This window comes from Desulfamplus magnetovallimortis (assembly GCF_900170035.1).
In the GTDB taxonomy this organism is placed as follows: Bacteria; Desulfobacterota; Desulfobacteria; order Desulfobacterales; family Desulfobacteraceae; genus Desulfamplus; species Desulfamplus magnetovallimortis.
Map to the genome: position 1 here is coordinate 322,960 of NZ_LT828540.1, position 115,343 is coordinate 438,302.

Below are 115,343 nucleotides of genomic sequence, written 5' to 3' on the forward strand. Positions count from 1 at the left end.
TGCCCCCCAGCCCCCTCTCCATCACTGGAGAGGGGGAGTTTGGGAAAGTTATTTCAGACTCATTCCTAAGTCTTTAACTATTTGATTATTTCTACTTTGTTGTCTTCTTAAATTGTCTGAATCAGGATAGTCAGGATTCACAGGATAAAAGGCCATTATGCAAATCTTGTTAATCCTGAACATCCTGGGCATCCTGATTCAGACACCAAAAATAGGAAGCTAAGATAAGCTAACAAAGTAGAATTATAAGGGGTTGAAAAATAAAAGAGGGAAACGATGATGCAAAAAGATAAAAATGTAATACTTGCTGACAGTATAAAGCGTCTTCTTAGGCGGGGTGCAACCAAATCATTGCAGAAAATCATAAAAAAAACCCATGCCGCTGATCTCTCTCTTGTCTTCAGGGAACTTTCAAAAAACAACCGCCTGAAAATGTTTAATCTGATGACAGACCCTGAACAGAAGGGCGTTCTTCTTTCAGAGCTTGAAGAGAGCATTTTCCTGGAGCTGATTGCCCAGCTTGATCTTAAAGTGATTGTTGAAATCTTTGAGAATATGGCTGCTGATGATGTGGTCGAGCTTCTTGGATATCTTGAGGAGGAGCTTGCAGACGCAATCCTTGAAAAGATGAAAAATGAGGACTCCCTGGAAGTTGAGCACCTCATGAGCTATGGAGAGGACACGGCAGGAAGCATAATGGTGCCTGATTTCATTGCAATCAAGGAAAATATGGGGGCAAGTGATGTTATAAGCGCTCTTCAGAATGACTATGCAGATGTTGAGATGCCTTTTTACATCTACGTTGTGGATGAATATGGCAAACTTGTGGGGGTGTGTTCACTCCGGCAGCTTGTGGTGGTTCATCCCCAAAAACCTTTAAAGGAGTTTATGGCAACGGATATTGTCTCTGTCAATACCTATACAGATCGTGAAGATGTGGCAGAGATTGTTGCACGCTATGACTATCTTGCGGTTCCGGTTGTTGATGATGATAATCGCCTTGTGGGTATTGTAACAGTTGATGATGTCATTGATATTATAAGTGAAGAGGCAACCGTTGATATTCTTAAAATGGCAGGTGTTGGTGAAGACTATATTGAAACCCAGACAATCTTCAGGGGAACCAGAATTCGTCTTCCATGGCTTTTTACAAGTTTTCTTGGGGGGCTTGCCGCTTTTTTCATAATAGGTGGTTTTGAGGCAAGTCTTGAAAAATACGCCTATCTTGCGGCATTTATTCCTGTTATCATGGGTATGGGTGGTAATATAGGAACACAATCTTCAACCATAGTTGTCCGTGGTATTGCCACCGGTAGAATAAATACAAGGGACTTGTGGTCGGTTGTATCAAAGGAACTTGCCATCGGAATAATACTTGGACTTGTTTATGGGCTTTTTATAGGGGTTGTGGCAAAAATTCGTTTTTTTTCAGAACCTCTCTCCCTTCAGCTCTCCATTTCCGTATGTCTTGCTGTTATATCCTCCATGTCTGTTGCCGCCCTTGTGGGCTCTCTTGTTCCAATGCTTTTTGAAAAAGTCAACATTGATCCTGCGGTTGCTACAGGACCGTTTGTCACAACCTCTGTGGATATTGTAAGTGTTTATTGTTACTTCATGATTGCAACATTGTTACTGGGAATCTAACCTTAACCCTCATAGTCAAATGAGATTTCGGCCACCCCCGAATAAGGAAAATTGTATCAATGTCCGGCATACTTCATATCAGATTTAAGTAGTTTACACTTCTTGTCTGGAGTAGAGACGCAATGCATTGCGTCTCTACCGTTGCGTCTTTACCGTTGCGTTTTTACCGTTGCGTCTTTACCGTTGCGTTTTTACCGTTGCGTCTTTACCGTTGCGTCTTTACCGTTGGGTTATTTTGCCATTGAAAAAGTGTAAACCGGCAAATGAAGGATGGCCAATTTCGGCAAGTTTCATTAATCAGTTTACACTTTCCCTATCACTATCCCCATTTTTAGGGATTGAGATCAAAAAAAGTGTAAACTACTTTTGGGGTAATATGAAACATGCCCCAATTTCCACTGTAAAATTTAAGATCTCAAGAAGAGAGTCTGCGATGAAATCATTTTCAACTGATGCCATTCTTCTGAAGCGTATAGAGTATGGTGATTACGATTTAATAATCACCTACTTTACCCGTTCCATGGGCAAAATATCTGTTATGGCCAAAAATGCAAAAAAGAGTATGAAAAGGTTTGCAGGTGCACTGGATCCCTTTATTGCAATGAATATTGAGTGTTCGTGGCCTAAAAGGAAAAATGCCCTCCCGATATTAAATGGCCTGGAGCTTGAAAACCCTTTTGCCCATATACGCACATGTGCCACAAAGACAGGTTATGCAAGTTACTGGCTTGAGATGATAAATTCATGGATGGAAGAGGGCAGGCCGGATGATGATCTTTATGAGCTTATATACTATGTTCTGGAAAGCCTGAATGCCGGCCATATTCCGGCAGAGGTACTGAGCCTGCTTTTCCAGATTCGGTTTATGGCCATATCCGGATTTACACCCAATATCACAAGTTGCGGCGATTGCGGTGTGTCACTTGATGAAATTCACCAGCAGATGGTGATATTTGATTTAAAAGCAGGAAAACTTGTTTGTAATAAATGCTGTTCAAGCAGGGATATCTCTGGTGATGAGAACGGCGTTTTGGTTTCAAAAGGGACATTAAAACAACTCTCCTGGATGAATACCAATGATATAAGACGGGCAGAGAGACTTAAGTTTTCAGTCAATGCCTTAAGGGAGGGAGAAAATCTTCTTGAAGGATTTATTCCCTGTCATATTGGCAGGAATCTGAGAAGTTTGATATTCCTGAAACGCATCAGACGATCTTTTTCTTAAAGACTTTTTGGCATGCTTCATTTTTCAGTTTACACTTTCCGGAGAGACAACTCTGAATGGCGTGAACCTCTCACAAAAGAGTGTAAAGTACTTTTGAGATCATATGAAGGATGCCGAATTTTTTCTTAAAGACTTTCATGCATCGTTGTGATGCCATCGCTATCATGAGGGGTTATTTGAAACATGAACTTCAGAAAAATTCTTGAAAAACAGCCTGTAAAAGCGTCGGTACCATGCCGTATTGATCTCGGAGGTACTCTGGATATAAGCACATTTTTCCTGCCGCTTGCCCATCTTGATCCGGCAACATTCAATATTGCCCTTAATATGAGAACAACAGTCACTTTGTATCCCTGGAAAGATAATCACATAAAAATCACTTCAAGGGGGTTTGAGGGAGCCGAATTTGAGGCGGAACTTGCACCATTTAAACATTCAATGGGTTTGATGTTTGCTGTGGTTCGTTATTTTAACGGACACGGAGTTCATGTTCATATTGAATCCGCATCCCCGCCAAGAAGTGCTCTGGGTGGATCTTCAGCAGCGGCAGTTGCCATGATTGGAGCTTTTTTAACTGCCATGGGAAAAAATGTAGAGCCTTCACATGCGGCGCTGCTTGCCCACTATATTGAATCCAGTGTTGCAGGAGTTCCCTGCGGGTTACAAGATCAATTGGCTGCGGCCTGGGGGGGGATCAACTTCTGGCACTGGACAATGGACAGCCGTGGCGTGCAGTTTATCAGGGAAAATATTTCCGAAGGAGCTTCAGAAGGATATTCATGTGATGATATAAACAATCACATACTTGTTGCTTACTGCGGTATTCCCCATGTTTCAAGTGATATCAACAAAAGATGGGTGAACCGGTTTCTTTCAGGAGAGGATCGTGATAAATGGAGAGATATCATTAATATAACACACATGTTTGTTGATGCTTTTAAAAACCGGAATTACAGCCGGGCTGCTGAGTTGATGAACAAGGAGACCCGAATAAGAATGGAGATGACACCCGATGTCCTTGATCATACAGGCAGGCAATTTTTTGAAGCAGCCTCAAAAAGAGAATGCGGAGCAAGATTTACCGGTGCCGGAGGTGGTGGTTGTCTCTGGGCAATAGGAGAGTCAGAATCCATTCAAGCTCTCAAGGAAGAGTGGAAAGACATAACCCATACTAAATATAATACAAAAGATAATACACCCCAATCCTCAAGTAACGATGAAGAAATCGGCGGTTTACTTTATACAGCGATTGATTTTCAGGGGATTTTGACCGATTTTTAAGTACCTTAAAGAATGAGCACGAAATAACATTCCCATTTTAAAATATACATATTATCAGATTGAATGGGTCTGTATTATGGAAATGGGTAAATTGTAAAAATTTCATCCCTTAGTTGGTCAGACACTTAGCTAAAATCGATATAATGACTAATCTATAAAAGAAAATAATTATGGTTTTATCCACACCTAAGTACTCTAAATCACAAGTTAATAAGGCAGGAGAGATCCTGATAAAAGATAACCCTTCGATGAACGAATGGATGTGGGCATATGATGTTTTAGATAATTGGCGGTCATGTCATGGATATCCGATAAATACCTTTCAGGCGACTCTGCGTAATAAGTTGAAAGCTGTTGATAAAGATGCCCTTGTGGCCCAGCGATTGAAACGGATGCCTTCAATTATCAGCAAGCTCAAACGCTTCAGATCAATGAAACTGGCTCGGATGCAGGACATAGGGGGATTAAGATCTGTTGTATCAGATATGGAGAAAGTCCGTGAACTTGAAAAAAATTACAGAAAAAGCAGGTTTAATCATGATCTAGTTTCAATAAAAGATTATATCAGCAACCCTAAAGAATCAGGATATAGAAGCATACATCTTGTGTATAAATATAGTAACAGTAAAGCTCCCGAATACAACGGACTGCATATAGAATTGCAAATCCGGTCAAAATTACAGCATTATTGGGCAACCGCTGTGGAGACAATGGGAACATTTCTGGAGTATGCACTGAAGTCAAGCGAGGGGCCGCAAGAGTGGCTAAATTTTTTTTCTTTAACCGGCTGTGCTTTTGCTTATCTGGAAAATACCCCGCCTGTTCCCGGCTATAAAGGAAAAAGCAGGGAAGACATATATTCTGAAACTTTAAATGAGGCAGAAAGGCTATGTATTTACGATAGATTACAGGCATTTTCGATAGTAGCCAAAAGGATTCGCATAGAAAAAAAACAGGGTTCTTACCATCTTATCATACTTGACCTTGACCAAAAGATTGTTTCAGTCCAGACATATTCACGAAGATATCTTGAAACAGCAAACAGAGAATATGCCAAATACGAAAAACGTATCTCTATGGGAGAAAATCTTCAGGTAGTACTTGTTTCCGCAGGCTCTGTTGATAATCTTCGCCGTGCCTATCCCAATTATTTTCTGGATACAGGAGAATTTATCAATCAATTGAGAAAGCTTGATGAAATTTCAAAAAGCTAACCAGCATTTTATTTTTCATTGAATACTGAAAATAAAAAATATAATGGGTAACTTTGATTAAAGTTATCCGCAACAAAAAATGACAGAAGCGAGATAAAAAATGAATTTTCAAGATGTAATCCTAAATTTACAGAAATTCTGGGCAGACAAGGGATGTGTGTTAATACAGTCCTATGACGAGGAGGTAGGAGCAGGAACTTTTCATCATGCGACCCTCCTCAAATCACTTGGCCCGGAGCCATGGAAAACAGCCTATGTTCAGCCTTCTCGGCGCCCAACAGACGGCCGGTATGGTGAAAACCCCAACCGCCTTCAACACTATTACCAGTATCAGGTATTGTTGAAACCTTCTCCGCCTGATGTGCAGCAGCAGTTCCTTGACAGCCTGAAAGTTATAGGAATTGACCCCATGGATCATGATATCCGGTTTGTTGAAGATGACTGGGAATCTCCGACACTTGGTGCATCTGGTCTTGGCTGGGAGGTTTGGTTAGATGGCATGGAAGTAACCCAGTTCACATATTTTCAGATGGCAGGAAGTCTTGAGCTGAAGCCTGTATCGGTGGAGCTTACCTATGGTCTTGAGAGGCTCTGCATGTATCTCCAGGGCGTTGATAATGTATATGACCTTAAATGGAATGATACCATAACCTACGGGGATGTCTATCATCAGCAGGAGGTTGAACAGTCACGTTTTAACTTTGAAGTGGCAGATATTGAAATGCTTTTTGATCTTTTCAAAAAATATGAGACAGAAGCACATCGTATTGTCAAACAGGGTTTTGTTCTGCCTGCCTATGAATTCTGCCTTAAATGTTCCCATACATTCAACCTCCTGGACGCAAGGGGAGCCATAAGTGTAACCGAGCGTACCGGATATATCGGAAGAATCCGTAATATTGCAAGGGAGTGCGCCAAAGCCTATGTGGCACAGAGGGAAGCACTTGGATATCCACTTTTAAGAGATGAAAAACAGGTGTAATCATGAGTGATTTGTTAATAGAGATCGGTGCTGAAGAGATTCCCGCCGGATATATTGTTCCAGCCCTTGATGCTTTCAGGGAAAGCGTGCTTAAAGCCCTTGAAAAAAACCGAATTGAGTATGGAGATGCAAAGTGCTTTGGTACACCACGTCGCCTTGCCCTGATGGTAAAGGATGTAGGAGAGATGCAGCAGGCTGAAACTGTAACAATTACAGGCCCTCCTGCAAGCGCAGGTTTTGATAAGAATGGCAATCCAACAATTGCTGCTGAAAAATTTGCTGAAAAAGCCGGAGTCAAGGTAGATGAAATAAAGATTGTGGATACTCCTAAAGGTCAATATCTCAGTGCCATAAAGACAGAAAAGTGCGAAGTCTCTGCAACCATCATTGAAGCAATGCTGCCCGAGCTTATTCTTGGAATTCCATTTCCAAAGAGCATGAGATGGGGAGATTTCAGCATAAGCTTTGCCCGTCCAATCATCTCACTTATGGCTCTTCTCGGTGAAACAGTTCTTGATTTCAGGCTGGAAGATATTCGATCATCCAACGAAACGTTTGGACATCCATTCATGCATCCAGGGCGGTTCAAGGTTGCAAACCCTTCAGAATACACGAAAGTCTTAAGGGATGCAGGTGTAATTGTTGACATGGATGAGAGAAAGCAGCTAATGCGGGAAAAAATCGAATCAGTTGCTAAAGAAAACAACAGTAAGGTGCTTGCAGATGAAAACCTTATTGATATTGTATGTAATCTGGTGGAATATCCCTTTCCGGTACTGGGCAAATTTGATGACGAGTTTCTTGAAGTACCTGACGAGGTTTTGATAACTGCAATGAGGGAGCATCAGAAATACTTCTCCCTTGTGGATGATAAAGGCAGCCTCAAACCCTGTTTTATTGCTGTTAACAACACCCGTACAAGGGATATGAATATTGTTGCAAAGGGTCATGAAAAAGTATTGAGAGCTCGTCTTTCCGATGCAAAATTTTTCTATAAGGTAGATCTTGAATCCACCATGGATAAGTTTGCCGAAAAACTTAAAAAAGTCACTTTCCATGCCCAGCTTGGATCAATGTTTGAAAAAAGAGAACGCCTTGTTCAGCTTGTCTCTTTACTGGCAGAGCTTCCTGAAAACGCAGAAATTTCTGCCCTGAAAGCCGATCTCATACGTGCAGCAGAGCTTTGCAAAGCTGACCTTGTAAGCCAGATGGTTATAGAATTTACAAACCTTCAGGGCATTATCGGAAGAAGATATGCTGAAAAGGGAGGAGAAACAGCAGAGGTTGCAAGGGCAATTGAAGAGCACTACAGACCCACACATTCAGGGGGGCAACTTCCAGAAACCCTTACAGGAAGGCTTCTTGCCATTGCTGACAAGATAGATACCATCTGCGGATGTTTTGCAATTGACCTTGTTCCAACAGGAGCATCTGATCCCTATGCACTGAGACGTCAAAGCATTGGTATCCTTCAAATAATGCTGGACTCAGGTTTTACATTTTCCCTTAAAGTTCTTGTTGAAAAATCTGTTGCTCTCTATTTTTCTGACAAAAAGACAATTTATGTTGCTGACAAAAAGAAACAGGCTCAAATTGTTGAAAATATCATTGGTTTTATCAAGACAAGGATGACAAATATGCTTGTGGAGCAGGGTTATACAAGGGAAGCTGTAGCTTCAGCAATCTCTGTATCCTGTGATAATCTCCCTGATACCCTTCTAAGGGTAAAGGCTCTGGATCTTCTCAGGAAGGCTCCTGATTTTGAGCCTCTTTCAGCCGCATTCAAGAGGGTTGTAAATATTTTGAAAAAAGCTGACCTTGAAGAACTTCCTGAAGTTAATGACGGGCTTTTTGAAAACGGAGCAGAAAAAAAATTGTACAGTGCCTGTACAGGCGTAGCAAGCAGGGTAAATGAGTTAACAAAAAATGGCAATTACGATGCAGCACTAAAGGAGATTGCTGCCATTCGCCCTGATGTGGATCATTTTTTTGATGATGTTATGGTTATGGTTGATGACAAAGCTGTAAGAAAAAACAGGATTGCACTACTTTCAGCCGTGGCAGCCATTTTTGAAAATATTGCTGATTTTTCACAAATATAAAGACAAAAACAAAGCATCCTTTATTTCCCAGTTTACACTTTCCGGAGATAAAACACTGAGTGTCAGGAGTCTATCACAAAAAAGTGTAAAATACTTTTGGGGGAATATGAAGAATGCCCAAAAACACTATCAAAAGGAGTCGTTGCAATGGCAGGAGGATATGATCCTGAAAAAGATAAAACCCTGAATGAATGGAAATGTGAAGAGACAGGTCTTATGATTTCTATTCATCAGTATGCAGATGGAGAGCCTAAACTTCAGATAGGCCCCAGAATACTCAAGAAAAAAGATGGTACAGACCGTGTACCCTCCAAGGCAGGTCGTCTAAGCATTGAAGATGTAATGTGGATTTATGACATCATAGATGAGGTAAAAGATGAGCTTTCCGACCTGGTCGGACCTGAATGATGACTCATTGATCCCTCCTTTGGGAGCAAGATATGCACCTGACATCGGTCAGTTTGCCTTTATGGTAAGCACCGAACCTGATGTCAGGTATCTTGAGGCAAATTCCGCTGACAAACGGTGTGTGCCTTTTTTTTTAGGCCGACTATTTACACTAAAAAACGATGCGACAGTTGCTGGCCCTTATCTTGGTTCTCCATCTGCTGCCATGATTCTTGAGTCCCTCATTACCAAAGGGGCTTCCCGTGTTGTGGTGGTTGGGTGGTGCGGCTCACTTTCAGATGATTTGAGGGCAGGGGACATCTTGATTCCTGACTCTGCAATATCCGATGAGGGAACATCCAGAAATTACATGGAAATGCCTCAAAGTGATGATTGTGAAAAATTTTGTGGGAATGGTTTAAAAAAAGTTTCTGATTTCCCCACAGTATGGCCATCTTCGACTCTTTCTCAAACCTTGAAAGCTTCCCTTGAAGAGCACGGCATTGAATGTAAAACCGGAAAAGTATGGACAACTGACGCCATTTACCGTGAGACCCGCAGGAAGGTTGATTTCTTCGCTAAGATGGGTGCTGTGGCCGTAGAGATGGAGTGTTCTGCCCTTTTTGCTGTGGCTCGGTACCGTAAGATTGATCTGGCTTCAATTCTGATTGTATCCGATACTCTTTCCAAAGAAGAGTGGGAACCTGGATTCAAGGCAAAACGCTTTAAAGAGTCCCGCAGGAAGGTGTTGGATATGATTCTTAATGATTTTCACCGGAATCCATTCTATGATGAAAAATTACGACAATAAAACCTCCCTTGCATCCGAAGCTGCTCAGCTTCAACAGGAGTTGACCCACCACAACTATCTATATCATGTTCTGGATGCCCCTCAGATATCCGATTCAGAGTTTGATAAAAAAATGGCAAGGCTACTTGAGATCGAGGCTTCCCATCCCCATCTTTCCACCCCGGATTCCCCAACAAAACGAGTCGGTGCTCCCCCGATTGAACTTTTTGAAACCGCTCCCCATGCCATTCCCATGCTGGGGCTTGATAATGCCTTCAATGACGGAGAACTTACAGATTTTCATAACCGTATTGCAAAACTTATTGAGAGGGATTCCTATGAAATCCTATACACAGTGGAACCCAAATTGGACGGAGTTGCCGTTGAATTAAGATATGAGTATGGCATATTGACCCTTGCCACCACCCGTGGAGACGGCATAATAGGTGAAGTTGTCACAGAAAATGTACGCACCATACGTTCCATTCCTTTAAAACTAAAAACCCCTGGAATGGGCAAAGACCAACATGCCATGGAGCCTGAATTTCCCACTCTTCTTGAGGTGAGAGGTGAGGTGATCATCAACCGTAAGGATTTTGAAAATCTCAATCAATCCCGTCTGGAAAAAGGAGAATATCTGTTTGCCAATCCCAGAAATGCTGCAGCAGGGTCATTGAGGCAATTGGATTCAAGGGTCACGGCAGCCAGACCACTATCCATGTTTGTCTATGGAACAGGGCTTGTGGAGGGCATGTCCATGAAAACAGAAACAGGGTACACTACAATGGCATCCCATTCTGAGATGCTGCGTACTCTTGCATCATTTGGATTTCCAGTAAATCCCCTGATTCGGGAAAAAGTTACTCTGCAACAGGCCATTGATTATTACCGTAAGCTTGAAGCACAGCGGGACTCTCTCCCATACGAAATCGACGGAGTGGTCATCAAGGTAGATGATCTTGCATTACAACAAGAACTTGGTGTGAAATCCAGAAGCCCCAGGTGGGCCATTGCCTACAAGTTTCAGGCAACTGAAGAGACAACAGTTGTTAAGGATATCATTGTCCAGGTGGGAAGAACAGGTACGCTGACACCGGTGGCACTGCTTGAACCTGTAAATATCGGCGGAGTTACAGTTTCAAGGGCAACTCTTCACAATATGGATGAAATTCAACGCAAGGATGTGAGGGTAGGGGACACTGTTGTGGTTATACGTGCCGGAGATGTTATTCCCAAGGTGGTCAAGGTCATTGAAGCCAATCGCACAGGCACCGAAACTCCATTTGTCATGCCATCAAAATGTCCTGTCTGCAACAGTGAAGTTCACAGGATGGAGGATGAGGCAGCGATCAAGTGCATAAATGCCTCATGCAGGGCGCAACTGAAAGAGCGGATCAAGCACTTTGTATCAAAAGCTGCCTTTGATGTTGATGGTCTTGGAAAAAAACTGGTGGAGCAGTTGGTGGAAAGAGAGATCATTACCTCCTTTGCAGATCTCTTTTCCCTTGAAAAAGTGGAACTTGCCGCCATGGAACGCATGGGTAGCAAATCGGCTGACAATATTCTCAATGCCCTTGAAAAATCAAAAGAAGTTCCACTGAAACGCCTTATCTATGCCTTAGGTATTGACCATACAGGAGAGAGTGCCGCACTTCTTCTGAGCCAAACATTTAAAACCCTTGACAGGGTAATGAACGCCACAAAGGAAGAGATGGAGGCCATCGACGGCATAGGCCCTAAAACAGCTGGGGCAGTTCATGATTTTTTCAGCCATGCCGATAACCTTGCCCTGATCGGTAAGTTGATGCAAAACGGTGTCACTGTTCTGCCGGTTGATGACCAAATCGGAAGCACTGAAAAACAGGAACAAAAGGGAAAAGGTGATGATGAAGTAGAAAGTGCAAATAATAAGGCTGAAGAGAATAGGGCGCAGGGCAAAATCTTTGTGTTAACAGGAACGCTTTCCAGTTTGACCCGGGCTGAAGCAAAGGAGCGTCTCCAGCAGGCCGGTGCAAAGGTCACGGGAAGTGTCAGTTCAAAAACAGATTATCTTGTGGCCGGGGAGTCCAGTGGCAGCAAACTTGATAAAGCAAGGAGTCTTGGGGTAACGGTCATTGATGAGCAGACCTTGATGTCAATGCTGGAGAATACTTGACCGAAAGATAAGGAAAAGGAGCATTCAATGAATAAACTTCCAAATCTGCCCACAGGAGATTCATCTTTTGAAAGCATTCGTCAAAATAAATATCTTTACGTGGATAAAACCCGACATATTTATCAATTGATTGATGAGGGTAAGTATTATTTTTTATCCCGCCCCAGAAGGTTCGGGAAATCCCTGACCATTTCTACTCTGAAATGCCTGTTTCAGGGGAAAAAAGAACTTTTTAAAGGACTCTGGATTACAGATGAAGCGAATGTGGATTGGAAATGGGACAGCCATCCGGTAATTTTTATTGATTTTAATGAAATCAGCCATGACACATCGGAAAATTTGAAAGTAAGTTTGAAATGGCATATTGAAAATCAAGCATTGATAAATGAGATTCAGTTGACGAGTTCCCTGCTGAAAGATCAATTTAAAAACTTGATCGTTTCCCTTCATAAAAAAACCGGAAAACCTGTGGTGATCTTGATTGACGAATATGACAAACCCCTGATCGACCACCTGGGAAAAGGGGAGGGTGCACTCAATATTGCCAAAACCAACCGGGAAATTCTGAAAGCCTTCTTCGGTGTACTAAAAGGTGGCGAGGTTGCACCTCTCCTGCGTTTTGTATTTATCACAGGGGTTTCCAAATTTAGCAGGGTTTCCATTTTTTCGGAACTTAACAACCTTAAAGATATAACCATGGTCGAAGCCTATGCAGAGATGCTCGGATATACCCAGGAAGAGCTTCAAACCTGCTTTGCACCCTATATAACCCGTTTTTCCGAGGAACGTGGCATACCTGAAGCTGATATTGCAAATACATTGAAGCTGCACTATAACGGATATCGTTTTTCAGATAAAAACAGTAAGGTTTACAATCCTTTTTCAGTTCTCAACGCCATGGATCATATGAATTTCAAGTACTACTGGTTTGAAACAGGCACTCCCACCTTTCTGGTGAATCTCTTGCAGGAAAACAACTGGTATCTGCCAACCCTTGAAAACATGCAGGCCACTGAAGCCCTTTTCAGCGTATATGAACTGGAACGCCTGCAACCCGAAGCTCTTCTGTTTCAGACAGGTTATGTGACCATAAAGGATATAAGAGGGCGACTTTATACTTTTGGATATCCCAACCAGGAAGTCAAGACAGCATTTCTTGAAAATCTGTTTTATGCCCATACCAGAGGCATACAGGAGCCTTCCCGTTTTGTTATGCTCTCCGACTACCTTGAGCGTGAAGATTTAGATCTGTTTATTGACACCATGACCGCCATTTATGCATCCATTCCCTATACTCTGGAAAGTAAGCGGGATGAAGCATACTTTCATACAATTTTTTATCTCATGGTGTGTGCGTCCGGTGTGGATGCCAAAAGCGAAGTCCTGACCTGTGTCGGGCGGATCGACCTTGTAATGGAATTTGAAGAGAAAGTGTTCATCATCGAATTCAAGTGTAATCAGAGTGCGGATGTGGCTATTGAACAGATTCGGGTAAAAAATTACGCAGATCCCTATTTTCATACCGGAAAAAATATTATCTTGATGGGAATCAATTTTGATACCAAAAAACATAATATTGCCGGCTGGAAATATGAAAAAATGACAAATACAAACAAAGAGTAATTATGGATATATTTTTAACGGAAAAACATCAAATTGTCAGACACTCGGTCAGAGCCTTTGCCCAGCGTGAGATCATTCCGATTGCAAAGGAAATTGACGAGGAACAGCGATTCCCCTGGGAAGTTGTAGAGAAAATGGCAGCCCTTGGATATCTTGGCGTCCAGGCACCCAAGGAGCTGGGCGGAGCCGGTATGGATACGGTGAGTTATACCCTTATCATAGAAGAGCTCTCCAATGCATCGGCTGCCCTTGGCTTGTGTGCCTCTGTCCACAACAGCGTGGCGCTGTATCCTCTCCTTGCCTTTGGCAATCGAGAGCAGCACGAGCGCTTTGTTCCGGATTTGGCTTCTGGGAAAAAGATCGGGGCATTTTGCCTGACCGAGCCTAACGCCGGTTCCGATGCCTCATCCATTGAAGCCACCGCCATTTTGGATGGGGATCATTACATCGTCAATGCCAATAAGGTGTTTGTCACCAATGGCGGTATTGCAGAGACTTGTCTTATTTTTGTCAGAACCGATCCAGCCGCCGGCTCCAGGGGAATCAGTGTTATTGTGGCTGAAAAGGGGACTCCTGGATTTGTTGTGGGAGAAAATGAAAACCTTTCAGGTATGCGTGCCAATCCTGTATCCTCTATCCGTCTCAGCGAATGCCGTATTCCAAAGGAAAATCTCCTTGCGAAAGAAGGTATGGGCCTTAAAATAGGACTTGCAGGACTTGATACCGGACGAATCGGGATTGCAGCCCAGGCTGTGGGAATTGCACAGGCTTCCCTTGATGAGGGTATCAAATATGCAAAGGAGCGAATTCAGTTTAAGGTACCCATTGCAAACCATCAGTCTATACAGAACATGATTGCAGATATGGGAACCAAGGTTGAGGCAGCACGCCTTATGGTTTATCGGGCAGCTTTGTTAAAGGATATGGGTAAGCCGTTTTCTAAAGAGGCAGCCATGGCAAAACTTATGGCCAGTGAAACAGCATGTCAGGTAGCAGATATGGCAGTGCAGATCCACGGTGGTTATGGATACTCAAAATCTTATCCTGTGGAGCGTTATTACAGGGATGCTCGGGTGACCCGAATTTATGAAGGAACCAGTGAGGTGCATCGCATTGTAATTGCAAGAAATTTACTTTCATAGAACGAAAATACAGGAATTATATATATGGCATTGAATATTGTTGTCTGTGTAAAATCTGTGATTCATCATGCACAACCGGAAAAAACAGACGCGCTTCACAAAATATGGAATTAAACCCCTTTGACAGGCCGGCTCTTGAGATGGCACTCTCCCTGGTCAGGGAGTATCAAGGAGAGATAACCGTGGTAAGCATGGGGCCTCAAAATGCAACTTTTGGACTCTATCAGGCCATGGCCATGGGAGCAGACAGAAGTATTCTAATCTGTGATCCCGCTTTAAAGGAGTCGGATACCTACATAACGGCAAAGGTACTTGGCACAGCCATCAAAAGGCTTCATGCCGTTGATATGGTGCTGTTTGGCACACGATCTTCAGACAGTGATACCGGTCATGTGGGGCCTCAGACCGCTGTTATGCTCGGATTTCCATTTGTCGGCAATATTCACCAGATAAACCTGGTCAACCAAATTAATGAGATTAATAAGAAAAATGAGAATAATAAGGTTGATAAGATTAATAAGGTAAATCTGACTGCTGGAAATGAAAATGTGTGGAAGGTGGAAAATGATATGGATGGCTATATGGATACCTTTGAAATAAGAGCTCCGGCAGTGTTTAGTGTCAGCTCTTCCTATGGAAACGAAGAGTCAGGCGCAACAACATCCCTGTATGGCATTGAAGATGCTTTTGAAAAAACAAAATTGAGTTCTGGAACAATGAAATTCTGGAACTTAAACCCCATGAAACCGGGCTTGGAGCTTCTCCCACAAAAATTGTGGCCTGGAACAAGGCAAAAAAAATCAAACAGTGTACCTTTATTGAGGGGGCACCGGAACAGAAGGCTGAGCAACTGGCGGAAACACTATTGCATGCAGGGCTTGTGGGGTAATATCAATGAATAAACTGACCAATGACATATGGGTTCTGGGAGATACAAGAAGCCTGTCACTGCTGAACAGCAGTCTGAATGTACTTGAAGGTGCCCGGGAGCTTGCTGCGTTACGTTCAGAGGTAAAATCCCGCACGGTTTTTGTTCTGATGAAAGGAGCTGCTTGTGAACAAGAAGATGAATCTGTTCAATTGAAGGATGCTATGGAAAAAGCCGTTTCTCATGGTGCAGACAAGATTCTTGTTCTTACTTTTGCTTCCAAGCAAGCTGATATTTTAACCGGAACATACTCCCGTATGCTGGCTAATGTTGTGCAGAAAAAACAACCGCTGGTATGCCTTTTTCCATTGAATGCCATGATGCGCGAAATAGCTGCCCGCACTGCATTTTTGTGTCATTCCGGGCTTATTGCCGACTGTTTACGCTTCAAGTATGAAAATGGCGAGATAATTGCTGTGTGTCCATCCCACGGTGGGGAGATAATGGCTGAACTTGGTTTTTCCGATAGATCAAAAACCGGATTTATCACTGTTCAACCGAATGCATTCAAGAGAAAAGAGATTCAGAAAAAAAATCAAACCGATACTTTTTCCCCAAAATCTCAATCCATTCCACAAGCGCTTGATCTTGAAAAACTTCATCTTGATGAAGTTGAATTTTATGAAGAGATAAAATTTCCAGAAGATTGCGAAACACTTTTTTATGAAGAAGCTCGACTTATCTCCAGAAGGCGTAAAACTTTTTCTCCCCAAAGCCTTGAGACTGCAAACAAGGTTGTTGCAGGAGGTGCCGGACTTGGCAATGTTGATGGTTTCAGGGGATTAAGAAAACTTGCCGCTGCACTGGGTGCCCAGATAGGTGCGACAAGGCCGCCGGTTTTGTGGCACTGGACAGATGAAGAGAGTTTGATCGGACAGACCGGAAAAAGCATCCGACCAGAATTGCTTATAACAGTCGGTACATCAGGAGCTGTCCAATATACAGCAGGTATCACAGAAGCAAAAAAAATTGTGGCTATAAATAAAGACCCAGGAGCGCCGATTTTTCAATTTGCAGATATCGGTATAGTTGAAGATGCGGCCATTTTCATTCCTTTATTTACTGACAAGGTTCAAAAAATTGCAATGCGATCACTTGCGGACAGCATTGAAAAAAGATCAGGGCAGGGCAGTGAAAATAGTATTGGGGGATATGATGAGTCTGAGGGCGGTATTGCTGCTCACAATAGTGCTGATTTTGGCTCAAAATTAATGCAAATGAGAACTGCTCATCAGTTATCCCAGGATGACCTTGCCCACAGAACAGGCAGAACACCTGAGTTTATTGAGGAGCTTGAAAACAATCGAACAACTCCGTCCGTCGGGTTTATGATTCAGCTTGCAGAAGTATTTGGAGTTGATTCAGGTACGTTTCTCAATGAAGATGAGCGATCTGCACTTTCAGGTAACAGAGCAAAGGAATATACAAGAAGAACAGCCAACTATTATTACCAGACTCTGACCCCTGGTGCGGAAAATGAACATCTTCGTGTTTTTATGGTGACCATAGAATCCAACAAGAAACATAAACCAGTGGCATACCGTCATGAGGGAGAAGAATTTGTCTATGTCATGGAAGGAATCCTTGAGTTAACCCTTGAAGGCAAACCTCATAAACTCATGGCCGGAGAATCCATGAAGTTTAATTCCCAGACTCCTCATCAGTTGAAAAGTCTTGGCTCAAAAGACACAAGATGCCTGGTGACGCTCTACACGCCTTGATTTTTGACATCCTTATTTTTTGAGTGAGTTATCTGGAAATCTATAGAATCGTTATTATGTAACAGCCAAATGCCTGTTGATTTTTAAAAAATCCATAAAATCAAAAGTGACAAATTTGATATAATGTTTTGTCAATTTTTTAAGTCCAGATAATATATATTATGTTAACTTTTTAATTTATTTAATTCTGACATCTTCAAATTTTTAAACCCTTCGCTTTTTAAACCCTTTCATGAGCAAATCTTAAAATCTTAAAAAGTTGAGATGCCCGGATTTTATTTTGCTTCCTTTAAACAAAATTCAGCTTACCGAGACATATTGGTTTTTCCATATGCACCAAAGCTGTTTTTAATTTTTGTTTGTTATTCTGAATCCACTGTTTTATAAATATTAATTTTGTGTTAAATGACAGAATTCTGCAATTGTATGGAAGGATTATGGTAGAAAAACAGGATCTGGCACATATTTACACGGTTTCCAGCCTCACAAAAGAGATAAAGAATCTTCTTGAGGAGCGATACCCGTTTGTCTGGGTTACAGGGGAAATTTCAAACTTTGCCCTGCCCTCTTCCGGTCACGCATATTTTTCACTTAAAGATGCTGACTCAATTATAAATGGCGTAATGTTTCGCAACCAGATAAAAAGGCTTGGTTTTAATCCGGAAAACGGAATGAAAATCACAGCTCTTGGAAGAATTTCTCTTTACGAACCAAGAGGCTCTTACCAATTAATAGTTGAGCATATGGCACCTGATGGTGTGGGTGCTTTGCAGGTTCGTTTTGAACAACTTAAAAAACAGCTTGCACTTGAAGGTCTTTTTGATAAAGCCCATAAAAAGCCCATTCCGTTTCTGCCTTCAAAAATAAGCATAATCACATCTCCTACAGGTTCTGTTATCAGGGATATCATACAGGTCACATCCAGAAGATTTTCGGGTTTTCATCTTGAAATTGCACCTGTAAAGGTTCAGGGAGAATTTGCTGAACAAGAAATTAAGCAGGCAATTGAAAATATTAACTTAATGGCAAAGCAAAAAGAGACTTCTGTCATACAAAAACAAAAGCCATCAGAGCTTATTATAATTGCCCGTGGAGGTGGTTCCCTTGAAGATCTTTCACCGTTTAATTCAGAAACTGTTGCAAGAGCTGTTTTTGCATCCGAAATTCCGGTTATTTCCGCAGTGGGACACGAAACCGACTTTACAATATGTGACTTTGTTGCTGATGTGAGGGCTCCAACCCCTTCGGCAGCAGCAGAAATAGCTGTTCCGGAGAAAAGGATTCTTCTAAATAGTGTCAATGTTATGCAAAACCGCTTAATCAATACTTTACAACAGCGGATGCTTAATTTAAAAAAACACCTTGAGGATCTCAAGACCAGGATAAAAAGCCCCAAAGTACTTATACATGATATGCAGTTAAGAGTTGATGATCTTGAGCAGCGGCTAATACATCGAATGAAATGGCATATTTCAGGAAGTCGTGATCAACTCGGGTGGCTCAAAAGCTTGTTGGGCACGAGTAATCCACAAAAAAAAATTCCTGCTCTAAAAGATGACATTGAACATTTGACAACAAGGCTGAACATTGCCTTAAAAGGAAAAATCAGTCAACATAAAGCCGCTCTTGATTCAGCAACTGCAAACCTTGAAGCCCTGGGCCCTATGGCTGTTCTTAGCAGAGGGTACAGCATAACCCGCCGTTGTCGTGATAATCACATTCTGCGGTCAGCTTCAGAAGTCAGTAATCATGACAAAGTGGAAATAATTCTTTCAAAAGGAACTCTTGTGTGCGAGGTTTCAGAAAATTCAAAAAAAATATAACTGTGTAAGGCTAACTCCCCTACGCTAAAGAAAGAGTCTGTAATGGCAAAGAAAAAAACATTTGAATCATCACTTGAAGAGCTGGAACTGATTGTAAAAGAACTTGAATCAGGTAATCTGCCCCTTGAAGATGCCATCAAAAAATTTGAATCCGGAATGAAATGCTCCAGATTCTGCCTTGAAAAATTGGATGAGATCGAAAACAAAATTACCATTTTAATAAATGACGGTAATGGAAATTTGCAGGAAAAACCGTTTGACAATGAATAAATCTATTAATATCACAACAGATACACTTTTTGACCTTTCTGCCTATTTAAAAGAGAAAAGAGCAATTCTGGATGATTATCTCAAAAAGGTAATCCAGGAATTAAACCCTGAAAATGAACTTGCAAAAGCCATTGAACACTCTCTTATGGCCGGTGGCAAAAGGCTAAGACCAATACTTGCCATGGCTGCTGCCCAGGCCACAGGAAAAGATTTTCGCCTGGCTCTGCCGGCTGCCTGTTCAATTGAGATGATTCACACTTACTCTCTGATACATGACGACCTTCCGGCAATGGATAATGATGATCTGCGCCGAGGCATTCCAACGTGTCACAAGGCCTTTTCAGAAGCAACAGCCATACTTGCAGGAGATGCACTGCTTACCCACGCCTTTACCATTCTTACACATAATCCACGGGCAATGTTTGACCCCTGCCCTAATGATGAAATTTTGTTTAAGCTTGTTGCCATGATTTCCCGTGCTGCCGGTGCACACGGTATGGTGGAGGGACAGATGATGGATATGCAGGCAACAGGTTTTTTAGATCAGCACAATCAAAGCAAAGTTAATATTGACAACTGCCTTGCTCATCTTAAAAAACTGCATGAACTGAAAACAGGAAAAATGATAGTTGTAAGTGTTGAATCAGGAGCTCTGTCAGCAGGAGCAGATCCAGATCAGATTGAGCGTCTTGCCAAGTATGCCGGTAAAGTGGGGCTTGCCTTTCAGGTGGCAGACGATATACTCAATGTTGAAGGAGATCCTTATGTGATGGGAAAAGCAGCCGGTTCCGATGCCATGAATAACAAGATGACCTTCCCTGCCCTTCTGGGACTTGAGCCATCCAGAACATTTGCCCGAAATTTAATTCAGGAGGCACTTGAACCATTGAATACCTTTAATGAAAAAGACATTCTGCCCCTGAAAGCAATTGCCGGCTATATAGTTGACAGAAAAAGATGAGATGTTTTTGGGCATGCTTCATTTACCGTTTTACACTCTCCAGGGAAGCAACCTTATTTTTAAGGATATTTCTCAAAAAAGTGTAAAGTACTTTTGATGCGATATGAAGGACGCCTGTTTTTGAGGCATTTTTTAGGAGAACACCATTGACCTTGCTCAGTACCATAAAAAACGGCATTGACCTTAAAAAAATACCAAGGGAACAGTTACCTGCACTTGCCAGGGAGATAAGAGAACGTATTATTGCAGTTGTCTCAAAAAGAGGTGGACACCTGGCATCAAGCCTTGGTGTTGTTGAACTGACACTTGCAATACACTATGTCTTTGATATCCCGGGGGACAGTCTGGTGTGGGATGTTGGACATCAGGCATATGCCCATAAACTTCTTACAGGAAGGGATGCCCATTTTGATACCCTTAGAACATACAAGGGTATTTCAGGATTCACAAAAAGAAGCGAAAGTCCGTGTGATGCCTTTACTGTGGGGCACAGCAGCACATCAATCTCGGCAGGTCTTGGCATTGCTGTGGGTAAAAAGCTCAAAAAGAATAGATCAAAGGTTATTTCAGTAATAGGAGATGGCTCCATGACAGCCGGCCTTGCATATGAAGGGCTTAATCAGGCAGGGGATTCCGACAGTGATCTTATAGTCATCCTCAATGATAATGATATGTCAATATCACCCAATGTTGGTGCCCTTTCATCTTTTCTTAGCCGAACACTTTCAGCTAACTATCTCCAGAACATGAAAAAAGATTTTGGATCGTTTCTGAAAAAACTTCCTGGGATCGGCTATGACATATATCAGTTTGCCAAAAAATCTGAAAATTCATTTAAGACATTTGTAACCCCAGGTATGTTGTTTGAGGCATTTGATTTTGACTATTTTGGCCCAATAAACGGCCATCGTCTTAATCATCTAATTGATATAATGGAAAATATAAAGATGCTGGAGGAGCCTGTTCTTCTGCATGTAACCACCACTAAAGGCAAAGGATATTCTCCGGCTGAAAAAAATCCAGTCTATTTTCATGGTGTCGGTGCATTTGATGTTACCACAGGAAACGGCAACTCTTCCGGCAAAAAGAATCCTGTACCCACCTACACGGAAATTTTCGGAAAAACCATCACCAAACTTGCAGAGAAAAATGAACACATTGTTGCTGTAACAGCAGCTATGCCAGAAGGGACAGGTCTTATTGGTTTCTCAAAAAAATTTCCGGACAGGTTTTTTGATGTGGGCATAGCTGAACAGCATGCTGTCACCTTTGCTGCTGGTATGGCATCGCAAGGGATGAAGCCTGTTGTCGCAATTTACTCCACTTTTATGCAGCGTGCATATGACCAGATACTCCATGATGTCTGCATTGATTCCCATCATGTTGTTTTTGCCCTTGACAGGGGGGGTATTGTGGGAGAAGACGGCCCCACCCATCATGGGCTCTTTGATTTTGCTTTTTTAAGGAACATTCCCAACATGACCATTATGGCTCCGAAGGATGAGCAGGAACTTGCTGCAATGCTTGTTGCTGCAATCCAACATAATGGCCCCATTGCTGTTCGATATCCAAGGGGCAAAGGGGTTGGAGCGGTCTCTCCAGACTCCCCTGATTATCTTTTAATTGACAATCCCATAAAGATCGGGAAAGCGGAGATTATCCATAAAAGGAGTACAACAACCAGAAAAACCAATGCCGAAATTGTCACCCAAAAAGTGACAGCGCCCAGAAAAACTGATACCGAAATTGTCAGTCAAGAAGTGACATCATTGGAAAAAACATCTGATAATAAATTATTTTCTAATGCAGCAGAAACAGGGAAAAATATTCTTATCATTGCTGCTGGAAGAACTGTTCAGGAGGGAATAAAGGCCGTTGAAGAGCTTGAAAAAATGGGCATCTCCCCTACCCTTGTCAATGCACGCTTTATAAAACCCCTTGATGCTGAATTGATACTTGAACTTGCAAAAGAGATACCATTGATAATCACAGTGGAGGAGCATGTTCTTGATGGAGGATTTGGAAGTGCTGTGCTTGAGCTTCTTGCAGACAACGATGCAACAGGATGTAGGGTAAAAAGAATCGGAGTTAAAAACAGGTTTGTGGAGCACGGTTCCCAGGATATTTTAAGATCAGAATATGAGGTTGATGCCAGAGCAATTGTCAGGGCAGCAAAACAGCTTACAGAACAAATTGCTTTGTAAACGGGCATGATTGCGTATCAATCACCCCCAAGTATAAAAATGATAGCTATTTTGGCATGTTTCATTTACCGCTTTACACTTTTATGATTCGTATTCCCTTTTTCAAAGGCTTTACATCTGAAAAGTGTAAAGTGCTTTTGGATGAAATGAAGGATGCCGCTATTTTCACGGTAAATCAACCGACGGTTTAAACGTGATGAACCTGTAAAAAGTCCGAAATAGAAAACTCGCTATTAATAATTTCAGCATGTTACAACTCAAAAAAAGCTGAAATCTGGCTTTTTACGAGACCATCAAACTTGAAGAGTGAAAATGATGCTCAGGATAAATAATCCTGCCTTATCCTGTTATGTTGATCCTGGGTATCCTGATTCAGAAATTGTTGACAAGGCTCAAAAGATCATAGCTGTCCGCTTTGAGTGCTTACCATAACTATAGGACTTTACGAGCAGGTAACAGGGCATATAAAAAATTTGAAAAATAGCGTAAACTCCAGACCAAGACTTGATATTCTGCTTGTTGAAAAAGGCATTGTCCAATCACGGGAACGGGCACAGGCACTTATAATGTCCGGAAACATAATGGTCAATGGCTTTAAGATTGACAAGGCTGGAACCCGTGTTGACCAGGATTCGGAAATCACAGTTAAAGGTGACGATATTCCCTATGTAAGCAGGGGCGGACTTAAACTTGAAAAGGCCCTGAGAGACCTTAAACTTGATATTACCGGAATGACATGCCTTGATATTGGAGCATCAACGGGGGGTTTTACTGATTGTCTTCTTCAATCTGGAGCAAGTGAAGTTTATGCTGTTGATGTAGGTTATGGGCAGCTTGCATGGTCACTGAGGCAGGACCCAAGGGTTCACGTTATTGAAAGAACCAACATAAGATTCATGGATTTTGAAGTAATCGGCAAGAAGATGGATCTCGTAACAATCGACACATCATTTATCTCACTGAAACTTGTGGTGCCCGCATCTGAAAAATTCATGAAAAAAGATACATTAGTTCTCGCATTGATCAAGCCCCAATTTGAAGCAGGCAAGGAGAGAATAGGTAAGAAAGGTGTGGTAAGAGACCCTGCTGTCAGGCATAAAATAGTGGAGGAAATTGAACTTTTTTTCAGACAGAGAGGCTATGAAACCGGAGAGATCATTGAGTCTCCTGTCAAAGGACCCAAAGGCAATATTGAATTTATACTATCCATGCGATACGGAATCCGCTTATTAAATAAAAATCAATAACTTACGGATATATCAGTATATTTCAAATAATGCACTTTTAATAATAGCAATCAATTGAAAAGGAGCTGTAATGACTGAAAAAATCAAAAAAATGAGAAACGTCGCTCTGGCTGGCCATGGGGGTGCGGGTAAAACTTCTCTGGCTGAGGCAATGCTTTTTAAGGCAGGCGTTATCACCCGATTTGGAAAGGTGGAAGAAGGAAACACTGCCATGGATTTCCAGCCGGAAGAAGTGAGAAAACAGCAAAGTGTAAGCAGTGCTTTTCATAAATATGCCTGGAAAAAGCACCAGGTTACCCTGATGGACACACCTGGGGACCAGAATTTTATTTCATCTGCCACAACATGTATTCCGGCCGCTGATAGTGTGATTATGGTTATTGACGGAGTGGATGGACCAAGCGCCATGACTGAAGTTGTGTCAGATTGTGTTGCAAATTATAATCTGCCTTCTGTACTTTTTATTAATAAACTGGACAGGGAGAGATCCAATGTAGAATCCATTGTTGCTGCCTGTGAAAAATCATTGAAAAGAAAGGCCATTGTTGTGCAGCTTCCAATTGGCTCTGAAGCTGATTTCAAGGGAGTTGTGGATATAGTGGCCGGTAAGGCATATGTTTATGATGGTGATGGAAACAGTGAAGCAACTGATATTCCTTCTGATATGGCTGATGAAGTCGAAGCGGCAAAAGAGGCTTTTGTAGAAAATATTGCAGAACTTGATGATGAGCTTCTTGAAAAATACCTTGAAGGGGAAGAGATATCTGAACAGGAACTGATTGATACATTCCGTAAAGGTATTCTTGCATGTGAATTTTCTCCAGTTATCTGCGGTTCTGCCACAAAACTGATTGGTATTGACCTGCTGTTTGACTTTATTAACAATGCCCTCCCCTCACCTTTGGATCGCGGAGCATGGACAGCAAAAGCCAGAAATGGTGAAGAGCTTCAAATCATGCCGGAATCTGACGGGCCCTTCTATGGATTTGTTTTCAATACCATTGTTGATCCATATGCAGGACGTCTTTCGGTTTTCAGGGTTATCTCAGGTACACTTGGCAAAGAGGGGAACTTTCTCAATGTAAACAAAGACGCAAAAGAGAGATTCACACAGCTTCTTGAGATAGTCGGAAAGGAGCAAAAACCTGTGACAGAAGCTCTTCCAGGCGCCATTGTTGCAGTTGCAAAGCTGAAAGAGACTTTTACCGGCGATACCATGAGTGATGACAAAGAGGTCATGTTTGATGCCCCTGCCCCCATGCCGCCTGTTATCTCCTTTGCTGTCTCTTCCAAAAATCAGGGAGAGGAAGATAAGGTGCATGGTGCATTGAGAAAAATAATGGAAGAAGATACAGGTCTTCATCTGAAACGAGAACTTGAAACCAACGAAACCATTCTTTCGGGACGTGGCCTTGTTCACATTGAAACAACCATTGAAAAAATTAAAAGAAAATTCAATGTTGAGATGGAGATCAACACTCCCAAGGTTCCATACAGAGAGACATTTAAAAAGAAAATCAGAGTACAGGGACGACACAAGAAACAGTCCGGAGGCCACGGACAGTTTGGAGACTGCTGGATTATTCTTGAACCTGGCCCCAAGGGAAGCGGATTTGAATTTATTGATAAAATTGTCGGAGGCTCAATTCCCAAAACATATATACCGGCAGTGGAAAAAGGTGTTGTAGAAGCATCCCAGAAAGGTATCCTTGCTGGATTTCCCTGTGTGGATTTCAAGGTAACAGTTGATGATGGAAGTTATCACTCTGTTGATTCCTCTGAAATGGCCTTTAAAATGGCAGGCTCAATTGCCTTTAAAAAGGCTGCTGAGCAGGCAAGTGCCACCCTGCTTGAACCAATCATGAAAATTTCCATAGTAATACCGGATGAATATACAGGTGATATAATGGGTGATCTCAACTCCAGGCGTGGCAGGGTTCTTGGAATGGACACCGAAGGCGAAAAACAGGTCATCAATGCCCACGTTCCAATGGCAGAGATCCTAAGATATGCACCTGATCTGAGATCCATGACTGGTGGACGCGGAACATTTACCCTTGAATTTGACCATTATGATGAGGTTCCAGGTGATATGGCACAAAAGGTCATAGAGAAAATCAAGGCTGAAAGAGAAGAGTAGTATATTAAAAAACACAGCAAATGGGGCATCATAGAGACGAAGAGATAATATAGAGCCTGTTTTTAAATGGAAAATCCTGTAAAATGAGATTATGACTGACGAGTAATTTTAAAATCAGGCTCTTTTCATCAATCCCCATTTGTTCCCTTTAAAAGCTAAACTCAAAGGTCGAAAGTCGTCAAAACCACCACCATATATTGTGTTTTTTGTTTTACCCACAATACTGTGGGTGGTATGCAAGAATTTATGACGAACGAGAGATAAAGGATAATGCATTAATTGGACACACATCAATTCGTACACAACTACGAGGGTGCCGGAGCTTTTGGGCTTGACAGAGAGACTGATGAAGAGACATTGATCTTCTATCTTCAAAAATTTTCTGAAGACAAGTTTATGGCTCACCTGCTGCCAAAACTTTCCAATGAAGAGATCACCCGAGTTTATGATCTTGTGAATCATTTAATTCATAAACACCTTTCAGAAGAGGAGTATCACAGGATTTTCCTTAAGGATAGATAAGTTATGTCCAAAATTGTCATTACAGCAGATATTCATGGAAGCTACAGTAACTGGCTTGCAATCAAAAATATTCTTTCCCCTGGTGACACTCTTGTTGTTGCAGGAGATCTTTTCAGCACAAGATATCCATGTCATGGCTCATCAGATTATCAGCCTGAAATGATCCTGAAAGAGGTTTCCAATAATTTTCCATACCCATTTTTTTATGTCTATGGCAACTGCGATAAGTCATCATTTTCGCCAGGGTATCTGGACTCCATGATTTTTGAATGCATGGGGTATAAAATATTGCTTCATCATGGACACCAGCGCCTAAATGAACTTCCATTCCAGTCAGGCATAGTGGTTCAAGGTCACACACATGTTTATGCTCTGGATAAAAAAAAGGAGATAACCTTTATTAACCCGGGTTCACTTTCTGCTCCCAGGAATGGTTTTTATACCTACGCCTTGATTGAAAACAATGAGGCTAAAATAATCAATATTAAAGCAGGAGAAGTAATAAAGTCCCTGATGTTGAATTTCTCTTGAGTTTTTTTAGCACCTTTTATTGACTGGTTTACACTTTTTAAAACCATGATTGTCATTATTAAGGGATTATCCTGATTGTCCATCATGATAATCCTTAAATCTTGTAATCATGGTTCATATTTTTCTTAACTTTGATTGTGGTGATAAGTCTGCTATGTTACAAAAAAATCATAACTTTGCTTTTTTCTGATTCACATTAAAGGAGGCTCCATGAAAATAAAATCTGATTTTTCGCTGAAACTTAAAATATCCCTTCTAACCTTGTTTTTTAATCTTCTCTTTACAATTCCATATGCTCAATCCTCAGCATCTTCATCACAAATTACAGATCTGCTTCCGGAAACCACAGATATTCTGCTTCAATGTTCTTCTCTTAACAACATTTATAATACATTTTCTATTACAGACAGCTCTTTCTGGGGAGAACCCATTGAAGACCTCGAAGAGCTTAAATCCGAACTGGGATTCAATCCCTTTGATCTGGATGAGTTTGACAAAAACGGATTTGATATGCAAAGGCCATCAGGAATCGCCATCTCAGACATAACCATGAATGACGAAAATGAAGAGCCAGACGCAAACCTGATTGTTTTTCTTCCGGTTAAAGATGGTAACAAGGCCATGGCCTGGATACGCCAAATAATTGAAAAAAATAATGAGAGCGTTAAATTTCAGCAGATCGGGGAGCTTTGGCAATGGGAATTTCAGGGAGAGGGTGAGCCTTATATCGAAGAAAACGGGACAGATGGTAACAGTTATACAGAAAATAATTTAAACACTGAAGATAGTTCAGAACAGGGAGAGGTCACAGAAAAAAGTTTAAAACAGAACGAAAACACAGAGACCACTACAGAACAGGGTCAGGCAACAGAAAACAGCAAGGGAGAGGATGGAGTTGTCGATGAGGATGACCAATATTTGATTAGCCAGGATGATATTCAGGCCTTAGATGATGCTATTGTTTACAACTATCCCAACTACATGATTGCAGTAAATGGTTATGTACTCTTGGGTACAAATCCTGCCAGAGATGCCCGTTCATTTTTTGAGAACATAAAAAATAACTCCGGCAAGCTTGGCAGCAGCAAGGCATTTATCAAGACAATGAAAAAACTTGAGGGCGGAAAAGATATTCTCTTTTATGCCAACATGGAACATCTGATGAAACAGCCCCATGAATCAATGGCTTTTTTATCTCTTTTTTTCCTGACCTGGCTGAAATTTATAACTTGAATAACTCTTCGGAAACCCCTGAGTTGCCCGAAATGCTGAAGGATTACAAATCCACAGCCATTTCCGTTGACCTGAAAAGCAGCGACCTGAAAGCCCATTTTTATGTTCAAATCATTGAGTCATCAAAACTTTTCAGCCTTTTTAAAGGGATAACTGTAAATAGAGACATTGTTCTTGGAATACCAGACTCCCCTGCCCTTTTATGGAGTGCTGCACAAAATATGCAGAACTACTGGAAGCTTCTTCAGGATACACTTGACAAAGAGACACTTGAGCTGATCAAGGAAGGCTTTCACTCAGTAAAAACAGAGTATGGTATTGACCTTGAAACTGAGTTGATCAATAATCTTGGCAGCAACTTCAGTGCGGGAATATACGATGGCATGAGTATCAATATGGGCAATATTAATACTCTGATCTCCCTTGAGTTCAAAGAGCCTGCAAAGATGGTCAGTCTAATTGAAAAAGCCATAGCAAAAATACCGGAAGAGCAGCAGCAGATGGTTAATCGACTTGATATCAAAGGCAGCAAAGTATATATGGTACCGGTTGGGCCTCTTCAGCTGTATGCTGGTTTTAAAGGAAATCATCTTGTTGTTACAATGGGTAAACCGATGTTTGAAAAGGGGCTTGACGCTGATCCCTCCAAGGGCTTTTTGAATTCCATTAAGGATAAAACTCTTAAAGATGGGCTTAAAAATGAAATATCTGTATTCTATATGGATTTAAAAGAAGTTTTTTATACTGTAAAAAATTTCATACCCATGTTGATGACTCTTTCAGAAGATGCATCCATTGTAATGACACCGGAATTTCAGAAACTGGCCGATCTTTTTCACTATGTTTCATTCATTGCAAAGGCTGGAAAAGATGAAATGAAAGGTGATTTTGTCATCAAAACAGGCTTCGACAAGCCATTTTTCAAAGGTGTCAAGGATGTTTCAGACAAAATAGGTGAAATGAAGCAGACTAAATAACACTGATCACCCGATGATATCACTGAAACTTGTGTTCTTTCAAGGTTTGATTGTCGGGTAGAAAATGCCTTGAACCTTTGAAAAGCCTTAGAAGTCACCCGACAGTTTAAACTTGAAGAAGCACCAGTTGAGTCTCTAAAGGCTATTGGCTTGGGAAACGGTCTGCTTTTTTTTTCTGATATCCTGCTTCTGCTTTTCAAGAATATACTGATGCAGGATATCAGCATCCTCATTAGAAAGGTCTTCAAAAATTGCATGACATATATTGTTATTGTCAATATCTATGATCTTAGCCTTAACGTTGTCAATCTGACTTATATTACGCCCCCCTGCCCTGATATTGACATCTTTTAAAATTAAAGTCACAGTATCACTGTCATCTCTGTTAAATCCGGTATTGAGAAATGAAAGTCCGCCAGCACTAAGATCCATAATTTTTACTATTGTATTGAGAAAAGTCATTTCAAAAAGTACACTTCCATCCTCCGGTGCATAGCGAAATGCTTCTCTTCGACTCTGGCTCTGGTAGATAGCGTCATCAATAACTTGAGATTTCTCATCATCCTGTTGATGATTCAAGGACGCTGATGAAAGTGATGAATGATTTTCATTAAAACCCCCTTCATTCTTTTCAGGTTCGCAGCTCTCAGCCGAATCGCGACATGAAGTGTCTGTATTGCGTGAAGTGTCAGTATTGTGAGATTTCTTTTTCCAGAACAAATTCAACCCTCCTGTTTTTTGCCCTGTTTTCATCAGAAGTATTAGAAACAACAGGTATTGTTGATCCATAGCCTGTTGCTGTTAATCTCTGTGGCTCAATCCCGTTTTTAATAAGAAATTTTAATACCTCGGTTGCCCTTGCAGACGAGAGCTCCCAGTTTGAAGCATATTTACCGGAAGCTACCTCAACATCATCAGTATGCCCCTTGATATTGAGATTATAATCAGGATAACGATCAAGAATATCAAGTATCTGCCCGAGAACAGGAATAAACCCTTTGTTCAGAACAGCAAGTCCAGGTTTGAAAACATATGAGCCATCAATTCGGATTATTATTTTACCCATATGAACAAATGTTTTAAGATTGTTATTGTCACTATTTTGGGTGACATATTTATTGACATCCCTGATAAGTATATCCTGCCTTGAAGTCAGCCCTATCCGTTGATCAAGCGGTATCTGATCACTGCTGTAATCAGGGAAATCAAACATATCAAGATATTCCGCAAAAAGGGAATTTGCCTCTATCTCGCTTTTAATTGACTTTACTGTTGCTGCGAATCTCTCTGTTTCTGTGGAGGATATGGAATAAAGCAGTACAAAAAAAACCAGAAGAAGAGTCACAAGATCGGCATAGGTCATAAGCCATCCTGCGCCCTCATCATCATCAGAAGTAAAATTGTCGGCAATTTTATATGTTTTCATTTCGGTAATTCATTCCGGTGAAGTTTTTTCTTAAGTCTTTCCGAGGTAAATGGAAAATTGTCGGCAATTATATTTGTTTTCATTTTTGTAATTCATTCCGGTGATGGGTATTATTTGTTTTCACTTCGGTAATTCATTCCGGTTATGGGTTTTCTTAGCCTTTCCGGGATAAACGAAGAGAGCTTTTCATAAACAACCACAGGATTATTGCTGTCAAGTATGGAGATTGCTCCTTCCAGCATGATTTCTAGATTTATTACCTCCATTACAGTCCTTGATTTCAGTTTGCCTGCAATGGGCAGAAAAAGAAGGGTGGACATAAGGGAGCCATAAAAAGTTGTAAGAAGGGCTGTTGCCATTGCAGGTCCTATACTTGAAGGATCCTGGAGCTTGCTTAACATCTGGACAAGACCTATGAGGGTTCCAAGCATACCAAATGCCGGGGAGTAGATACCCATTTTTCTGAAAACATCCTGAACAATATAATGCCGCAACTTCAAAGAATCAATTTCCGTTAAAAGTGCAGCCCTTATAACCTGCTCAGAAGAACCGTCAGAAATAAGGCCGCAGGCTTTTTTTAAAAATCCGGATTTTGTTTTTATTTTGCTAAGTTCAAGGAGCCCCTGTTTACGGCTTAGGTGGCAAAGCTTTATCATTGTGGCAACTGCATCATTGGGGTCTTCCTTCTCCTTAGAAAAGACAAAATAAGCTGCTTTAAAAGCTGCCAATACATCCTTGAATTGGAAGGTGAGAAGTGTTGTGGCCAAAGTACCGCCACCTACAATCATCATGCCTTCAATATTGATGAAATTATTGATATCTCCACCGATAAATATGGCACTTACAATAAGAGAGATGCCTGAAATTACGCCAAGAAACGAAGCGATATCCATAAAAAGATCCAGTTTTCAGCAGTGCTTTGTCAAAGCACTATGTTTAAAACAGGAAAGGCAGGGAATTGTAATTCCCTGCCTCCCCCAAGTTTGGTGATGCCTGCCTTAAATAAAAAATAGATGTCTTACAAATCAACTAACTTTCAATAACGCCTGCACGTACTCCTTTAAGGTAGTTTCCACAGAAATTATCATTTCCAAGAAGCATGTCAGCAGTTTTGATAGTTGCCATGATTTTAACATCAAGGGGATCAATAATGGCAGAATCCATACCGGCATCCATCATTAGAGCAACGAATGTTCTATTGATAATCTTCCTCTGTGGAAGACCGTAGGATATATTTGACAATCCGCCTGTTATGTGAACCTCTGGAAATTTTGACTTTATCGCCCTCACAGCGTCAAGTACCATAACGCCTTTGTTACTGTCAGTGCTGATGGGCTGTACAAGAGGATCAATGTAAATATTTTCTGTTTTTATGCCGATCTTGTTGAGTTCTTCAACTAGCTTCACTGCTCTTGCAACTATATCATCTGATGAAGAAGGCATTCCTGCATCATCCATACAGAGGGCAATTACTTTGCACTCTTTGCCTGTCAAAAAAGGCATCATTGTATCAAAACGATCTTTTTCAAGGCTGATGGAGTTGATCATTGGGGTCTTTTCAACCATTTGATAGGCCATTTCAAGAATAGCCGGATCAGGACTGTCAAGGCAAAGCGGTACAGTTGCAATTGGTTGAATTGTGTCAAGAAGCCACTTCATATCCTCTTCTTCATGACCTATTCGAGCACCTGCGTTAACATCAATAAAATTGGCACCTGCTTCCTGCTGTTTTTTTACATCATCAATAATGTAAGCAGCATCTCTTTCCGCAACAGCTTTCTGCACATTCTTTCGTGAGGTGTTTATCCTCTCACCGATTACTTCAAACATTCTGGTATATTCCTCCTTAAAATCAGATTCTATTTTACGAAAGATTTTGCAAGTTTAGAAGCAGAACCAGCATCAGGTGCAAATCCATCTGCGCCGATTTCATCAGAAAATGCCTGGGTAACAGGAGCACCACCCACCATGATTTTAACCTTATCCCTTAACCCTGACTCAACTATTGCATCAACTGTTTTTTTCATCATTGGCATTGTTGTGGTCAAAAGAGCAGACAGACAGACGATTTTTGCATTTTTTTCATTGATCTGTTTAACAAACTCTTCAGGAGCAATATCAACACCTATGTTGTGAACAGTCATACCGGCACTTTCCATCATCATTGCAACAAGATTTTTTCCAATGTCGTGGAGGTCTCCCTTAACGGTTCCAATAATTACGGTGCCACCCGCATCTGTCTCACCCTCACCAAGAAGAGGTTTCAAAATTGCTACACACTGACCCATTGCCTGGGCTGCCATCAGAACTTCAGGGATAAACATGTCGCCGCTTTCCATTTTTTCGCCGACAATGTCCATGCCTGCAATCAGACCTTTGTTCAGAATATCTGTTGCAGGGGTATTTTCTGCAAGAGCAGAATTAACAAGAGAAATTACCTTGTCAGTATCACATGCAACCAGAGCTTCTGTCATAGCATTAAAATCCGCCATTTTTTTCTCCTTACTGAATAGAATTTATTTTATGAGATTGTGTTTTTTCCTGATGGCTTCATCTGTTTTTTTGTCTATATACGCTGTTTTTGTTTTTGCCACAAGTCTTTTTGCACTTTTTCACTGAATAATAAAGTGTTTTTGGGACAATATGAAGGATCTCTCAATTTTTTGCATATAAAGCTATTGCAAATTTATACAAATAAAGTGAACAATCAAAAAGCCATTATTATGATAAGGATTCTGATATCATGCTTTTCAGGTTACTCTTTTGTGAGATCCCTTTTGAGATCCACATGGCTTTGAAAAATTGAACGAAAACGTCAAGGAAAAAGTAATTAACGGATGTAGCCACGGATAATGACACGATCAAATGACATGTAGTTGAGTTTGATGTTTTCCGAAAATTGAGATACAAAGGAATTGTTCATGGTTGCTATCATGCATCCCCGCTATGACCTTTTAGTTCGGTAAATAAATCAGCTACAGTGCCAATATACTTCACAGAGACAACATGTTAACTTGCAAATTTAGGCATCCTTCATTTGCCAGTTTACACTTTTTGGAGCCACATTCCCATTTTTAGGGAATTATCTCAAAAAAAGTGTCAACTACTTTTGATGGATTCTGAAGGATGCCCAAATTTATTCAAAATCTTTTTTCAAAAAACAGGCTCAAAAAATACATGCCAAAGACCAATCGCCAATCATTGACAAATATCATATTTATTTTACTGTTATGCTCTCCTTTGATTTCTTTTTCGTATAGAGGCCTTACCTTCGCGGATACACTTGATTTAAAGCAGGTTATTGAGGGTGCCATCCAGACAAGCCTGCAATTGCGTCAATATAATTATGAAATAAATGCTGCAAGGTATAATAAAAAAGTACAACTCACAGCATTTTATCCATCCCTGCAGGTAAAATATGATTATATGCGTCGTGATGAACCCACATTACAGTCGTTAAATTTCAGGGAAAATGATGTTTTTGAAAATAATGCGGTTACAAATCCCCTCGATGAATTCCAGTTCATTGCTTCCTTCTCACAACCTGTTTTTAGCGGATTTGAGCTTGAAAACAGATATCAGATATCAGATATTAAAGTTAAAATTGCCCAATTTTCGGATGATTTAATTCGACAGAATATTATTTTAGATGCCATAAACGGCTATTTTTCATTGTTGAAATTTGGGAAGCTGGTTAGAGTTGCCCATGACTCACTTGAGCAGATAGGTGTCCAAAGGGAAATAGCTTTTAATATGCAGCAAGCAGGGTTAATTTCAATTACCGATCTGCTTCAAAGTGAAGCAGAACTTGCCAATGCCAGGCAAAACCTTGTAACAGCACAAAATAATATTAAAAATGCTCAATACTACCTCAACTCCCTTTTGCAAAAACCATTGACTAATAATATTGATATAGTTGATATTACAAGCTTTTCACCTTTTCCCTTGAACCTTGATGATTGCCTGTTTAGTGCCATGGCAGAAAGAGTGGAAATTAAAATTGCAGATCAGGATATAGAGGTGGCTGAGAAGGAATATGAAATTTCAAAAAAAGACAGATACCCCTCTGTTGATCTTTTGGGAACATATACAAGGCGTGGCACTGACCCCATGGTGGATGGAGGTGTTGGCATTGGAGATAAAAATGTCTGGAATATTCATGTGGCTGCAAGCTGGAAATTATGGGATTGGGGGCGGACATCCAATTTGATGGGAGAAAAAGATAACCGTATTCTCCAGGCCAGAAACGTAAAACAACAATTGGTTGATGGAATTACACTGGAGGTAAGGGAGCTATATTTGAAGGTAACCGAAAGGATGTCTGCCATTGAGGCTGCTGAAACTGCCATTGAGCAGTCAAGGGAAAATTTCAGGATAATAAAGGAAAAATATTCAAAACAAATGGTTACAATGGGAGAATTTTTAACTGCACAAACTTTGTTAACCCAATCTCTTACTTCATATTACAATGCATTATATGATTTTAAGATTTCAAAGGCAGCTTTGTACCGTGCAATGGGGAAAAAAGATTTAAATGAATATGTAGAGTCCCTTAGATAAAGTATATAGCGTATAGCCGCCACAATCAAATTGATGAAAATCTTCATAAAAATAAGCACTTATACGGACTTTCATATAACGTACATGGCTGATGACCGCCACAATCGAAGGGATGAAAGTCTCTATGAAAACAGCCATTTGCGGGGACTTTCATATAAACATACATGGCAAATTTCTGCCACAATCGAAGGGATGAAAGTCTTTATGAAAACAGCCATTTGCGGGGACTTTCATATAAACCCCCCATGTTTGCTGACGCATCACAACTAAACATGAAAGTCGTTGTATATCAGCATATTAAGGAGACTTTCTAATAACGTACATGGCTGATGACCGCCACAATCGAAGAGATGAAAGTCGTTTTAAAAACAGGATGTTACCGAGACTTTCATATAAAATTTTCCGGATAAAATGGAGAGGCAAAAGTTATGCAAGAGCAAAAGGCTACCAAAATGCAGAAGCGACAACTAAAAAAACGTTTAAATATGGCCCGCAAATATTTGCAAAATGATGATTTTGACAAAGCAGCCAGGGCTTTTCAAGATATACTGCAAGATATACCCGATGCTGGCGGAGCATTAATGGGGCTTGCATCAATATCTGTGAGCCAGGGTAACATCGATAAAGCTGTTGAATATTGCAGTAAGGCTTCCCGTGTCACAGAATCAAGGGGAGCTGCATTGTCAATGCTGGCAAGAATTGCACAAAACAATGATAACTTTGAAAAGGCTTTGCGATATCTGAAGATGGCCATTGAGTTTGAACCTTCCCATGCAAAAAACCGTATTAAGGCTGCAAGGATCTATCTGCAGATGGGGAAAAAAAAAGAGGCTGAAGACGAACTTCGTTTGGCTCTTCGTTACAATCCCCAATCTGTGGATGCCTCTGTATTATTGGTGGGTACATTAATAAACCTTGAAAGGATTACCGAGGCCAAGGATTTACTTGAAAGCATGATTGTCAGGGTGCCTGATTCCAGTACACTTTATTTGACCCGTGCCCGTATATTTTTAAAGCAGCAACATTTTGACAAGGCAATTATTGATCTTAAAAAGGTTCTTGAGTTTGAGCCTGATCACACAAGGGCCACTGCATTGTTGTCAAAAATTTTGGTTTCCCGCCTGGAAATTTCAGCAGCGGTGGAATTATTGCAGGGATTTATAGAGAAAAATCCTGATAAAAAAATAATTGAACTAAATCTTGCCAAAGCATATATAGCACAAAAAAATTATGATGAAGCAAGGCAGATTTTGCATAAGCTCAGTTCCGGTGATCAGTTTAAGGGAGTGATACACCTGATGCTGGGGGATATCTATTGGAAAAGTGGCCATGCAGAACAAGCCCTTGACGAATATAAAGCAACCATACTCCTTTCGGATCAGCTTTTACAAAAATATCCAGAGTTAAAGATAATTGAGGAAGATGGTGAAGATATCAATGGGAGAATTGTGCGTTTCAGAGAAATGTTTGATTCATTAGGTTTAAACCCTCTTTCCTTATCAACGGAAATTGATCAAAATGAATAATGGATTTTTTTTATGAATAATATGATTGCAGATATTGTACTTAATGTTAAGGTGCATTGTCTGCTTTTCCCTGATGAGCCTGAGTATGACAGCAAGATGAATGAGCAAGATATTGGCAGATTATTTGTATCTGTTAATACTGTCTGGAGAGGGGCAGGAATTCGATGGAAACTGCACTCATGTGTTAAAAGAAAAGTTGATAATCCCGATGCCAGGGGTTTTTCTTCTATTACTAAAAAGCGGGAGTGGAGAACATTGCTGGGGAAAATATCACCTATAACCCCTTTAGTTCTACAAAAACATATATGGAATGTCTGCCTTATGAACGCCTTTCCCGTTGCTTCATGGGGTGTCTATCTGGCTGAAACCCAAACTGTTTTTCTTGCAGAATTCTCCCATCTGAACAGACCCAATGCTGTTATACTCAGCCATGAGTTTGGACATATGTTGGGTTTACACCATGTTCAATATGAAGGCAATTTGATGAATCAGCGTTCACTGAATAATTTACAGAATTCTTTATATTTATCTTTTGATAACATTGTACCTCCATTGAATCAAGAACAGATTACAAACGCAAGAAAGCAGGCACAGCTTGGCCCTAAAAGAATAGACAGGTGATATTATTATCAAATGACACTCATACGGAGAGATAGTATGCAGCAAAAACATTTTAGCTCCAAAAAAGCAGACAAAAACATTAAATCCCTTGTTCAAAAAGCCCGTGGTTTTATAAAGGATCAGCGTTTTGATGATGCACTGACCACCTATGATGAAGTATTAAAAGAAAATCCTGAAGCCACCGGGGCATATATGGGCATTGGTACTATTTATATGCGTAAGGGAGAACTGGATGAGGCAGAAAAATATTTTAATGGTGCACTTCACGTCACTAAAAATGTTGCTCCTGTCTTGAATAAGCTTGCAAGTGTTGCACAGAAACGAGGAGATAATGAAAAGGCATTAAAACTCAATAAAGATGCACTTGAAGTTGATCCTAAATTTTTGAAAGCTGCCATTGGAGTTGGTAAAATTTTATTCCAGGAAGAACGTTACGAGGAAGCAAAAAATGTACTTGGCGGAGCTCTTAAATACAATCCCCAGTCCAACGAAGCAGAAATACTTTTCTCAAGAATTGTGCAGAAGATGGGGCAGCCCAATGATGCAATTGATAATCTGAACAAGCTGCTTGCCAGAGATCCTAATTCATGGTCAGTCTATTTTCAACAGGCCAGAATATATCTTAGTGAAAAACAGTTTGATGAAGCAGCCAAGGCTGCCATAAAAAGCTTGAAGATTAAACCTGATAATATAAGGGCATCAATCTGCCTTGCACAGGCTTATATTGGGAGTAAACAATATATAAAAGCCATTGATATTTTAAGTGAATTGGTATCTGAAAATTCAGATATGTGGAGTGCCAGAAAACTCCTTGCAAGATCACTTCTTTTAAATGGAGAGCTTGAAGAAGCAAAAAAACTTCTTAATAAAATGGCTTCCGGAAAACGGGGATTGGGGGCAATACATTTTATGTTGGGAGATATTTTTGAAAAACAAGGTCTTACAAGCCATGCTCTGGCTGAATATGAAGCAGGTGTGCTGCATTCTGAAAAACTGGTCGAAAAATATCCCCGTTTAAAGGAATTGATAAACATGGAGATGGATGAAAACAAAAAAGCAAATGAATTCAAGACTCTTCTTATGGAGGTGCGTGAGGATTTCAGTGATGATGAGCAGTTGTGATTTTGCTTTGGATTTTTCATCATTGACCATGTTTTTTTTAATGTGCAACTGTTTTCGGACATTTTATGAAATTATTATATGATGATGTATTGATCGTTGCTGATACCTCATCCCCTGGTTTTTTTGATGTTATAAGAAAGGGCAGTAAGGATAAACTGGTTTCCATTACCGAAGCTGAAGCTTTTATTGCAGAAGGTATGAGGAATCCTTATAATGAAATTGTGCTTCTTGCAAAGTGTAATTCCCGTTTTTCCCAAAACCTGAAGACCCATGATTTACAGGGTTTGGTTAAAAGACTGGATGCCTGCGGAGTATTTGAACCCCGGGCATCTGATAACAACATTCATATTGAAGAAAAATCTGCAGCTTCCTCCATTGATCATGGTGAATATAAATCTGCAGCTTCCTCCATTGACCATGGTGAATATAAATCTGCTGCTTCCCCAATGGATAATTCCAAAGCTAAGGATTCATTGGGCATTGATTCTGTGATTGACGGTGAAGAGGAAAATGGAGAAGATTCAACCTACAGCATAAATCATCTTTCCTTATTTAATCCACAGCCATTTTTGGATATCCTTCTAAAGTTCTTTGGTTTTTTACGCTTTTTTAATATCCTTGTCCCCTTTCTTTTCATTTTTTCATTGGTTGGGGTACTTTGCAATTTGGATATTTTTTTTGCTGATATTGCAGAAATCAGGCATCATATCTCTTTTTTTGATCGCATTCTTTTTTCATTATTTACCATAAATCTTATGACCCAGTTATATAGGGGTGTTACTGCCAGATATTTTGGTTTTGATACACCAAGTTTTGGCATGATTTTGGTCTATGGCCTGCTTCCAAGATTCAATATCAAAGTTATTGTACCTGAGGATTCTCTTCGGAATTCACGACTCTGGTTTTTTGGAGCACCCATATATTTAAGATTTATTGTATTCCCCTTAGGAGTAATATTGTGGCTGGCCACCAGGGAGCAAGGAACATATTTACCTCTTATAGGTGCAAGTCTTGCGGGGGTATCAATTATATCCTTTTTTTTTGTAGCCAATCCCCTTATTGGTGGAGCTGCCTATCGTTTTATAAGTGAATACTTTGAGACTCCAAATTTAAGAAAAAAAGCTTTTGCTCGTTTAAAAGCCTTTTTTACCAGACAGCCACCTGTTGTGACCCAGTATATAGACAGATCTGCTTCTGTCCTGATATATGGGCTTCTTTCTACTGTTTTTTCCCTTATTATAATTGTTTTTGTGGTTTTTATGATTGCCATCCGCCTTGAAGCAAATTATCAGGGAAGCGGCGTGGGTATTTTTTTATTACTTCTTGTTTATCTCTTTTTTCGTTTTGCATATAAGCCCTGGAAAAGAAGAAAAATTCGCAGCAGAGCACAAAAAAAAGTTGCTTCAAAGGGGAATTCTCCTCCTGTTTTCAGGCAAAGCCTGTCCAGAAAATTTTTTGGATATTGCAAGCTTGTTATACGTACCGTTATTTTTTGTGCCCTGTTTTGCACAGGGTTTATTCCCTACCGATATGAAAGCGGCGGGCAGGCTGAAGTTTTTCCCCTTTCATCTGCCGGAGTGTTTGCTGAATCTTCCCAGGTGCTTCAGGATGTCTATTTTGATGGTGGCGAGACCCTTAAAAAGGGTACTGTTATTGCAGAGCTTGTGAATGAGAGGCATAAATATGATATTGAAAGAACCCTTAAAGAAATTCAAAAAAAACAGGAAGAGCTTAATATGCTCTTGAGTACGCCATTGCCGGAACAGACAGCAATGGCCAAAGAAGAGCTAAACACTGCACGGCTTCAGCTTCGTTACAGTCAAAAAAGAATGGCTGTCTATGAAGATTTGTATGGAAAAAATGCCATTCCCCTGGTTCAATACCAGGATGAACAGCGTCAACTGGAATTATTCAAGCAGGCAGTAACATCGGCACAGGCAAATTTGAACTATATTAATAACCAGGTAAACAGCCATGAGATAGAAGCCACAAAAATTGAAATTTCTATTTTACGGTCCCAACTTGCCTTCTATCAGCTTATGCTTGATCGCACCCTGTTGAAAATGCCAATTGATGGCAAAATAATTACCATGCATTTGAAAAATTTAAAGAACAGTTATCTTGAAATGGGAAAACTTTTTGCCCAGGTGGAAGATACTTCAAAGGTTCGCATAGAGATAAAAATACCTGAAGGAGATATTGGTGAAGTTGCCCAGGGTAACAGCGTTGTAATAAAACTTCGTACCTTTCCCAACAGAACCTTCAGATCTGAAATAAGAAAAATCTATCCATCAACTATGGAAAGCAGTAGTGGTAGATATGTTGTTGGAGATTGCATTGTTATAAATAGTGGTGGGGATTTGAAATCCGGCATGACAGGTTATGCAAAAATTATGGGGAGCGAGATGCTTGCCTTTGAAGCATTTTCCCGTGCTCTTGTACGATTCTTCAAGATAGAGGTGTGGTCATGGATACCTTGACGACTAACATATTAAAGAATTTTGATTGACTGCATATCAATCACCCCTAAATATAAAAATAATAACTATTTTCGGCATCCTTCATATGACTCCAAAGGTACTTTACACTTTTTTGTTAGAGATTCCTGCTACTCAGAGTTTTCTTTCCAGAAAGTGTAAAATGGGAAATGAAGCATGCCCTATTTTCACGGTAAACCCTCATGGCCAAATAAGATTTCGGCCACCCCCGATCATAAAAACAGAATGTGTTTTCACGGTAAAAAATAAGGACATATCAGTTCTATGGCAAAAGATGCTGATTCTATTATAAAAAACATTGATTCCGAAAATATTGAGGATATATATGCCCTCTCACCATTGCAACAGGGAATGCTTTTCCACACATTAAGAGAGAAGGGTGTTGGCATGTATATCAGTCAGGCAGTCGCAAGGTATGAAAGACTTGACTGTGATGCCTTTCAAAAAGCATGGCAACTTATGGTTGACCGCCATTCCATATTGCGGACATCCTTCCATTGGGATGATCCTGAAAAACCATTACAGGTTGTTCATAAAAATGTTGCTGTTCCTTTTTTTGTGGAAGATTGGCGAGGTATGTCACCCTCTGAACAAAATTCCCGATTGAGAAAATTGCAAAAAGATGAGAGGGAGCAGGGATTTGATCTTAACAAGCCAGCTCTTCTAAGGATAACCGTTATCCAGGTTACCCGAACACGCTGGTTATCTCTTAAAACCCATCACCATATAATTCTTGATGGTTGGTCAGGAGGTATTCTTGCAAGGGAGGTTGCCCATGCCTACCAGACCTGCAAAAATGGACTTGAACCAGATCTTGATTTGCCTGTTCCATTTGGTAACTACATCAGTTGGATAGAAAAACAGGATAATGAATCCGTAAAATCCTTTTGGCGTTCCCATCTGAGAGATCTTTATCTGCCAACTCCTCTTCCTGGAGAACTAGAACTTGGGCGTAATACCCGAGTAAGGATGCATGTAGAATCCTGGGAGGTCAAGATTGATGATGATGTGTCAAAACAGGTGGAAAACTTTGCAAGACAATGCAAAGTTACCCTGCATACAGTGGTGCAATCGGTGTGGCCTCTTATATTAAGCAGATACAGTGGTTTGAGTTCTGTTGTTTTTGGCTTTCTGGTTTCAGGGAGGCCCCCTGAACTGGATGGAGTTGAGAAGATTGTTGGAATGTTTTTAAATACTGTGCCATTTTGCGTAATAGTGGAGGATGACATTGCAGTTGGTGACTGGCTGAGACGTATGCATCTTAATAGAGTTGAATTACAGCGTTATGAGCACTCTTCCCTTATGCTGGTGCAGCAACTCAGTAATATACCCGGCGGGATGCCAGTTTTTAACAGTATTGTTGCCCGAAAGGATGTTACCCAGGTACCCATTGATGATCCCGGGGCCCCACGGGGAGGGCGATCTTCCAAGAAGGCAGAACAGTCAAATTTTCAACAAAACTATCCCATTCTTTTTAATATAACAGCCAGTGATGGTATTGGATTTAAAATTACATATGATGTTCGCAGGTTCCGTACAACTGATATATCAAGAATCATGGAGCAAATGCGTAATTTGCTGCTTTCACTGATTGAAGATCCACAAAAAAAACTTGGTGATGTTACCATGACATCCATGGATGATATAAAAAGAGTCTCTCATGAGTGGAATGACACTCATGAATGGAATGACACTTTTGAAGAGATTAAAGGTGTACCATTTGTGGATGAAATAGTTGAACAGTGTGCAAATTCTTTTCCTGAAACTATTGCAGCAACCCATGGAGAAAAGCAGATCACATTTGGGGAGCTTTTCAAATCAAGTTTAAAAATTGCAGACTGTTTGAATGGGCTTGGTTTCGGCAGCGGGGACATTGTTTTGGTGGATCACTCATCTCCCATCGGTTTTTTGATATCCGTTTTAGGGGTCATCAGGACAGGTGCTATTTGCATGCCTATGGACATCTTTGAAGGTCAATTGGACGAATCCATTACCTTTACCGATAACAGCCATGCTATAGAGTGCTACCTTAAACGATATATTAAATATCTGCAAGCCCTGAAAGAAAAGGATTTGCATATAAAATCAACTTTGTTGATCAGTGATCGCCTGGTTCACTCTTCTCCAGTACAGGATGTTAATTGTATCAATATCTTTCAAGTTTTAGATGAAGAACCATATGAGTCAATACAATTTGATCTCTCCACTATTAAACGAAGTGATAGTGATATCTCCTTTATTTTGCAGGACTCTGGTCAGGATTTTTTTGAGGCGAGCAACAGATTTATAGCTACACGTTTCCTTGGAGAGTTAGTTGCATTTGAACCTGGTACAGAGCTTGCCTTTTGGTACCCACGCAATTCATTGACATTTTTCAGCGAGCTGTATGCTTGCTGGCAAGCCTTTGGTACAGTTCATTTTATTGATTCTCCTTTTGTTATTGATTCTCCTTTTGATGGTAAGGTTTCAACTCTCCATAATTGCCCTGCCAGGGAATCCATAAACCGAATATCAGTCACCCCCACCATACTGTCAAAAATTTTGCGTAATTCCCCATTGATAGAAGAGCTATCCAACATTCCACGTTGGTTTTCTTTTGGGGAAGCCTTATTGCCGGAGACTTGTAATCTGTTTGCTGAAAGGCTCCCTGGAGCACGTCTCGTAAACCTTTTCACTACTTCCCGCCATGGTCCCTGTTTAGCATGGGAAGTCCCCAAAAGTGGATGCCACAATACTTTACCACTTCTGGGATATCCCCTTACCAATGTTCGTGCCCATATCTTGTCTGATTTAGAAAAAAATGCACCTGTTGGTGTGGTTAGAGAACTTATCCTTGAAAATGCACCTGTTGGTGTGGTTAGAGAACTTATCCTTGAAAATGCACCTGTTGGTGTGGTTGGAGAACTTATCCTTGAAAATGCACCTGTTGGTGTGGTTGGAAAACTTATCCTTGAAATTGATGACCATAAGGCAGAATCTATTGTTTCAGAACCTGATATTTCAAATGATGTGGCAGCAATAAAGGGCATACCAACGGTTACAGAAAAATCAATGAAGGAGGGGCATTTATATTACACAGGCGTACTTGCAAGAAGATGGAACGATGGCACCATAGAGTATGTTGAAAAACAAGAAAAAAATTTGAGTCGTGAAGAGATAGCTTACTCTTCTCTCAGTCGTGCCAGGCGAGAAATAATGCATATACATGGAGTGGATGATGCCTGTGTCTTGAACAAGGATGAAGGGGTTCGTACAGCCTTTATTGGAACAAAATCAATGGAGCTAAACCTTGTGGATCTACACAAAGTGCTTTGCCGTGTTCTCTCTCCACGACTTGCACCAACCCACTATTTTGTAATGGATGATTTGCCCATTGATCGTTTTGGCAGGATAAATATAAATAACCTGCTTGAGCTGGATGAAAAGGGTATGGATGCATTACAATTTGGAGAAGTGATCAAAAAACCAAAATCTGAGCTTGAAAAAATAATTGCAGATGTATGGATGGAAGTACTCAGGATTGATAAAATTTCAACAGACGATAACTTCTTTGAACTTGGCGGCCATTCCCTTGCTGCAACAAAAGCCACTGCCAGGCTGACCAGAATCCTGAAAAAAGAGATTCATCTTAAAGGAATTTTTGAAGCTCCCACAATATCAATGCTTGCTCAATGGATACAAAACGAAAAACATGAGGAGGATGTGCCCTTTGCAATTGATCTTTCCAGTCGTGGCAAGGATGCACCATTGACTTTTACCCAGCAGCAGCTATGGATATTGGCCCAGCTTTTTCCCCAGTATTCCATGTACACCATTCCAAAAAATATCATTTTAAATGGAGAGGTTGATGTGGATGCTCTAAGACATGCCCTTCTTGATGTTATAGTGCAGCATGAGATACTTAGAACTGTATTTATATCAATCAATGGTGAGCCTCGACAGGTTGTAAATGACCCTCCTGATAAAATTGATCTTGATATTTTAGATCTGACCAATATTCCTGATGAAAACAGAATGGAAAAGGCACGCTGGCATGGAGCCCGTCTTGCTAAAATCCCCTGGGATCTGGAAAAAGGCCCGTTGGTTCGCCATCAGCTCATTAAATTGTCTAAAGATTCGTATATACTTAACTCAATATTTCATCATATTATTGCAGATGGCCCATCCATGGGTATTTATACCAGGGAACTTGGGATATGTTATGATGCCCGCTGCAATGGCAAAGCACCAAAGTTGAAACCATTGCCACTGCAGTATGGAGATTTTGCAGTATGGGAAAGGGAGAAAGCAAAGGGAGAGCTTTTTAACCGTCAGGTTGAATATTGGCGTGAAAATCTTGAAGGAGCACCGATTCTTGAGATTCCAATGGATTTTCCAAGGCCTGCAGTGCATGGTTTTGCTGGTAAAAAGGTTAAGTTTGAAATTCCCGCAGATACGGGTAGTGCATTCCGAGATTTAGCAAGGAAAGAAGGAGCGACAATATTTATGGCCCTTCTTGCTGTATATCAACTACTGCTACATAAATACAGCGGTCAGGAGGATATTGTTGTTGGCTCTGCAATGACCAACAGAACCCGGGTTGAGCTTGAAAGGTTGATTGGCTTGTTTGTAAATACTGTGGCCTTGAGGAGTGATTTTTCTGGGGATCCAACTTTTCGCGAAATTTTGAATCGGGTGAAAAAAAGCTGTCTTGGTGCCTTTGCAAATATGGATTTACCCTTTGAAGAGACTATTGCACAGATTCAGCCGGGCAGGGATTTGAGCAGGTTGGGCTCTCCCCTTTTTCAGTTTATGTTGATCTACAACCCTACCACAACAGGCACAAAAGAGGAAAATGATGATGAAAAGACTCCTTTATTGCGAGCAGGTGACTCTCACAATGATACAGGAAATTCCAATTTTGATATTTTGATTGCCACAAGGGATACGCCAGAAGGACTCATAAAGGTAACACTCTCCTATGATACGGAATTGTTCAGGCGGGAAACCATTGATAGAATAATCGCTCATTTTAAACTTTTAATAAACAATATAATCATATCACCTGACACACCTATTTCCCGTTTGAATATGATGGATAGCCATGAGCGTATTGAACTTTTATCACATTGGAACGGCAAGGATATTGAGCTTTCAAAGAAAACTGTGCATCAGATAATATCTGATAATGCAGTATCAAATCCACAACATCCTGCTGTTTGTTACTATGGAAGGATGCTCACATATAAAGATCTGGAGTGTCGCAGTAATAAGCTTGCTTATATTTTGCGGGATGCAGGGGTGGTGGCGGAATCCATGGTGGCGGTTTCTCTTCCTAAAAGTGAGCATTTAATTGTTGCGATTCTCGCTGTGCTTAAGGCAGGAGGGGCATTTGTTCCTGTTGATCCTTCTTATCCTGCTGATCGTATTAGATATATCCTTGAAAATACTGACTGCAAAATACTTCTGTCAAACCGAGAGTTTGGACTCTCAATATCGGAAAATAACAGCGGGATGACCTTTATTGATGTCCCATCAATAAATTTTGACATGGGGCAGAGTGTGCATTCAGGGGTTGATGGTGACATGGATGGGTTTAGAGATTCAGGTGTGGACTTACCCGTGTATAGGGGGGGGCATTCAGGCGTAGATGTTGCCATGGAAAATCTGGCCTATGTGATCTTTACCTCTGGCTCCACAGGATTACCCAAGGGGGTTATGGTGGAGCACAAAAATCTTGTCAATATAATCAGAACACAGATTAAAACATTTGAGATTACCCCGAAAAGTCGTGTATTGCAGATGCTCTCAATCAGTTTTGATGCTGCTGTGGGTGAAATCTTCAGAACCCTTGTTGCTGGGGGAACCCTTTACATGGCAGATAAAGATGATCTTATGCCCGGAACAACCCTGGTTAATTTGTTAAAGGATTATAAAATCAATGTTATGGCAATATCTCCTACTTCTCTTGGTGCCATGCCGGATTGCAGTGATGAATTGATTGATCTTAAAACAATTAACGTTGGTGGTGAAGCATGTTCCCAGAATGTGGCTGAAAAATGGGGTCGGGGCAGAAGACTTCTGAATGCCTATGGTCCCACTGAAACCACCATTGGAGCAACAGTCGCCGTTAACTGGTTTTTTAAGGCAAAGCCCCCCCTTGGACGTCCCCTTGATGGTGTAAAGGTTTATGTTTTGGATAAAAAGCTGGAGCTTGTTCCTGTGGGCATACCAGGCCAGTTATATATAGGTGGCATTGGAGTTGCCAGGGGATATCTTAAAAACCGAGAACTAACAGACGCAAGTTTTATTCAAAATCCCTTTTCCATCAATTCCGGAGATCGTTTGTATAAAACAGGTGACCTTGTAAGGTGGCTTTCTACTGGACAACTTGATTTTATTGGCCGTATAGACCAGCAGGTGAAGATACGGGGATTCAGAATTGAACTGGGTGAGATAGAAACAGCACTTTCAAAGCACCCCCTGGTTGAACATTGTGTTGTCAATGTTCATGAAGCAGATGGTGTGAAACGCCTGGTTGCTTATATGGTATCAAAGGGAAATGAAAAATTGAATGCTTCTGTTTTGAGGGGTTTTTTGAAAGAGAATCTCCCTGATTATATGATTCCTGCATTTTTTATAGAACTTGATAAGATACCCACCAATAACAATGGTAAGGTTGACAAAAATGCTTTGCCGGAACCTGAATTATCCAATATGCTTTCTGAAGTTAAGTCATATACGGCACCGGAAAATGATATTGAGCAGACCATGGCTGATCTGTGGAGCGAAGTTTTAGGGATGAAAAGAGTCGGTGTCCTTGATAATTTTTTTGAGATTGGCGGTGATTCCATATCTGCTATCCGTGTTGCCGCCCGTGGTGCAAATATTGGTCTGTTGTTCTCTTCAAGGGATATCTTTGTACACCAAACCATCAGGGAGCTTGTTCAATCTTTGTTGTTGCAGGCGGGCTGCCATGACTCTTTTTTTAGATGAGTGTACCCTTTTTTGATCACCCGGTAGGCCAAACCTCACCCCCCGGCCCCCTCTCCATGGCTGGAGAGGGGGAGAATAATGCAAAAAGGGTACACTCTTTTTAGATTCAGACAATATTGAGAAACTGCAAGAGAACTCAGAGGTGGATTTTGAATAATTATTTCTATTTTTTTATATGAAAGTCTCGGTAAAATCCTGTTTTTAAAACGACTTTCATCCCTTCGATTGTGGCGGTCATCAGCCATGTACGTTATAGTGAAAATGTATCATATCTTGATACTTGGGGGTGATTGATACGCAATCATGCCCCTTTAATCAAGTATTCAAATCAATGGAGGAATCAAATGCCATTTAGTTTTTTTAGAGTTAATATTTTATTTATTGTTTTTTTTATTTTATCTCTTCCCAATATGGCTTGTACTAATAGTGTTAATGTCCCACATAAAAGTTATCAAAAAGCTATGCACAATCCAAAGATATTGGAGCTTCCTGTATCGGTTTATCTTCTTGATTTTGCAGGGGAGAAGAAGCTTAACTCAAGATATAGCCATGGTGATGTTAAACGATTATTTGAAGAAGTGAATTACATATGGTTAAAATGGAACATAAAATGGAATATTGAGTCCATTGAATCCATAACCATAGGCAAAGAAAGGTTTAAATTTCCGGATAATGGATTTAAAAAACGCCGTGAATTCAGAAATGCTGTAGCCAGGGTGATACCTGATAGTATGGATAAAAATCGTTGGCGTGTTTATTTTGTGGATCAGTTTCCCGTTAATGGCAGTGCTGTATATATTGCTGAAAAACGTGCTGTGCTTTATGGTGAACTCAACAAACATGGAGAACGTCATCCTGTAATTCTTGCACACGAATTTGGACACAGTTTGGGACTTCAGCATGTAAAGTTTAAAAATAACCTTATGTACGCAGGCCCAGGTAAAGATCCTGAACGTTCACAAAATCTTATGCCGTGGCAGATAAAATCTGCAAGGGAACAGGCCATTTTGGGCCCTGCCTGGCATGAATTAAATAAAGATGAATATTGATTAAGGAGATCTCCATGTCAATTTTAAGCGTTACTAATGGGACATCCACTACTTCTATTAATGGAACACCCCCTACTTCTATTAACGAGACACCCCCCACTTCGATTAACGAGACACCCCCCATTTCTATTAACGAGACACCCCCTACTTCTGGCCTCACAAAAGATCAAATAGCTGTGCTTGATATGTGTGATCGTGATCCGGAAAATCCTTTTTTGATTCAGCCACTTACATTGATTGTGGATGGTATATCCCATGAAAAAGATTTACGAAATGCTATCTTGAATTTTATTAACTGCAATGCTTTTTTTAGATTACGGGTTAAATATAATGATGCAGAGGAGCTTGAGTGCTCTACTGCTGTTGAGAATTTTTCTGATATTGAAGTTGAAGATCTCAGGGATGTTGAACCTGATGAACTGGACTCTGAAATTCACTGGATCATTCTTGATGAAAAAGAGCATGGGATTGATATTTCAAGGGATTATCCATTACGGGTTCGTTTGTTGCATATTGGAGAGGAGAAGTGGGTTATCCTGCTAATGCTTCATCGGTTGATTTATCATAGAAGGGAGAAATTAAAATTTATTGATGCATTGTGCAATTCCCTGGATTCAGTTTTATCTTCAAAAACTTCATGGACAGATTTAAAGGGTACCCCCGATCATGGGAATAAGGGAGATTTTCATGGTAAAGAGTCATTACAAAATACCTATAAAAATTTTGAATCACTCAATAAATTAAAATTTAAAAGGCCAAAAGAAGTCAGCTTTTTAATCAATGAGTGTGGAAGTATTTGCAGGGAGTTGCCAGATTTGTCCCCTGTGCTGAATGATGTAATGGAAAAGTTTCATGTTTCACCTCTGAATATCATGTTAAGTTCAGTACTTTTATGGAGCAAAATTTTTCAACCATTTGATGAACCAGATTTTTTCTGTGATTTATCCTTTGGTTTCAAGACAGATGGTCAAGTACAATCCCAGACTCCATTGGCCTGTAAAACTTTAATAAATGATGATTTTTCATTTTTTTCCACCATTAAAGATTGGGTACTTAATCAAGAGATTTATAATACTGGGGTACATAAAGACTGGAAAAAGGAAAATACGGAAGCCTATAAAGATTGGGAGGGGAAAAATAGTGAAACCCATAAAGATTGGGAAAAAGAAAATGCCTCTATACTGTGCAGGTTTTATGATCTGGAAACTATCAATTCCCATGACAAAGATTATTCCATCCACTGGTATGATGGGGATATTGATTCAACGGAATATGATATTGAATGGATTTTTAAAAGCAGTTCATCTTCCATTGACGTGATTCTTGTTTACAACAGTGCTTTGGCAGGTTTTGCTGAAGCAGAATCATTGATGGAAGATTTTGTGTCTGTTTTCAATGGGATGCTCAATAATTTTGAAGAAACGATTTCAAGTGTTATTGAAACCATGGCCAGGGAGAGGGTGTCAGGATTTAAAGAGCAAACTATTTCGTTGCCTCCATGGAAAATGCGTACAATCTCTGAAAGTGAGAATATCAATTCACTGGGACAGATGTTTTCCCTTGTTGCAGCAAAGTATCCTGAAAATATTGCCATCAGGACGCCGGAATCTGCCATAAGTTATAAAGAACTTGATGATTTAACAGATAATATTGCACATGCCTTGTCACACTATGCAGGAATGGGTGGGCGTATAGGTATAGCCCTTGATCAGGGGATAAATGCCATAGCTGCTATTTTGTCGGTTTTGAAATCTGGCAATGCTTATGTCCCCCTGGATATTTCCATGCCTTTACAAAGATTAAGTGAAATGATCAATGATGCTGATCTTGCCCTTCTTGTTACTAAAAGTTATTTCGATGGACTTGAAAATGTTTTATCTGACTTAAAGGTTAACATCATATATTGGGATGATATGGTTAAGGGCGAGGATAATATAAAAGATGACTTTGATGGTAAACCGAAAAAGTTCAACGATATTTGTGCTGCTTCTGCAAATGATGACGCATATATTATTTATACGTCTGGCTCAACCGGTTCGCCCAAGGGAGTGGTACAGATACATAAAAATGTTCTCCATTATATTGAAGCCTATTCAAGGCGTCTTGATATTTCTCCCAGTGATTGCCTGACACTTATCTCATACTATTTTTTTGATGCAGCTGTTGTGGATATTTTTTCTGCATTATTAAATGGAGCGACTCTGATTGTTTGTGATCTTAAAAAAGAATCCTTTGCTGCCATCTCTGAACGTATACAGTATAGCAACGTTACTGTTTTTCATTCCACACCCTCTGTGTTTCGTTACTTCATAGATTCTCTTGAGCCTGGTGTTCAATTTGAAAGTGTGCGCTATGTGGTTTTGGGGGGAGAGCAGGCACGAAAGGAGGACTTGACATCACTTACAAGGCATTTTGCAAATGATGCCTGTCTTGTTAATTTATATGGTTTATCTGAAGCAACTATTGTTTCAATGGGCTTTTTTAATGCTGGAATGGAAGTAAATGATGGTGTCTTGCCCATAGGTGAACCAATAGAGTCCTTTTTAGTATCCATAAGGAACGAAGATGGAATAGAAACCCCGGGCAGAGGTGAGATTGTTTTGTCTGCTCCATGCCTTGCAAAGGAGTACTGGAACAGACAGGATCTTACCTTTGCAAAATTTAAAAAAAATTCCAAGAATCCTGCTTTAAGAGGCTTTTTTACAGGTGATATTGGAAAAATTACTTCTTCTGGAGCATTGCAGCACATGGGAAGGCTTGATTTTCAGATAAAAATCAGGGGCTACAGAGTTGAGGCCGGAGAGATAGAGTCCAGAATAGTCCAGTTTAAAGGTGTTAAAAAGTGTCTTGTACATCCCATATCCGGGGCAGATGGTGGAATATCCCTTGCAGCTTTTATTATTTTAAATAATGATTCACAAGGTATTAATATGGATGAGTTGAGAAAATATTTAATAGAATTTCTGCCAGGGTATATGATACCGGAAAAATTTGTACACCTTGATTCGTTCCCCCACACACATACCGGTAAAATCAATCGACGTAAATTGGAAGAGCTTTCTGTTCTCTGACAGTTGAAGAGTTAGAACTTTTTATATGTGCAATATTGTGGTGTGTTGATTTTTGAATTACGGGTTCAACCATTTTATTATTTGTTTGTGTTATCTGTAAGAGAGCAGATGGTATGAAACTGGAGCATGAATCCACGGCATCACAGAATTCCGTTTCAATTTCATCCACAAATTCATCAAACTGTTCAAACCCATGGTAACGGTTTTGCTCGTATTCATAGCCACGATTTCGCTTTTTTTGGCTTTTATTAGTCATCAAGATATATTCATGGTATTGGTCAGATATATGTAAACCTAATTTATCATATATATATGCAACTGATCCGGCAATATTCTTATTAAAGTGATTAAACATTATCCTGACCTGTTGTTCTTTTTTTACCCTGTTCTTGCAGAGATCACGCAGAAGCAGACTGTCTCTTTGCATTCTTTGGATAAATACCTCTTTCCAACCAGGAATATTGATTGGATCAATGCCATTTTTAGCATTTGTTGAAAATCTTACAAGGGAAAAAAGGGAGTTCATAAAATCTTCTGAGTGGCGAACGCTAAAGATAAACTTGGCATTTTTGTAATATTCAAGCATACGTGGAAACTTGTTGTGACTCGTGACTTCTTTAGAAAGATAGAGTGAATATTCATTACCCCTTAGAAAGAGTACTTTTTGAATTACCCTATTATGGGTCAAAATGATCTTGTTTTGTATATGTTCAGGAAGAGCAGGAAAATTATCAAGAAAGTCAAGCAGATGGGGATATGGAAAACGGAGGAATATAAAAAAATGATGAAGAAAGCATTCCTCATAAAAGATTCCGTCCTCTTCCCAGTCTGATAGTTTGTTGGGGTGCATTTTTGAAGCAATTTTTCCAGCCGAGGAATTTGGCCAGTAATTTTTTTGCAGGAGAATAACTGCCCAGCTTGCACTGTTAAGTAATTTTTGAACGGTTATAAAAGGATAACGCCATTCAATATGACGGATGGCAACAAAGTTATTGCTGTCTTCAGCAAGTGTCCGGTGGAGAAAGGTAGTTCCGCTCCTTGGTTGTCCCATAATGAATACAGGTTTTACTTGTTTTCTTTTATATTCAGGGTATAAAAATTCATCAAGATACCACAGAAAAGCCCACAAAGGAGAACATAACAGATAGCCCGCAAGAAATCTTGCCTGTTTTATCCTTGCACTGACAGGAATTGCAGGTTTTTTATACATAATTAATGTTTTCCACAATATGAAATAGGTTGTCCAATATGGAAAAGGAGATATTAGAAAAGAAATAGCATATACTGATATAATAAAAGAAATAAAAAGTAACATTATAAGCAATAATTCCATTTATTTTATAAGAAAATCCCCGTGGTTAAAGGTTTTTCAGGGCTTTCATTTTTCGTTGTGGCAGAGGTGTCTGCCATGTATGTTATATAGTCTTATGGTCTGAAGAGACTGGACAATAAGACGATTTCCGAAAACTGAGATACAAATGAATTGTTCATGGGTACTCTCCCTTATTTGATATATGTGATTCTCCATAAATAAACTAATTACCCATGAATAGTCAATCTTTCTGATGGCTAACGCCGAAAAGGAACAGCATGTCAAATATTCAAATTATCAAAGGTGATATCACAACAGCCGATGTTGATGCGATTGTAAATGCCGCAAACCCTGTTATGCTTGGCGGCGGTGGAGTTGATGGTGCAATTCACAGGGCTGCAGGGCCGCTTTTATTGAGAGAATGTGAAAAAATAAAACCTGTAAAAGGTATCAGGTGTCCGGTTGGTGAGGCAAGAATCACTCCTGCCGGGAATTTGAAATCAAAATATGTGATACATACTGTTGGCCCAATATATGTAAGTGATGAAAATCCTGAAAAACATCTACAGGCATCATATCTCAACAGCCTGAACCTTGCCCTGTCTAATAAATGCGAATCAATAGCCTTTCCTGCTATTTCATGCGGTGTCTATGGTTATCCAGCAGAAGAAGCAGCAGAGATAGCCCTTTCAGTCTGCATGAAAGATGAATATAAATGTTTATCCATATACTTTTATCTTTTCAGTCAGAAGATGGTAGATATATGGAGTGATGCATTGAAGAGTATGATGATTGAGGAATAGGAATGAGCACCAAATAATTTTCCTTTTCAAGAAATGCCAAAATGGCTATTAATAATTTCAGTAGGTTAAAATTGAAAAGTAACGCATGAATAATAAAACAAACACCCTTCCCACCTTCCCAACCTTGTCCGGATGGCTTGAATCCAACATGCCAGAGGTTGATGCACTTATTTTTGATATTGACGGCGTACTTCTTGTCAAAGGAAAGGCTGCAGAAGGAAGCAACCGGGTCATGAAAATGCTCAGAAGAGAAAAAATCCCCTTCTACCTTCTAACCAATGACGGAGATCACTCAACCCAAGAGAAAGCGTCCATAATAAGACAGTCAGGACTTGAAATATTTCCCGAGGAAATTGTGTCATGTGCCGACGGTCTTATGGAGCTTCCCGTTAGAGCAAAGAAACGGAAAAGTAGAGAAAATGGTCAAAATCCAGGAACAATAACTGATGATGAACCTTTTTTCATTATGGGCAATCTTGGCAATCCATGCTTTGCACAAAAGGCAGGAATGAATACAACAAGGAATCTTGAAAAAATAAACTCATGCCAGGGCATTATTGTTGGAGAGAGAAATTACGACTGGGAAAAAACAATAAATGCGGCCGTCAATTTTTTTGTTAAAAAGCCTTATGCGCCACTTATCGTTCCAAATCCTGATGAGTACTATCCAGGATCACAAGGAGAGCTTTGCATAGGTGCCGGCGGAGTTGCAAGGTTCATTGTACAGATCCTTAAAACATATGGTATAACAGTAACACCTGACTATCTTGGAAAACCATTTACACCCATCTTCAAAAAAACCCACAGCTTGCTTGAAGAAAAATATGGAAAAAAGATACCCCTTAACCGAATACTTATGACCGGTGACTATATAAACTCTGACATAAAGGGGGCCATAAACTTTGGATGCCTAAGTGCCATTGTTCTTACCGGTGTCACCACAATGGAGATGCTTGATAAATCAGATACTTTACCTGATATGGTTTTTAGGACTCTCGGGTAGCATCTCAACTCCCCTGCCCTGCTTTTTAGAATTATAAGTTAATCTTCCGAACGCTCGATGATGTCATGGCTATGTTTTGCAAGTCTACAAAAAAACAAATTAGTTTTCTGGAAAGCTATATATCAAAAATAATTCCTTGGGGAAACAAGACGAAATATTTTAGCTATCTTAGCAGCTTTTTCAGCCTTTTCCTTACTTTCGTTTTTCATTTTTTCAAGATCAGTGTCAAACATGTCACCAAAATATTGACGTGCTGCATTTATGCGTTCCTCTTCTGTCTGAAATTGATGCCTAATCTGAAACAACTCACCTTCATCCAGCCAGAACCCCGCACATTTGGGGCACTCATCAACCTCGACCTCCTTCCTTACGCTGAAAAAATGGCGCATCATTATAACATCCTGACATTTAGGACATTTTCTCCGTTCAGAATGATCAATTTTTTTTACAGGCTCGACTGCAAGAACTTCAATGAGGTTTTCATCGGTAAACTCATGCGGTTCATCCATCTTCTGCAATTCAAAACGATCAAACCAGATACCACCACACCCTTTTTTGCAGACATCAAGGGCTATGCCTTCTATTGTCACTTCTTCCAATAGGGTTTTACATGCGGGGCATTCCATGAAAATCCTCCTTTAATGTTAAAAAAAAGCTTTTTTATATTTTTGAAAAATCCCGTGAACATCATGTTCAATTATATTATTGATACATCTCAATTGATGAACCCGGGATTCTTCAATACTTATCAAATCTGCCACAACGAAGCATGAAAGTCCTTAAAAATCTTGAACTACTGGAACTTTCTTATCAAATACTTCAAGAAGCACCAGTCAAAAGGTTGAGCGCTTCCCAGTATTTTTCTGAGGTCTTTTTAATAATATCAGCAGGGAGATTTGGACCGGGTGCTTTTTTATCCCAGTCAAGGGTCTCAAGCCAGTCCCTGACAAACTGCTTGTCAAAACTTTTCTGACCACCGCCTGGTGCATAACTCTCCTGTGGCCAGAAGCGTGATGAATCAGGGGTCAAAACCTCATCAATCAAAATTATCTCACCATCAAACATTCCAAACTCAAATTTGGTATCAGCAATGATGATGCCTTTTTCAAGGGCAAGTTTTGCTCCTTTATTATATATGGCAAGGCTCAATTCCTTAATTTTCTGAGCTTTCTCCTCTCCAAGAATCTTTACAGTCTCGGCAAAGTCAACATTGATATCGTGGTCTCCTACATCTGCTTTGGTGGAAGGGGTATAAAGTGGCTCAGGTAGTTTGTCTGACTCCTTTAGACCGACCGGCAGTGATATTCCGCAGACATGCCCCTCTTTTTTATAGGATTTCCACCCTGAACCTGAGATATAGCCACGAACAATGCACTCCACAGGAAGAGGTTCTGCCTTTTTCACAAGCATGCTTCTCCCTTCAAGAATATCGGCATATGGCCTGCATGATTCGGGGAAATCATTTACATCCACAGAAATTAGATGATTGCCGACAATATCTTCCATTTGCTTGAACCAGAAAGCTGATATCTGTGTCAGAACCTTGCCTTTTCCGTCAATTCCGTCAGTCAGAATGACATCAAACGCAGAGAGCCTGTCTGTGGTCACCATCAGAAAAGCATCGCCTGTGTCATATATATCTCTCACCTTACCTTTTCTGACAAGTTTAAGGTCTTTAAAGTCGGTCTCTCTTATTACCGGATTAGCCATTACAATACTCCTTTTCCTTTTTTTTATCTAATCTTATGAATGTTTATAAAGGGCATCCTTCATTTGCCGGTTTACACTTTTCCAATGGCAAGATCACCAAAAGGTAGAGACGCAATGCATTGCGTCTCTACTCCATACAAGAAGTGTAAACTATTTGTGAGCTGAATGAAACATGCCTTATAAAGCTGTAAAAATATTCTGATGCTATATATCATACCTGAAGATAATTTTAAATAAATTCACAATGTGCAAATGCTAAATAGTATTTGCAAAAAATCATCAGTATGTTATGAACCTATTATTCATAATAAAAGGATGGGGATTTACAGGGAGCCATAAGATCAATAACTTACAGTTCCCAGACCCAGATAAAAACAGCATGTGATTTACGCCAGGCTGTACCAAATCGTTAAACATTAAAAAATCTGATTGCATTTGGAGGGGAATGATGAACAATCTTGACAAATGGGACTGGGATACCGGCATCAAGCAGGTGGCGGATCTGAGTGCATGGCAAGAGCAATTCTCATACATTGAGGAGTTCCGTGCCAGTCCCGATGGAGAAAGTGTTGCTGCAATTGTTAAAAATGAGGAAATGGAGTTTACAGTATGCCGACAGGATTTCGGCAACGATGAGCCTGAAACATGGGAGAACGGCTACGACAAGGTTTGGAATCTAAGATTCGGGCCCGATGGTCGTCTTTCCGCTCTGGTGTCTGATGTGGGAGAATGGACAGTATGTACAGACGATGAAGCATGGGAAAATGGATATGACTTTGTCTGGAACATGACAATTGCTCCTCAAGATGGAACCGTTGCTGTATCTACCCAGAAGGAGCTTGCCTATTGTGCCGTCAACAACGATGTGCCTTGGCAAAACTCCTTTTCCAGATTAACGGATATGGTCATAAGCCCTGATGCAAAAAACACAGCAGCCGTTGTTGAAACAATCCCTGTTCTGGAAGGTGAAATCTTTAAATTTCGTAAAGGATGCTACTCTGTTGCAGTTAATGGCACCCCCTGGAAAGAGAATTTCATGAATGCATGGGATCCTGTCTTTTCAGCGAACAGCTCAAGTGTTGCAGCAACGGTTCGAACATCATACAAGGACTATTACATAGCTGTGGATGGCAAAACATGGAACACTTCATTTGATTCTGCATGGGCACCACTTTTTTCACCAGCAGGAAATTCCGTTACCGCACCGGTTAAAAAAGATGGAAAATGGTACCTTGCCAAGGATGGAGACCTCATATGGAATACTCCCTATGCCCAGCTATGGCATCATATTTACTCTGCGGACGGCAAACGCATTGCAGCAATTGTAGCTCCTGAATTCGGAAAATGGACAATATCTGTTGATAATGCTCCATGGCAGGTGACTTTTTCAGAATATGTATCTGATCCTGTATTCAGTCCTGACGGAACCAGTGTTGCCTGCGTTTTCAAGGAAAAGGGAAAATGGGGTATTGCCGTTGACGGCAAGGTATGGAAAGATAGATTTGACATGGCATATCCGCCTGTTTTCAGCAATGATGGAATGTCAGTGGCAGCCAAAGTGGAAATGGGTGGATTCTATCATTATGTGCTTAATGGAGAGATCCTTGACTCAAGATATAAGAGCGTGGAGCCCCCTCTCTTCAGCCATGACAGCAGCAAAATCATGATAAGGGGGCTGCAGTTGAACGACTGGAAGCGTGATGTTGTGGCCATCAACAGAAGGAGGATATAACAATGTACTCACATTATGAATTTGTGACAGGCCCCTTTGCCTGGATGGCTTTTCTCATCTTTATTTTTGGAAGTATTTACAGATTTTATTCACTCTATAAGCTTGCCAGAAAAAAAGATGGTGCTGTTTTTGAGTACATGGATCTGAAGTTTGCCCTTCGCTCCATCGGACACTGGCTTACGCCCTTTGGAAGCCGCAGCATGAAGCTAAACCCGTCAATGACAGTTGTAACCTTTCTTTTTCATATCTCACTTTTTCTTGTTCCGATTTTTGTTTTTGGTCATGTGGTACTCTGGAAAGAGAACTTTGACATAAGCTGGTTTACCCTGCCCAATATTGTGGCAGACATCATGACCCTGATTGTGATTTGTTCCTGCGCCTTCTTTTTATGGCGCCGGATAAAGTTACCAGAAGTCAGATACCTTACAACCGTTGGGGATTATGTGATTCTACTTATTGTTGCAGCTCCTTTCATAACGGGATTTTGGGCATACCATCAGTTTCCGGGTTTTGCTGCAATTACCATTATCCACATAATTTCCGGTGAAATAATGCTGATTGCCATACCTTTTACCAAACTGTTTCATATGTTTACCTTTCCCTTTACAAGGGGCTATATTGGTTCTGAGTTTGGCGGAATCAGAATGGCAAAAGACTGGTAACAATAAAAAACATTACGGCAAACTTCTATTTGAAAATCCAAACCATGCTGTTTGGAAAAACAAACCAGACTTTTTGCAGATGCAAGCCAGATTGTTTATAAATCCAAACCTTACTATTTGCAGACGCAAGCCAATCAATGAAGATTGCCCCAATTTTTTGATAGATTATAGTTTTGACCATAATTTCTGCTAAGATAAAAGAAGGTAAGCCATGACTGAATCCAATACGGTCACTCCAGTAAAAGAAATTGATGATAAAGGAATATTGAAGGGGGTTGAGCAACTGACCCCTGAAAAAATCGAGAGCACCATCCTGCAGGTTCTCAAGGACGAAACCGGTGCAAAACTTAAAGTGTATGTTGATACCTGTGTACATTGTGCCATGTGCAGTGAGGGCTGTCATTTTTTCCTCTCAATGGATCGTGACCCCAAATACTCACCTGCTGCAAAAGTAAAGCAGACTCTTTGGGAAATCATAAAGAAAAAAGGCAAAGTTTCTCCGGAGTTCATTAAGAATGCGGCAGTTGTTGCCTTTACACAGTGCAATCTTTGTAAACGATGTGCCATGTACTGTCCATTTGGTATAGATATCGCTTATGTTATATCTGTTATGAGAAGAATATGCCATAAACTCGGGGTTGTACCACTTTACATCCAGGATACAGCCCACAGCCACTCGGTATCCATGAACCAGATGTGGGTCAAGGATGACGAATGGATTGATACATTGATGTGGCAGGAGGAAGAAGCCCAGGAGGACATTGAAAATTTGAGGATTCCCTTAGACAAAGAGGGAGCAGATATATTTTACTCTGTAATAGGCCCTGAGCCAAAATTCAGGGCACAGCTTATCTACCAGGCTGCCGTTATCATGAATGCTGCCGGAGAGAACTGGACAATGCCCTCCATGCCAGGATGGGATAACAGCGACATGTGTATGTATATTGGCGACTATGAAATGATGGAGCGCCTTAAAAAAGAGCATTTTGAGTGTGCAGCCAACTTAAGAGCCAAACGAATAGTGATGGGAGAGTGCGGCCATGCTTTCAGATCAGTTTATGACATGGGCAACAGGGCTCTTGGATGGAGAATGCCTCCGGTTGAGGTTGTGCATGCCATAGAGTACTACAATGAGCTTTTTGAAAACAAAAAAATCAAAATCAAGCACAAATTTGACCGCCCCGTAACCCTTCACGATCCCTGCAACATTGTCAGGGGCCGTGGACTTCATGAGATGTCACGCAATGTTGTAAGAGCCACCTGCGAGACATTCATAGAGATGACCCCGAACAGGGAGCATAATTACTGTTGCAGTGCTGGCGGTGGCGTCATCAACTGTGGCCCTCCCTTCAAAAATGCAAGGGTTGCAAGCGGAAAGGAAAAGGCTCAGCAACTTCTTGCTGCAAAGGCAAAAGGCGCTGAAGTCGTCATTGCGCCATGCCATAACTGCCATGGCGGACTTGAAGATATTATCCACAGCTTTGGTGTTGACATGGAACTCAAGTTCCTCGGTGATATCATTTATGAAATTCTGGATTTGCCTGAAAAAGAAGAATAAGGAGATAAACCTGCGATGAATTATTCAAGTGCAAAACCCAAAAAACTCTTCCTGAACTGCATTATTTCAGCAATGAAGAGCATTGTTCCCAAAGGAATCTTTCTGACCTCTCTTTTTCTGATAATATCAGGCACAGCATTCAGCAATGACTGTTACACAATTAATGGTGAGAGTCTGGAGGATAATACAAATACACGTCCATTTGTCTGCTTTCCCCATGATGAACACAATGAAAATGCAGGGCTTGACGATAACTGCGCAAGGTGTCATCATGTCTATACAGACGGCCAGCTTATGCCCGATGAATCTTCCGAAGATTCATCCTGCTCGGAATGTCATATGAGCCAGGAAAAACCAAATGATCTTGATTTGATTGTCAGATATCACAAACTGTGCAGAAGCTGCCATCTTGAAGAGAAAAAAGGCCCCATCACATGTGGAGAGTGTCATAAAAAACCGTAAAAAAGTGATCATGGCCGGTTTTCAACGACATCAAAAATGAAAATCATGAAGCCGGCCTGAGAATGATCGGCCTTCCAACAGTCAGGAAAGCTCATGCCAAAATGATCCATAAATTTCCCCCTCAATATATTCTGCAGAGGGGGAAATACCCTCAACAAAAATCAGGAACAATCTTCAAGGTCGCAAATAAATTCAGTTACTTGAATCATTTTTTTCTTTTTTATGCCTCTCCTTATTCCGCCTAAGCTTTATCATGAATATAGGCATTCAATTATCGACAAACTCTCTCCGGAATCTATTGTTGTCTTGCCAAACGTTCAAGCGTTTTTTCAAGCATGGGCAGGCAACGAAATGCTGATGCACTTCTTTTTTTAGATGCAGCATCAGAAATTGACTGGTAGATTCAAAGAAGAAAAAGGGGAGAGGTACATAATAATCAATTCTCATCAGCCTGTAATGATAAGGGATAAAGGAAAATTTTTGGTAAAGATTGTTCTTGTTTCGTATCTTGAGCAGGAGTCGTGGCTGGGGTGTATGAGAGGTAAAGGTAAAATTACAGGGGATATTATTTCACCAGCAGAAGATACTGACAACTGGAAGGTGCTTTCAGAATGAAATAATTCCTCTTGAGTTCTTCGTATTTGATGAAGTCTTACCCGCTTGGAATTACAGGGTTATTCCAAATGGGCAAGTTATTGAAATCCTGTTCCTAAGATGCCAAATAAAGATGGAACCGGGCCAAAAGGTCAGGAACCGAAAGATGGTAAGTGCAAGGGTAAGCGGACGGAACCTGGCCAGGGACCAATGACCGGGGGAAAGAATAGTTGGCTTTCTTGGAAGCCAACATTTTTGCAATGAACTATCGAATTTCTGTTTGACAAAACCAACTCATAGAAGTACAATTGTACTCATGAATATAATAGCTGATACAAATATATTTTTGGCAGTTGCTCTCTATGAAGCTGAAAGAGAGCAAATCATCAAGCTTACAATAGGCCATGAGTTGATTGCCCCTGAGATATTGCCATTTGAAATTGGTAATGCCTTGTCAGCCATGCTGAAAAAACATCGGATAACTCCGGATGAATTAATCGATACGTGGGATGCCACCCAGAAAATACCAGTTGACTTGCGAAGTGTTGATATTCGGGAAGCACTTGCAATAGCATCTAAATTTAACATTTATGCTTATGATGCCTACTTCTTGACGTGTGCTATTTCCTTGCGTAGTCCACTGATGACTCTTGATCGTCGAATGAATGAAGTGGGCAAACTTTTAGGTGTCCATATCATGGAGGTTCATAAATGAAAGTTTTTACATACTCAGAAGCTCGGCAAAAGCTTTCCACCGTTTTGGATTTAGCACGATCTGAAGAAGTAATTATCAAACGCCGGGGTGGAGAAGTTTTCAAGGTGATGTTTAAAAAGGCTACCCCGTCCTCCCCATTTGATGTTCCGGGAGTAAAAACAAATGCCACAACAAAGGATATTCTTGATGCAGTCCATGACTCACGTGCAAGGAAGCTGGGCATTTGAGTGTAATCTCTATCAGAGGGTGGGACTTACCTCACCCCCTAACCCCCTCTCACAGACTTGCGAGGGAGAACTTGGGTAGATAATCCGATTGAATTGTAATCACATTTTCTTCCGGGAAAGTTGATCAATTTAGCTGCGGCACTTTCTTCCACTATGATTCTGTCAACTCCTATAACTCCGATTTAATGAAGGCGGCTTACAGCTTTGACGTTGCCTTGGCACAATTGCTTGAAAACCCAAAACTCTCTTTCTGAACAGCATTCTTTCAGCAATAAAGAGCATTGTTCCAAAAAGAATCTTTCTGACCTCTCTTTTTCTGATAATATCAGGCACAGCATTCAGCAATGACTGTTACACAATTAATGGTGAGAGTCTGGAGGATAATACAAATACACGTCCATTTGTCTGCTTTCCCCATGATGAACACAATGAAAATGCAGCGCTTGACGATAACTGCGCAAGGTGTCATCATGTCTATACAGACGGCCAGCTTATGCCCGATGAATCTTCCGAAGATTCATCCTGCTCGGAATGTCATATGAGCCAGGAAAAACCAAATGATCTTGATTTGATTATCAGATATCATAAACTCTGCAGAAGCTGCCATCTTCAAGAGAAAAAAGGCCCCATCACATGTGGAGAGTGTCATAAAAAACCGTAAAAAAGTGATCATGGCCGGTTTTCAACTACAACAAAAATGAAAATCATGAAGCCGGCCTGAGAATGATCGGCCTTCCAACAGTCAGGAAAGCTCATGCCAAAATGATCCATAAATTTCCCCCTCAATATATCCTGCAGAGGGGGAAATATCCTCAACAGAAAATCAGAAACAACATTCAAGGTCGCAAATAAATTCAGTTACTTGAAGCATTTTTTTCTTTTTTATGCCTCTCCTTATTCCGCCTAAGCTTTATCATGAATATAGGCATTCAATTATCGACAAACTCTCTCCGGAATCTATTGTTGTCTTGCCAAACGTTCAAGCGTTTTTTCAAGCATGGGCAGGCAACGAAATGCTGATGCACTTCTTTTTTTAGATGCAGCATCAGAAATTGACTGGTACATTCAAAGAAAAAGGGGACAGGTACATAATACACTAAAAGAGCCGCACCCAAATGATGGATGGCAAAATCAGATACTAAATCCATTTTTTTTAAATCTTGACGAAGCACTTTCTTTTTAGATTCATAAATAAATAATTGTTATAAAATACTCCTCACAGACAGACTCCTCTTTAATAAATCAATAGATAATTTTTTTACATAATCCCCCATTAAAAAAACCATAATAAGTTATTGACAATCTCACAGAACTAAATTAGAAATAATACCATACGAATATAGTAGGAATATATCCCTCTTTAAAGGTAGGGTATATAAAGTCATTAACCATCGGGCATATTTACAGAAAAATACAGATTTGATCTTAAAGTCGTGGGTGGTTTGGGTAGATGAAGATTCAGAGAAACAATCTTCAGTCAACTACGGAAACAGTTAAAATTATCAGACTCAGTGTTCTTTCAAGGTTTGATTGTCGGTTAGAAAATGCCTTGAACCTTTGAAAAGCCTTAAAACTCACCCGACAATTTAAACTTGAAGAAGCACTCAGCAAACTGTTTATTTTTGTCAATATCAGGGGAAAGATCATGCTGCATATCATTGTTGGTTTATTTTTTATTGCTTCAGGCATCTGGGGAATCTATGACGAATATTACTATGTCGCAGATCTCGTAAAGGGAGGACTTCCCATTTTGCTTATGTTAGCTGGACTTGTGGCAACACTGGCTGGATTCATTCCACCCAAAAAAAATGAGGAATTTGAAAATGGTCAGGGATGAGAAAAAAGAATTAAAAATCGAAGAAAAAGGATCAGAGAAAATGGAAAGTCCAAATGCAACCATTCGGAATGAATCACAGGGAAAAAAGATGCCGGATATGGATCATGAGATATCCTCATCGATTTTTTACTGGCATTCTTTTCTGCTGTTTTGTGGTCGAATTCTGCACAGCGTTCTCAACTTCTATAATCAGTTGTTTGACCTGGGGCAAAAAGACAGGGCAAAAATCTACAGCAACATAAGCAGGCATTACAGCAACAAGGGCCTGCATGACAAGGCTCTGGATTATCTAAAAAAATGGACAAGGGTTGATCCGTCAAATGTTGAGGCCCACTATCGCCTGGCCATTGCCCTTGCTGCATCTGGAAACAAAAAAAGCGCATTGAGAGTTTTTTCCCGGGTGTTGACCATTGATCCTGAACATATGGGAGCCCTCCACCGCAAAAGTTCAATACTTCTGAGGATCAAGGATTATCAAAGTGCTTCTGAAGATCTTGAAAAAGCCCTTGAAATCAAAAAAGAGAACCCTGATCTCTTTTACCTCTACTCCATAGCACTTGAGGGTCTTGGCCAGACCGAAAAAGCCATTGAAAACATGGAGAAGGCCATTGCACTTGATCCTGACGAGATCAAATACCATCAACGCCTTGGATTCCTCAATGTCAGCCGTGATGATCACCAGACAGCAGCACGTTCATTCACAAGGGTTATGGAGCTTGAACGGGAACTGGATGAAGACGAAGATATGTATGCTGCCTATTAATAAAATGGCATTGAAAAGAATAAAAAAAGCTGCATTCAAAGTGGCTGTTATCCTTATATTATCAGGGCTGCTTTCTTTAATTGATCTGCCTTTGATAACAAAAAAGAGACCCGGATTGGCCAGAACTGCCGGCAGGGCTGTTTACTATGACCCGACAATAAAGGATATCATAACCAACGACTGTGGCCGATGCCACTCCGGTCCAAGCCGAAACCTCATGGATTACGATAATCTCAAGGCATACGCAGAAAGCGGTATGCTTGCTGCCATGGTACAGGGTTCCATGAGCCGATTTGCAGGAGGCGATCAGGGAACCATACTGGAGTGGATAAATGCCGGAACACCTGAAAAACCAGCGGCAAACCAGGGAAACGTGCAGAACAACGGCAACACTAACAATAACACCAGTAAAAATGGTGTGAATACTGCCATAAACGCCAATTTTTTTAACGGGCTTCATCATTTAGGCGGAGGAAAAGGAGGTGGCGGAGGCGCCACTCAGCCATATGTGCCTGATGTTCCGGTTAACGGAATCACCTATGAAAATACCATTCAATATGTGTTGGCCAAGGATTGCTTGAGATGCCACTCAGGACACTTCAGAAACCTGACAACATATGACAATGTTTCTATTTATGTAAAAAACGGATTACTTAAAACCCTTGTCCAGCGTGGGGGAGCAATGCATCGTTTTGCCCTAAGAGACAGCAGATGGATAGTTGCATGGATAGAAAATGGTGCTCCCAGAAAATAGAGTATATCTGCTGCAATAAATAGAGCGTACTCTTTTTACAATATTCTCCCCTTCTCAAGTCTATGAGATGGAGCCGAGGAGTGATGTTTTTATATGAAAGTCTCTGTAACAGGCTGTTTTAAAACGACTTTCATATCTTCGATTGTGGCGGTCATCAGCCATGTACGTTATAGCAACTATACTGTTCCAGATAATTAAATTGGCAAGCACTTTAGGGGCAATCTCTTGTGGTTGCCCTTCAGAATTGAGAATGCCAAAATATTTTTCTGGAAGTCTATATTTACGTCGGATATTCAAAATAAGATACACTCAAATAAATAGGTATAAGCTCAAGGAGTTACATAAAGATGAAAATAAGAAAAGCGCATGTCATTGGAGGGGTTGTTGTTTTTTCAACTGGCTTGTTCCTTGCCTATCTTAACAGTGCCATGGTTGTTGAGTTTATCAAGGGAATAATCCAGCCCATAACTATTTTGCTGGGACTTACAGCCTTAATGAGCGCCCTGCTTGGCAAAAAGAAATACAGAACCATAAACTCCATAGTGGCAGGTCTGCTGCTCGTTATTGGAGCCTATGGTATTTATGATGAATATTATGCTGTACTTGACTTTTTTTATGGTTTTCTTCCATTGTTCCTTGTCTCTTCCGGAGTAATATCTGTCACCTATGGGATTACACGCTTAAAAGAAAGGTAAAAACAGAAGATGTCACCGGATCCTGTTACACGAATCATAAGAGATGCCTATGGCAAAAAATATAAACTGGATTCCCATGCCCTGGCACCCAGAGCCATATATTTTCCCTCTGTCAGGGAGTATCTCTCCCTTCTAACACCTGTGGCAGATTTTTTCAGAAGCCGCAGTATCTACATTGCTGCATTGCTTCTATCCATCATTACTGCTGTCATGACCATCTATTACTACAACATACTTGTTGAGTCGGAGCAGATGGTTCTTACGGCACAGGGAAAAGTCTCTGTGCTTATGCAGAGGAGAAACGACATTTCAATCAACCTGTCAAAGGCGGTTCTGGACTACTCCACACATGAGAGGGAAGTATTGACTGCAATTGTTGCCCTCAGAACAATGCTCTCTGGTGAAAAAAATGAAGGAAATTTTTTCCAGAAAGAGGATGGTTCTGCAAAACTTTTGCCAAAAAGCCCTGTAACAAAATCATTACCCGGCAAAGCAGCAACGGAAAAATTGCCACTTTTTTCCAATCCACAGCAAGTTCCAGGAAGCTTACCGGAATTGGGCTTACCTGCCGCCTTCACCCAGGGCAAAGCTATGGCGGCACTTGCACCGGACACCATGGAATCACTTGGAAGGCTGCTTCTTGCTGTTGCGGAACAATATCCTGATCTTAAACTTTCAGCCAATTTCAGCAGCCTTATGGCAGCCCTTGTTGAAGTTGAAAAAGATCTGGCAACTGAGAGACTTAAATTTAATGATGCTGTAAATGCATACACAACCAACATAGCAAAGTTTCCGAGCAACCTGTATGCAGCCATGTTTAACTTTCCGCCCCAGTCGTACTTTGAGCCAACAAATGATGCAAAACAGCTTGTGCCGATTTCATACTGAAACGTTTAGGATATTGCTATTTATCCCAATGATATGAATCCTCTAATAAATACACGTTACAGCTTGCGCCGATTTCATACTGGAACGTTAAGGATATTGCTATTTATCCCAATGATATGAATCCTCTAATAAATATAAATACCTGTTGCTTTGTCAACAGCATCAACCGGAGCAACTATTTTTGAGCCATATTAAAAAAACATATGATATTGCACTGTTTGGCAGAGGCTCGTTGAAACACAGAGTGTTTTTTGTGGGGATTCTTGTCATCATAGGGGCCATATATGCAGGAAAATCAGATTATAATCTTGCAACAGGTTCAGGCAACCTCTGCATGGTGTTGTTTCTTGCTGCAAACGTCTATTTTCCGGCAAAATATATACGACTCAAGTATGCCATAAAAGATGTTCAGCTTCAGTTCAACCGCCTTCTGGTGTGGCACATCTGGCTCAACACATCCTCTTTTCTGGTTGCGTGTATTCACTGTTATGTATCCCTTTGGTCAAACAGATGGCTCATGGCTGCCCTTTTCATGATGGGCTGGCTAACATTTGGAGGATTTCTAATGTTTCTGAAATTTCAGCCCGGAAAGGTCAAAAAGGGAATTTATCTTCTGCATACTCAGCAGGTTGTTTTCTTCTTGATGATCTTTGCAATGCTGAAAGGCCACTATGTGATCTGAGAGAGTTTCATGCTTTGTTGTGGCAGATGGGGCTGCTATGGCAGTTTTATAAGAAAGTCCCCGTATTTCAAGGTTTTTTTCAGGGCTTTCATGCTTCGTTGTGGCAAGATGGGTTTGCCATGGCCGTTATTTAAAACCGATTCCTAAACAATGGAATGCTCACTATGTTTATTTTAAGGATTATTGGGTTAATTCTGATTGTCACCATAATTATTTTTGCTTTTTTTCTTGTAAAAGGGGCAACAGAAATTGAAATGGAAATAATGGAAGAAGAGATCATGAAAGATCATGAGAAAGCAGGTGAAAATTGAAACACGAAGCCTGCAGAAGATGTGCCCAAAATGTCGGCAAGGTCAATATCATCGGCAATATTCTCATGGTCTGCATTAAGGGATATATGGGGGTTGCAGGAAGAAGCAAAGGGCTGATTGCCGATGCCATCCACTCCAGTGCTGATCTTCTGGCCACCATTGTAATGATCATAGGGCTTAAAATTTCTGACAAAAAAAGTGATCAGAAACACCCCTACGGATATGGCAAAGCCGAATACATTGTATCCACAATTATTTATATATTTCTGTTCTGTATCGGCATCTACATTATATACAACGGTATTATGACCATTGTCGAAAACCGGGTTGTCAACCCATGCCTGTCAGCAGCATGGGGGGCTATATTTTCCATTGCAATAAACGAACTTATGTTCCGGCACACAATATGTGCAGGCACCCAGATCAACAGCCCTTCCATGCAGGCAAAGGCGTGGGAATCACGTTCTGATGTTTACTCATCCCTTGCTGTTCTCATTGGAATTCTTGGTGCAAAGATGGGTTTTCATTTCATGGATCCACTGGCTGCTATTATTGTGGGTGTCATTATTATAAAAATATGCATTGAAATGCTCAAAGATGCCATTCTGAATCTCATGGATAAATCCTTTGACGAAGACTACATTGAGGCAATTGCAAATGTACTTGAAAAGACCCCTTCCATTTCAGATGTCAAAGATATTATTGCAAGGGAGTTGGGACAGGTGCTTGAATTTGAGATTGATCTTTACGTCCCTCCGGATATTACTGTTACAACCGGTGAACGAATAAAAAAAGAGGTTAACCAGATTATAAAAGAGATTGTGGATCGGAAATCTACTGTAAAGGTCAGATTATTTGCAGCACAGGAAGAGTTATGATGAAAAAACAAAATGAATATCAATTCTGCATGGCGCAGTTCAAACCGGCCATCGTGGGCCTTGCAGTGCTTTTGGTGCTTGTCCTTGCCTGGACAGGATACCACTGTACACGGCATCCCCACATGAGTGATCTGACAATGGCAGCGGCTGTCACTCCATCAGGTCCACCCATTGGCGTAAAGGACAAGATGCTTCACCCCTACTGGGGAAACTGCAACAAATGCCATATAACCACAGATGCCGGACAACCGGTTTCCCAGGTAATGGCAGGGTCTCCCATTTCCATAAAGGACAAAATGCTCCACGACTACTGGGGAAACTGCCTTCTATGCCACAAGGTAACCGATGGTTTTCAGCCAAAGGGTAAAAATGCCGGAAAGCCAAAAACAGCAGTTGCTGCTGCATTCACGCCATTCACTCCAGAAAGACTTGGACTTAAACTCCAGCAGGTGACTGGTGCATTAATGACGCAGCTTGGCCTTGCCAATGAAGACGGACTTCTGGTGCTTGATGTCACTCCGGGATCAATGGCAGATGCAGCAGGGCTTAAAAAAGGTGACGAGCTTATACGGGCAGGCAAGGTTCGCCTGGAGTCACTCAACGGTTTTACCAGGGCATTCAGCAATGCAAAGCCCGGTAGCACAGTCAAGATCAATATTTTCAGGGGGAAAAAACAGCGTAACATATTTCTGAAACTAAAGGATCCTGTCGTAAATTCCAACAGTTCGGTAATACAAAGGCAACAGATGCAGCCACAGGCAGGGATGCAACCTGCAGGAACTATTGTAGCAGCTCCGGCAGCTTCAATGACACAAAACCAGATCGAGACCCTTGCTGAACAGCTTGGTGTTCCAAAAACAGCAGAGGCGGTTAACAATGCTCTGGCAAAACAGAGAGCGCAGCAACAGCAGCAATCCCTGCAAAATGGCAGGATTGTGGCAGCAAACACAGCTCCAATGACCCAGAACCAGATTGAGACCCTTGCCGAACAACTTGGTGTCCCCAAAACAGCACAGGCGGTTAACAATGCTCTGGCAAGACAGCGGGCACATCAGCAGGGACAAAATGGAGCTTTGCAGGGTGTTGCTGGTCTGAATTTCGGAAAAGTTGCCATTGCCTCCACAGGTCAGGATATAACAAGCCCTGTTGCTTCAGTTTTTGGTTCAAGCCCCGGCTTCATTGTATTTGAGCCTCAACAAAGAAGTTACAATGTGGTGACAAACCCCAATGTAAATGACCAGTTCGGGCAAGGAATCCAGACCGGACAGTACATGGTGGATATCGGTGTCAGCAATGTAATTGCCGGCAGCTTCACCCCTGAAGCACTTTCAACACTTCATGGATTACGGATCAATGTGTTCCAGGGAGTCACAGGAAGTGTCCAGGATGTTCTTGCTGCCTACCTTGCAGGAAACCTGATGCCGACCAACAGCGCACAGGCAGAATCTTATCCATATGGTCAAGGTGCAATTGCACCCTATGCTCAAGGCACAATGATGCCCTATACTCAGGGAGCTATGATTCCCTATGCCCAGGGTTCAATGCAACCCAATGCAACTGGAGCAGGTGTCAATGGTTATGGAAATTTACGAACAATATACTGAATTCTGAACTTTCCAGAAAAATTTTATCTCTGAACTTTTCAGACATACTTTATTTCCTGGCTTTTCCAGAAAATTTTATTTCTGAACTTTCCTGGAAAATTTAATTTCTGAGCTTTCCTGGAAAATTCAATTTCTATGCTTTCCTGGAAAAAATGTTTCCATATTTTCTCGGGAAACTAAATTTTTGAGCTTTTCCCGGAACAATATTTTTCAAGGGTATCTATTCATGAATAAAACACTGCTCATTATTCTGTCACCGATAACAGTTATACTGTTTGTGGTCATTCTTGCCGTTATGTATGGATGGGTTGGTGTAATTGACAACGGAGGACTTAACGAACCTGCCGAAGTTCCGGAAGCAACCCCAGCCGCGTATTTAACCCCGCCATCAGGTAGTGGCAGCGGACAGATACAGGTGATCAATAATCCTGCTTTTTCCGCCGGAATTGGCAACGGACAGATTCAACTCATCAATAAACCTGCCTTTTCCGCCGGAATTGGCAACGGACAGATTCAACTCATCAATAAACCTGCCTTTTCCGCCGGAATTGGCAACGGGCAGATTCAGCTCATAAACAAACCCGCAATTCCTGCCGGAATCGGTAACGGACAGATCCAGCTCATAAACCAGATTACTGCACCATCCTATCTGGGGATTGAACCTGGTGAAGTTCCTGCAACTGTTGCTCGGGAGCTGAACCTTGAACCAGGAATAGGTGTTTATGTCAACAGGGTTATGGATGCTTCCCCTGCTGACAGGGCAGGGATAAAAGCCGGAGACATCCTCTTAAAATGCGACCACAAGAGAATAGTTACCCATGAACAGGTCGGCCAGATTATCGGCAGTAAAAAACCCGGAGATGTAATAAAAGTTGTAGTGAACAGAAACGGCAGAAAAAAGTCATTTCACGTTAAACTTGCGAAGTCGCCGCAGGGTATTGTTCAGGTTGCCGCCCTTCAGGGCAATACCATCTGGATGGGTGCCGAGGTTCAGGATGTGGATGCAGTCATGAAACTTCAGTTTTCACTTCCTGACAGACGTGGGGTAATTGTAAGCCATGTAACTGCCAACTCTCCGGCTGCCGCATCAGGTCTTGCAACTGGTGACGTGATAAGACGCCTTGACAACACAAGAATCAGAGATGTCAAGCAATTTCAGTCACTTATTCTCAAAAGCCAGCCCGGAAAAGAGATAACGCTGACTCTTCTTAAAAACGGAGTACCAAAAAGCCTGACCATTATCCCTGAACAAAAGCCTCTGACACCTCCAAAACCTGTTTTTCTTGACCAGGCAGATGTAGCAATTGAAGGAAGCTGGATTGGCATGGATGTTGGAGAACTTTCAGCCGGTGGCGCTTCATCCCTTGGCCTTCCTGCCGGCACAAGGGGGATCAGGGTAACCGATGTTGAAGGCCCGCCTGCAACAATGCTGGGATTCATGGCCGGGGATATAATAACTGCCATTAACGGAGAACCAACCCAGTCAATGAAACAATTCCAGGCTGCCACCCAGAAACAGACAAGCGCTGTTGTTGATGTTATACGGGGCAACAGCCATCTTTTCATAAGTGTGCCCCCCCCAGGATTTACACAACAGGGTACAAAGCTTTCACAGCCAATGGACAACCATCTTCGGCAGGTTGCAGCAGCACAGGCAACTCCCCTGCCCTTTCAAAATACAGTTAATTTGCCAAATACCAGACAAATGAATGGAATGATGCCGCAAAACAACATTCCCTCAACGGGCGCACCTTCTTCGGCAGCCGGAAGTGCATCCAGAATAGCCATATTGTCATCAGGGCCAGACATCAACGGAGCAGTAACAGGAAATATTACACATGCCCCCTCTCTTGTAATGGTTGATCTTGATCGTAAATCATATGCTGTCATTCCACCTGAAGGTGTTGGAAATATTGCTGACACCTTAATCCGAAATGAGATTTCAGCTCTGATCTGCAACAGAATTTCTCAACAGACAGGTGCTGATCTTTCCAGCAGCAATATAACCATCTATGCAGGGGTTGTCGGAAATACATCCACAGCATTGAATCTATATGCTTCCGGGTGTCTTGCCCCTTCAACAAACAATTTTTAATTCAGGGATTTTTCCAACCAAATGTTTAAAGAAGAGTCGCTTACTGTTCTTTTGCGGTTTGCTTATCAGGTAGAAAAACCCTTTGAATTGTCAGAAAAATAACCCGACAGTTTAAATTGAAGAATCACTTACAAGGATCCCTTATTTTACAATGAAAAGAAACCTGCTCATATTCACAGCACTTATTCTCATCTCTGTGACATCCCAGGCCATGGGTGCTGTGGGAAATACCCTGCTTCTTGATCTTCAGGAGACATTGAGCCAGGCTGTGGCTGAAATTCGCCCTTCTGTTGTCAGTATCAGGGCAAAAAAAATGGAACAGCTCCCAGGCGGCGGTGCTGAAAATGCCCTTTGGTATGAAAGCATTGGATCAGGTTTTATTGTGGATACACGGGGATATGTACTCACCAACCTCCATGTGGTTGAGGGAGCACAAACCGTTGAAATAAAGCTCTGGCGCTCACTGAACAACCTTTTTACAGCAGATGTGGTGGACAGGAACACCTCACTTGATCTTGCTCTTCTACGTATAAACGCCAATGAATTCTTTCCTGCTGCCCAGCTTGGAAACTCCGAAACACTGAAGACAGGAGACTATGTTATCTGTATTGGAAGCCCGTTTGGCTTCAACCATACTGTAACCCTTGGAATTATAAGTGATCTTCACAGAGAGATGTCCATAAACGGCATTCCATACAAGGATATGATACAAACAGATGCCGTAATTAATGAAGGTAACAGCGGCGGTCCCATGATTGACATCCACGGCAGGGTGGTTGGTGTTGGTACAGCCATTTATGCGCCGGACGGAACATACAGAGGAATAGGGTTTGCCATTCCCGTAAACCGGACACGTCACTTCTTTTCCAGGGTCACAGGAGCTGTCATTAAAGCTGGTTCAACTACACCTATGATGACAGCAACCGGAACAGTGCCCATGATTACAGCGGCCGCACCCATAATTTCCACGGCTGCAACAGCACCTGCTGCCAAAGAGCCTGTGAATCTCACAAAAAAAATGCCCAATGACAGAACACACAGGGAATTTTCTGACTGTACAAAATGCCATACAATAACTCAAAAAAGTATAATAACAATGAAAGCCCAAATGCCCCATCCGCCTGTGGGGGCATGTGACATCTGCCATATTATCACAAATGATCCTGTTACCATGGGGCCTGTTCCTGTTGCTGCAGTAAACCCTCTGACTGGATTACATAATAATACCACTGTACCATACGGGCAATTCATGGCTGCACAGGGACAAATCCCGACTGCACAGGGACAATTCATGACTGCACAGGGACAATTCATGGCTGCACAAGGACAATTCCCGAATGCACAGGGGCAGTTCCCGAATGCACAGGGGCAATTCCCGAATGCTTTAGGACAATTTCCAAATGTGCAGACGCAAGTTCCAAATACACAGGGACAATACCCAAATTTGCAGGCTCAACTTCCTGGAACAGAGGCACCATTACCTAGCATTCAGGGTCAATTTGCAGCTCCGCAAACTGAATTTTCAACAACCACAGAATCCTATTCGGTTCTCTTCTCGACAATCTGCCTTAAGGTTGGTTTTTTTACCTTTCTATCCTCCATTATCTTTTCCATGCTCGGACTTGGCGGCGGATTTGTCTATGTTCCCTTGCTTCTGTCATGCGGGATTGATTTTTATACGGCTGCCACAACAAGTCTTGTGATGCTTACCCTTTCACAGATTTCAGCACTGTTCAACTTTTCAAGATCCGGCCTTCTGGATATCAGGCTTGCCGCTGTCCTTGAATTTCCCACAATGATTGGAGCTTTTTTAGGAGGAATGCTTGCTCACCATTTCAATGTCAATGCCCTCTCAATCATGTTTTCCTGCGTACTCTTCCTTGCAAGCTATTTCATGATGCAGGAGAGAATGGAAGGGGCTGTTTCTGGAAAAAGAAGCCCCATCTCTTTAAGTCCATTTGTTTGGCGTCACAGGTTTAACGGAAATCCGGTTCGCATTGACCTTGCAGTTGCCGCACCCCTGACATTTGTGGTTGGATATTTTGGTGGAATGCTCGGGCTTGCAGCAGGATGGCTGAAAATTCCAATTATGGTAATCCTGTTCAATATACCCATAAAAATTGCAATTGCCACCTCATCTCTTATGGTTCCGATAACAGGACTTGCAGGATTTCTGGGGCACAGCATTGCCGGCCATTTTGATGCAAGACTTGCCCTGACCCTCTCTGCCATAACAATTGTAGGCGCGCAAATAGGCTCAAGGATATCAATAGGCACTCCAAGCCGCCTGCTCAGATTCATTTTTGCATTTGTTCTAAGCCTGGTAGGAGTATGGATGATCCTGCGAGTTTTTTAAAATTACCCGTTTTTAATGGCAAAGATAATACAATATGAAAAGAAACAGACAATTTAAAATCAAACGACTTATTTGGCCAACAACAATCCTTGGAATTTTCATTGCTGGAGCCATCTTTGTCAATTTTCGTTTCATGACAGATGATCCAGGGGAGAGTACAAACCACCCTGAAGCAGCAGGAACATTTATCCCTGGAAATGCAGCCACGCAAATGCCTGTGCAGACACCATACACAGGCATGCCTCAGATTCAGGGAAATGGAGGGTATCCGGGAGCTTCTCCGACAACTGCTCTTATGATACAGGAAAGTATAAGCCATGTGGTCTCACTTATAAGGCCTTCTGTGGTGGCTGTTTCAAGGAAAAACCGTACAAAGGTTCCACCTGAACCCCAGGGAGGGCTTTCCTATCTCAACCCTTTTTCTGCAAACTTCATGTCAGAGGGTTCAGGGGTGATCATTAATCCAGAAGGGTATGTTCTGACAACCTTTCAGACAGTGGGAACAGATTCCACAGTGGATATTAAAATCTTTTCCGGAACAGATAGAACCTGCCAGGCAGATGTCATTGCAGTTGACAGCCAGACTGATCTTGCAGTGCTTAAAATTCGTGATCACGGCTCATATCCGGCAGTTGTTCTCGGTAATTCGGATCTTCTTGAAGTTGGGGATATTGTCTTTGCCATTGGCAGCCCCTTCGGCTTTTCTCAGACCGTAACCATGGGGATTGTCAGCAGCCATAACCGTAATCTAAATATCAACGGCATCCGTTATCCAGACATGATCCAGACCGACGCTGCCATAAACCAGGGCAACGACGGTGGCCCCCTTGTCAATGTAAAAGGAGAGGTTGTAGGAATCAACATGGCCACATTCATGCCGGGCAATCAATATGCGGGAATAGGCTTTGCCATCCCCATAAATGATATACTTGCCTTTGTTAACAGCAATCTGCCAAGGTAACAATGACTATGGAGACAACTTATCAATGGAAACAATAGAAACAATGGAAATAACAATAAAAATTATCCTTGTTGCACTCTTTTTTTCCCTGCTGCTTTTTGGAGTTGCAACTGGTGATTTTTTTGAAACATGGAAAAATGGGGCCACCCTGTGAACATCCTGCATCGGGTTAGGATAACCCTTTTATATACTGTTCCAGATAATTAAATTGTCAAGCAATAGGGGCAATCCCTTGTGTTTATTGAGACTTTCATATAACCAACATGGCGGTTCACCGCCACAATCGAAGAGTTGAAAGTCTTTATAAAAACAGCCATTTGCGGGGACTTTCATATAAACGGCCATGGCGGATTCACGCCACAATCGAAAAGATGAAAGTCGTTTTAAAAACAGCTACTTACTGAGACTTTCATATAAACGGCCATGGCAGACACACCTGCCACAACGAAGCATGAAAGTCCTTAGAACCTTAAAAGACGGGGACTTTCTTATAAAAAATATCTCCAAAAATATTTTCTGAAGGAGAACTATCAAATGATTGAGGACTATTTTAATATCAACATAAAAAGACTGCTCTATTTTGCAGGTGCCATTATAATGGCAGCTTCTGTAACAACACTTCTCTACTGGTTTCTCTATGGGTTTGATACCTGGAAAAACAGCATGAATACGGCATCTGATCTCATGCTGGCAGCCGCCCCAGGCGGTTGAGTCCCTCCAGGTGCCCAGACAGTTGGTCAGGGAGGAAATCAGGGAATGGGAATGATGATGCAGGCCGCAGCAACAGCACCGGCTTTTCAGCCCGCGTATCAGGGCAATATCAACAACACCACACCTGCAGGTCAATTTGTATGCCCTGTACATGGTGCAGCCGGAATGCCGCATTTTGATTCAGCTGGTAACCCGATCTGTCCGTTTGGTGACCAGATAATGCAGTTCCACAGTATTGGAGGCAACATCATGGGAAGCCCATACAATGGCAATACCGGTAATGCTGCCAGAGGTATCCAAAGTCTGCCCGGCACTTACGGTACGGCAGTTCCATATGGGAGTGGAGTCTCACCAAACAGATACACCCTTGCGGCCGGCGGTTGAGCGGTACCAGGAAGCATGGCCGGCGGCCCTGCTGGAACAATGAACCCTTTTTGAGAATCTCAATAATGATGAACCTTTAAAAAGTAAACCATTTAAAAACCGATTTCTCAAATCATGAGATGATAATATGGAACTGACCAGAATCAGACAACTAATGCAACTTGCAGGGACAGTGCTCTCTAACAGTTATATCGGCACAATTTTTACAAAAAATATCAGCACAGGACCTCTAAAGGGGGTTTGTGTTCCTTTTTTGAACTGTTATGCCTGCCCTTCGGCTGTTTTTTCATGCCCCATAGGTACTTTGCAGCATTTTGCAGCAATCCGCGCCATTCCATACTATCTGATTGGTTTCATAGCTGTGGTGGGGCTTACGGTGGGCAGAATGGCATGCGGATGGCTCTGTCCATTTGGGTTTCTCCAGGATATGATGCACAAGATTCCATCTCCCAAAATGGAGATCCCCGGCACCCTTAGATATGTAAAATACCTTGTACTGTTACTTCTGGTAATAGTTTTACCCTATCTCACAGCCGAGATGACATTTTCCATACTCTGCCCTGCTGGCACCCTTACAGCAGGCCTTCCCTGGGCAATATGGAATCCTGTCAATCCACAGACAGGCCTTCCCTTTTTTCCTGATGGACAGGGAGCCATTTTCTTTATATCCCTTTTTATACTGATAGTTTTTCTTGTATTTTTTATCCTGACAAAAAGACCGTTCTGCAGGATTGCATGCCCAATGGGGGCATTACTGGCATTCTTCAATAAGTACAGTATGGTTCAACTGAAAGTGAGCAGCAAATGTGACGGCTGCAATATTTGCAGGGATCTCTGTCCCGTGGATATTAATATTTCCATGGAAGAGGACTCCGGAGAGTGCATTCGCTGCCTTGAATGCACAAGATGTGCACATGTTAAACTCTCTACCCCGTTTTCATCTGATATAAAAGCCCAAAAACTTTTCAGAAAGGCAAAACTTAAGGGTCAGAGAGTGAAAGGATAATTAGCCCCAATATGGATAATTCCCGAAAAAACGGCACAGATACTTTTCTTGAAGAAGATGTAGATTCCTCCATGAATCAGGATGATTATGCCTCCTTTAAGAAAATGGAGAATGATTTGTCTGAAAACAGGGATGATGATTTTCGGAAAAACAGTTATGAGGATCATTCCTGCAGGTCAAGTTATGACGATCATTCCCAAATGAACGATCGAACAATATGGTTCATCATTGGAATCGTATTTTTGTGCCTGAGCATTGTTCTTGCTGTTGTATATAACCGTGACAAGGCAAAACCCGACAGCCCCCATGCAATGGTTGCCGCAGGTTTGACACGCATATTCCAGATACAGGAATGGAAACCCGGCATGGGAAAACAGCCCCTTGTCTATCACCCTGCGGCAGCCACAACTCCGGTATGGCGTCCCCTGCCCTCGTCTCTCTTTACTGCGGCAGGTGGTTGAGTCCCTCCGACCGGATCGGCAGGTGGCCGAACAGGAAACAGCGGAATCTTTTTTTGAGATGATTATACCCGATAATCAAACCTTGGGTAGTGTCATAAAAGTGTTGATATCTTTTTGTGAAAGCCCTGCTGAATCAAGGTTTGTGAAGAGCTCATCAACATATTTGGGACATCACCCAAACCTTGAAAGAACAATAGTTATCTATAGTAAACTTGACGAACCAATAAAGAGTGATGGAATCTCATGTTTAAAACAATCATGACAATAGTACTGACTGTGGTTGGAGTGCTCTTTTCAATGCAGAACTTCGACCATGTTCCTGTCTATTTTTTTTCAGGAAAGCCGGTTAATATCCGGCTGATTTTTGTCATTGCCATCTGCGGTCTTACTGGATACCTTATGCGCCATTTCTTTGGAATTGCAAGGGAGGAGCGTCTGAAAAGGCAAATTTACCTCTTAAAACGCAACAATGACAGAAAGTTGCGTTCAAGATCCCGCTCCCGTGTAAAATGGGCAGATGAATATGAAGACGACCATGATGAGGATGATGAATACTATGTCAATGGTGAATGATAAAATGATCATGACAATAGATAAGACAAAATGCGAAAGATGTGGCGAGAGGGTTGGTTTTATTGGTATCGGTACCAATCTTGTCATGGTAATAATAAAACTTGTGGTGGGAGTTACAAGCGGAAGTCACGCATGTATTGCAGATGGACTCCATTCAGGTTCAAATATTATCACAGCCTTTGCCATTCTGATAAGCCAGAAACTGACCAAAAAAAGCAGTAACGACAAGTTCCCCTTTGGATATGGCAAGGTGGAGTTTGTGGCTGCCGGATTTACATCCCTTTTTATTATAACAGCGGCAATATCACTTATCACGATGAGCATTGACCAGCTTCTACGGGCACCACAGCACTCTCCGCACATTTCCGCCCTGTTTGTGGCAATAGTCTCCATCATTACCAACGAGATGCTGTTCAGATATATGAGATGTGCAGGTACCCGCCTTAAAAGCCAGACAATGCTTGCAAATGCCTGGGCAAACAGGGCTGACTGCTTCTCATCCATGGCTGTTGTGGTGGGAGTTATTGGCTCAAAAATGGGGCTGCATAACCTTGATCCAATCTGTGCCATCGTGGTTGTGGGGGTTATTATCAAGGTTAGTGCGGATATCATGATACACTCTGTAAAGGCCCTTATGGATTCCTCTGTAAACGACATCTACGGAGACGAGATAACCGCAGTGGTGTCAAAAATCGAGAATGTAAAGGGGATTTCCCAGTTGAAGACCCGTCATATCGGTCAGAAGATTTGGGCAGAACTTAATATTCTTGTGGATCCGGACTCCACAATAGTACAGGGGGAAACCATCGCATCCAGGGTGAAAAAAGCTCTGACCGAGCAGATCAGGGATATTGAAAGGGTGGTTGTCCACTTTGAACCGGCGAGAAAATAGATTCAGATAATGGCATCTTTCATTTCCCGCTTTACACTTTCCTGAGAGAAAACTCTGAGTGGCGGGAATCTCTCACAAAAAAGTGTAAAGTACTTTTGGGGTCATATGAAGAATGCCCAGATAATTGATTAATATCACAGAGAGAAAAGAAAATGATCGGCTTTATAACAGAGCGACGTATGCATGCGGGAACAAAAAAAACAACAGTGGATAACACTCCTCTGCCTGTTGTTCTGTTTGTGATGCTGATACTGTTTCTGATTGTCTGGTCATTTCAGGGTAAAAAGATTGAAAATGCCGTTTACGGTACTCCTATATACCAGGGAAAAGCAGGAGCCGAAATCCTGTTAACCCACTCAAATGCCGGAGAATCGCGACTCGTTGTCGGGGATGTCATTCCCGGCTCTCCGGCCCAAACAGCAGGAATTGAAACAGGTGATATCATTCTGGGGATTGATAACCGGATAATATCCACGCCTGACATGGCATTTCATATCCTGAGCCAGAAAAAAGCAGGGGACATTGTAACTTTCACTCTTCTGAGGGCAGAACAGACCCAAACAATCCACATTCATATTCCCGGGGAAATACAGCGTGACAAGGCTTCCGGAAGTAAAAGCATGTCAACCGGTGGCCATATCATTGCCATGGCCTTTTTACTGAAACTTACGATTGTAATGTTTCTGTTTATCCATAAAAACATGGAGCTGAGGATGCAGACAGTTCTGCTGTTTGCAGCGATTGTGGTGGCAGCAGGATCATTTTTCGGGATATACAATCCAGTGGATGCCTTTTTTGCTATCAGGTTCAACACAATATCCCTTCTTGTGGGCATGTACATTATTTCAACCATACTTGATTATGCAGGTTTTTTTGACAGCGTTGCTCATCGGCTATACCTGTTTGCCGGAACAGACCGCACAAGAATCATGATCCTCTTTTGCATACTTACCTATATATTTTCCCTTTTTGTCAACAACCTGACAACAATACTGGTCATGATTCCCATGACCCTGAAACTTGCTGCACGAACAGGCTTTGACCCCCGGCCCATAGTTATTGGGGAAGTCATTGCCTCAAATATTGGCGGCGCATCCACAATGCTTGGGGACTTTCCCAACATGCTCATATCCTCCGAGGCAAACATTGGATTCAATGAGTTCATCATTTTCATGATGCCCATTGGAATGGTTCTCTTTGCAACTCTTCTTGTCTATTTATGGCGTAAGCTTGACCTTTATGAAAATCTAACATCAACGGATAAAGAGAAAAATAAGGAAAACGAAAGCGAGAATTGTGAAAACACGCTTGAAAAAAGCAAGCTCAAATCATCGACTCATGCTCGACATACCAGTATCAGACAACTTGAAAGAACACCTGTATTAACCCTTGAGAACCGGAAAACCATCAGGCGGGCACTTTTTATCCTGTTTCATATGATTTTGCTGTTTATTCTATCCCAGCGACTTTCCCTTAATACCTCCGCCATTGCCCTGACAGGTGGGCTCTCTCTTTTTCTGTTTTCAGGCATCAACAAAAATGAGATTATCCGTAAAATGAGTTTCAGGGATGCGCTTTTTTTTACAGGTCTTTTTATTGTTGTCGGGGGGCTTGAAGCATCAGGCCTTCTTCAGTATGTTACACGCTTCATTACCGCTCTTTCCCTTGGAAAACCCTGGCTTTGCTGCCTTCTTCTCATGTGGAGCGCTGCATTTATAACAGCTTTTTTAAGTGCAGGCCCTGCAACTGCACTTTTTTTCCCTGTGGTTGCAGGCATGGTAAATGCTCCTCCCGGGCACATTATATGGTGGTCTCTCTCCCTTGGAGTACTTGCAGGCTCCAGCGCAACGGTCATGGGTGCCACAGCAGGGCCTGTGGCAGCTACCCTTGTTGAAGAGTTTGCCTCACGCTATGCTCTTCAGCTTAAAGGAGGCAACACCCTTAAATCCGGACTTTTCTCAAAAACAGGCATTCCTGTGGCAATTATCATGCTTTCAATTTCAACGATCTATATTTTAATGCTGAATGCTAAATTATGAATTCTAAATTATGAATTCTGATTTATGAATTCTTATGTATTTGAAAAAAAAATGTGCAACATCTAACAAAAGACAAATATTAATATGCAGAAAAATCTCCTTCACAGGTGATTGTTTGAAGAATATATGCAGAAAAATCTCCTTCACAGGTGACTGTTTGAAGAATATGCAACTTATCAAAAACAAGGTTAAATCATGGATATAAAATCAAAATGTGCATCATGCGAGATTCAGGGGTACTGTCCGGAACTGTGCAAGGCTCACATTAGGAAACTTGCAACCGGAAAGCAGGATAAATCTGAATGCACCCGTTACTCCCCTTCCCTGATGAAATACGGTAAGACAGCCGCAGTTGGTGCAGGTGTCGGACTTGCTGTTGCAACAGGAAGCATGGCAGCCATTCCATCTGTCACACTAAAAACACTTTTTGCTCATGTGACAGCACACGTTGCTGCAGTAAAGGCAGGAGCCGGTGCCGGAGGGGGTATTACAGGTGCCGGAATTAATATCTTCAGACAAAAGAGACGTGAACAGCCAAAACCTGCAAAAAAAAGGCGGCACTTATATTACCCTTTGGTTTTAAATGGAGGAACGGCAAATGACAAATAGAGAGATAAGAGATGATAACCTGAAAACTGAGAGCCAGGCCAGGCCGGATGACTGGAAAACAGAACCGGAATATGACCCGTATGATGATTATGAAGATCATGATCACAGAACAGCACAAAATTCACATGTTAAATATGATGATGTGGATTCCATCGATAACGATTTCGGATTTTCAGATCTGATGCAGGTTGGAAGCAAGGTGCTAATAGGAGGGGGTATAGGGCTTCTTGGAGGAATTGCCACCATAGCTGTTGCAGCAAGTGCTGCTGAGGTTGTGATAACCGGAGTTGTTACAAAAATTGCAGGCGTTGTGGGAGGAGCCGCGGGTTTGAGTATGGGCATATCGTCCTACAAAAAACGGAAATATCACTAAATAGTTAAGACAACACTTGTAAGCTGTTGAGTTTTGTTAATCCTGTCTGAGTAAGGATGTCAAAGATTAACAGGATAAGGTAGGAATATCTGGTATCTTTCATTTGTCGGTTTACACTTTTTTTGAACCATGATTTTCATGATTAAGGGATTTATCCTGATTTTTATCATGTTAATCATTAAATCCTTTAATCATGGTTCAAAATTTTCCAAAAAGTGTAAACTACTTTTGAACTGATATGAAGTATGCCGATTTTTAATCGTTTTAATCCTTAAACCCTTTAATCATGGTTCAGAATTTTTCGAAAAGTGTCAACTAATTTTGAGTTGATATGAAGGATGTCGAATATCTATCCTGAACATCTTTTTTATACTGGTTATCCTTGTTCAGACAAATTTTTCAAGACTTACCGCACCGGTAATACAATATTCAGTACAAGTACCACAGCCAACGCACAATGAGGAGTCAACCTGACAGAATGAGCCGGTAAAAAGTCCCTTTTTGATTATAGATATTGCTTCCTGGGGACAGTTCATAAAACAAATTTTACATCCCGCACATATTTCACTGTCAATGACAGCTTTTGTATTTTCCTGTTTTCTGTTTCTGACTGCTGATCTGTCTCCAAAAGGATCCTCAATTGCTCCCCGTTTACAGGTATCAAAACAGTTACCACAATCCATGCATACAAATGGATCAATTTCAAATCCGACTTTGACTTTACCAAAAATGGCATTTTCAGGGCATTTTTTGGCACAGGCCCCACAGGCAATACACGCATCCGTTACTATGGTATAGGACATTTCTCCATTTCCCTAACCTGGCAAAGCCAGAACCCCAAAATTTAATAATTTGGAAAAAATGCTGAACTTCGGATTATTTACATGGCCAACATGGCCATAAGCACCATATGACAATTATATTTTTACATGCAATGAGAGTCAAGAAAGGAGTTGAAAATCACTGGCGTAAACTCATTGAGTCAGGCCATTGAATCAACTTCCTCTCTTTAATTTTCAGAGCAATACCATCAAAAAGGAGGATATCATGGGCAGAGGAATTAGATACACAATGTATAATCTTGGTGATATTTTTGTTGACAAACTGGAAAGTATGTGGAACAGCACAAAGATATCCACAAAAGGAATAAGACTAACTCACAACATCCGTAAGCTGAGAAGTATTAAGGAAGAACAGGAGAGAAAACTTTCCGGAAGAGTTCTTGAGTTAAGAGAATCCTACCCGGAGCTTGAGATTTTTAAGGATGACGAGCTGTCAAAGCTCTTCTCTGAAATAGATGCAATAAACAGGGAGCTTGATTCATATATAGAAGAAAGAGACGAAATTCTCTATCCCACCGGAAGATCTGTATGCAGTCAATGTGCTTGAACCATAAGTGAGCTTTAACTGGAGATTAACCGATGGATGATAACCATAGAGGCAAATTTTACAGCCGGATGACATATTCAATATCGGCAGTGGAGTATTTAGGGCTTGTTTCTAAAAGCTTGATGGTCAAGGGGAACCGTTCACTGAAGAAATTCGGATGGGCAGCTATTGATGGGGTTACGGCCCCATTTGCCAGGATAAAAAAACGCTCGGTTTCCAATAAAAAACTTTACAGCACCCCCTATGACATTTTACACTTGGATCACCCTGCATTGAGAAACGGAAACAAGCTTTCAGATCTTGAGGCATCAATATCAAGGCTGGAAGAGAGGCTCGCCCAGCTTGAAAAACGGGGTATTGCCATTTCGGGCAACCATCAGAAACAGCCGGAAACAGCGGAAAAAGAAAAAAAGGAAATAAATGAGGAAAAGAGGGCTATCCTGCGGATGCTTGTAAACGAAAATAAACAGTTAAGAAAAATGGCCGAAAATTGAACTACTGCTTCGTCAAGACCAGGATTCAGGGTGTGGTATATTAATGAAACCAACCCTAAAATTATGCTTTGACAAAGCACTACTCACATTTTAATCAAATTACATTTTAAGACATAAGTGTAATTTTAACAGGAATACTATGGGAACCACAAAAGCAATCAACGTCGGAATAGATCTTGGAACTTCAAGAACAGTTATCGCCTGTGATAACGGGATCAGAACCTTTGTGCCGAGTTTTGTCGGGTATGCAAAGGATGCTGTCACGGAAAAAATGCTGGGGAAAAAAATTGTCTTTGGTAATGAAGCACTAAAATACAAAATGGGACTTGAACTCTACAAACCCATTGAAAACGGCGTTATCAGATATTCTGATGAATCAGATGAAGAAACAGATGGGTATAAAAAATCCCTTGAGGTCTCCCGCGAACTTCTGAAGCATGTTGTTGAACTTGCGGTTAAGGATGAAAAAGCAGACAACCTTATCATTCGAGGAGTTGTGGGAGCACCGGCACTTGCAACACTTAACAACAAAAAAGCCATACTCAATATTACAAAAGGCATTTTAAATGATGTCATGGTGGTATCAGAACCTTTTACTGTGGCCTATCACTTAGGGTGTCTTTACAACTATCTTATTATTGACATAGGGGCCGGAACCGTTGATCTATGCAGAATGCACGGAACCATCCCATCTCCCGAGGATCAGATTACATCCACCCTTGCAGGTGATCATATTGACAGAACATTTTTAAAGCTTGTCCATGAAAAATATGAAGAGGCCAACCTCACTGTCAATATGATAAAGCGTTTTAAAGAGGAAAACGCATTTGTATCAACCCAGGGAGAAAGAGTTACCATAGATATTCCAGTTCACGGAAAGCCCAGAACATATGATGTCACAGACGAGCTGAGGCAGGCCTGTAAGGAGATTGTTCCTGATATTGTTGAGGGAATTAGAAAACTTGTTGCCACCTTTGATCCTGAATATCAAAACGAACTGAAAGGCAACATAATACTTGCCGGAGGCGGCAGTCAGATTGTCGGCCTTAAAAAAGAGATTGAAACATATATGCTTGAAACCCTGGGATATGGACGCGTTACAAAGATAGAAGAACCCCTATTTGCAGGTGCAAATGGCGCCCTTATGCTGGCACGGGATATGCCGGAGGAGTACTGGGACGAAATTGCCGACCCCGAATAAAAATAGCAGATCTTAGTTGTGCCCGAAGGACATGGCTGTTTATTGGAAAGTCTCCATAACATACTAATATATAAAGACTTTCATTCTTAATTGTGTCCGTAAGGCATGGCCGTTACAGGAGTCATGTAAATGCATGTGGATACATTCAAAATAACACGAGAACAGGTTATATCACTCGCAAAAACAATGCCTGTTGAAAAGTTGACGAGCTGGTATGAATACGGTTTGTTTCTTCAATTTCGTAATATTTCTTTAGACAGAGGTGATGAGAATAATAAAGATTCTCTGGTTAAAGAGTTGAGTGAATGGGAAGCTGCAACCGATGATGATTTTTTAAAATTTGAACATATGCTTAAGGATTCTTTCTAATGGCAAGAGGGGATGTTCTACTTATAAAACTCCCTGTAACTGACGGTAAAGAACAAAGTGGACGGAGACCAGCGGTAGCTGTTCAGGCTGATATGAACGGTGAACCAATGTTAATGGTGGTACCTGTTACATCAAATTTATATGCTTTGAGATTTGCTTTTAGTGTTCGTATAGAGCCTTCGGCTGAGAATGGACTTACTATGCCGTCAGTAGTAATGGTTTTTCAGATGCGTGCAATAGACAAAGAACGTATAATAAAAAAAATTGGGGCAATATCCAAATCAGATATGATACTAATTGACAAGGAAATTTGGAACATGCTGAAAACAGATTCTTAACAACGAAGTTCACTGCTACAAGACTGCCTAATCCTACCAACGGTAGGATTTCCAGGCAATCCGCAATAAATGCCAGCTTTACTGTGCAAAATTACATATCATTGTAATGATCAAAGTAACAAAAGTCCTGCCATGAAGTCTTAGTTCAATCCATTCTCATTCCAGAGTACCTACATACCATAATAACTTTTTGCGTGCATTTTAATTGAGTTCATGCTAATTTCACACATTTTTAATAAAAAAAGGGCATCGTTCATATGAACCAAAAAGTACTTTACACTTTTTTGTGAGAAATTCTTGTCACTCAGAGTATTCTCTCCGGAAAGTGTAAACTGGGAAATGAACATGCCAAAAAAGACAAGGATACGCATGAAAGGCACCAGGCATTTTTTCCGGCTCCTCTTACTTATAATAGCTCTTCTCACCTTTTTTCAACCAACTGCCGAAAGCGCAGCAAGACAGGTGAACACAAAGGATCTTGAGTATGTATTACCGGCAGCTTCGGATTTTGTTAAAAAAATAGATCCATTTCCCTATTATGAGGGCTATGATTTTCCCAACGGCTCCCTTGTTGGCGTTGCCTTTCTATCCATAGAAGTGGTACCCGAAGAGAGCTGGGGATACAGCTCCCTTATAGAGATACTGACAGGTGTTGATCTGAAGGGGAGAATCACCGGTGTAACCGTTCTTGCCGAATTGGAAAGCCCAAGATACACAAAGGGTCTTCTGCGGGACGGAAGCTGGTTTCTGACCCAGTTTGAAAACATGACTTCTGAAGATCTTTTTGTACTCCAGTATGATGTTGATGCAATATCAGGAGCAACAATCACCTCAAGTGCTGTTACCCGGTCAATCAAGACAGGACTTGAACGCATAACTTTTGAGGTTCTTTACAGGGAGCTTCCCCCCGAAGTCAGACAATACTCATTCTGGTACTATCTTATGTGGCAGATTGATATTCTTCTGCTTTTTTGTATTACTGCTCTTGCATTTCATGCATTTTTTAAACGGGAAGAATGGCTGCGTTATACAACTCTTGGAATGGTCTTTGCTTATATCGGAATTCTCAAGGGAGGAGGACTATCCCTGATTGATGTTTTAAGACTCTTCTCTTTCCGGATGCCCCTTTTCCTGAATAATCTCTACTGGTACTCTCTTGTTTTTATAGCAATAGGTGTCACTCTCTTTGCAGGTAGATTTTACTGCGGATGGCTCTGTCCCTTTGGCGCCTTCACCGAATTTCTGTATCGACTGGTTCCCTTGAAATGGCGCCCTCCGGAAACACTGGATCGTTGCCTTAAACTTGTCAAATTCATCAACCTGATTATCCTGCTGATACTTGGACTGATACTTTCAAATACAGTCACTGCAATTTATATCACAGGCATTGTTGAACCATTTGCCACATTTTTCCATCTTGATGGTGATCTTCCTGCCTGGATCTGGTTGATTCTCATGCTCCTGCTTTCATCAGTTGTATCACGTTTTTTTTGTCGGTATTTCTGCCCTTTGGGGGCATTTTTTGCCGTATTGTCAGCCATTGCAGGATTTTTGAAACTAAAAAGCCTTCATGTCACCCTTTCAGGAAAACATTCACCTGAAAACTGCAAGGGATGTCGAATGGCTGAAAAACAGTGCCAGATGGGTGCAATACATTATGATGATGATCTAAATCAACCGGAAATTGACGAAAATGAGTGCTTTATGTGCAATGCATGTACAGCAGTATGCCCTGCAAAATCTTCAGGTTCAACCATTCAGGATTCAGCTTCAACCATTCAAAAAAAGGATATTTTCCAATGATGAGTGACAATATAAAAAAATACGGTTTGCCAGCGCTTTTGATTATCTCTCTTTTTTTCAACGCATTTGCTGCTCTGATGCTACTGCAAAACTCAACTTCCACTGCATCAGCCCTCCAGGGTGATGAAGCTGAAAAGATTCCGCTTGACTACGAAAACTTCAAGGCCGGGTGGGGAAATGCATGGATAGGAGCCAGCATAAGTGATGTAACGCCTGCCCAGGCGGCCAAAGCTCTTCTTGACAGACCTGAAGGGGCTTATGTAAACAGTGTGACCAATAACTCACCGGCACAAAAGGCCGATATCAGGCCAGGAAACATTCTTCTTTCTTTTAACGGTAGAAAAATAAGAAATGCCTTGCAGTTCCAGAACGATCTTGCAGGAAGCGAGATAGGTGTTGAAATATATCTGTGCGTATCAAAAGATGATTACAGGGAAACTGTCTATATTCTTCCCGAAAAACGCCCACTCTCCCTGCCCCCAGTCATGAAATCCTATCCATACCTTGGAGTGACAGTAGATGATGTTTCCGAAGGATCAAATGAAGAAGAGCATCTTGAAGATGCTGAAAAAGAGGGAGGCGTTCTTGTGGAGTATGTCATACCAGGATCTCCGGCAGAACAGGCAGGGCTTTTGCAGGGAGATATCATAATGTCATTCAACTCCAGAAAGACAAGAACCCTTCGGGAATTTCTCTCCGATCTTGCAGGATGTGAACCAGGTCAAACTGTCCGCATGTGCATCATAAGAGAGGAGATCCGGAAGACTCTATTTGTCACCCTCACACGAAGCGTTATATAACGTACATGGCGGATAGCCGCCACAATCGAAGAGATGAAAGTCGTTTTAAAAACAGCTATTTATTGAGACTTTCATATAAAACACTGTCTGAATCAAGATGTCCAAGATTAACAGGATAAGTCAGGATTATCTATCCTGAACATCTTTTTTATCCTGGTTATCTTGATTCAGACAAATTCAGTAACTGGAAAAAAGCAATAAGATGTCGACTTTAAGTAACCATTGTCTAATCAAATCTTCATGCCCGACCCAGGCCACCCCCGACTATGAAAACCAAATGCGCTTTCACGGTAAATGTTATATTTCACATTCGCACTCATCTTTTTCCGGAGAATATTCCCCTGATGCCTCAGATTCAAGGCGCCTTTTCCGTTCAATGAAATGCTTTCTGTAAATCATGAATGCCGCCTCATTGGAACTTTGCATCATCTCATAATTGGAGTGGGCACTTACCACAACGGAGAGAACAGGGATTGCCCTGGAAAACAGCTTGAGAAAGAGAGCAACCCCAAGCCTTTTAACAGTTCTCTCCATGGCTTTTTTAGTGACAAGATCAGTATAGTGACCAACATGCTGTTCCTGCTCTATTTTTCTCAGATAACATATCTCTTTGAGCACCTCTCTTTTAACATCAATCCCACCAAGAGCAACAATGATGATCCTCAGCATTATCTCTTTTTCAAGGGGTTCATCAGGATCAAAACCATAACAAAATGCAATATTTTGTATCATGTTGAACATTCTCACAAGCATAGCCGAAAGATCCACAGGAGCTGCAAACTCACCTGTCATACCGGCAATTCCCCCCTGAATTGCAGCACTTGCGCCATGGATCTTCTGATATCTGTAATTACATTCATCAAGGGGCTTAAGGCAGCAGCTCTGCAACTCTGAGAGATCATCAAGAATAATACCGCATTTTTCAAGACGTTTTATAAAGCGACTTCTGGACAGAGTTATTTCAGAAACGCGATAGAGTGATTCAACCACACCTGCAACAGCTTTTTCCAGCCTTTCAAACTTTTTTTTCCCTATTTTTTTTACAAGATAACGTGCAGGGGCTGTAATATTATCACCCACCTTTGTAAAATAATCAGCTCTTTTACGCTCCCAGGCTACTATCTCTTTGTACGCCAGAATCTCATATTTTTTGCACTCATAAATCTCGAAATCATCCATGCGCCCTCTCCCTTTCATCTGATGTGTCATACCACATTGTACTACAATATACTACAATGTATCTCAATACCACATTGTACCATTTATATATTTTAGAAGCTGATATATGGTACGACTGAAATAAAAATTGTTCAACAAATTTAACACTTAGAGTATCAATAAAAGCTAAAGGATATAGAATAAAATTTAATATAAGGCTGACAATGATATAAATAATAATTATCGCAATGGCGGCACAGTTTTTACAATTAACTAAAATACTAAATAAATTCAAACCTTTATATCTTACAAAAACTGCTGACATGAATATGAATAAAGCAAATACCCATTTTTTTGAGTTGACAACAATAACAGTAACAGATAAGTTGTTTTAAAGTCTGCTTAAGTTTTAGGAAAATAGTTCTCTTTTCAAAAAAGCAGACACTCTAAACAGGAACATAAGGTCAAAACCAGACCAACTTAAAATTCCAAAAATACATACAAATGTACACATAAAAAACAGCAACAATTTAAAATTGATTATGATTTGTAAATTTTATTTTGTAGCTATATTTAGCTCACTTTTTAAATTGGGAAATATGGCAGATGTTGACATTTTTATTATTACTGATACTTGCAGTTTTTATCTACTTTATAGTTCGTCAGCTTACCCGTCAGCGGCTCATTATTCAGGAACTGCGAAAAGAACTTGCAAAATGCAATGCTGAAAACCCCAAGCGAACTATTGTATAAAATATATGTATATGGCGGCTCTATGTCACTACGAAGGTTTTAAAGTCTTTATAACGTACATGGCGGATAGCCGCCACAATCGAAGAGATGAAAGTCGTTTTAAAAACAGCCACTTACTGAGACTTTCATATAAAACTCAGTTCATTATTGATACTTTTATAAAAATTTCTTGGCGGACAGCGCCACAAAGGATTTGATCTGAATGGCTGTTTTTTGTATTAACCAGCATAATATTTCACTTAAAAACAAAATCACATCCTCCTTGAATTATCCCACCACATTATGCCACAAAGTGTCTATTATGATGCTTCTCTGCCACATTGCAATGAGCAGATTGCGTTTCACCCCCCCAACTTTTCGCAAAAACTGTATTATAAGCCTCAACGCCTTTAACGCCTTTAACGCCTTTCTGTTAAAAATAATTATAGGCAATCTACCTTCAATATTTCCTGAACCTCCTAAAATAGCAGAAGAGTCCCAGGATTATTGCAGCCACGAACAAACAGCGCTGATATCTACACAGAAACGATTCGTCCCCTTCCACACATATACACATATTGAAATTAACGGGAATGAGAAAGAGGACGAAGCCCGCCACATACATACATACATACATACATACATACATACACAATATAAGTTTACAAAAATAATAAAGGAAAGAAATTATGAAGGGTGAAGTCAAACTATGCCCAAAAAATTTTCAGGTTTGGGTAGCTTTTTTGATGGGAATGGTCGTTATTGTTATTGCCATTGTCGTTTTTGACAAGGCATCCAACGGCAGGCTGGGACTGGATAACCGCCTTTTGAGTGAGGAGGTTGTGGATCAAAGGATCGGGGGACTTCCCCAGGATACAGACACATTACTCACAAGCGGAGGAGATGATGCCTCAGCATGGCTTGGTGTTGAAGTTACCAATATCAATGACAAAATGGCCCAGCAACTTGGCCTGGATATTTCTGAGGGTGTTATTGTCAACCGCATCATTCCAGGTTCTCCGGCAGAAAAAGCAGGTCTGCTGCCAGGTGATATTATATATGAATTTGACCGAAGGGATGTTGAAGATGTTGAAGATTTGGTGAAACTGCTTGACAGATCTGAGCCTGATGAGAGGGTTCGCTTGGTGCTCATAAGGGATACTGAGAGAATTGTAATATATGTAGAACTTGAAGAGGCAGTTGCGGTGCAGAGCCAAAGCGCTGACAAAATCATCGGAAATACCATGTCAGTTTCAGGTACAGTACTCCCTGATGATCAGGAGTGGGGTGTTGTGCTATCTGAAGTTACAGACCCCTTGAGAAAACAGTTTGATATCCCTGAAGATATGAACGGCGTCCTTGTCATGATGGTACTCCAGGGAAGTGCGGCTGCAAGAGCTGGCGTTCTCAAAGGAGATCTTATCCGTCAAGTGAACCAGACCCCAGTTAACAGCCTGACTGATTTCTTTCAATCCATGCAAAATACGGGCAGCACAGTAATTTTATACATATACCGTGATGATTCCGCTCTGCTGCTCCAGATGACAGCACAGATCTCTGATTCATATCAGATGCAGCCATACATCAGTGTGGCTCAGGAAGGCATAGGCATGAACCGTCCGCTCTATGTCCCGGGATATGACCAGACACAGAGCGGAGATCCGGATGATAAAACAAGCTCATTAACTGACACCTCACCACTTTCCAATACAACACAGACCCAGAAAACCGTCACCAACAGCTCTTTTTTATGAGTTGCCTGATTCAGGCATTTAGTTTAATGCCCTGATTAAAGGGAACATTGAACCTCAGGAGGAAAAAGTGTATCGCTTTAAAGAATTCATAACCAATTACCTGACCGGGCTGCTGTCGGTTCTGCTGGTACTAAATCTTGTTATCATCATTTTCAGTTCCATGGGCCTTGGACTGGATCAACTCCGTCAGATTCAGACCTATTTTGTGACAATTCTCAACGATCCTGCACATTACCTTTCCCGTGATGGTGATATAGGACAGATCACAAGAAGAACAACAAGCAGCACAACCAAAGTAGCAGGTCTGATAGCAAGCCCCAACATTGAACTTGTATCCAGCAGCGAAACCTTTGCTTCAGCCGTGGCAAGGGCAAGAACATCTGTTGTCAATATTTCGTGTGAACGCATAACTGAAACCACTGACAGCTCAACCTTGAAATTTGATGACCCAGCCCAGGATCTTGTCAATTTCGGAGGTATTGGATCTGGTATCATAATCAGCCCCAAAGGGTATATTCTAACCTGTTATCATATTATTGCCCAGGCATCCAACATAGTTGTGACCCCATTTGGAAGTGTAATAAAGCGCTATCCAGCCCAGGTGGTTGCCGTTGATCAGGGCCTTAATCTTGCTATTCTGAAAATATATCCTGCTGCTCCCTTGATAGCGGCAACCCTTGGAGATTCAGGCTCAATGGAGGTTGCAGACTCTGTTCTTGCAATCGGAAACCCGTTCGGCCTTGAGCAGAGTGTCACACACGGCATAATAAGTGATACAAAGCGAGATCTGATGATACAGGGGAACATCATAAAGAACATGATACAGACAGATGTCCCCATCAACAGAGGTTCAAGCGGAGGCCCGCTTATCAATACCAATGGTGAGGTGATCGGAATCAATATGGCCATTTACTCCCCCACAGGTGTTTATATTGGTGTCAGCTTTGCACTGCCGCTCAACCAGGCAAAACTACTGCTGGCAAGAAATATTCAGTAAACGGGCATGATTGTATTCTCAAAGTCGATACATATGATCTTGTAAGCCTTGTCAACACTGTCTGAATAAGATTACCAAAATTAACAAGATAAGGCAGGATTATCTATCCTGAGCATCCTATCCATCCTGGTTATCCTGGTTCAGACAACTGCAATAACTTATGAAAAAGCAATAAAATGTCGATTTTGAGTGTATATCAATCAGCCCTAAATATGAAAATGGCAATTATTTTCACGGTAAACGATCATGGCTGGAACTCAGCCACCCCCGAATATGGAAATTTGTATCTATTTCCATGGTAAAATACAACTTGTGGAATATTATATGAAAATTACATTAAAGATACTTGGCGTAATAACTGGCTTAATACTGATAGGTTCGCTGATGGTCATGAATGCACAGCCCGTAAAGGTGGATCTTGTTTTTGTGGATGGAGAGGTTGCATGCTTCCTGATTATAATTGCGTCATTCCTTACAGGATACTTAAGCTGCCTTGTCTATCTATGGCTCAAGAGAAGCCTTATGACAGACAGAAAAAAAACACACTCCATTTCAAGACATGATGACATTTTCGGCGACATTTAAACAGGAGAATTTTTTCAACTATGGAACCTGACCCCATAACAGACCCCTGGATTGACGAATCACCTGAAAATGGTCTGCAAGGAAACCATAAGTCCATACGTCCTGTTAAAAAGAACATCCAGCAGATTTACTGGACAGCATTCTGGGCAAACCTGGGACTTGCATGTTTCAAGATCACTATCGGAATGCTTGGCTACAGCAGGCTTTTGATTATAGATGGCCTGAACTCAGCGGCAAACGCCATTGTAATAACCCTAATACTTTTCGGAATTCACATGAGTCAGCCCCACTCCGTATCGGAAAAATATCCCAACGGCATGGGCAAGGCACAGTATATATTTACACTGGTGATAGGTTTTCTAATTGCAGCGGGTGCGGCAGGCATTCTTGAGATCGCCATACGTTCATTTTTTTCTCCAATCAGTATGGAACCTGTCGATGTCGGCATTGCTGTTGCCCTGATTTCAATTATCGGCAACATACTTATTCGTCACCATCTGAAAGCTTCAGGCTCATTCTATGAAAAAAACGAGCTTCACACAATTGCAAGGCTCCAGTCACTGAATATTGCTTCTTCACTTGTAGTTGGAAATGCACTGCTTATATCCGGTCTAACCGGATGGTATGTTGCGGAACATCTCGGCAGTATCAGTATTTCCCTGATTGTGCTGTGGCTCAGTATCCGAATCATCAAGCAATCACTTGATGGGGTAATGGACAGAAGCTGCGGAGGAGAGATTGAATCACGGCTAACTGAAATTGCAGCATCTGTTGAGGAAGTTATGGAGGTAAAATACCTCAGAACCCGCAGAGCAGGCCAGGTGATGATGGTGGATCTTCAACTATGTCTCAATGGAGATATTTCCGTAAGGCAGGCAGACGCCATAGTGTTCCAGGTAGAAGGCAAACTATCAAAAGAGCTGATGGATTTATCCCACGTTATTACAATTGACCGAAGGCCGGTTTAAACCATATTGGCGTATAGACAAGGCATGCCTTATCTATCTCAAAGTTGACACCTATGATCTTGTAAGCCGTGTCAACACTGTCTGAATCAGGATTCCCAAGATTAACAAGATAAGGCTGGATGATCTATCCTGAGCATCTTATCCATCCTGGTTATCCCGGTTCAAACAACCGCAATAACTTCTGAAAAAGCAATAAGATGTTGATTTTTACTATCTATACTGTGCCACACCAGCTATTAAACGGGCATGATTGCGTATCAATCACCCCCAAATATAAAAATGATAGTCATTTTCATGGTAAACGGTCATGGCTGCCATCCAGCCTCCCTCGAATATGGAAATTTGTATCTATTTCCACGGTAAAAGAATGGAACATAAAACCTATTGAGTTGCCCCTGTTATGAAAAAGATGATCCATAAAATATAGAACAAATAAAGCAGATGTTTAATTTTTAATTTTTCAAGGAGAGTATTATGAAACACATCATCGTTGGTCTTGTCGCTATCACGCTTGGAATATGGGGAATTGTACTGAACTGGTATCAGTTTCTTGATCTTCTCTGGGTACTTGTGCCCATGGCAGCCGTTATATGCGGTGTAATTGCCCTGCTGGCAGGGATAAGCAACTTTTCAAAATCCTCAGACACCGATGCGGGAAGATCAGTGGAGGAACGTCTGGCAGAGGAGAGTTTTAATGAGTAGTCCCTATGTTGATCCCTTTGACGGAGTTGAATCCTCTGAACCTGCTGCAAAGAGTAAGAGGCCTTCAAAGGAGACAATCCCCCTTTCGTTTCATATTCAGTGGCCATTGATGCAGATTGGAAACGCCCTGTCAGGTATGGTCAACGGATATAAACGCCTGTTTAAAATGTCAGACAGTGATCTGAAGGCCATGTATCTGAAACAGGCAAAAAGCATGAACCAGAAGGGAGATACAAAAAAATGCGTTGAGTTTCTGGAAAATGTGGTGAGAATTGACAACCGTGACGCAGACATAATCTACCGTCTCGGGGTGGCATATGAAAAAAACGGACAGCCAGATTCTGCCATAAAAGCCTATAAAAAGGTTATTTCTCTTGCACCTGACAACGCAAAGGCCCACTACCGCAAAGCGGTACTTCTTATCAAAAAACAGGATTATGAGAATGCCCTGACTGATCTTGAAGAAGCAATTCAGGAGAAACCTGATTCAGCAGAACTCAATTTCAGGCTTGGTCAGGTAAACGACAGGTTAAAGAATTATGACAAGGCAATTGAGTATTTCACCAGGGCTGTGGAGCTTAACCCGCAGTTTCTTGCCGCCTTCAAGAATATGGCTTTAACCTATGACAGCCTTAATGACCACGAAGGTTCGTTGAAATGTCTGAAGCGTGCCCTTGAAATTGAAGAACGAAACTAATGAAATGGCATGGCCAATGAGTGAGAAGGGACGATGGCAAATTTAGATGGATTAACTGCTGCGGAACTGCGAGCCTATCTTTCCGGGCAGACCAAAAAACTAAAACTTCTGAAAACAGTCCTGATAGTTGCAATTGTAGTTGTTGTGGTCTCTGTAATTGCCCACATCATCTACTACTTCAACTATTTGACCAATCTTAATTTTGACGTACTCACGGCAAAATCAAAGGTTGAAAGCGCCATGCAGTACAGGGCAAACCTTATTCCACTGCTGATTGAGAGCGTTGTCAGTTTTGTTGAACATGAGGACAATGTCTTTAACTCTGTGGTGGATGGTCGTGAGCGCTCCCTGCAAGCAACCCGAAAGCCGGATCTGGAACAACTTAAAAAATCCGTTAAAGATTTAAGTGTATCCAACGGCTTCAAAGGCATGGACACACTCATGGATAAAATAATTGCCTTTGCAGAACAGTATCCTGATCTTAAAACAGCAGAGCCGTTTCAACTTCTCATGGCCAAGGCAAGCGATACAGAGGCGGAAATTTATGCAAAGCGCATTGAGATGACAGATGCTGTAAATCTTTATACAACCAGCATCACCATGTTTCCGGGAAATTTTTACGCAAACGTGATGTTCAATTTTCCTGACTATGAATATTTCAAGGGCGAACTCTATTCAGAATGGCCCCATTTCAGGGGAAAAAGCCATTCCGGATGGCCAAAGGTTTCCATTCAGCAGGATTCCATGCACTCATCGGAAGCAGAAGGCAATGCTGTAGGACAGGGTGTCAGGTCATCAGATACAGGGATAACAGATTCAAAAGAAAAGAATAACCCATAACAGATAATACAGGGTCATATAAATGGTAAAGAGCAGACAACAAATCCTGACGTATGGAGAGGTCACATAAACATGAGAACCAGCAACAACAATAACAACGAGAAATATCCAGAATGTTACTGGTGCGCTGAAAATGTCGGGAAAATTGCGTTTTGGGGAAATGTGGGGCTGTTTGTTCTGAAGATTATCTGCGGCCTTGAGGGAAACTCCAAGGCTCTTCTTGCAGATGCAGTACATTCCGGAGTTGATGTCGTCACTGCAACAGTTGTACTGGTATGTCTTCATGTCAGCAACTCTCCTGCAGATGACGAACACCCCTACGGCCACGGAAATACCGAATATATTGCATCCCTTTTTATCGGGATATCCCTTATGGGAGTTGTTGCCCTTATTCTGTATGAATCAATAACTGATATCATGCAGGGAGTCACCCATCAGCCAACCCTTATAGCCCTTCTGGGGCTTATGATATCCATTGTCGGAAACGAGCTGATGTTCAGACAGTCCCTGTGCTGTGGTGAAAGATTCAAATCCCCCGCAATGATAGCCAATGCATGGGAAAACCGCGCAGATGTACTCTCATCCATTGCTGCTCTACTGGGCGTTATTTTTGCTATGATGGGATTTTTGTTCATGGACTCGGTGGGTGCTATTCTTGTGGCATTTTTAATTGGAAAAAGTGCCTTTGAAATGTTGCAGGATGCATGGGACGGCATACTTGATCACTCCGAAGAGTCAGTTGAAGAGACAGTCCGCCATGAGGTGGAAAAACATGCTGATGTTCTAAGTGTTGCATCTTTACAGACAAGAAAAATAGGACCAAATGTGGCGATCGACCTGAAACTTGCTGTTTCACCGGATCTGACATTGCAGAAGGGTCATGAAATCTCGGTTCGGGTGAAAAGGGCCTTGTTGACTGTGATTGATGACAGAGTGGGTATAATAAACGTGTACCCGACAGGATTTTATGAAAAAGGGTAATAAATTATGGAAAATGATCTGAATAGCAATATAGAAAGGGTATCGGCAGAGGAGAAACGTATTCTTTCAATGAAAAGAAAAATGAAATGGTGGACAGCAGGCCTTATCATGCTGGCCCTTGTGGCTTTGGGACTTTTCAGCATGGTTTATTTCCCTGGAGCAGTCCAGAAACTGACAACTATCCGGATTTCCTTTGGAGATAGTTCAGCAACCCGTTCAGACGGACCCGCATATCTTGGAATTGAAATACGGGATCTGCCTAAATCCTCAAGTTTCTTCAGCTCTGGAGGCATACTTGTATCCAGGGTTGCACCGGCATCACCTGCCGATGAAAGCGGTTTAAAGGCAGGAGATATAATTCTTCGTTACAACAGAATACGGATAACCGACACTCTTCAGTTTCAAGCCATCGTGGCTGAAGCCTCCCCTGGGGACAGGGTTAAACTTACAGTTGAGAGAGATGAAAAAACCCGATATTTTTACTTAGTTCTTTCAGCGCGCCCCACAAGCCTTGTTCAACTGACAGCAGGCCCTCCATTTTCCCAGGATGATAATGCTGTTGAGCAGTGGGGATGCACCCTTTCACCACTTACAGCCTCTTTGAGACAGACCCTTGCCATACCATTGGAAATCAATGGAATTGTTGTGGTTTCAGTCTCTTCCAGCGGCCTTGCAAAAGCATCGGGACTCATGCCTGGAGATATAATAACAGGAGTTAATCAACGAGTTACAGCTACAATGGCCGATTTTTACAGTGCCATTGAGGATGAGGAGGAGATAACCCTTAAAGTTTACAGAAGCGGCAGTATGCTAATTCTGACTGTGGAACAAAAATCCGCACTTCCGCCTCTTGTGACAATTGCAGGGGCTGTGCCGGATGCATCATCCACTGCCGGAATGCCGGAAACAATACCACCTCCGGGGATGGGACAGGCCACGGCAGGTATGCCAACTGCCGGAACTGCAACAGATGGATTTTTTGGTTCATCAATGCCAAGAACTGTAGCAATAGCATCCCAGGGAAGCACCCTTAATGCACCCATGGCACTGCGGTTTGGTACAGCACCATACTTTATCATTGTGGACACAGGAAGCGGTCAGTACTCGGCAATACAGAACACGGCTCTTGCAGATTCAAGGGGTTACGGAATAATTGCGGCACAGCTTGTTGCCTCAAAAAACGTTGGAGCAACCATAGCAGGTTCCTATGGCCTTCAGGCATACACAGGTCTTGTTGCACTCAATATAACCCCGTATGTGGCAAATCCAGGAAGCGTAATTGATGTATTAAACCAGTACAGAGAGGCATCCCTTTCCCAGGTTGATCCTGATGATTCACTTTCAGGCTTTGGATATGCCCGCAACATCATTCCAACAGGCGGTGCTCCCTTTGCAACCGATGACGAAGATGATGAAGAAGAGGAACAAAGTGGCTATAAAGGTATGCCATATAACATTCCTGCACAGGGCAAATATGATCCTGCACTTGATCCTGCCAATGCATCCACTTCTGATTCTGTTACTTCGGTTCAGGCAACAGCAGGAGTTCTTCCTTCTGCCACTACAGATACATACCTTAATCTGAACCAGCAGTCAGTGACCTGCATATGCCCTCTGTGCGGCAAAACCTATGACCATCCTGCAGGTGTGCCCTGCTCTTCCTTGGTCTGTCCTGCGGACGGTTCAAGGCTTATCAGCCTTAACTCAGGCTCCAGCATCACCTCACCCTCACAGGGTTCAACAGTATCCGAGAGTGTACTTCCTCAGCGTGTGGCTGTTGCAGCAGACGGAGATGATCTCAATTCTCCCTTAGCTTTAAGATTCGGCATTGCAAAGTTCTATATTATATATGACATTAAAACCAACCAGTATGCCGCAATTCCCAATACAGCACTAAACACTACAGGCGGCTATGGAGTTACAGCAGCCCAGCTTGTGGCTTCAAGGGATGTGGGGGCAACTGTGGCTGTGGCGTATGGACTGCCATCATATTATGCATTAAAAACACTTGGTATCAATGTTTATACGGCAGCCCCGGGAAGTGTTGCAACTGTACTCAGTCAATACCGTGCAGCTTCATTATCCCAGATGAGTGTCACCACTCTTCCCTATGCCCAGTACTTTATTCCAACCGGCGGCGCTCCATTTGCAACTGATGACGAGGATGATGAAGAAGAGGAACAAAGTGGCTATAAGGGTATGCCATATAACATTCCTGCACAGGGCAAATATGACCCGGCACTGGATCCGGCCAATGCCTCAACAGAATCAACTTCGATTTTGCCAACGGCCGGTACCACCCAGAGAGCGGAATACTGCCTTTGTCCCATCTGCCAGATACTTGTGCCACATGCACCTGGAATTTCATGCTCGGACATGGCATGTCCCCAGTGCGGAAACCGCCTCATGAATGCTGATCCCGGCCAGAGTACAGATACTTTGCCGGAACAGGGAAACACAACCGGCCAACTGCCTTTGCCATCTTCCACCCAGACACGCAGCTCCACCACTTACACTCTGCCTTACAGTAGCAGTACCTTACCTTACAACAGCAATGATCTGACAGCAACCCAGAATCAGACACAACTGAGAACAAATACATCCTTGTTTGTTGCAGGTATGCCAACTGCGGGTATGCCAACGGCAGGTATGCCCACAGCAGGTATGCCTGAAACTATCCCACCAACTGACATGGGACAGGGAACAGCCGGAACACCCATTGCAGGAATGCCTACCGCCGGAAGCTCAACACTCTCCACAGGAGTACTCCAGGGTACCATTGACGGAAGCTGCATATGTCCTGCATGTGGAACAACAGTGCCCCATGTAAGGGGTACAGCTTGTTCTACCCTTTCCTGCCCACGTTGCGGAACTTCCATGATTGGTGAGAGTACATCTTTACAGGTTACAGCGGGTATGCCCACGGCAGGGATGCCTACAGCAGGAATGCCCACAGCAGGGATGCCTACAGCGGGGATGCCTACAGCGGGTATGCCAACTGCGGGTATGCCTACGGCAGGAATGCCCGAAACTATTCCACCACCAGGAATGGGACAGAGCACGGCAGGTATGCCTACCGCAGGAATGCCGGAAACCCTTCCTCCAACAGGACTTGGAGAGACAACAGCAGGACTTACTGTGGCAGGAATTCCGGATATCTCACAGACAGTGGCTGGTGTCACTGTAGCTGGTATGCCAACTGCGGGTATGCCTACCGCAGGAATGCCTACCGCAGGAATGCCTACCGCAGGAATGCCGGAAACCCTTCCTCCAACAGGACTTGGAGAGACAACAGCAGGACTTGCTGTTGCAGGAATTCCCAATATCTCACAGAGCGTGGCTGGTGTCACTGTAGCTGGTATGCCTACAGCAGGAATGCCAACCGCGGGTATGCCTACAGCAGGAATGCCAACTGCGGGTATGCCCGAAACTATTCCACCCCCTGGGATGGGGATAGCAGGTGTAACTGTGGCTGGAATGCCTGAAACCATTCCTCCGGCAGACATGGGGCCATCTGCAACATCAGTTGCAGGAAGCGGAACAGGAAAGATATGTGTAGCTTCAACCGGAACATCCATCAACTCCAAAATTGCTGATCTTTTTGAAAAAGCACCCTATTTTCTTATTATTGGCTTTGGAAGCATGGAGGTAGTCAGCAATCCGAATTTAACGGACAAAACAGGTTCAGGTATCCAATCTGCCCAGCTTGTTGTAAGTGAAGGCGCAGATGTGGTTATCACAAATGATATAGGTATCAGAGCCATTGAAGAGCTTAACAGACTTCAGGTAAAGGTCTATACCGGTGTCACAGGAACTGTCAGGGATGCCCTGGACTGGTATCAAAATAACCGTCTGGTTCCCACAAAACTGAACTCTTCACAAGATACATCAGTAACTGATGAAGATGAAGAGCAACATGGCCCTCCCAGTGCCAGCAAGTCAAAATCAAAAGGTGATACCAAGGGAGACTCTGCCACCCTCTAAAATGACAGGAATAATTAATGGTCAAACAGATATCAAAATTTGTACTGCTTGTATTTCTTCTGCTGCTGGCTATATTCCAGGTCGGCTATATTGCAGTACACTATCTTTTTAAAACCGACAATACCGAACTTGCTTCAAGCACGCCCATCAAGGATTCCAATATTGTGCTGACAAGCGCTGCCAGTGGAAACCTCAGCCAGGCTGTAAAAAATGTCAGGGCTTCGGTGGTATATATTACAGGCAGGAAAATAACAACTGTACTGCCTTCCCAGCCCAATGTACTGATATCATTTGCAGAGCCTGTATCCCTTCCGGGGGATAAAATGGGCTCAGGCATAATCATAGACTCCAGGGGCTATATCCTCACAAATTACCATGTTGTATCCCAGATTACCGATATCCAGGCCACACTTTTTGGAATTGAGGGTCAGACATTTCCATGTACAGTGGTCTCGATACACCCGGAGGTTGATCTTGCTGTAATAAAAATAACGACAAATTTTCTGCTTCCCACAGCAACCCTGGGCAATTCAGATATGGTTGAAGTGACAGATGAAGTAATGGCTGTGGGATGTCCATTCAGCCTTGAACAATCCGTCACACATGGAATTATAAGTGATACAAGCCGAACCGTTGATATTGACGGCAGAAGATACGAGGATCTTCTTCAGACAGATGCTGTTATCAACTCCGGAAACAGCGGTGGTGCCCTGATCAACATGAGGGGAGAAGTTATAGGTATTAATGTTGCCATCTATGCCCCTTCAAGGGTCTATTGCGGTGTGGGCTTTGCCATACCCATAAACAGAGCAAAACTTATATTAATGAAAGTTCAATATTTACAGGGAGAGGGCGTATGACCACCATCTTTCAAATTATGATCGGCATTATCCTGCTTGCCCTGGGTGTGTATGGCATTCTGGTTCACTGGTGGGCACTTGTAGATCTGGCAAGCGTTGTAATTCCGGTCTGTCTTGTTTTTTTTGGAGTACTTTCGGTGTTAACTGGCATCAGTACCATCAGGGAAAATCGACAGGAGTAGGCATGGAATGCTTTTCCCATGTATATATCCTGTCCATATTTGATTTTGGATCAGAATCTTTTCTGAACGAAAAGGTGTGAATCACGACAAGTGGAATGTCTCAGATGGAATGTCTCAGATGGAATGTCTCAGATGGAATGTGTCACATGGAGTGTCTCACATGGAGTGTCTCACAAAAACAATTTCGTCAGTTGAGTGAATTATCTGAATCCAGATTTACAGGAAGTTAACTTTTAATCATAAAAAGGAGGTGATCTTAATGTCAATAAGCTTTGGAGGTATTGTTTTAACAGCTCTTGTTGTTGCCGTCATTGTCATTGGAATGAAAGTAAAAAGCAACAGCGAAAAGCTTCAGGAACTCGATGAACTTGCAAACAATGAATAGCTGAAGTTCCTTTTTTTATTAAATTTATAAAAAACTCGCAGGTCATAAGTTCTTAAATATTAATTATCACATTGTGATGATATATTAAAGAACCTGTAACTTACGGGAAAAGGAGGACAAGTTATGAGTGCGTCAACTACTGCTGCTCAGACTTCACTGGGTACCACTGCCATCCTGCCGGCTTCTTCCGGCACGCTGGGTACATGTGCCTCTACCGCAGGAACATCTTCACAACTTGGGCTTTGCCTTGCAAGTCCGACAACCAGTTATTCAAGTTATTCAACCTACTCTGCAATGACTTATGGTACGGGCTTCAAAGCCGCAGCACTTGCTGCGGCACCGGTACTTTTTGCCGGAGCAGCTCTTGCGGGAGTTGCACTGTTGAGCTACGCTGTGACAAAAGCAGCTCTTGAGCCGTGATACACAAAATTTCCAGAATTGCTGCTGATTTTTATAGTTTTTTTATCCTTTTTTTTGAGGATAGCGTCATCGGCAATTCTGGAAAACATTTGAAAAATAATCCGACAGTTTATACTTGAAGAGGCACTATGAACTTAGCGCCCTGCGGTCGGGCTTTTTTGTTCCCCAAAATGGAAATTCCTATACTATCAAGTTATGGGGTAAGATCATCTTCGAAAACTACCCAGACGATATGAGGTCAATTTTTAAGCTATGAGAGATACAATAGACGCAAAAGAGAGGATAAAAAAAGCGATTCTGGTGGGACTGCCCAACACAGGCAAGACTGTTGTTTTCAACAACCTCACCGGAGAGTACAATCTTGTTGCAAACTGCCCTTTCACAACCATAGAGCCTAAAAGGAGCATATGCAGGATTGGCAACGAAACCTGTGAACTGACAGACACACCGGGTATTTTCAAGATACATACTTATTCTAGATCGGAAATGGTGACACGGGATATTCTTTTTTCCGAAAAGCCCGATGTGATAATTCAGTGCATTGATGCAGGACAGTTGAAACAGTCTTTAACTCTCACAGCAGATCTTCTTGAAATGGATATCCCCCTTGTTATCTGCCTGAATGCCATAGATGAAACCTCCAAAAAAGGCATCATGATAGACTCTTCAGAGCTTTCCAGGCTTTTATCAGTTGAGGTTGTTGAATCCATAGCTACCAGAAAACAGGGACTTGACACCCTTAAAGATGCCATTGTCAATGCAATAAACCGACCGGCAAAACCCCATAAAAAACTGACATACAGTGACTCCTTTGAAGAGAAGATATCTTCCATTAAATCCCTGCTGCCTGAAGAGGCTGACCATAAAAGGCTAAAATCACAGTTAATACTTACATCTGATCCATTTGTAATGGCCGCTCTGGAAAAAGAGTATGACAGTAACCTGACTGAAGTCATTGCCGACACAGCAGATAAAATAAAGAAGGATTTTAAAGGAAACTTTAACCTTGAAATCAACAGAACGAGAAACCAGTGGATTGACAATATCACTGATAAAACCGTACACAGACAGAAAATTGCCCTTAAGGACTTTAAACAGGGAGTGGCAAGTGCCTGCCGTCACCCTGTTTTTGGTGTGCCTATTCTCTTTTTCATCATCTATATAATGTTCATGCTTGTTGTACATGTTGCAAACACCCTGGCAGGATGGATGGAGGAACTTTTGTGGGTACCTGTTGAAAATCTGGTCACAGGGCTTCTTCCTTCAGGATTCTGGCACGATTTTCTTATAGGAGACTATGGAATTCTCTCACTTGGTGTTGCCAACGCACTTATTACTGTGCTGCCTATCCTGTCGGTTTTCTTCATAATGTTCAACACACTTGAAGATATGGGATATATACCGAATCTCACTGTTCTTACAAGGCGTATTTTCAGTAAACTTGGATTGAGCGGAGCATCTGTAATGCCACTTGTGCTTGGTTTTGGATGTAAAACCATGGCTACCATGACCACAAAGTCTCTCCAGTCCAGGCGGGAGAAATATATCTCCATATATCTCATTGCTTTTGCAATTCCATGCGCTGCCCAGATGGGTCTTAACATGAGCATCCTTGGCAGAATGGGAACCTCTGCCTTTTTAATTGTATTTTCAGTTCTTTTTGTTGTCGAAATTACGGCAGGTGTACTTCTCAATCTCTTTTTAAAAAAGGAGACACGTTCCTGCTTTATACAGGAACTTCCACCAATCCGCATGCCGGAACCCAAAGCGGTTCTTATTAAAACATATTACAAGTTATACTGGTTTCTCAAAGAGTCACTGCCTGTTTTTATCTATGCTGCACTTGCACTTTTTGCCCTTGACAAATCAGGCATTCTGATGGCTACCAAGACTTTTTTAAGCCCGGTAATAAAGGGATTTCTGGGGCTTCCCCTTGAAATGGTGGATGCGCTTATCCTCTGCATGGCACGCCATGAGGCTGCTGCAGGCCTTATCATGAACCTCATTGATGCCGGAAAACTCAATTATGTGCAGTGCATAGTTGCCGTTACCATTACCACAATGTTTGTGCCCTGCTTTGCCAATATAATGGCCATGATACATGAATTGAAAATGAAAAATGCACTGAGCATGACAGTGGCAATAAATTTCAGCTCATTTATTATTGCAGGTGTATTGAACTGGGCACTGTTAAGAATTTATTGATCTGGAGATGGGCTTATGGGTGAAAAAACAAAAAATTTTGAAAAAGGGATAAACTATTCCCGCTCTGTCATTGATTATCTCGGCCTTGTCTCATGGAGTATCATTCGCAGATGCTCCAATGCTGTACAGTCAACCGGTCAATCCATGATGAAAAATGCAGCAGCCCCCTTTTCATCAACAAAAAAAAAGGTGAAAAAGAGAAAAAAAATCACCTCTTCACGAACCGGCTCATCAGGTAAGACCCTGCCTGAAAAGAGAACTTCCGGCCGAAAAATATCATCCGCAGATAGTTCTCCCCATAAGCCTTTTATCAGGGAAGAGACAATTACAAAACTGGAAGCATCAATAGCAAGACTTGAAAGCAGACTTGCAACTCTTGAAAAACAACGTGCCAAAATATCCGATGATACCGCAAAACAGAATAAACCGGAAGCTGCGGAAGTAAAAAAAGAGATTAACCAGGAGAAAAGAGCTGTACTCAGGATGCTTGTGGAAGAGAACAAACTGTTAAAAGAGTTAACCACTCAGAAGAAGTGAGTTTAGCATTACGTTCTCAAAATCGACATCTTATTGCTTTTTCAGAAGTTATTGCATTTGTCTGAATTGGCTAAATATGGAAGATGCCACGTTATAAAACAAATTCGTTTCAACATTGATAAAACACAAGGAGAAAAAATTAATGGCAGAAGATCTGAGATATAATTTGCAACACCTCGGAGATGTTATCTTCGATAAAGTGGCCTGTGCATCTGAAAAAGTAAAAGGCTCGACACGGGGCATTTCGCTGACCTATAAAATAGGTGAGCTACAAAAAGAGAAGGAGAAACTGATTAAATGGATTGGCAGACGGGTTGTGGTTATAAGAAATGCCGGGAAACCGGAAACTGAATTTTCCACTGACAAAAAACTTACAGCTTTTTTCAATCGACTGGATGAGATTCAGAAACAGATTGACGATAGTCTGAAAGAGAGAAAAGGGAGACTATATCCCGATCAGGAAAAGAAAAGTTCAAAAAAATAGACCTTTCTAATCAAAATCGACATTTAGTTTGCTTTTTCGGGATATATTGAATTTGTCTGCATCAGGCTGCCTGGAAAATCAGAGATAAAAATCAAAATAACCTCCACAACGACTTGTGCCGTGAAAAAGAATAAAAGTTAAAATAAAACACCATATATTAACAAAAATTTAGATTTTTTTTTTCACGGCTCTTCTCCACCTATGACATCAGATTCTGCTTGACTCTTTATTTTTCCGTTGCTAATAACACAATGTAGCCATCCCAAATAAAATGAGTGTACTCTTTTTTGAATATTCGGCGTAAATTGTTGCAATGAAATCTCACCCCAGCCCCCTCTAACAGAATTATAAAAAATGTACCCAAGGTCGCATATTTTTTTAAAAATACGGTTTCTTATATGAGCCTTTTACCCCACAAAGAGGTCTTTTATGTCTGATCAAAATAAAAAGATACTTTTACTGAATCATAAACCTGAGGTAACTGAACAGGCAAAACAGTTATTCAGGCAATTCCAGATCATAACCGCAGATACCCTCACGGATATTGCTGAAAAAGGAAAAGATGATTTTGACCTCGTGATAACCGGTTATGCAGTTCCTTCTATTACAGGTGATTCTTCATTTGCATACCTTGATGAGATCAAGGCTGCAATATCAAACATTGAAACAAATCTGAAACAGGATAAAACAGCAGAACTCATTGAAGCAGAATCCCTTGAACAACATGAGAAGATACTTGAATTGCTCAATAATGAGATAAGGGCGCATAGCAAAGAAAAAGCTGATAATGAAGCAAAACTTGAAGCCATGCAGGAAGAGGTGAATGCAGCACTTCTCATTGAGCAGAAAGCTGAGAAAAGCATAAAGGACGCCCAGGAGCATATTGAAATCGCAGACAGGGCAAGAAAGGCTGCTGAACTGAGGGCTGAAGAGGCTGAAAAATCAGCAGAAGAGGCATATCAGAAGCAGCAGGAGGCTGAACAAGCTGCAAATGAAGCCATTGAACTGAAACTACAGGCTGAAGATACCGCTCAAGAAGCCTTAAAAGAAAAAGAAGCCGCAGAAAAGACAGCAGAAGCAGCCTTGCTGGAAAAAGCCCAGGCAGATGATAAAATTGCAAAGGCAGTTGCTGAAAAAACAGCCATAATTGAAAAGCTTCAAAACCAGATTGATACATTGGAGGGAAAGATATCAGCAACAGAGGAAAAGCTTGAGTTAACTGAAATTGAAAAAGGAAAAATCCAGGAAAAACTGGAAAAACTTCAGGAAGCGTGGGAAAATTATGTGGCATAGAAGAGTGACGTTTTAATTAGCGAGAGGATAGATCATGCTGCAGAAAAATTTCAGTGAAGTAAAAGAGGACATTGCTCGGTTAGAAAAACAGTATCATTTTTCAAATACTGAAATTCAGCGTCTGACAGATCTGCTGGTTGACAAGATGGGTGCCTTTAAAACCCAGAGTGAAAAATTGCGTTCTTTTGAAAAAGAACTTGTGATCACTGAAAAAAAATATGAGTCTGCAAAAAACAAAATTGCATTTCTTCAAAAAAAGATTCCCATGATGGGTGAAGAGCTCAACCACATTGATCATGAATTGCAGAACTCCGAAGCTGAAATAGCAGAACTTGAGAACCGACGGAAGGAACTTGCAAACCAGTTTGAAGCAATAGAAAAGAGACGGCACCAGCTTTCAGTTGTGCTTTCCGAAAAAGAATCGGAAAACAGGCGTATTTTATCTGATATTGAAAAAGCAGAATCTGAAAAAAAGAAAATTCTCAATGACATATCGGATCTTCTCTCAAAAGTTTCCAGCGAAAAACAGAAAAGCGAAAAAGAACTTGACGAATTTTCAATGGATTTTGCAAGACTTGCCGGTGAACGTGAACTGCTCAGAATGGAGTTAAAAGAGAGAGAAGAAAATAATGACAACCTCAAGAGGACATTTCTCACTCTTGAAAATACCCATTCAAACCTTACAGACATCCTGAAACTTGAGTCAGAACTTGAAACTGTGCAGACAGAAGTTGAAAACCTTCAAAAAGAGCTAAGCAAGGAGTCCGCTGAACTTTCCGCGATGGAAAATCAGCGATCTGAAAAGCGTAAACAACTTGACACGCTACTTGCCGGAAACCGTGAAAACAAACAAAACCTATCAATACTTGAACATGATGTAAAGCCTTATGATGAACTTGCTGCAAAACTTGATGCCTGTGAACAAAAACTTAAAGGGTCAAATGACTCCATTGAAAAGGCCATCACGGAACTTAAGTCACTGTTCAGTGATAACCTGGAAATCCGGAAGAAGTATTATCAACCATTCAGTAAGGGTGTCTAAATAACGGCCATGGCGGGTCTCAGACACAATCTAAGAGATCTACTCCGAAAGACCATTTATGCAATATTTCAGAATCACAGGGAGGAGGAATGACACTCACAAAAATGAGCCAGAAGGAAAAAAAGAGACAGGAGGTGCTTGGGTATGCAAACCGTCTGAGTGCCCTGCTGTCTGCCAAAAAAAGACTGTCAATCCTTGAAGCAGATATCTGGAAAAACTTTAAAGAACTTGAATACATCCAGCATAAAATAGATCAGAAATCCAAAAAGCTTGAAGAAACCATTTCGGCCATAAAAACAATTGAACCAAAACTTTCTGAAGCAAAAAAAAGGCTTAACTCAGTTGAACCAGAAAAGGAGGCACTTGAGAACGAGTATCTCCGGCTTCAAGATATACAGAAAAACCTTGATAAAAAGAAGCTTGATCTTGAGGAAAACAGAGATCATATTGCACTGCTGCTTGACGATATTTCCAAAGCAGGGGAAAATATCAGGCTTCTTGAAAATACAAATCAATCCATCATTGCAAACAGTGCAGAAGCTGACAATCTTGTTAACTCCAACCGTGCGAAGTTAATCCACCTTCAGGATGAAATTGAAGTAAATATCAATACACGCAAGTTGATGGAGGGGATAAAACCCGACTCCATCGGCAATGAGGAGTTCAGGGCACTCCAGATAAATGATGAAAATGTGGAGGCCTACCAGGCTGAAGCAACAGACATCATTAACAGAATGAAAGACGAGATGGCAGCAATGACATCCCGGATATCGGAAATTTCATCCCTTGAAGCAGGAGTGATCGGTAAGATTAAATCCCTTGAAAGCAAAATTGAAGCACTTAAAAAAGATATATCAACTGCAAAAGGAAAAGAAGAGCTGCTTTCGGAAATTGAGGCTCTTGTGAAAAATCGTAAAGATCTGACCTTGAAACTTGAAACATGCAGAAAAAAGAAATCACTTCTTACATCTGAAATTACTGAAATTAAAGGCGAACTTACAAAAGAGACAGAATTTAAACAAACCTGCCTTAAAAACATTGACCGTCTCACCATGAGAAAAAAAGAGATGGAGAATATTGAAAATATTGATCAGGAGATGGAGAGAATCAAACAACGCATTGAAGATATGAATATGGAAACTACAGGAAACCATTCATTTCTGCAAATTCTCAACAGGATATGCCAAGAGACCAAAACCCATAATAACTCTTTAAAAACCAGGGTTGATACTTATCTTGCAGCCATGGATCAATACTTTTCACTTTTATTATTGAGCAACCCTTAACAAAACGCATCCTGGCGTGCTGTCTGTCAATGTACTATAGATTTCCAGATAAAAATCTTGCATGTAAGAACACCAAGCGCCACGCCCCTACATGCACATCGGGAAATTTAATTATCTGGAATCCTATATAATAAAAATTTTTGGAAATCAAAAACTATACACTTACGGCAAATGAGTGTATTAATGAATGAGCAGCTTGTAAAAAATATAATTCCAGCATTCTTGAAACCATTTTTGTATAGATAGGGGGAAAAATGACAGAAGAAGTAAAAAAGAGAAAAGGAGTTGCAGGATTTACTGCCAAAGTACTTAATGAAGCAGGAACCGCTGTTGTAGATGTGTATGATTTCGGTGCCGATCTTGTTAGCGGATTATTCAATTTCTCCAAAAAGACAACTTCAAAAATACCTAAAAAAACAAAAAGTTTTGTTAAAAAAAGTGTAGATTATATCTATCCTGATAAAAGCAAGACCATTAAAGACAGAATAAAGATCAAGGAGGAAAAACTCAAGGAGATCTATCTTGAGATTGGAAAAGAGCAGGTAAAAAAACAGCAGTCAACTGATGGAACAACAGATCCTGAAGTTTCAGACAACATAAAAAAACTGCTTTCGGATGTTAATGAGTTCGAAAACCAGATCAAGACACTGGAGCAGAAAGCAGCAGAACTTGAAAAGGAAAAGATAGAAGCAAAAGAGAAAAAAATTCAGGAAAAAGAAAAAAAGATCCAGGAAAGACAGAAAAAGAAAGAGAGTAGAAAATCTGTAACAGAGCGAGAAGTAAAAGCAGAGAAAACAAAAAAGATGCCGGCAGAGGAGGCTGTCAAGGCTGCCATTGCATATGCTTTGACTTCTGGTAAATTTACAACAGCTTCTGACAAATCCAAATTTGAAAAAGTAGCCAATGACCTTCTCTCCGAAGAGAATGAAGTGAGAATACTTGCTGCCAATGAACTTGCCAAAATGAAAAATGAAGCAGCAGTGCCGGTGCTTAAAGAGTCTGTAAAAATTGAAGATCCCAACCTGACATCTGAAGTTATTAATGCCTTGATAAGCATTGGCAGTGTATCTGCTGTTCCACTTTTCAAGGAGATGCTCTCCAGTGAGAACCACAGAATCAGGGTAGCTTGCCTGCGTGGTATCTATAAACTTGGAGAGGATGATGAAGAGTCGCTTCAGCTTCTCATGAAATCTGTCAAGGATGAACATCCGGATGTCAGAAAATCTGCCATCACTTTCATAGGGTGGAAGGATAATGCAGAGTCAGTACCTGCCCTTGTTCAGTCCCTGAGAGACGATCACAATGAGGTGAAAAAAGCTGCTCTGTCTGCACTTGCAACCATACGTGATAAGGCAACTGTGCTGCCGGTGATCAGGGTGCTTGGAGACAGGGATTCCGACATTCGCCAAAAGGCCCTTGATGCTGTCAAGATGATCAGCGGGGAGCAAATTTCATTTGATGTTCAGGCATCTGAAGATGACATTGCCGAAAGCGTTGAAAACCTCATAGATTGGTGGCAGAAGAAAAGAGCCGGAGAAGCGGCAACTTTTTCAGAGGAAGCTGATGAATCTTCTACAGAAGCAGCTTTTTCAGAGGAAGATAATGAATCTTCAACAGAGGCAACTTCTTCAAAGGAAGCTGATGACAATTCAACATCATCAACTGATGATGAAGATAGCAGTGACTCAGATGATTCTGCTCCGGAATCAGATGAAGCGACAAAAACAGAAACCGATTCTGAGGAGAACAGTGATTCAAGATAATTAAATTGACAATGGAGAAGTATTATTATCTGTTATCTGGAATAGTTTTTGGTTAAAAAGTAAAATATTCCACTAATAATCGACATCCTTCATATCAACTCAAAATTAGTTTACACTTTTCCAAAAATTCTGGGCATCCTTCATATCAGCTCAAAAGTAGTTTCCAATTTTCGGAAAATTTTGAACCATGATTAAAGGATTTAAGGATAACATGATGAAAATCAGGATAAATCCCTTAATCATGAAAATCATGGTTCAAAAAAAGTGTAAACCGACAAATGAAAGATGCCTAATAATCTATAGTTTCTGAAAATTTAGATAATGAACCGCAGTTGGCGGTTACCGGTATTCATTTTTTATGTTTTACGGTAACCGCTTCCGGGAGATGCCAATGGATGAATCTGGATTAAGTCCGGAGACCCAGTTGCTTATTTCTGAAATAAAACGCCTTGAGCAAGAAGACAGAGAGCTGACAGGTCAGATGGACACTATTCAAAAAGAGCTGGATCTTCACAAAAAAAGCACTGCCCTGCTCCATATAAAACTGAACGAACTCAAGGAGACACTTTCAGGTTTTATATCTGAAGAAGATAATTTGCTGCACCATAAAAAATTTCTGGAGTCGGAAAGGGAACAGCTTGAGACAACCCTTAATAAAGTCTCTGACAAATATGATGAGAACATGGCTATTCTTGAAGATCTGATGACAGATGTCGAGTTCATGAAAGGTGAGATCGAGACCCTTCAATCAAAGACCCAGATACTTGAAACAGAGATTCCGTACAAATTCAAGGATTCGGAAAATCTTGATAAAAGGGTAAAGGTAACATTTTTCAGAGCGCTGGAGAATCTTGAAAAGCGGATCAACGATGTTCAAAAAAGAGCCGAGGTCATCTATTACAAAAAAGGAGAAATATGATGACACATCCTGTTTCTGAAAATAACAGCGTTCAAACACGGGGGCCTGAAGCTGAGGCTGATATAAAAACAGAAACCGAATTTTTACAAAACGAGCTTGATAACCTTACAAAAGGACTAAGGGAACAGGGAAAACAAAGAGAGGATAAAGGGGCTTCTGCCGGAGACTCTGCTGCCAAAGTCAATGAAACCATTGATGAAATATTGCTGCCGGAACTTCAGGGTCTTGAAATCCTGAAAGAAGGCACATATGTCATAGACCCTGAAAAAACCATCTCCAACATGGTTACTGTGGTCAAAAAAATGGAATCCCAGCTTCAAAGCGCACTGCTACTTAACTCAGATCTTGAAAAGGATCTGGATGACTCAAAGGTCATGATCATTGATCTTCGGGCAGAGAAAAGCGAGCTTGAAGCAATAATCAAACGCATGGGAGACGAGATCCCCTCAAAAAGGGAACTTCAGATGGAGATAGAATATCTTACAGATGAAAGAAACTCCGCCCAGATTAAGATAAGGGATCTTAAACAGACCATTGAAAAGATGAAACAGCAGCTTGCCAGTTACAAGGAGAAG

The 115,343-nt window shown here is 41.4% G+C and carries 104 protein-coding genes (1 of these 104 running past the window's edge); 94 read left to right on the forward strand and 10 right to left on the reverse strand.

The annotated features are described in order from the left end of the window. The first annotated feature begins 276 nt into the window (after positions 1 to 276). The 23 genes from mgtE to MTBBW1_RS01435 all read left to right on the forward strand — a co-directional run bounded on the left by mgtE (position 277) and on the right by MTBBW1_RS01435 (position 29,102). A complete protein-coding gene (gene mgtE, locus MTBBW1_RS01325; protein WP_245809210.1) occupies positions 277 to 1,644 on the forward strand; it encodes a magnesium transporter in 1,368 nt (455 codons plus the stop codon). 433 nt (positions 1,645 to 2,077) lie between these two features. Then, complete coding sequence (gene recO, locus MTBBW1_RS01330) at positions 2,078 to 2,869, forward strand: DNA repair protein RecO (protein WP_080799655.1); 792 nt, start codon at positions 2,078 to 2,080, stop codon at positions 2,867 to 2,869. A gap of 183 nt (positions 2,870 to 3,052) precedes the next feature. After that, a complete protein-coding gene (locus MTBBW1_RS01335) occupies positions 3,053 to 4,150 on the forward strand; it encodes a GHMP family kinase ATP-binding protein (protein ID WP_080798055.1) in 1,098 nt (365 codons plus the stop codon). 170 nt (positions 4,151 to 4,320) lie between these two features. Continuing rightward, entirely contained in the window at positions 4,321 to 5,364 is a 1,044-nt protein-coding gene (locus MTBBW1_RS01340) for a RelA/SpoT domain-containing protein (RefSeq protein ID WP_080798057.1), read from the forward strand. A gap of 100 nt (positions 5,365 to 5,464) precedes the next feature. Further along, positions 5,465 to 6,346 (forward strand): glycine--tRNA ligase subunit alpha, encoded by an 882-nt coding sequence (locus MTBBW1_RS01345; protein WP_080798060.1) that lies wholly within the window; start codon positions 5,465 to 5,467, stop codon positions 6,344 to 6,346. 2 nt (positions 6,347 to 6,348) lie between these two features. Further along, the gene (glyS, locus tag MTBBW1_RS01350; protein WP_080798062.1) at positions 6,349 to 8,448 is read left to right on the forward strand and encodes a glycine--tRNA ligase subunit beta; all 2,100 of its coding nucleotides are present in this window, start codon (positions 6,349 to 6,351) and stop codon (positions 8,446 to 8,448) included. 147 nt (positions 8,449 to 8,595) lie between these two features. Continuing rightward, a complete protein-coding gene (locus tag MTBBW1_RS01355) occupies positions 8,596 to 8,856 on the forward strand; it encodes a hypothetical protein (RefSeq protein ID WP_080798067.1) in 261 nt (86 codons plus the stop codon). Next, the gene (locus MTBBW1_RS01360; protein WP_080798069.1) at positions 8,825 to 9,646 is read left to right on the forward strand and encodes a nucleoside phosphorylase; all 822 of its coding nucleotides are present in this window, start codon (positions 8,825 to 8,827) and stop codon (positions 9,644 to 9,646) included. The genes MTBBW1_RS01355 and MTBBW1_RS01360 overlap by 32 nt, the downstream gene beginning before the upstream one ends. Continuing rightward, on the forward strand, positions 9,624 to 11,780 hold the full coding sequence (gene ligA, locus MTBBW1_RS01365) for an NAD-dependent DNA ligase LigA (RefSeq protein ID WP_080798071.1): 2,157 nt from the start codon (positions 9,624 to 9,626) through the stop codon (positions 11,778 to 11,780). Before MTBBW1_RS01360 ends, ligA begins: the two co-directional genes overlap by 23 nt. Positions 11,781 to 11,807: 27 nt before the next feature. Continuing rightward, positions 11,808 to 13,403: an ATP-binding protein gene (locus tag MTBBW1_RS01370; RefSeq protein ID WP_080798073.1), complete on the forward strand. Its 1,596-nt coding sequence runs from the start codon at positions 11,808 to 11,810 to the stop codon at positions 13,401 to 13,403. A 2-nt stretch (positions 13,404 to 13,405) separates the two neighbouring features. Then, complete coding sequence (locus MTBBW1_RS01375) at positions 13,406 to 14,545, forward strand: acyl-CoA dehydrogenase family protein (RefSeq protein WP_080798075.1); 1,140 nt, start codon at positions 13,406 to 13,408, stop codon at positions 14,543 to 14,545. A 104-nt stretch (positions 14,546 to 14,649) separates the two neighbouring features. After that, a complete protein-coding gene (locus tag MTBBW1_RS01380) occupies positions 14,650 to 15,447 on the forward strand; it encodes an electron transfer flavoprotein subunit beta/FixA family protein (protein WP_080798078.1) in 798 nt (265 codons plus the stop codon). Continuing rightward, entirely contained in the window at positions 15,440 to 17,194 is a 1,755-nt protein-coding gene (locus MTBBW1_RS01385; protein ID WP_080798081.1) for an FAD-binding protein, read from the forward strand. Before MTBBW1_RS01380 ends, MTBBW1_RS01385 begins: the two co-directional genes overlap by 8 nt. Positions 17,195 to 17,631: 437 nt before the next feature. Then, positions 17,632 to 19,017: an exodeoxyribonuclease VII large subunit gene (xseA, locus tag MTBBW1_RS01390; protein ID WP_080798084.1), complete on the forward strand. Its 1,386-nt coding sequence runs from the start codon at positions 17,632 to 17,634 to the stop codon at positions 19,015 to 19,017. Between the two features lie 42 nt (positions 19,018 to 19,059). Then, positions 19,060 to 19,287 carry an exodeoxyribonuclease VII small subunit gene (gene xseB / locus MTBBW1_RS01395; protein WP_080798086.1) on the forward strand — a complete coding sequence of 76 codons (228 nt, stop codon included), beginning with the start codon at positions 19,060 to 19,062 and terminating at the stop codon, positions 19,285 to 19,287. Then, positions 19,280 to 20,248, forward strand: coding sequence for a polyprenyl synthetase family protein (locus MTBBW1_RS01400; RefSeq protein WP_080798089.1), 969 nt, complete (start codon positions 19,280 to 19,282; stop codon positions 20,246 to 20,248). Before xseB ends, MTBBW1_RS01400 begins: the two co-directional genes overlap by 8 nt. A gap of 146 nt (positions 20,249 to 20,394) precedes the next feature. Further along, positions 20,395 to 22,452 (forward strand): 1-deoxy-D-xylulose-5-phosphate synthase, encoded by a 2,058-nt coding sequence (gene dxs, locus MTBBW1_RS01405; RefSeq protein ID WP_080798092.1) that lies wholly within the window; start codon positions 20,395 to 20,397, stop codon positions 22,450 to 22,452. 419 nt (positions 22,453 to 22,871) lie between these two features. Next, positions 22,872 to 23,699, forward strand: a complete 828-nt coding sequence (locus MTBBW1_RS01410) for a TlyA family RNA methyltransferase (RefSeq protein WP_342743872.1) — start codon at positions 22,872 to 22,874, stop codon at positions 23,697 to 23,699. A 70-nt stretch (positions 23,700 to 23,769) separates the two neighbouring features. Further along, positions 23,770 to 25,839, forward strand: a complete 2,070-nt coding sequence (fusA, locus tag MTBBW1_RS01415; protein ID WP_080798095.1) for an elongation factor G — start codon at positions 23,770 to 23,772, stop codon at positions 25,837 to 25,839. A gap of 279 nt (positions 25,840 to 26,118) precedes the next feature. After that, positions 26,119 to 26,361 carry a cytoplasmic protein gene (locus tag MTBBW1_RS01420; RefSeq protein WP_080798098.1) on the forward strand — a complete coding sequence of 81 codons (243 nt, stop codon included), beginning with the start codon at positions 26,119 to 26,121 and terminating at the stop codon, positions 26,359 to 26,361. A 3-nt stretch (positions 26,362 to 26,364) separates the two neighbouring features. Further along, positions 26,365 to 26,892, forward strand: a complete 528-nt coding sequence (locus tag MTBBW1_RS01425; RefSeq protein WP_080798100.1) for a YfcE family phosphodiesterase — start codon at positions 26,365 to 26,367, stop codon at positions 26,890 to 26,892. A gap of 210 nt (positions 26,893 to 27,102) precedes the next feature. Further along, entirely contained in the window at positions 27,103 to 28,125 is a 1,023-nt protein-coding gene (locus MTBBW1_RS01430; protein ID WP_080798103.1) for a hypothetical protein, read from the forward strand. 32 nt (positions 28,126 to 28,157) lie between these two features. Next, positions 28,158 to 29,102 (forward strand): DUF3352 domain-containing protein, encoded by a 945-nt coding sequence (locus MTBBW1_RS01435; RefSeq protein WP_245809247.1) that lies wholly within the window; start codon positions 28,158 to 28,160, stop codon positions 29,100 to 29,102. A 135-nt stretch (positions 29,103 to 29,237) separates the two neighbouring features. Here the strand turns inward: MTBBW1_RS01435 and MTBBW1_RS01440 are convergent, their stop codons facing one another. From MTBBW1_RS01440 to MTBBW1_RS01460, 5 genes are all read right to left on the reverse strand, one after another. Then, positions 29,238 to 29,822 (reverse strand): PilZ domain-containing protein, encoded by a 585-nt coding sequence (locus MTBBW1_RS01440; protein ID WP_080798108.1) that lies wholly within the window; start codon positions 29,820 to 29,822, stop codon positions 29,238 to 29,240. Beyond that, the gene (locus MTBBW1_RS01445) at positions 29,791 to 30,528 is read right to left on the reverse strand and encodes an OmpA/MotB family protein (protein ID WP_080798110.1); all 738 of its coding nucleotides are present in this window, start codon (positions 30,526 to 30,528) and stop codon (positions 29,791 to 29,793) included. Before MTBBW1_RS01445 ends, MTBBW1_RS01440 begins: the two co-directional genes overlap by 32 nt. 110 nt (positions 30,529 to 30,638) lie before the next feature. Continuing rightward, complete coding sequence (locus tag MTBBW1_RS01450) at positions 30,639 to 31,421, reverse strand: motility protein A (protein WP_080798113.1); 783 nt, start codon at positions 31,419 to 31,421, stop codon at positions 30,639 to 30,641. A 136-nt stretch (positions 31,422 to 31,557) separates the two neighbouring features. Next, a complete protein-coding gene (locus MTBBW1_RS01455; protein WP_080798114.1) occupies positions 31,558 to 32,358 on the reverse strand; it encodes a dihydropteroate synthase in 801 nt (266 codons plus the stop codon). Between the two features lie 29 nt (positions 32,359 to 32,387). After that, positions 32,388 to 33,020 (reverse strand): cobalamin B12-binding domain-containing protein, encoded by a 633-nt coding sequence (locus MTBBW1_RS01460; protein WP_080798116.1) that lies wholly within the window; start codon positions 33,018 to 33,020, stop codon positions 32,388 to 32,390. 634 nt (positions 33,021 to 33,654) lie between these two features. On the opposite strand from MTBBW1_RS01460, the gene MTBBW1_RS01465 reads away from it, so the two are divergent. The 8 genes from MTBBW1_RS01465 (at position 33,655) to MTBBW1_RS01505 (ending at position 51,950) form a co-directional block, all read left to right on the forward strand. Further along, positions 33,655 to 35,088 carry a TolC family protein gene (locus MTBBW1_RS01465; protein ID WP_080798118.1) on the forward strand — a complete coding sequence of 478 codons (1,434 nt, stop codon included), beginning with the start codon at positions 33,655 to 33,657 and terminating at the stop codon, positions 35,086 to 35,088. A gap of 428 nt (positions 35,089 to 35,516) precedes the next feature. Further along, positions 35,517 to 36,614 carry a tetratricopeptide repeat protein gene (locus tag MTBBW1_RS01470; protein WP_080798119.1) on the forward strand — a complete coding sequence of 366 codons (1,098 nt, stop codon included), beginning with the start codon at positions 35,517 to 35,519 and terminating at the stop codon, positions 36,612 to 36,614. Between the two features lie 12 nt (positions 36,615 to 36,626). Then, a complete protein-coding gene (locus tag MTBBW1_RS01475; protein ID WP_080798122.1) occupies positions 36,627 to 37,235 on the forward strand; it encodes a hypothetical protein in 609 nt (202 codons plus the stop codon). Between the two features lie 36 nt (positions 37,236 to 37,271). Then, the gene (locus MTBBW1_RS01480; protein WP_186441020.1) at positions 37,272 to 38,357 is read left to right on the forward strand and encodes a tetratricopeptide repeat protein; all 1,086 of its coding nucleotides are present in this window, start codon (positions 37,272 to 37,274) and stop codon (positions 38,355 to 38,357) included. A gap of 65 nt (positions 38,358 to 38,422) precedes the next feature. Continuing rightward, positions 38,423 to 40,837, forward strand: a complete 2,415-nt coding sequence (locus tag MTBBW1_RS01485) for an HlyD family secretion protein (protein WP_080798127.1) — start codon at positions 38,423 to 38,425, stop codon at positions 40,835 to 40,837. A gap of 282 nt (positions 40,838 to 41,119) precedes the next feature. Further along, entirely contained in the window at positions 41,120 to 47,830 is a 6,711-nt protein-coding gene (locus MTBBW1_RS01495; protein WP_080798135.1) for a non-ribosomal peptide synthetase, read from the forward strand. Positions 47,831 to 48,174: 344 nt separating this feature from the next. Beyond that, positions 48,175 to 48,879 carry a matrixin family metalloprotease gene (locus tag MTBBW1_RS01500; protein WP_080798137.1) on the forward strand — a complete coding sequence of 235 codons (705 nt, stop codon included), beginning with the start codon at positions 48,175 to 48,177 and terminating at the stop codon, positions 48,877 to 48,879. A 14-nt stretch (positions 48,880 to 48,893) separates the two neighbouring features. Continuing rightward, complete coding sequence (locus MTBBW1_RS01505) at positions 48,894 to 51,950, forward strand: amino acid adenylation domain-containing protein (protein ID WP_080798140.1); 3,057 nt, start codon at positions 48,894 to 48,896, stop codon at positions 51,948 to 51,950. Here MTBBW1_RS01505 and MTBBW1_RS01510 read toward each other — a convergent pair. Continuing rightward, entirely contained in the window at positions 51,913 to 53,160 is a 1,248-nt protein-coding gene (locus MTBBW1_RS01510) for a sulfotransferase (RefSeq protein WP_087881715.1), read from the reverse strand. The two genes, MTBBW1_RS01505 and MTBBW1_RS01510, sit on opposite strands and share 38 nt — an antisense overlap. A 380-nt stretch (positions 53,161 to 53,540) precedes the next feature. Here MTBBW1_RS01510 and MTBBW1_RS01515 point away from each other — a divergent pair, with 380 nt between their 5' ends. Together MTBBW1_RS01515 and MTBBW1_RS01520 are read left to right on the forward strand one after the other, a co-directional pair. Then, positions 53,541 to 54,065, forward strand: coding sequence for an O-acetyl-ADP-ribose deacetylase (locus MTBBW1_RS01515; RefSeq protein ID WP_080798145.1), 525 nt, complete (start codon positions 53,541 to 53,543; stop codon positions 54,063 to 54,065). A gap of 85 nt (positions 54,066 to 54,150) precedes the next feature. Next, positions 54,151 to 55,068, forward strand: a complete 918-nt coding sequence (locus tag MTBBW1_RS01520; RefSeq protein WP_080798148.1) for an HAD-IIA family hydrolase — start codon at positions 54,151 to 54,153, stop codon at positions 55,066 to 55,068. A gap of 122 nt (positions 55,069 to 55,190) precedes the next feature. Here the strand turns inward: MTBBW1_RS01520 and MTBBW1_RS01525 are convergent, their stop codons facing one another. Further along, positions 55,191 to 55,694 carry a zf-TFIIB domain-containing protein gene (locus MTBBW1_RS01525; protein WP_080798150.1) on the reverse strand — a complete coding sequence of 168 codons (504 nt, stop codon included), beginning with the start codon at positions 55,692 to 55,694 and terminating at the stop codon, positions 55,191 to 55,193. A 193-nt stretch (positions 55,695 to 55,887) separates the two neighbouring features. After that, positions 55,888 to 56,778 (reverse strand): phosphoribosylaminoimidazolesuccinocarboxamide synthase, encoded by an 891-nt coding sequence (locus tag MTBBW1_RS01530; protein WP_080798151.1) that lies wholly within the window; start codon positions 56,776 to 56,778, stop codon positions 55,888 to 55,890. Between the two features lie 445 nt (positions 56,779 to 57,223). Between MTBBW1_RS01530 and tmcD the strand changes: the two genes are divergently transcribed. The 30 genes from tmcD to MTBBW1_RS01675 all read left to right on the forward strand — a co-directional run bounded on the left by tmcD (position 57,224) and on the right by MTBBW1_RS01675 (position 83,600). After that, complete coding sequence (tmcD, locus tag MTBBW1_RS01535; protein WP_245809211.1) at positions 57,224 to 58,510, forward strand: electron transfer complex subunit TmcD; 1,287 nt, start codon at positions 57,224 to 57,226, stop codon at positions 58,508 to 58,510. Between the two features lie 2 nt (positions 58,511 to 58,512). Further along, positions 58,513 to 59,172 (forward strand): TmcC family electron transfer complex membrane anchor subunit, encoded by a 660-nt coding sequence (tmcC, locus tag MTBBW1_RS01540; RefSeq protein ID WP_080798157.1) that lies wholly within the window; start codon positions 58,513 to 58,515, stop codon positions 59,170 to 59,172. Between the two features lie 211 nt (positions 59,173 to 59,383). Beyond that, positions 59,384 to 60,730, forward strand: coding sequence for an electron transfer complex ferredoxin TmcB (tmcB, locus tag MTBBW1_RS01545; protein ID WP_080798160.1), 1,347 nt, complete (start codon positions 59,384 to 59,386; stop codon positions 60,728 to 60,730). A gap of 15 nt (positions 60,731 to 60,745) precedes the next feature. Further along, a complete protein-coding gene (gene tmcA / locus MTBBW1_RS01550) occupies positions 60,746 to 61,192 on the forward strand; it encodes an acidic tetraheme cytochrome c3 TmcA (RefSeq protein ID WP_080798163.1) in 447 nt (148 codons plus the stop codon). A gap of 480 nt (positions 61,193 to 61,672) precedes the next feature. Continuing rightward, complete coding sequence (locus MTBBW1_RS29885) at positions 61,673 to 61,807, forward strand: hypothetical protein (protein WP_281255601.1); 135 nt, start codon at positions 61,673 to 61,675, stop codon at positions 61,805 to 61,807. A gap of 295 nt (positions 61,808 to 62,102) precedes the next feature. Continuing rightward, on the forward strand, positions 62,103 to 62,501 hold the full coding sequence (locus tag MTBBW1_RS01560) for a type II toxin-antitoxin system VapC family toxin (RefSeq protein WP_080798167.1): 399 nt from the start codon (positions 62,103 to 62,105) through the stop codon (positions 62,499 to 62,501). Next, the gene (locus MTBBW1_RS01565; RefSeq protein WP_080798170.1) at positions 62,498 to 62,728 is read left to right on the forward strand and encodes a type II toxin-antitoxin system Phd/YefM family antitoxin; all 231 of its coding nucleotides are present in this window, start codon (positions 62,498 to 62,500) and stop codon (positions 62,726 to 62,728) included. Before MTBBW1_RS01560 ends, MTBBW1_RS01565 begins: the two co-directional genes overlap by 4 nt. Positions 62,729 to 62,987: 259 nt before the next feature. Continuing rightward, positions 62,988 to 63,389, forward strand: coding sequence for an acidic tetraheme cytochrome c3 TmcA (tmcA, locus tag MTBBW1_RS30150; protein ID WP_342743879.1), 402 nt, complete (start codon positions 62,988 to 62,990; stop codon positions 63,387 to 63,389). A gap of 984 nt (positions 63,390 to 64,373) precedes the next feature. Further along, the gene (gene mamI / locus MTBBW1_RS01580) at positions 64,374 to 64,565 is read left to right on the forward strand and encodes a magnetosome protein MamI (RefSeq protein ID WP_080798181.1); all 192 of its coding nucleotides are present in this window, start codon (positions 64,374 to 64,376) and stop codon (positions 64,563 to 64,565) included. A gap of 40 nt (positions 64,566 to 64,605) precedes the next feature. Then, positions 64,606 to 65,328, forward strand: coding sequence for a magnetosome protein MamA (gene mamA, locus MTBBW1_RS01585; RefSeq protein WP_186441021.1), 723 nt, complete (start codon positions 64,606 to 64,608; stop codon positions 65,326 to 65,328). After that, positions 65,315 to 66,082 carry a hypothetical protein gene (locus tag MTBBW1_RS01590; protein WP_080798187.1) on the forward strand — a complete coding sequence of 256 codons (768 nt, stop codon included), beginning with the start codon at positions 65,315 to 65,317 and terminating at the stop codon, positions 66,080 to 66,082. Before mamA (MTBBW1_RS01585) ends, MTBBW1_RS01590 begins: the two co-directional genes overlap by 14 nt. Positions 66,083 to 66,429: 347 nt before the next feature. Continuing rightward, entirely contained in the window at positions 66,430 to 66,777 is a 348-nt protein-coding gene (locus tag MTBBW1_RS01595) for a hypothetical protein (protein WP_080798190.1), read from the forward strand. A 9-nt stretch (positions 66,778 to 66,786) separates the two neighbouring features. Further along, the gene (locus MTBBW1_RS01600) at positions 66,787 to 67,665 is read left to right on the forward strand and encodes a LemA family protein (protein WP_080798193.1); all 879 of its coding nucleotides are present in this window, start codon (positions 66,787 to 66,789) and stop codon (positions 67,663 to 67,665) included. 181 nt (positions 67,666 to 67,846) lie between these two features. After that, entirely contained in the window at positions 67,847 to 68,347 is a 501-nt protein-coding gene (locus MTBBW1_RS01605; RefSeq protein ID WP_080798196.1) for a hypothetical protein, read from the forward strand. A gap of 164 nt (positions 68,348 to 68,511) precedes the next feature. After that, positions 68,512 to 68,658, forward strand: a complete 147-nt coding sequence (locus MTBBW1_RS28075; protein ID WP_186441022.1) for a hypothetical protein — start codon at positions 68,512 to 68,514, stop codon at positions 68,656 to 68,658. Further along, positions 68,655 to 69,536, forward strand: a complete 882-nt coding sequence (locus tag MTBBW1_RS01610) for a cation diffusion facilitator family transporter (protein ID WP_080798199.1) — start codon at positions 68,655 to 68,657, stop codon at positions 69,534 to 69,536. The genes MTBBW1_RS28075 and MTBBW1_RS01610 overlap by 4 nt, the downstream gene beginning before the upstream one ends. After that, complete coding sequence (locus tag MTBBW1_RS01615; protein ID WP_080798201.1) at positions 69,533 to 71,140, forward strand: NifB/NifX family molybdenum-iron cluster-binding protein; 1,608 nt, start codon at positions 69,533 to 69,535, stop codon at positions 71,138 to 71,140. The genes MTBBW1_RS01610 and MTBBW1_RS01615 overlap by 4 nt, the downstream gene beginning before the upstream one ends. 226 nt (positions 71,141 to 71,366) lie before the next feature. Next, on the forward strand, positions 71,367 to 73,235 hold the full coding sequence (locus MTBBW1_RS01620) for a PDZ domain-containing protein (RefSeq protein ID WP_080798204.1): 1,869 nt from the start codon (positions 71,367 to 71,369) through the stop codon (positions 73,233 to 73,235). A 151-nt stretch (positions 73,236 to 73,386) separates the two neighbouring features. Then, positions 73,387 to 75,591 (forward strand): TSUP family transporter, encoded by a 2,205-nt coding sequence (locus MTBBW1_RS01625; protein ID WP_080798207.1) that lies wholly within the window; start codon positions 73,387 to 73,389, stop codon positions 75,589 to 75,591. 34 nt (positions 75,592 to 75,625) lie between these two features. Continuing rightward, positions 75,626 to 76,552 carry a S1C family serine protease gene (locus MTBBW1_RS29890; RefSeq protein ID WP_080798209.1) on the forward strand — a complete coding sequence of 309 codons (927 nt, stop codon included), beginning with the start codon at positions 75,626 to 75,628 and terminating at the stop codon, positions 76,550 to 76,552. 25 nt (positions 76,553 to 76,577) lie between these two features. Then, entirely contained in the window at positions 76,578 to 76,706 is a 129-nt protein-coding gene (locus MTBBW1_RS29895; RefSeq protein ID WP_281255604.1) for a hypothetical protein, read from the forward strand. A gap of 380 nt (positions 76,707 to 77,086) precedes the next feature. Next, a complete protein-coding gene (locus MTBBW1_RS28080; protein ID WP_186441023.1) occupies positions 77,087 to 77,263 on the forward strand; it encodes a hypothetical protein in 177 nt (58 codons plus the stop codon). Between the two features lie 45 nt (positions 77,264 to 77,308). Continuing rightward, complete coding sequence (locus MTBBW1_RS01635; RefSeq protein ID WP_080798211.1) at positions 77,309 to 77,647, forward strand: hypothetical protein; 339 nt, start codon at positions 77,309 to 77,311, stop codon at positions 77,645 to 77,647. 127 nt (positions 77,648 to 77,774) lie between these two features. Continuing rightward, positions 77,775 to 78,653 (forward strand): 4Fe-4S binding protein, encoded by an 879-nt coding sequence (locus tag MTBBW1_RS01640; protein ID WP_080798214.1) that lies wholly within the window; start codon positions 77,775 to 77,777, stop codon positions 78,651 to 78,653. A gap of 11 nt (positions 78,654 to 78,664) precedes the next feature. Further along, complete coding sequence (locus MTBBW1_RS01645) at positions 78,665 to 79,114, forward strand: hypothetical protein (RefSeq protein WP_080798216.1); 450 nt, start codon at positions 78,665 to 78,667, stop codon at positions 79,112 to 79,114. Positions 79,115 to 79,357: 243 nt separating this feature from the next. Continuing rightward, on the forward strand, positions 79,358 to 79,687 hold the full coding sequence (locus MTBBW1_RS01655) for a LapA family protein (RefSeq protein ID WP_080798221.1): 330 nt from the start codon (positions 79,358 to 79,360) through the stop codon (positions 79,685 to 79,687). Beyond that, entirely contained in the window at positions 79,671 to 80,579 is a 909-nt protein-coding gene (locus tag MTBBW1_RS01660) for a cation diffusion facilitator family transporter (protein ID WP_186441024.1), read from the forward strand. The genes MTBBW1_RS01655 and MTBBW1_RS01660 overlap by 17 nt, the downstream gene beginning before the upstream one ends. Before the next feature lie 152 nt (positions 80,580 to 80,731). Then, positions 80,732 to 82,618: an SLC13 family permease gene (locus tag MTBBW1_RS01665; RefSeq protein ID WP_080798227.1), complete on the forward strand. Its 1,887-nt coding sequence runs from the start codon at positions 80,732 to 80,734 to the stop codon at positions 82,616 to 82,618. A 195-nt stretch (positions 82,619 to 82,813) separates the two neighbouring features. Next, on the forward strand, positions 82,814 to 83,227 hold the full coding sequence (locus MTBBW1_RS01670; protein ID WP_080798228.1) for a hypothetical protein: 414 nt from the start codon (positions 82,814 to 82,816) through the stop codon (positions 83,225 to 83,227). After that, entirely contained in the window at positions 83,217 to 83,600 is a 384-nt protein-coding gene (locus MTBBW1_RS01675) for a hypothetical protein (RefSeq protein WP_080798231.1), read from the forward strand. The genes MTBBW1_RS01670 and MTBBW1_RS01675 overlap by 11 nt, the downstream gene beginning before the upstream one ends. 386 nt (positions 83,601 to 83,986) lie before the next feature. On the opposite strand, the gene MTBBW1_RS01680 is transcribed toward MTBBW1_RS01675, so the two are convergent. After that, positions 83,987 to 84,403, reverse strand: coding sequence for a 4Fe-4S binding protein (locus MTBBW1_RS01680; protein ID WP_080798234.1), 417 nt, complete (start codon positions 84,401 to 84,403; stop codon positions 83,987 to 83,989). A 244-nt stretch (positions 84,404 to 84,647) separates the two neighbouring features. Between MTBBW1_RS01680 and MTBBW1_RS01685 the strand changes: the two genes are divergently transcribed. From MTBBW1_RS01685 to MTBBW1_RS01715, 7 genes are all read left to right on the forward strand, one after another. Beyond that, positions 84,648 to 84,989, forward strand: coding sequence for a hypothetical protein (locus MTBBW1_RS01685; RefSeq protein WP_080798235.1), 342 nt, complete (start codon positions 84,648 to 84,650; stop codon positions 84,987 to 84,989). Positions 84,990 to 85,021: 32 nt separating this feature from the next. Next, a complete protein-coding gene (locus tag MTBBW1_RS01690; protein ID WP_080798237.1) occupies positions 85,022 to 85,483 on the forward strand; it encodes a hypothetical protein in 462 nt (153 codons plus the stop codon). Between the two features lie 139 nt (positions 85,484 to 85,622). Then, the gene (gene mamK / locus MTBBW1_RS01695; protein WP_080798239.1) at positions 85,623 to 86,684 is read left to right on the forward strand and encodes a MamK family actin-like protein; all 1,062 of its coding nucleotides are present in this window, start codon (positions 85,623 to 85,625) and stop codon (positions 86,682 to 86,684) included. A gap of 129 nt (positions 86,685 to 86,813) precedes the next feature. Then, positions 86,814 to 87,053 (forward strand): hypothetical protein, encoded by a 240-nt coding sequence (locus MTBBW1_RS01700; RefSeq protein WP_080798241.1) that lies wholly within the window; start codon positions 86,814 to 86,816, stop codon positions 87,051 to 87,053. Continuing rightward, positions 87,053 to 87,391, forward strand: a complete 339-nt coding sequence (locus tag MTBBW1_RS01705) for a type II toxin-antitoxin system PemK/MazF family toxin (protein WP_080798243.1) — start codon at positions 87,053 to 87,055, stop codon at positions 87,389 to 87,391. Before MTBBW1_RS01700 ends, MTBBW1_RS01705 begins: the two co-directional genes overlap by 1 nt. Positions 87,392 to 87,736: 345 nt before the next feature. Next, the gene (locus MTBBW1_RS01710) at positions 87,737 to 89,194 is read left to right on the forward strand and encodes a 4Fe-4S binding protein (protein WP_186441025.1); all 1,458 of its coding nucleotides are present in this window, start codon (positions 87,737 to 87,739) and stop codon (positions 89,192 to 89,194) included. Beyond that, positions 89,191 to 89,994, forward strand: a complete 804-nt coding sequence (locus MTBBW1_RS01715) for a PDZ domain-containing protein (protein ID WP_186441026.1) — start codon at positions 89,191 to 89,193, stop codon at positions 89,992 to 89,994. The genes MTBBW1_RS01710 and MTBBW1_RS01715 overlap by 4 nt, the downstream gene beginning before the upstream one ends. Before the next feature lie 297 nt (positions 89,995 to 90,291). Here MTBBW1_RS01715 and MTBBW1_RS01720 read toward each other — a convergent pair whose 3' ends face one another. Continuing rightward, a complete protein-coding gene (locus tag MTBBW1_RS01720; RefSeq protein WP_186441027.1) occupies positions 90,292 to 91,173 on the reverse strand; it encodes an EcsC family protein in 882 nt (293 codons plus the stop codon). A 585-nt stretch (positions 91,174 to 91,758) separates the two neighbouring features. On the opposite strand from MTBBW1_RS01720, the gene MTBBW1_RS28085 reads away from it, so the two are divergent. From MTBBW1_RS28085 to MTBBW1_RS01825, 24 genes are all read left to right on the forward strand, one after another. After that, positions 91,759 to 91,905 (forward strand): hypothetical protein, encoded by a 147-nt coding sequence (locus MTBBW1_RS28085; protein ID WP_186441028.1) that lies wholly within the window; start codon positions 91,759 to 91,761, stop codon positions 91,903 to 91,905. A gap of 202 nt (positions 91,906 to 92,107) precedes the next feature. Then, a complete protein-coding gene (locus MTBBW1_RS01725) occupies positions 92,108 to 92,584 on the forward strand; it encodes a hypothetical protein (RefSeq protein WP_080798255.1) in 477 nt (158 codons plus the stop codon). Next, positions 92,574 to 93,638, forward strand: a complete 1,065-nt coding sequence (locus tag MTBBW1_RS01730) for a PDZ domain-containing protein (protein ID WP_080798259.1) — start codon at positions 92,574 to 92,576, stop codon at positions 93,636 to 93,638. Before MTBBW1_RS01725 ends, MTBBW1_RS01730 begins: the two co-directional genes overlap by 11 nt. A 67-nt stretch (positions 93,639 to 93,705) precedes the next feature. Then, entirely contained in the window at positions 93,706 to 94,635 is a 930-nt protein-coding gene (locus MTBBW1_RS01735; RefSeq protein WP_080798262.1) for a S1C family serine protease, read from the forward strand. A gap of 324 nt (positions 94,636 to 94,959) precedes the next feature. After that, positions 94,960 to 95,220 carry a LapA family protein gene (locus tag MTBBW1_RS01740; RefSeq protein WP_139786621.1) on the forward strand — a complete coding sequence of 87 codons (261 nt, stop codon included), beginning with the start codon at positions 94,960 to 94,962 and terminating at the stop codon, positions 95,218 to 95,220. Positions 95,221 to 95,240: 20 nt separating this feature from the next. Then, positions 95,241 to 96,188, forward strand: coding sequence for a cation diffusion facilitator family transporter (locus MTBBW1_RS01745; protein WP_080798269.1), 948 nt, complete (start codon positions 95,241 to 95,243; stop codon positions 96,186 to 96,188). A gap of 474 nt (positions 96,189 to 96,662) precedes the next feature. Next, on the forward strand, positions 96,663 to 96,890 hold the full coding sequence (mamI, locus tag MTBBW1_RS27650) for a magnetosome protein MamI (protein WP_139786622.1): 228 nt from the start codon (positions 96,663 to 96,665) through the stop codon (positions 96,888 to 96,890). After that, a complete protein-coding gene (gene mamA / locus MTBBW1_RS01750; RefSeq protein ID WP_186441029.1) occupies positions 96,883 to 97,587 on the forward strand; it encodes a magnetosome protein MamA in 705 nt (234 codons plus the stop codon). Before mamI (MTBBW1_RS27650) ends, mamA (MTBBW1_RS01750) begins: the two co-directional genes overlap by 8 nt. A 33-nt stretch (positions 97,588 to 97,620) precedes the next feature. Continuing rightward, the gene (locus MTBBW1_RS01755) at positions 97,621 to 98,427 is read left to right on the forward strand and encodes a LemA family protein (protein ID WP_080798277.1); all 807 of its coding nucleotides are present in this window, start codon (positions 97,621 to 97,623) and stop codon (positions 98,425 to 98,427) included. A 72-nt stretch (positions 98,428 to 98,499) separates the two neighbouring features. Further along, positions 98,500 to 99,408, forward strand: a complete 909-nt coding sequence (locus tag MTBBW1_RS01760; RefSeq protein ID WP_080798281.1) for a cation diffusion facilitator family transporter — start codon at positions 98,500 to 98,502, stop codon at positions 99,406 to 99,408. Positions 99,409 to 99,414: 6 nt separating this feature from the next. Next, on the forward strand, positions 99,415 to 103,392 hold the full coding sequence (locus MTBBW1_RS01765) for a NifB/NifX family molybdenum-iron cluster-binding protein (RefSeq protein ID WP_080798287.1): 3,978 nt from the start codon (positions 99,415 to 99,417) through the stop codon (positions 103,390 to 103,392). Between the two features lie 17 nt (positions 103,393 to 103,409). Continuing rightward, positions 103,410 to 104,252, forward strand: a complete 843-nt coding sequence (locus MTBBW1_RS01770; RefSeq protein ID WP_080798289.1) for a S1C family serine protease — start codon at positions 103,410 to 103,412, stop codon at positions 104,250 to 104,252. After that, on the forward strand, positions 104,249 to 104,434 hold the full coding sequence (mamI, locus tag MTBBW1_RS01775) for a magnetosome protein MamI (RefSeq protein WP_080798292.1): 186 nt from the start codon (positions 104,249 to 104,251) through the stop codon (positions 104,432 to 104,434). The genes MTBBW1_RS01770 and mamI (MTBBW1_RS01775) overlap by 4 nt, the downstream gene beginning before the upstream one ends. A gap of 259 nt (positions 104,435 to 104,693) precedes the next feature. Beyond that, the gene (locus MTBBW1_RS29900; RefSeq protein ID WP_281255605.1) at positions 104,694 to 104,819 is read left to right on the forward strand and encodes a hypothetical protein; all 126 of its coding nucleotides are present in this window, start codon (positions 104,694 to 104,696) and stop codon (positions 104,817 to 104,819) included. A gap of 123 nt (positions 104,820 to 104,942) precedes the next feature. Further along, positions 104,943 to 105,239, forward strand: a complete 297-nt coding sequence (locus MTBBW1_RS01780) for a hypothetical protein (RefSeq protein ID WP_080798295.1) — start codon at positions 104,943 to 104,945, stop codon at positions 105,237 to 105,239. Positions 105,240 to 105,491: 252 nt separating this feature from the next. After that, positions 105,492 to 107,444 (forward strand): ferrous iron transport protein B, encoded by a 1,953-nt coding sequence (gene feoB / locus MTBBW1_RS01785; RefSeq protein ID WP_080798299.1) that lies wholly within the window; start codon positions 105,492 to 105,494, stop codon positions 107,442 to 107,444. 15 nt (positions 107,445 to 107,459) lie between these two features. Next, on the forward strand, positions 107,460 to 107,981 hold the full coding sequence (locus tag MTBBW1_RS01790) for a hypothetical protein (RefSeq protein ID WP_080798302.1): 522 nt from the start codon (positions 107,460 to 107,462) through the stop codon (positions 107,979 to 107,981). Between the two features lie 142 nt (positions 107,982 to 108,123). Beyond that, positions 108,124 to 108,465 carry a hypothetical protein gene (locus MTBBW1_RS01795; RefSeq protein ID WP_080798306.1) on the forward strand — a complete coding sequence of 114 codons (342 nt, stop codon included), beginning with the start codon at positions 108,124 to 108,126 and terminating at the stop codon, positions 108,463 to 108,465. Between the two features lie 429 nt (positions 108,466 to 108,894). After that, on the forward strand, positions 108,895 to 109,758 hold the full coding sequence (locus MTBBW1_RS01800) for a coiled-coil domain-containing protein (RefSeq protein ID WP_080798310.1): 864 nt from the start codon (positions 108,895 to 108,897) through the stop codon (positions 109,756 to 109,758). Between the two features lie 34 nt (positions 109,759 to 109,792). Then, positions 109,793 to 110,800, forward strand: coding sequence for a coiled-coil domain-containing protein (locus MTBBW1_RS01805; protein WP_080798314.1), 1,008 nt, complete (start codon positions 109,793 to 109,795; stop codon positions 110,798 to 110,800). Between the two features lie 89 nt (positions 110,801 to 110,889). Beyond that, on the forward strand, positions 110,890 to 112,086 hold the full coding sequence (locus MTBBW1_RS01810; protein WP_080798317.1) for a coiled-coil domain-containing protein: 1,197 nt from the start codon (positions 110,890 to 110,892) through the stop codon (positions 112,084 to 112,086). Between the two features lie 254 nt (positions 112,087 to 112,340). Continuing rightward, a complete protein-coding gene (locus MTBBW1_RS01815) occupies positions 112,341 to 113,849 on the forward strand; it encodes a HEAT repeat domain-containing protein (protein ID WP_080798321.1) in 1,509 nt (502 codons plus the stop codon). 391 nt (positions 113,850 to 114,240) lie between these two features. Then, entirely contained in the window at positions 114,241 to 114,768 is a 528-nt protein-coding gene (locus MTBBW1_RS01820; RefSeq protein WP_080798324.1) for a hypothetical protein, read from the forward strand. Continuing rightward, positions 114,765 to 115,343, forward strand: partial view of a hypothetical protein gene (locus MTBBW1_RS01825; protein WP_139786623.1) — the 5' portion only. Its footprint extends 222 nt past the window's final position; 579 of the gene's 801 nt are visible here — the first part of the coding sequence; its start codon is at positions 114,765 to 114,767; its stop codon lies beyond the right edge, outside the window. The genes MTBBW1_RS01820 and MTBBW1_RS01825 overlap by 4 nt, the downstream gene beginning before the upstream one ends.

Bases quoted from the DNA above. Each gene is read 5' to 3' on its own strand.
- mgtE (WP_245809210.1), top strand. From the start codon at position 277: ATGATGCAAAAAGATAAAAATGTAATACTTGCTGACAGTATAAAGCGT.
- recO (WP_080799655.1), top strand. From the start codon at position 2,078: ATGAAATCATTTTCAACTGATGCCATTCTTCTGAAGCGTATAGAGTAT.
- MTBBW1_RS01335 (WP_080798055.1), top strand. From the start codon at position 3,053: ATGAACTTCAGAAAAATTCTTGAAAAACAGCCTGTAAAAGCGTCGGTA.
- MTBBW1_RS01340 (WP_080798057.1), top strand. From the start codon at position 4,321: ATGGTTTTATCCACACCTAAGTACTCTAAATCACAAGTTAATAAGGCA.
- MTBBW1_RS01345 (WP_080798060.1), top strand. From the start codon at position 5,465: ATGAATTTTCAAGATGTAATCCTAAATTTACAGAAATTCTGGGCAGAC.
- glyS (WP_080798062.1), top strand. From the start codon at position 6,349: ATGAGTGATTTGTTAATAGAGATCGGTGCTGAAGAGATTCCCGCCGGA.
- MTBBW1_RS01355 (WP_080798067.1), top strand. From the start codon at position 8,596: ATGGCAGGAGGATATGATCCTGAAAAAGATAAAACCCTGAATGAATGG.
- MTBBW1_RS01360 (WP_080798069.1), top strand. From the start codon at position 8,825: ATGAGCTTTCCGACCTGGTCGGACCTGAATGATGACTCATTGATCCCT.
- ligA (WP_080798071.1), top strand. From the start codon at position 9,624: ATGATGAAAAATTACGACAATAAAACCTCCCTTGCATCCGAAGCTGCT.
- MTBBW1_RS01370 (WP_080798073.1), top strand. From the start codon at position 11,808: ATGAATAAACTTCCAAATCTGCCCACAGGAGATTCATCTTTTGAAAGC.
- MTBBW1_RS01375 (WP_080798075.1), top strand. From the start codon at position 13,406: ATGGATATATTTTTAACGGAAAAACATCAAATTGTCAGACACTCGGTC.
- MTBBW1_RS01380 (WP_080798078.1), top strand. From the start codon at position 14,650: ATGGAATTAAACCCCTTTGACAGGCCGGCTCTTGAGATGGCACTCTCC.
- MTBBW1_RS01385 (WP_080798081.1), top strand. From the start codon at position 15,440: ATGAATAAACTGACCAATGACATATGGGTTCTGGGAGATACAAGAAGC.
- xseA (WP_080798084.1), top strand. From the start codon at position 17,632: ATGGTAGAAAAACAGGATCTGGCACATATTTACACGGTTTCCAGCCTC.
- xseB (WP_080798086.1), top strand. From the start codon at position 19,060: ATGGCAAAGAAAAAAACATTTGAATCATCACTTGAAGAGCTGGAACTG.
- MTBBW1_RS01400 (WP_080798089.1), top strand. From the start codon at position 19,280: ATGAATAAATCTATTAATATCACAACAGATACACTTTTTGACCTTTCT.
- fusA (WP_080798095.1), top strand. From the start codon at position 23,770: ATGACTGAAAAAATCAAAAAAATGAGAAACGTCGCTCTGGCTGGCCAT.
- MTBBW1_RS01425 (WP_080798100.1), top strand. From the start codon at position 26,365: ATGTCCAAAATTGTCATTACAGCAGATATTCATGGAAGCTACAGTAAC.
- MTBBW1_RS01430 (WP_080798103.1), top strand. From the start codon at position 27,103: ATGAAAATAAAATCTGATTTTTCGCTGAAACTTAAAATATCCCTTCTA.
- MTBBW1_RS01435 (WP_245809247.1), top strand. From the start codon at position 28,158: ATGCTGAAGGATTACAAATCCACAGCCATTTCCGTTGACCTGAAAAGC.
- MTBBW1_RS01445 (WP_080798110.1), bottom strand. From the start codon at position 30,528: ATGAAAACATATAAAATTGCCGACAATTTTACTTCTGATGATGATGAG.
- MTBBW1_RS01450 (WP_080798113.1), bottom strand. From the start codon at position 31,421: ATGGATATCGCTTCGTTTCTTGGCGTAATTTCAGGCATCTCTCTTATT.
- MTBBW1_RS01455 (WP_080798114.1), bottom strand. From the start codon at position 32,358: ATGTTTGAAGTAATCGGTGAGAGGATAAACACCTCACGAAAGAATGTG.
- MTBBW1_RS01460 (WP_080798116.1), bottom strand. From the start codon at position 33,020: ATGGCGGATTTTAATGCTATGACAGAAGCTCTGGTTGCATGTGATACT.
- MTBBW1_RS01465 (WP_080798118.1), top strand. From the start codon at position 33,655: ATGCCCAAATTTATTCAAAATCTTTTTTCAAAAAACAGGCTCAAAAAA.
- MTBBW1_RS01470 (WP_080798119.1), top strand. From the start codon at position 35,517: ATGCAAGAGCAAAAGGCTACCAAAATGCAGAAGCGACAACTAAAAAAA.
- MTBBW1_RS01475 (WP_080798122.1), top strand. From the start codon at position 36,627: ATGAATAATATGATTGCAGATATTGTACTTAATGTTAAGGTGCATTGT.
- MTBBW1_RS01480 (WP_186441020.1), top strand. From the start codon at position 37,272: ATGCAGCAAAAACATTTTAGCTCCAAAAAAGCAGACAAAAACATTAAA.
- MTBBW1_RS01485 (WP_080798127.1), top strand. From the start codon at position 38,423: ATGAAATTATTATATGATGATGTATTGATCGTTGCTGATACCTCATCC.
- MTBBW1_RS01495 (WP_080798135.1), top strand. From the start codon at position 41,120: ATGGCAAAAGATGCTGATTCTATTATAAAAAACATTGATTCCGAAAAT.
- MTBBW1_RS01500 (WP_080798137.1), top strand. From the start codon at position 48,175: ATGCCATTTAGTTTTTTTAGAGTTAATATTTTATTTATTGTTTTTTTT.
- MTBBW1_RS01505 (WP_080798140.1), top strand. From the start codon at position 48,894: ATGTCAATTTTAAGCGTTACTAATGGGACATCCACTACTTCTATTAAT.
- MTBBW1_RS01510 (WP_087881715.1), bottom strand. From the start codon at position 53,160: ATGTATAAAAAACCTGCAATTCCTGTCAGTGCAAGGATAAAACAGGCA.
- MTBBW1_RS01515 (WP_080798145.1), top strand. From the start codon at position 53,541: ATGTCAAATATTCAAATTATCAAAGGTGATATCACAACAGCCGATGTT.
- MTBBW1_RS01520 (WP_080798148.1), top strand. From the start codon at position 54,151: ATGAATAATAAAACAAACACCCTTCCCACCTTCCCAACCTTGTCCGGA.
- MTBBW1_RS01525 (WP_080798150.1), bottom strand. From the start codon at position 55,694: ATGGAATGCCCCGCATGTAAAACCCTATTGGAAGAAGTGACAATAGAA.
- MTBBW1_RS01530 (WP_080798151.1), bottom strand. From the start codon at position 56,778: ATGGCTAATCCGGTAATAAGAGAGACCGACTTTAAAGACCTTAAACTT.
- tmcD (WP_245809211.1), top strand. From the start codon at position 57,224: ATGATGAACAATCTTGACAAATGGGACTGGGATACCGGCATCAAGCAG.
- tmcC (WP_080798157.1), top strand. From the start codon at position 58,513: ATGTACTCACATTATGAATTTGTGACAGGCCCCTTTGCCTGGATGGCT.
- tmcB (WP_080798160.1), top strand. From the start codon at position 59,384: ATGACTGAATCCAATACGGTCACTCCAGTAAAAGAAATTGATGATAAA.
- tmcA (WP_080798163.1), top strand. From the start codon at position 60,746: ATGAATTATTCAAGTGCAAAACCCAAAAAACTCTTCCTGAACTGCATT.
- MTBBW1_RS01560 (WP_080798167.1), top strand. From the start codon at position 62,103: ATGAATATAATAGCTGATACAAATATATTTTTGGCAGTTGCTCTCTAT.
- MTBBW1_RS01565 (WP_080798170.1), top strand. From the start codon at position 62,498: ATGAAAGTTTTTACATACTCAGAAGCTCGGCAAAAGCTTTCCACCGTT.
- mamI (WP_080798181.1), top strand. From the start codon at position 64,374: ATGCTGCATATCATTGTTGGTTTATTTTTTATTGCTTCAGGCATCTGG.
- mamA (WP_186441021.1), top strand. From the start codon at position 64,606: ATGGAAAGTCCAAATGCAACCATTCGGAATGAATCACAGGGAAAAAAG.
- MTBBW1_RS01590 (WP_080798187.1), top strand. From the start codon at position 65,315: ATGCTGCCTATTAATAAAATGGCATTGAAAAGAATAAAAAAAGCTGCA.
- MTBBW1_RS01595 (WP_080798190.1), top strand. From the start codon at position 66,430: ATGAAAATAAGAAAAGCGCATGTCATTGGAGGGGTTGTTGTTTTTTCA.
- MTBBW1_RS01600 (WP_080798193.1), top strand. From the start codon at position 66,787: ATGTCACCGGATCCTGTTACACGAATCATAAGAGATGCCTATGGCAAA.
- MTBBW1_RS28075 (WP_186441022.1), top strand. From the start codon at position 68,512: ATGTTTATTTTAAGGATTATTGGGTTAATTCTGATTGTCACCATAATT.
- MTBBW1_RS01615 (WP_080798201.1), top strand. From the start codon at position 69,533: ATGATGAAAAAACAAAATGAATATCAATTCTGCATGGCGCAGTTCAAA.
- MTBBW1_RS01620 (WP_080798204.1), top strand. From the start codon at position 71,367: ATGAATAAAACACTGCTCATTATTCTGTCACCGATAACAGTTATACTG.
- MTBBW1_RS01625 (WP_080798207.1), top strand. From the start codon at position 73,387: ATGAAAAGAAACCTGCTCATATTCACAGCACTTATTCTCATCTCTGTG.
- MTBBW1_RS29890 (WP_080798209.1), top strand. From the start codon at position 75,626: ATGAAAAGAAACAGACAATTTAAAATCAAACGACTTATTTGGCCAACA.
- MTBBW1_RS29895 (WP_281255604.1), top strand. From the start codon at position 76,578: ATGGAAACAATAGAAACAATGGAAATAACAATAAAAATTATCCTTGTT.
- MTBBW1_RS28080 (WP_186441023.1), top strand. From the start codon at position 77,087: ATGATTGAGGACTATTTTAATATCAACATAAAAAGACTGCTCTATTTT.
- MTBBW1_RS01635 (WP_080798211.1), top strand. From the start codon at position 77,309: ATGGGAATGATGATGCAGGCCGCAGCAACAGCACCGGCTTTTCAGCCC.
- MTBBW1_RS01640 (WP_080798214.1), top strand. From the start codon at position 77,775: ATGGAACTGACCAGAATCAGACAACTAATGCAACTTGCAGGGACAGTG.
- MTBBW1_RS01645 (WP_080798216.1), top strand. From the start codon at position 78,665: ATGGATAATTCCCGAAAAAACGGCACAGATACTTTTCTTGAAGAAGAT.
- MTBBW1_RS01655 (WP_080798221.1), top strand. From the start codon at position 79,358: ATGTTTAAAACAATCATGACAATAGTACTGACTGTGGTTGGAGTGCTC.
- MTBBW1_RS01660 (WP_186441024.1), top strand. From the start codon at position 79,671: ATGTCAATGGTGAATGATAAAATGATCATGACAATAGATAAGACAAAA.
- MTBBW1_RS01665 (WP_080798227.1), top strand. From the start codon at position 80,732: ATGATCGGCTTTATAACAGAGCGACGTATGCATGCGGGAACAAAAAAA.
- MTBBW1_RS01670 (WP_080798228.1), top strand. From the start codon at position 82,814: ATGGATATAAAATCAAAATGTGCATCATGCGAGATTCAGGGGTACTGT.
- MTBBW1_RS01675 (WP_080798231.1), top strand. From the start codon at position 83,217: ATGACAAATAGAGAGATAAGAGATGATAACCTGAAAACTGAGAGCCAG.
- MTBBW1_RS01680 (WP_080798234.1), bottom strand. From the start codon at position 84,403: ATGTCCTATACCATAGTAACGGATGCGTGTATTGCCTGTGGGGCCTGT.
- MTBBW1_RS01685 (WP_080798235.1), top strand. From the start codon at position 84,648: ATGGGCAGAGGAATTAGATACACAATGTATAATCTTGGTGATATTTTT.
- MTBBW1_RS01690 (WP_080798237.1), top strand. From the start codon at position 85,022: ATGGATGATAACCATAGAGGCAAATTTTACAGCCGGATGACATATTCA.
- mamK (WP_080798239.1), top strand. From the start codon at position 85,623: ATGGGAACCACAAAAGCAATCAACGTCGGAATAGATCTTGGAACTTCA.
- MTBBW1_RS01700 (WP_080798241.1), top strand. From the start codon at position 86,814: ATGCATGTGGATACATTCAAAATAACACGAGAACAGGTTATATCACTC.
- MTBBW1_RS01705 (WP_080798243.1), top strand. From the start codon at position 87,053: ATGGCAAGAGGGGATGTTCTACTTATAAAACTCCCTGTAACTGACGGT.
- MTBBW1_RS01710 (WP_186441025.1), top strand. From the start codon at position 87,737: ATGCCAAAAAAGACAAGGATACGCATGAAAGGCACCAGGCATTTTTTC.
- MTBBW1_RS01715 (WP_186441026.1), top strand. From the start codon at position 89,191: ATGATGAGTGACAATATAAAAAAATACGGTTTGCCAGCGCTTTTGATT.
- MTBBW1_RS01720 (WP_186441027.1), bottom strand. From the start codon at position 91,173: ATGGATGATTTCGAGATTTATGAGTGCAAAAAATATGAGATTCTGGCG.
- MTBBW1_RS28085 (WP_186441028.1), top strand. From the start codon at position 91,759: ATGTTGACATTTTTATTATTACTGATACTTGCAGTTTTTATCTACTTT.
- MTBBW1_RS01725 (WP_080798255.1), top strand. From the start codon at position 92,108: ATGGCTGTTTTTTGTATTAACCAGCATAATATTTCACTTAAAAACAAA.
- MTBBW1_RS01730 (WP_080798259.1), top strand. From the start codon at position 92,574: ATGAAGGGTGAAGTCAAACTATGCCCAAAAAATTTTCAGGTTTGGGTA.
- MTBBW1_RS01740 (WP_139786621.1), top strand. From the start codon at position 94,960: ATGAAAATTACATTAAAGATACTTGGCGTAATAACTGGCTTAATACTG.
- MTBBW1_RS01745 (WP_080798269.1), top strand. From the start codon at position 95,241: ATGGAACCTGACCCCATAACAGACCCCTGGATTGACGAATCACCTGAA.
- mamI (WP_139786622.1), top strand. From the start codon at position 96,663: ATGAAACACATCATCGTTGGTCTTGTCGCTATCACGCTTGGAATATGG.
- mamA (WP_186441029.1), top strand. From the start codon at position 96,883: ATGAGTAGTCCCTATGTTGATCCCTTTGACGGAGTTGAATCCTCTGAA.
- MTBBW1_RS01755 (WP_080798277.1), top strand. From the start codon at position 97,621: ATGGCAAATTTAGATGGATTAACTGCTGCGGAACTGCGAGCCTATCTT.
- MTBBW1_RS01760 (WP_080798281.1), top strand. From the start codon at position 98,500: ATGAGAACCAGCAACAACAATAACAACGAGAAATATCCAGAATGTTAC.
- MTBBW1_RS01765 (WP_080798287.1), top strand. From the start codon at position 99,415: ATGGAAAATGATCTGAATAGCAATATAGAAAGGGTATCGGCAGAGGAG.
- MTBBW1_RS01770 (WP_080798289.1), top strand. From the start codon at position 103,410: ATGGTCAAACAGATATCAAAATTTGTACTGCTTGTATTTCTTCTGCTG.
- mamI (WP_080798292.1), top strand. From the start codon at position 104,249: ATGACCACCATCTTTCAAATTATGATCGGCATTATCCTGCTTGCCCTG.
- MTBBW1_RS29900 (WP_281255605.1), top strand. From the start codon at position 104,694: ATGTCAATAAGCTTTGGAGGTATTGTTTTAACAGCTCTTGTTGTTGCC.
- MTBBW1_RS01780 (WP_080798295.1), top strand. From the start codon at position 104,943: ATGAGTGCGTCAACTACTGCTGCTCAGACTTCACTGGGTACCACTGCC.
- feoB (WP_080798299.1), top strand. From the start codon at position 105,492: ATGAGAGATACAATAGACGCAAAAGAGAGGATAAAAAAAGCGATTCTG.
- MTBBW1_RS01790 (WP_080798302.1), top strand. From the start codon at position 107,460: ATGGGTGAAAAAACAAAAAATTTTGAAAAAGGGATAAACTATTCCCGC.
- MTBBW1_RS01795 (WP_080798306.1), top strand. From the start codon at position 108,124: ATGGCAGAAGATCTGAGATATAATTTGCAACACCTCGGAGATGTTATC.
- MTBBW1_RS01800 (WP_080798310.1), top strand. From the start codon at position 108,895: ATGTCTGATCAAAATAAAAAGATACTTTTACTGAATCATAAACCTGAG.
- MTBBW1_RS01805 (WP_080798314.1), top strand. From the start codon at position 109,793: ATGCTGCAGAAAAATTTCAGTGAAGTAAAAGAGGACATTGCTCGGTTA.
- MTBBW1_RS01810 (WP_080798317.1), top strand. From the start codon at position 110,890: ATGACACTCACAAAAATGAGCCAGAAGGAAAAAAAGAGACAGGAGGTG.
- MTBBW1_RS01815 (WP_080798321.1), top strand. From the start codon at position 112,341: ATGACAGAAGAAGTAAAAAAGAGAAAAGGAGTTGCAGGATTTACTGCC.
- MTBBW1_RS01820 (WP_080798324.1), top strand. From the start codon at position 114,241: ATGGATGAATCTGGATTAAGTCCGGAGACCCAGTTGCTTATTTCTGAA.